The sequence below is a fragment of the Amycolatopsis sp. cmx-8-4 genome, assembly GCF_046548675.1.
Classification (GTDB): domain Bacteria; phylum Actinomycetota; class Actinomycetes; order Mycobacteriales; family Pseudonocardiaceae; genus Amycolatopsis.
Genome location: NZ_JAEBDZ010000019.1, coordinates 1 through 106,188, shown reverse-complemented (window position 1 = coordinate 106,188; position 106,188 = coordinate 1). Strand labels below are relative to the sequence as shown.

Here is a 106,188-nt window from a genome sequence, read left to right as displayed (position 1 = left end):
AGCGACACGACGACCGCGCCCGCGCCCGCCCTGCGCAGCTCGCCCGCCGCGGCGACGGGGTCGGCCAGGCCGGTGACCTCGCGCAGCTCTTCGGCGTTGGGCTTGACCACGGCCGGGTGCGCGGCCAGGCCGGCCAGCAGTGCCGCGCCTGACGTATCCAGCACAGCCGGCGCGGACGTGCCCGTGAGCAGCGACGTGTAGGCGTCGGACGGCGCACCGGCCGGAAGGCTGCCGGAGCAGACCAGCACCTCGGGCGTGTGCCGCCGGACCGCGTCGGCGAGCAGCGCCCACTCCGCGACCGACAGCGCCGGGCCGGGCTCGTTCAGCAGCGTGACCGACCCGTCGTCGCCCAGCACCGTCGTGGTGCGGCGCGTCTCGCCGGCGATCGGCACCAGTTCCGCGGGCAGCCCGGCCGCACCGAGGTCCGCCGCGACCGCGGACCCGGTCGCCCCGCCGGCCGTCGCGACCGCGCGGACGTCGACGCCCAGCGCGTGCAGCACGCGCGCGACGTTGATCCCCTTGCCCCCGGCCCGGCTCCGGACCTCCCGGACGCGGTGCACGCCGTCCGGCCGCAGACCGTCCACTGTGTACGTGACGTCGAGCGCGGTGTTGGGCGTGACGGTGAGGATCACGGCGGGCTCACGTCAGGACGACGGAGCGGGAGAGACTGCGCGGGTTGTCCGGGTCCAGGCCCTTGCGCCGGGCGATCGCGCCCGCGACGAGCTGCGCGCGGACCAGGTCGGCCAGCGGGTCGAGACCGCTTTCGACGAACGTGCCGCCCGCCCGGCGGACGTCCTCGGCCAGCCCGTCCGGCGCGTGGCCGAACATCCAGGTCACCCGGCCCGGCTCGGCGATGCTGATCGGGCCGTGCCGGTAGTCCCACGCCGGGTACGACTCCGTCCACAGCAGACACGCCTCGCGGAACTTGAGCGCGGCCTCGTTCGCGAGCCCCACCGACCAGCCGGTGCCGAGGAAGCTGAACTGCCCAGCGCCGACCAATGACTCCGGCAGCGGCTCCGCCAGCACCCGCTCGGCCTGCGCGATGACGCCGGTCAGGTCCTCGCCGAGGTGCGCGCGCAGCATCGCGAGCGCGGTGGTGGCGAACCGGGTCTGCACGACCGAGCGTTCGTCCACCGCGGACAGGTCGACGACGCCGTCCGCGGCCCGCTCGATCTCGGCGGGCACGCCGGTGATCGCCGTGGTCCGGGTCCGGCCGCGCAGCCGCGCGAGCAGGCTGTGCACCTCGGTCGTGGTGCCCGAGCGGCTCAGCGCGAGCACGTGGTCGTAGGCCCGGCCGACCGGGAACTCGGACGCGGCGAACGCGTCGGTCTCGCCGAGCCCGGCGGTTTCGCGCAGCACCGCGTACGCCTGGCCGACGAACCACGACGTGCCACAGCCGACGATCGCCACCCGGGCGCCCGCCGCGGGCAGCTGCCCGCTGTTCGCCGAGGCCAGCGCGGCCGCGTCCCGCCAGCAGCCGGGCTGGCTCGCGATCTCCGCCGCCATGAAGGTCCCGCTCATGAACTCCCCATCCGTGCCGGTTGTGCGCAACACCTGTCACGTTAGGTGCAGTTTTGTGCGTCGTCAATCGTCGTATCGTGCAACTTCACACAGAGTCCGCGCAGAGAAGTGCGCGAGAAGACAGCAAAAAGGCCACCCTCGGCGAGGGTGGCCTGCAGTGGGAGAGCGGCTACCGGGGCTTGCGGCGCAGCAGCCCGGTGACGACGGCCATCGCGCGCGAACGCGACGACGGCACCGGCGTCACCACCGCCTCCGGGCCGATCCGGCGGCGCATGCGGTAGGAGAGTTCGAGCACTTCGAGATCTTCGGGCCGGCGTCTGCCGTGGACGTCCGGCCGCAGGTACAGCTCGCTGACCGTGACAGGCTTGCCACTGGCACGGGGTGGCGTGCGCGCCATCGGGAACCTCCGGGAGTAGCTGCCGTGCGGGATGGCGCTGATTCTATGAATCAAATTCGGGTTCGTCACCTTACTCACCAGTTGTGTCCGGCGTGTCCTTCAGACGGCCACCTGCCGCGTTAGCCTCGCCGCATGATCACCACTGGGGCGTTGACCGAAACCGACCGCGTGGCCTGGGAAAACCTGTTCACCGGCTACAACGAGTTCTACGACAGGCCGCTCACGCCGGAACTGGCGGAGCGCGACTGGCGCGAGTTCTCGACCGGCGAGCGGATGCACGCGCTCGGCGCGCGGCTCGACGGCGAGCTCGTCGGGATCACGCACTTCCTGACGCACGCCAGCACGACGTCGGGCGACGTCTGTTACCTGCAGGACCTCTTCACCGCCCCCGAAGCCCGCGGCCACGGCGTCGGCCGGGCGCTGATCGAAGCCGTCGCCGGCTGGGCGCGGGCCCGGGGTTGCGTGCGCGTCTACTGGCACACGCAGACGTCGAACACGACCGCGCGCCGGCTCTACGACCAGGTCGCGCTCGACAAGGGGTTCATGCAGTACCAGATCCCGCTCGGCTAGCGGCGGTGCCGGCCACCGCCGCCACCGCGGTGGTGGCCGTGCCCGCCGTCGTGGTGACCGCCGGACCACGCCGACTGCCGCGACGAGGCGAATTGCCGTTGCGAGACCGACTGCCGTTCCGAAACCGGCTGGCGCGACGGACTCGAGGGCCGGGCCGAGTGCTGATCGGCACCAGCTGCCCAGGGCGGGATTTCGTGCCGCACCGGCGCCACCCGGTCCGGCGGCGCGGCGGTATTTCCGGCCGGCTTTCCGGAATTCGACGGCCGGACGACAGCCGCGGGAATGATTCCGCCGAGTTTCGATTCCGGCACCACGGATTCCGGTGGCGTCACGACGTCCGCCGGCGACGGCGTCAGGGCCAGCGGCACGGGTTCGAGACCGACGGGCGGCCAGACCGCGCCCGCGGCGTGCTCGAACGGCTGTACCGCCAAGGCCGCGACCCCGCCGGTGATCGCGAGCGCCCCGGCGACGACCGAGAGCGCCCGGACGCGGGCGAGCGAACGCAGCACCGGGGACCGGCGCCGGTGCCGCGAGGGCGGCGCCTCGAGCGCGTCCTGCCAGCTGTCCGACCTGACCAGCAACTCGGCCACGCTGACCTGCTCGCGGCGCGGAGCCCGACGTGTCATCAAACCCTCCACCCTGGGTCGACCGGACGGTGGCGACGCGGCCGGTCGAGGCGATCTTAGGAATGACCGGGGGCCGTGTAAAGGATCCGCGCTCAGGACAACCGGCCACCGCCGTCGACGTGCAGGGTCGTCCCGGTGATGAACGGATTCGCCAGCACGCTCAGCGTGGCCGCGGAGATATCCGCCGTCGTGCCGACCCGGCGCGCCGGATTCGATTCCGCCGTGCGGCGGAAGAAGCCGTCCTTCGCTTCGCCGAGGCGGTCCCACGCGCCCGAGTCGACGATGCCCGGCGACACCGCGTTGACGCGGATCGGCGCGAGGTCCACCGCGAGCGCCTCGGCCAGGAACGCGACCGCGCCGTTCGTCGTGGCCATGACCGCCCGCTCGGGCTGCGGGCGCCACGCGGCGACGCCGGAGAACAGCACGATGGCGCCCCCGGCGCGGAATCGCGGAGCGAAGTGCTTGGCCAGCAGCAGCGGCCCGATCACCTTGGCGTCGAACGCCCGGGTGATCGCGTCCCGCTCCAGCGTCGCGACCGGCCCGTTCGCCGGCGCCGCGGCGAGGGTGATCAGATAATCGAGTTCGCCCACCTTGCCGGCCAGCGTTTCCAGCGATGATTCGTCCCCGAGATCCGCGAATTCCGCGCGTATTCCCGGCTCGGTGAAACGCTCCGGATTCCGCCCGGCGAAGACGACTTCCGCGCCCGCCGCGTGCGCGTCCGCCGCGATCCGGCGGCCGATCCCCGAACCGCCGCCCACGATCACCAGTCGCTTTTCCCGCAATGACACCAATGACATCGTCGTGCTCCTTTCGTCTCGCACACCGGGTTCAGCGCACGGCGGCGCCGGATCCATCCCGTCGCGATCCGAAGGTTTTCGATGGCTGCGATAGAATCGGCGAATGCCTACGCTGCGCGCGCTGGAGTGCCTGGTCGCCGTGCTGGACGCGGGGTCGATCACCGAAGCGGCCGCGCGGCTGCACCTGTCGCAGCCCGCGCTGTCCCACCAGATCGGCGCGCTCGAGCGCGAACTGGGCACGCCGGTGCTCGAACGGCTGCCGCGCGGGGTCCGGCCGACCGCGGCGGGCCGGGCGGTCCTGGACGACGCGCGCGCGGCGCTGGCGGCGGCCGAGCGGGTGGTCCGCACCGGCCGCGCGGTGGCGGGCGGCGGTGACGGCACCCTCCGGATCGCGTGCGCGGAGTCCATGACCGCCGGGCTGCTCGCGCCGGTCCTGCGCGCCTGGCACCGGCACCGGCCGGGCGTGCTGATCACGCTCACCGAGACGACGAGCGCGGACGCCCTGGTCGCGGCGGTGGAGGCGGGCGAAGCGGACGTCGCGGTGGGGCCACGGCCGAGCCGCTGGAGCGGGCACGAGGAAGTGGTGGGGCGCGAGGAGATCGTCCTGGCCCTGGCCGCCGACCACCCGCTCGCCACCCGCGCGTCGGTGCCGATCACGGACCTGGCCGGGCTGCCGGTGGTCCACTACCACCCGGACAACGGCCTCGGCGGCTGGCTGGACGAGGTGGCGGCGGAGCACGGCGCGGTGCTCGACGCGGTGATGCGGACGAAGCAGGCGGCGACGGCGGCCGAGCTGGCCGCGGCCGGTCTGGGGGTCGCGCTGGTCCCGACGACGGCGCTGACCCGGACGTTCGCGGGCGCGCTGCGGCGGCTGAAGCCCGCGCCGCACCGCGACGTCGTCACTTTCACCGCAACGCCGTCGGATTCGCTCGTCCGGCGGTTTCGTTCGGACGTGCGTCACCGCGGGATCACCGTCCCGGCCGCGCTACTGGACAAACTCTCCTGAGTGGCCCGTTAAATCCTGGTGAATGTGACAGATTCCCTACGAAGGTTTTGTGCCAACAGGACGAACTTCTCCGTCGCGGCCGGATTTCGCTGTGCCATTCGCCAAAGTTTGCTTCCATCGGATAGCTTGCTCCTACCGGCCAGTACCGGCGGTGGGGCCGATCGGGTGAGGGCGATCAGCGAAGATCGAGGGAAGCGGGGACGACCATGCCGAAGCACCGGCCACGTCGCAAGAGTGCGCGTTCCGTTCGCCGGACCGCCGCCGCGCTCGCCGGTGGCGCGCTCGTCGTGCTGCCCACGCTGACCGCGGGCGGCCTGCCCGCGCCGGTCGTCGTGGCGACCACCGGGGACGCGCTGCTGCCCGGCCAGGCCGCGCCGCTGCAGCAGCCGAACATCGTCATGCCGCCGGTCGCGGTCGACGGCAGCCTGCCGCAGCCGCCCGTGCCGATGCCGCTGATCGTGCCGGGCGGGCACGCCGGCTCCGCGGGCATCTCCGGTCCGCTCGGCATCCCGGCCAGCATGCTCAAGGCGTACAAGAACGCCGCCGACATCCTGAACAAGGAACAGCCGGGCTGCCACATCGACTGGGCGCTGATCGCGAGCATCGGCCGCATCGAGTCGAACCACGCCCGCGGCGGGTACGTCAACGCGGCCGGCGACACGCTGGAGCCGATCCTCGGCCCGGTGCTCAACGGCGCGGGCGCGTTCGCCGCGATCCCGGACACCGACGGCGGCAAGTACGACGGCGACGCGCTGTGGGACCGCGCGGTCGGCCCGACGCAGTTCATCCCGGCGACCTGGCGCGGCTACGCCTCCGACGGCAACGGCGACGGCGTCTCGAACCCGAACAACATCTACGACGAGACCCTGGCCAGCGCGCGGTACCTGTGCTCGGGCGGGCTCGACCTCTCGACGGACGCCGGCCAGCGCGTCGCCGTCCGCCGCTACAACAACTCCCAGTCCTATGTGGACACCGTGCTGGCGTGGGCCACGGCCTACCGCGGCGGGGTGGCGCAGCTGCCCGACAGCGACGTCCCGATCGGCACGCCGAGCGCCCCGGACAACGCCGCAGCCGGCGGCCCGGTCGGCGTCCCCGCCCCGCCCGCTCCGCCGGTGGTCACCGGCCCGCCGGGGTCGCTCCCGCTGCCGGGCACGTCGACGACGCCGACCACTTCGACGTCCCCGACGTCCCCGGCGACGTCGACCACCCCGACGACGTCGACCCCGCCGGCCTCCACCACGCCGACGACGCCCACCACGCCGCCGTCGACCACGAGCACGACCCCGCCGCCGTCGACCACGGCGACGACCCCGGCCGGCTCGGCGGAGACGCCCACCGAGACCACCACCACGACCAGCCCGACGGGCTGAGCGCGGTGGAGCCGTTCCTGGTGCACATCCGCTGCGACACCGACGGCTACACCCACGCCGTCACCGAGGACGAGTTCGCGACGGGCCGCCACGGCGGCCGGTTCCGCGCGATCTGCGGGCACGTCGTGCTCGCGGCCCCGATGATCGAGGCCCCGGGCCGCTTCGACCCGACGTGCCGCGACATCCTGCGCGGCGACACGACGCCGGCCGAGCCGTCGGTGCCGGCGCAGGAACGCCGCCGGTCGCGGTGGCTGCGCACCACGCGCCGCTAGACCTCGGCGCCGGTGGTCGTGAGTGGCAATGAGGGTTCTAATCCGAATTACCACTCACGAGGGCCTGAATGCCGTCGAGCATGCGGTGCAGCCCGAACTCGTAGGCCGCTTCGCCCTGGGCCGCCGCCGTCCCGTCGAAGCCGCCGCCCAGCCAGGCGCGGTTGATCGCCGGGTGGCCCTCGACCGTGAAGTGGTTCTCCCAGAACGACGATCGCTGGTGCCACCAGGCCTCGGTGGACTGTCCCGTGCTGCGCTCCAGGCGGGTGTTCTCCGCGCCCATGGCCGCGTTCGCGTCGACGTACGTGCCGATCCCGTTGGCCGCCGCGACGGCGTCCCGCGGCGGCAGGCCCAGACCGTCCATGATGGACAGCAGGTACTCCTGGCCGGCCAGCTGCCCGGGGCCCAGCGGCGGCCGCACCCGCGAGACCTCGCACAGCCACGGGTGGTTCCGGTAGGCGTCGCCGGTCCGCGACGCGTACAGCGCCACCTGCTCGCGCCAGCCGGCCGGGCGCGGCTCGCCCGGCCCGGGCAGCCGCCGCTCGACGAGCACGTCGTCGACCATCAGGTCCACCAGCTCGGTCTTGCCCGGCACGTACGTGTAGAGCGTCATCGTGCCCGCGCCGAGCTCCTTCGCGACGCGGTGCATCGACGCGGCCGCGAGCCCGTCGGCGTCCGCGACCGTGATCGCCGCCGCGACGATCCGCTCGACCGTCAGCGTCGGACGGCGGCCCCTCGTCGGTTCGGCACCGCCGCCCCGGGCGCGCCAGAGCAATCCGAGCGTGCGGTCGATGTTCTCGGCACCACTGCGTTCGGCGGTCATGCGCTCCCCTCGCTCCTCCCGGATCTTACCGGCGAACCGCCCTCACCTGGCACTTCAGGACGTTGGTCCCGTGAATCCAGACGCGCGTCCACCTACCCTGGACCACATGACCGGACGCAAGCCGCCCAAGGTCTCCTTCCGCTGGTGGGTCGACCGCCAGATCAGCGAAGCGCGCGACCGCGGGGAGTTCGACGACCTGCCCGGCACCGGCAAGCCGCTGCCGCCGCCCCACCGGCAACGACGCCGCGACCGACTGGGTCCTGCGGCGGGTCCGGGCCGAGGGCCACGACACCGCGGCGTTGCTGCCGCCCGCGCTGGCGCTCAAGCGCGAGGTGCAGGACCTGCCCGGCACCGTCGCCGGCGAGCGGACCGAACGGCGGGTGCGGGAGCTCGTCGACGACCTCAACGAACGGATCCGCCAGGCCTACCGCAACCACCTGTCCGGCCCGCCGCTCACCGTCGCGCCGGTCGACGTCGAAGAAGCGCTCGAGGACTGGCGCCGCTCACGCGCCACGCCGTAACCACGCGCGTTCCGCCGCGCTCCACGCGGTCGTCGTGAGCAGGTAGATCCCGGCGGCCTGCGGCACGACGAGCGTCGCGAGCACCGTGCCGTAGGGCAGCAGCCGCAGCAGCTTCCCGCCCGGCACCTCGGCCGCGCCGGCCGCGCGCTGCCGGTCCTGCCAGCGCACCGAGAACCACGCGACGACGGCGAGCCCGGCCGCGATCACGAAGACGAGCGGGCTGCCGGCCAGGCCGTGCGCGCCCAGCGGCGTGCCGAACAGCGTCGCGCCGAGCAGCGAATTGGGCTCGCCTCCGATCGTCGCCGTCGTGAAGACGCGGTACATCACCATGAAGAACGGCAGCTGCGCCAGCATCGGCAGGCAGCCGACGAACATCGACGTGCCGGTCTCCTGCTGCAGCTTCGTCATCTCCGCGGCCAGGCGCTCCCGGTCACGGCCGTGCTTGGTCTGCAGCGCCTTGATTTCGGGCATCAGGACCGCCCGGGCGCGCTCGCCGCGAGCCGCCGCGCGGGCGAACGGGTGCAGCAGCAGCCGCACGGACAGGGTGAACAGGACGATGGCCAGCACCGCCGGGAGGGGGTTCAGCCAGTGGATCAGGTGGTACGCGCCGGAAACGGGCACGTCGAGAAAGCCGAACATGGGCAGCACTCCGCATGAGTGAGAAGGAGAAGGGCAGGCGGAATGGCTGCGTGAAAGGGTTTTACGCAGCCGGGCTGCGTAAACCGGGTGCTCGTGGCCTGCTGCGTCCGGGTGCTCCTGGGTCGCGGAGCCGGATGGACTCGGCCCGGCGGGCGCGGCGGCGAGCGGCGGCGACGCGGCTGCGCGCCGGCACCGACCAGAGCGCGAGCTCGCTGCGCTGCGTACTGCCGACCAGCAGGACGACCAGGAGGCTCGCGGCGGCGAGGGAGGCGAAGGCGACCAGCGCGGTGGGGCTGATCAAGACGGGGAACGCCAGCTCGAGCACCGTGTTCACGGCGGCCGCCCCCTTCCTTCCGCTCCCAGCGTAGCCGAAGTGCTAACAGCCCGATGGGCTGTAACCTGGTTCGATGAGAGGCCCATTGCTCGCGGTGCCGATTCTGGCGCTGCTTCTGCTGTTCACCGTCCCGTGGTGGACGCTCGTTCTCGCGCCGGAGTGGGGTACCGCGGGCTTCATCGCCGGCACCGCGCTCTTCGCGCTGGGCCTGGTGACGATGCCGGTCGCGATGGTCTTCGGCCACGGCAAGCGCCAGCGCGACGGCGGTGCCCGCCTCGGCGACACGCTGCTCGCCGTCAGCTGGGTGCTGTTCACGTGGTCCGTGCTGAGCCTGGTGCTGCGCGTCGCGCTGCTCGGCGTCGACGACCCGGCGCGGTCGCGGATCGTCGCGGGCGCGGCGGCGCTCGTCGCCGTCTCCTTGCTGGTGTACGGCAACCGCGTCGCGATGCGCGTGCCGCCGGTGAAGGCGACCGACGTCGTCATCCCGCGGCTCGGCCCGGCGCTCGACGGCCTGCGCGTCGCGGTGCTGACCGACACCCACTTCGGCCCGATCGACCGCACGAAGTGGTCGGAGAAGGTCGTCGCGGCGGTGAACACGCTGGACGCGGACGTCGTCTGCCACGCCGGCGACCTCGCGGACGGCTCGGTGGCGCGGCGCCGCAAGCAGGTCGACCAGCTCGGCGGCGTCCAGGCCAAGCTCGGGCGGTTCTACATCACCGGCAACCACGAGTACTTCGGCGAGGCGCAGGGCTGGCTCGACCACATGGCCGGGCTCGGCTGGGACCCGCTGCACAACCGCTCGACGCTGCTGGAGCGCGGCGGTGACCGGATCGTGTTCGCCGGTATCGACGACCCGACGGGCGCGTCGTCCGGCCTGCCCGGCCACGGCCCCGACCTGCCCGCGGCGCTCGACGGCGTGCCGTCCGAGGTGCCGGTGGTGCTGCTCGCGCACCAGCCGAAGCAGGTCGTGCAGGCCCGGGAAGCGGGCATCGACCTGCAGATCTCCGGACACACGCACGGCGGCCAGATCTGGCCGTTCCACTTGCTGGTGCGGCTGGACCAGCCGATGCTGTCCGGCCTCAAGCGGTTCGGCCCGACCCAGCTCTACAACAGCCGGGGTACCGGGTTCTGGGGCCCGCCGTTCCGGGTCTTCGCGCCCAGCGAGATCACGCTCCTCACGCTGCGCCGCGCCTGACCGAACGCCACATTGGGTGCGTCCAGCGCACCCAACGCCACATTGGGGCGCATGGTCGCTACCGACAAGTTTTTTTGTCTTGACAGTTTTTGTACTCGGGTGCCAGGCTGTGCGCCATGACCACCACCCTGAGCCCCGCCCGCACCGCCGCGACGCCGGACGGCCGGACCCGCGCCCTGCTCGCCTGCGGCGTCCTCGCCGGGCCCGTCTTCGTCCTGACCGGGCTGGTCCAGGGACTGACGCGAGCGGGCTTCGACCTCACCCGGCACCCGGCGAGCCTGCTGTCGAACGGCTCGCTCGGCTTCATCCAGATCACGAGCTTCCTGGTCAGCGGCCTGCTGACGATCGCGGCCGCCGCCGGGATCCGGCGGGCGCTCCCCGGCCGGTGGGGCCCGGGACTGCTCACGGTCTACGGCGTCGGCCTGCTCTGCGCCGGCGTCTTCCGGGCCGACCCGCAGGACGGCTTCCCGCTCGGCACGCCCGCCGGGCCGCCGGCGTCGGTGAGCTGGCACGGCACGCTGCACTTCGTCTGCGGCGGCCTCGGCTTCGCCGGCCTGATCGCGGCGTGCTTCGTCATCGGCTCGCACCTCACACGGGGGCGGGCCTGGTACTCGCGGATCACCGGCGTGCTTTTCTTCCTCGGCTTCGCGGGCGTAGCGTCCGGTTCGACGAGCCCGGCCGTGACGCTCGATTTCTGGGCGGCGGTCACCGTCGCCTGGCTCTGGCTCGCGACGACGTCAGCCCACCTGGCGCGGCGCTGAAACCCCTACCGGACAAGGAGAAGTCCCCATGAGCACGACGGTTTCCGCGGACGGCACCAAGATCGCCTACACCCGCGCCGGGTCCGGCCCCGCGCTCGTCCTGGTGGACGGCGCGATGTGCTACCGCGGGTCGTCCCCCAACGACGACCTGGCGAAGGAGCTGGCCGCGCACTTCACGGTCTACACCTACGACCGCCGAGGCCGCGGCGAGAGCACCGACACGACGCCGTACGCGGTCGAGCGCGAGGTCGAGGACCTCCACGCGCTGGTCGGGGCAGCGGGCGGTACGGCGCTGTTGTTCGGCATCTCCTCGGGCGCCGCGCTGGCGCTGGAAGCGGCGGACCGCGGGCTCCCGGTGACGAAGCTGGCGCTGTACGAACCGCCGTTCATCCTCGACGACACCCGCAAGCCGGTCCCGGCCGACTACCCGACCCGCCTGGACGAAGCCGTGGCGGCGGGCAAGCGAGGCAAGGCGGTCAAGATCTTCATGAGGGAGGGCGTCGGCCTGAGCAGCGGCGTGGTCGCGATGATGCGGATCATGCCGTTCTGGTCGAAGCTCAAGCGAGTGGCCCACACCCTCCCGTACGACACGGCGGTGGTCGGCGACCACCAGTCGGGCGAGCCACTGCCGTCCCCGGCGTGGCCGCAGGTGAAGATCCCGACGGTGACCATCGACGGCGGCAAGAGCCCGGAGTGGATGCGCAACGGAGTGGCGGCGCTGGCGAAGGCCCTGCCGGCAGCGGACCACCGGACACTGGCGGGCCAGACACACATCGTGAAGGCCGCGGCGCTGGCCCCGGTGCTGACGGACTTCTTCCGGAGCTAGGAGAGCACCCGCGCCCAGACGGGAAATGGCGGCGGCTCTGGCTCGTCCACCCCGTCCGGCGCGTCCTCCAGCTCACTCCAGAGAACGGCGCCCGGATGCGGGTCGGCGAGGAACGCGTCGACGATCGGCGTCAGGTCGCCGGCCAGCCGATATGAGCCGCCGAAGGGCAACGCCTCCGGGGCACGCGAGGAGACCGAGCACCGGAGCGCCCCGACCTGCTCGTCGTGCCAGACGTAGAAGGTCACGCCGGTCAGGCGGCCGGCGAGCACCTCGGTGAGCGCTTCGAACGCGGCAACGACCTCCCCGGTGGGCACCGCCACCGGGCCGGCGCTCAGCGACCAGGTGTTGTGCCGCGTTTCCGCGATGGGATCCGCGGGCTCCACCAGGAACTCCTCGGCGCCCAGCTCGGCGATCCAGGTCAGCAGCACGCCGGAAGTCTGCCATCGCCGCGATTACCGGTGGACGGGCCCGGGAACATGGTCACCATGAGCCCGTCCATCCGGATCGTCGAAGCCGACATCACCACCCTCGACGTCGATGTCGTCGTCAACGCCGCCAACTCCTCGCTGCTGGGCGGGGGCGGCGTCGACGGGGCCATCCACCGCAAGGGCGGGCCCGCGATCCTCGCCGCGTGCCGCGAACTGCGGGCCGGGCACTACGGGTGGGGGCTCAAGACCGGGCAGGCCGTCGCCACCACCGCCGGGGACCTGCCCGCGAAGTGGGTCGTGCACACCGTCGGGCCCGTGTGGTCGGCCACCGAAGACCGGTCAGGACTCCTCGCCGACTGCCACCGGAACTCGCTGAAGGTCGCCGACGAACTCCAAGCCAAGACCATCGCGTTTCCCGCCATTTCCACCGGGATCTACCGCTGGCCGATGGAGTCCGCCGCCGAGATCGCGCTCGCCACCGTCCGCGGAACAGCGACCGGCGTCGAAGAAATCGTCTTCGCGCTTCGCGGTGACGAAGCCGTCCGGGCCTTTCGCGCGCGTCACAACTCCCTTGCCTGAGCGATCACCCAGCGGGCAGGGTGCAGGCGTGCCCACTCGCGCTCTGGTCTTCGACTTCGACGGCACGCTCGCCGACACCGAGTCCGCCGTCCTCGCCTCCTGGCAGGAGACCTTCCGCGACCACGGCGTCGAGCTGCCGCTCGAAGCCTGGTACGCCGTGATCGGCACCCAGCACACCACGAACGCGATGTTCGCCCTGCTCGCCGAGCGAGTCCCCGGCGTCGACACCGAGGCGCTGCGCCCGATCACGAAAGCCCGGGTGCTCAAGCTCCTCGAGACCCTCGGGCCGCGTGACGGCGTCCTCGGCTACCTCGACTCCGCGCGGGACCACGGCCTGAAGCTGGCCGTCGCGTCCAGCTCGTCCGGGGGCTGGGTGCTCCCGCACCTCGAACGGCTCGGCATCGCGGGCTACTTCGACGCCGTCTGCACCGGTGACCGGCACGCCGCCAAGCCCCGGCCCGACCTCTACCTCGCCGCCCTGGACGCGCTGGGCGCCGACGCCGGCGACGCCATCGCCTTCGAGGACACCCCGCACGGCGTGACCTCGGCCAAGGCGGCCGGGCTGACCTGCGTCGCGGTGCCCAACGCGATCACCGAGAGCCTCGACTTCGGCGCGGCGGACGTCGTCCTGCCGTCCTTCACGGCGAAGCCGCTCAAGGCGCTTCTCAGCCGTTAAGGAGCGACACGACCAGCCGGTCGAGGAACGGCAGCTGGCCCTTGAGCAGCTTCTCCCGGGCGACGTCGAGGGTGAACCACTCGACGCGGTCCAGCTCGGGGAACTCCTGCTGCTTGCCCGAGCGCGGCGGCCACTCCATGGTGAACGTCCCGGGCACGACGGCCGCCGGGTCGAGGTCGGCCTCGACCGCCCACGCCGTGACGACCTTGCCGCCCGACTGCTTGATCTCGCCGAGCGGCACGTAGTCGCCGTCGGGCGCGGGCAGGCCCAGCTCCTCCCGGAACTCGCGCCGCGCCGCGTCCTCCGGGGGCTCGTCCTCGTCGAGCTCGCCCTTCGGCAGCGACCACGAAGCCGCATCCTTCTTCGCCCAGAACGGCCCGCCCATGTGCCCGAGCAGCACTTCGACGTCGTCGCCCCGCCCGCGGTGGAGCAGGAGCCCGGCACTGCGTTTGCCCGCCATCGGCCCAGTCTGCCGAAACCCGTCCGCGGCTCAGAAGCCGCCCTGGGCGGCCGCCAGGTCGGACCGCGCCATCACGTGTTCCATCAGGCTGGTCAGCACCTGCTTCGTCGACTCCCGCTCCCGCGCGTCGCACAGCAGCAGCGGGACGTCCATGCCGACGTCGAGCGCCTGCCGGACCTCCTCGGTGCCGTAGCGGTAGCCGCCGTCGAAGCAGTTCACGCCGACCACGAACGGCAGGTTGCGGCGCTCGAAGAAGTCCACCGCGGCGAAGCAGCTGTCGAGGCGCCGGGTGTCGGCCAGCACGACGGCGCCGAGCGCGCCCTCCGCCAGCTCGTCCCACATGAACCAGAACCGGTCCTGCCCGGGCGTGCCGAACAGGTACAGGATCAGGTCGGGGTTGATCGTGATGCGGCCGAAGTCGAGCGCGACCGTCGTGGTGGTCTTCTGCTCGACGCCCGAAAGGTCGTCCACGCCCTCGGACGCGGTCGTGATGACTTCCTCGGTGCGCAGCGGCGGCACTTCGCTCACCGAACCGACCATCGTGGTCTTGCCGACCCCGAAGCCGCCGGCGATCAGCACCTTGACCGCGGTCGCGGTCAGGTTGCGCCGGGGTTCAGAGTTTCCGGATGCCATCAAGAACCGCCTGGAGTACGTGTTTGTTGGGGGTTTCGTTCACCGGCGCCGCGGTACGGAACAGCACCAGGTTCTGCTCGATGAGGTCGCTGAGCATCACCTTGACCACGGGCAACGGCAGATCGACCCGCGCGGCCACCTCGGCCACCGAGACCGGCCGCTGGCACAGCGCGACGATGCGGGCGTACTCGGGTTCGAGCATGCCCGCCTCGTGCGCCGTGCGCAGAGCGACGACCAGGGTGATGAGGTCGAGCCCCAGGGTGTCGGACCGCGTGCGCCCACCCGTGACGGCGTAGGACCGGACCAGGGGGCCGGCCTCGTCGTCGAACCAGGCTTCGTGCTTGGCACTCATGTCGTCGTGGGCAGGACGCCGGCGCCGGTCCGCGGGGCGGAGGTGAGCACCTGGCCGACCCGCTTCACCATCAGGTTCATCTCGTAGGCCACGAGGCCCATGTCCGCGTCCTCCCGGGCGAGCAGGGCGAGACAGGCACCGCGCCCGGCCGCCGTCACGAACAGGAACGCGTGGTCCATCTCGACCATCGTCTGACGGACGTTACCGCCGCCGAAGTGCCGCCCGGTACCGCGCGCGAGACTCTGGAACGCCGAAGCCACCGCCGACAGGTGTTCGGCGTCCTCTTCGGTGAGGTTCCCGGACCGCCCGATGAGCAGGCCGTCCGAGGACAGCACCACGGCGCGGTCCGCTCCGGCGACCCGCTTGACGAGGTCGTCCAGCAGCCAGTCGAGCTCACTGACGCCTGAGTTGGCCATTACTCGCGCTCTCCGTACGTGTCGTCGTTCTCGGCGGGTTCCGCGTCCCGGGCCCGGCGGGTGCCCTGCTGGAACGCGGACAGCCGACTGCGGGCTGCTTCCGGTGAGTCGAGCCTGACCTCTTCCCGCTCCTGCTGTACAGGCCTATCTTCCCTCAACTGGGGAACGAGGCTCTGCTGACGTCGCCGTTGCGGCAGCGGCGGGCGGCCGGGGGCCTCCGGACGCCGTGGCTGCTGGGGCCGGGATTCCGACACCGCGGGCCGGGGCTCCTGCCGGGGCTCCTGCGGCGGCCACACCGGCTGCTGCGCGGCCGGGCGGGCCGGGCGCGAGCGGACGGGGGGCGCGGGCGGCCGGGCCGACGCCACCGGCTGGGCCTGGGTCGGCTGGCTGGACGGCTGGCTCACCGGCTGGATCTGGGTGGGCTGGCTGACCGGCTCGGAGACGGTCCCGACCGGCACCGGCGTCGGCTCGGACGGCGGCTGCGCCGGGGCCGGCGCGATCACCGGGGCCGGCTGCGTGGGCATCGGCGGCGGATCGGTGCGGTGGCGGGCCGGGCGGCGCGGCTGCCGCCGCAGCTGCCGGACCTCGTCGTTCGGCGGCTCGGTCTCGCCCGGGTTCGGCACCAGTTCCGGCTTCGGCGGGGTGATCGGCTGCTCCGGCTCGAGCTCGGCGAGCGGGGCGAGCAGGTCGGTGCGGACCAGGACGATGGCCCGGGTGCCGCCGTAGGCCGACTCGCGCAGGTGCACCTGGATGCCGTGCCGCGCGGCCAGCCGCGCGACCACGAACAGGCCCAGGCGCGGCTCGTCGGACAGCGCCATGATGCCGAAGTCCGGCGGGGCGGCCAGCAGCGTGTTGATCTCTTCGGTCTGGTCCGGCTCGAGCCCGAGGCCCTGGTCCTCGACCTCGATCACGACGCCCTTGCCGACCACGTTGCCGCGGACCTCGACCCGCGACTGCGGCGGCGAGAACGACGTCGCGTTGTCGATCAGCTCGGCCAGCAGGTGCACGAGGTCGCCGACGACCGGGCCGCGGATGGCGATCTGCGGCAGCGCCGCCGTCTTCACCCGGGCGAAGTCCTCGGTCTCGGCGGACGCGCCGCGGACCAGCTCGGCCAGCCCGACCGGGTTGCGCCACTGCCGGCCCGGCTGCCCGCCGCCGAGGATGATCAGGTTCTCGGCGTTGCGGCGGGCGCGGGTGGAGAGGTGGTCGAGCTGGAACAGCGTGTCCAGCTGCTCCGGGTCCTCCTGCTTGCGCTCGGCCTGGTCGAGCACCTTGAGCTGGCGGTGCACGATGACCTGGCTGCGGTGGGCGATGTTGAGGAACACCGCCTTGGTGCCCTCGCGGATCTTCGCCTCGTCGATGGCGGCCGCGATGGCGGTCTGCTGCGCCTTGTTGAACGCGTCGGCGACCTGGCCGATCTCGTCGGTGCCGTGGTCGAGGAAGTGCCCGCCCTCTTCGAGGTCGACGGGCTCACCCGCCTGGACCCTGGCGACCAGCTCGGGCAGCCGGACCTCGGCCGCGTCGAGGGTGTCCTCGCGCAGCCGGTGCAGCCGGCCGATGAGCCGGTTCGACAGCCGGACGGCGACGAAGACGACGAAGACCGCGAACAGCACGGCGATCACACCGGCGATCAGCGACTCGGTGAACGTCGAGTCGGCGTCGTCGATCGCGGCCTGGCTCGCGCTGGCGCTCTGCGCGACGAAGATGCCCGACAGGGCGTCGCCGACCTGTTTCGCGGCGGCGCGCCACTGGTCCTGCGCCACCGGCAGCTTGGTCAGGTCACCGCGCAGGAACGCGGTCTCGACCTGGTTCACGATCTGCCACGGCTGGCTCGCCAGCAGCTGGTCGTACTTGGCCTTGACGTCGGGGATCATCTTCGGCGCCGACGCGTCGAGCTGCGCGTGGTAGGCACCGACCTGGCCGACGTAGGTGCGGAAGTCGTCGTTCGTCAGCCCGCCCGCGGCCAGCCCGGCGGCCGCGAGCGCGTCACTGCGCTGCATCGCTTCCGCCGCGGTGAACATCGGGATGGCGGTCAGCCGGTCGAACGCGTTCTGCGCGCCACGCGCGTTCTGCGCCAGCCCGGCCAGGCCGTCGGTGAACTGGTCGATGATCTTGTTGTAGAAAGCGAACGCCTGGCTGATCTGGATCTGCCCGCTGTCGACCGCCTGGCGCGTCTGCGGCAGCTGCTGGTAGAGCCCGAAGAACGTGGTGATGTTCTTCTGGACACTCGGCGGGGTGTCGTCGTAGCCGGCGAAGCTGTCCTTGAGGTACTCGATCGTCTTCGCGGCGTTCTGGTCCGTCTTCGGGCGGACGGCCGCGAGCACCGCGCGCTGGTTGCCCTGGCCCGCGAGCAGGCTCAGGGTCGCCAGGCGCTCCTGCTGCAGCGCGCCGAAGAACGGGATAGACGGCGCTTCCGAGCCGCGGATCCGGTTCACGTAGTCACGGCCCGTGACGGCGTCATAGATCAGGTAACCTGCGAGAGCCACGCCGACGAGCAACAGCGCGACACTGGGGATGAGCGCGATCGTGAGGACGCGCTTCCGAATCGAGGATCCCCGGTTGCGTCGAAGAGAAATCTGCTTCACCTGGGTCCGTTTTCCTTCCGGCAGTACATGGTTTCGGGTCGCCCGAGGCGGTCAACACCCGGATTCCGACCAGCCGGATCAACATCACCGTGGTCTGCTTCGCCCGCGACGACGTTAGGCAGCCCTTCAGGGCACGTCAAGTCCGTGGCGATAACCGTGATCTTGGAAACGGTGACCTGCTCACACTTGTTGCCCGTGCTTGGAAAGTCCACCACCGAAAGTCGTGACGTTCGTCCCAGGACGGCTTCCGTTTCACGCCACGGGCGCACGCTGTGATCGGACACTGTCGAACCAGTCGCCGCACCAGGGTGCGCTACGTACAGCGGCGCCGAATCGTTCGGTGAGAAACATCACGAGTGTGCCACGCCCAGGCCGCATCGTCACTTCGTTCGGGCCCGCGGGCGGCCGGAATGCGGAAATGCACACGATTCGCGAGCGGTGCCACGGATTCACCGGAGTGCGGGCCGGAATTCCCGCTATTCCGCGTAGCGTGAGTTCGACCAGCCCGAGGCAGGTCCGGAACCGGTTCCGGAAGCCGATACCGCGACGCTGCTCCGAATGGAATAGCGCGTCGTCGAAGAATTCGATTACCGGACGGCGACGAGACAGAGCGTTCTCTATGCTCGGGGCATGAGCACCACCGGACGCCGGTCCGCGGCCCGGGACCGCCTGCTGGAGACGGCGTCGCGCGTCTTCTACACGCGCGGGATCCACGCCGTCGCCGTCGACGAGGTGATCGAGGCGGCCGACGTCAGCCGCGCCACCTTCTACCGGCACTTCCCCGGCAAGGAAGACCTGGTCGAGGCCTACCTGGCGGCGGAGGACACGGCGATCCGCGCGCGTGTCGCGGAAGCGGCGGAGGCGGACGTGGCGCCGGCCGAACTGGTCAAGCTGCTGGTGCTCGGCATCGGCGACGAGATCTGCGGCCCGGGGTTCCGCGGCTGCCCGTTCATCAACGCCGCCGCCGAGTACCCCGACCCGGACCACCCGATCCGCCGGGTCGTGCACGAGCACCGCACCTGGTTCCGCGAGTCGATCGCCGGGATCCTCGGCGCCACCGGCCACCCGGAACCCGGGGAAGCCGCCCGGGAGCTGACGCTGCTGCGCGACGGCGCGATGGTCGGCGGTTACCTCGAAGACGCGCCCACGGTGCGCGCGAGCCTGCTCCGCGCCGCCGAGGCCGTCTTCGGCGGCTGAAGTCCTTTCACCGCAAGGGTTTCCTCAGCCCGGGAACTCGTCGGCGAGAGTGTTCCAGAACTGCAGCTCGTAACTCTGGAACAGCCGGGCGTAGCGCAGCGCTTCGTGGACGTCGAGGCGGTGCGCGTCGATCCCGGCCTGGATCGCGGCGAGCGCCCGCTGTTCGATCTCCGGGACGTCCGCGGCGAAGAAATCGAAGAACGCGCAGGCGGCGTCGTCGAACCCGTAGTGCTCGCGCATGCCGGCCGCGACGTCGGCGCAGTACCGGCCGAAGGCGGCGAAGTTGGCGAAGATCCCGGCCGTGGCCGCCGCCTGCTCGCCGTTCAGCGCCAGCCACGCGACGTAGGCCGGGTACGCCTGGCAGCCGGCGCGCGGCTGCTCTTCGCCGTGGTCTGGACCAGCCGCGGCGATCAGCGCGTCGAGCATCAGGTGCGCCTGCTGCTCCCCCGGCGCGAGCCCGCCGAAGAACGTGCGCGCGTTCGGCTCGTCGGCCCGCGCGGCCAGCGCGTGGAAGCTCCGCCAGTCACTGAGCGTGATCCGTTTCTCCTCCGCGGCGAGCGCGGCGAACACCCGCCGCGGCGCGCGGCCGGCGGTGATCAGCGGGACCAGCCGGTTGTCGTCGTCGCGCGCGGCGAGCCCGGCCTGGATCTGGTCGAGCAGTTCACGAGCCTGCCGGGTCATCGGATCCCCTGTCGTGCGCCGGACGTGGCCCGTCCATTCAAGCGAAGTTCGCGGCCCGGCGCCCGCGTGCTACCGAGGACGGTCGTGAGGAGCTGACCGGCCGAAACCGGATGAAGGAGACATTTGACCTGGCCGCGATTCTCTATCCACCAGCCTGCGGAGCCCCTAAAGTGTGGCCATCCGGACCACCAGGAGGCCAGTGTTGACCACCCCGTCCGTCGCCGAGCAGACCGAAGGTCAGACGATCCCGCGCCTGCTGCACCGCAACGCGGTCACCTACCCCGACCTGCCGGCGATCACTTCGCTCGACATCGAGGGGCAGCCGACGCTCAGCTGGCTGGAGTTCCGCACCGCGATCGCCGAGGTGTCCCGCGGCCTGGCCGGGCTCGGGCTCGCCCCGCGCGACCGGCTGCTGATCATGGCGCCCGGCTGCCCGGACCACATCATCGCCGACCTCGCCGCGGCGCACCTGTCCGCGATCCCGTGCACGGCGTACGCCACGCTCAGCCCGGACCAGATCCGGTTCGTCGCGCGGCACAGCGCGGCGCCGGTCGTCGTGCTCGGCGGTGAGACCGAGCTGGCCCGCTGGCGGCCGGTGCTCGACGACCTCCCCGCGCTGCGCCACATCGTCGTGATGGACGAGACCGCGATCCCGGAAGGTGACGACCGGTTCGTCTCCCTGGCCGGCATCCGGGCGCGGGGCCGGGAGGCGCTGGCCGCCGACCCCGAGGTCTTCGAGCAGTCCTGGCAGGGCATCAAGCCCGACGACCCGCTGTCGATGATCTACACCTCGGGCACCACCGGTGACCCGAAGGGCGTCGTGCTGTCCCACCGCAACGCGATCCACCAGGCGTACGCGGTGACGGAGCTGCACCACCCGCCGATGCACGCGACGAACATCGCGTACCTGCCGCTCGCGCACATCGCCGAGCGGGAGCTGTCGGTCTACCTGCCGATCGTCTGGGCCGGGCACGTGCACACGCTCGCCGACCCGTCCGGTGTGGTCGGTGCGCTCGGCAAGGTGCACCCGCAGAGCTTCTTCGGCGTCCCGCGCGTGTGGGAGAAGATGGTCGCCGGGCTGAAGAACATGCTCGGCGGCGTGCCGGAGGACCGGCGCGCGGCGTTGCTCGCGGCGAACGAGCTGCTGCAGCAGGGCTACAAGCTGCGCAGCGCCGGCCAGGAGGTCCCGCCGGAGCTGGCCGAGCGGATCAAGCAGACCGACGCGGCCGCCCTCGCGCCGGTGCGGGCACTGCTCGGGCTGGACCAGGTGCTCGTCGCCTCCAGCGGCGCGGCCGCGCTGCCGGTCGAGATCATCTACTTCCTGGCGGGTCTCGGCATCGAGATCGCCGAGGTCTGGGGCCTGTCCGAGACGACCGGCGCGGCGACGTCGAACTCGGGCGCCGCGTTCCGCGCGGGCAGCGTCGGCAAGCCGCTCGCCGACGTCGACGTGCGTGTCGCCGACGACGGGGAGCTGCTGGTCCGCGGCCCGATCGTCTTCCTCGGCTACCTGCAGGAGGACGGCACGATCGCCGACGCGACCGACGCCGACGGCTGGTACGCCACCGGCGACATCGGCACGATCGACGAAGACGGCTTCGTGACGATCACCGACCGCAAGAAGGAACTGATCATCACGTCGAGCGGCAAGAACATCGCCCCGACGCGGATCGAGGGCCTGCTCAAGGAGCACCCGCTGATCGGCCAGGCCGTCGCGATCGGCGACGACCGGCCCTACGTCACGGCGCTGCTCGTCCTCGACGACGAGATCGCGCCCGGCTGGGCCGCGGCGAACGGCGTCGACGCGCAGCCCGACGAGCTGGCCGACCACCCGGCGGTGCGCGCGGAGCTGGAGCGCGCCGTCGAGTCGGCCAACAGCCGGCTGGCGCGGATCGAGCAGATCAAGCGCTACCACGTGCTGCCGAAGACGTGGACGCCCGAGTCGGGCGAGCTGACCCCGACGTTGAAGCTCAAGCGCCGCATCATCAACGACCGCTACTCGGCCGACATCGAGGCCCTCTACGCCGCCGCCCGCAACCCGGCCCCCACCGCCGGCTCCTAAGGCCCCGAAGCGTCACTTTCGGTAGGAAAGATGCGTCCGCAGGCCCTTCGGGCGCATCTTTCCCTATGAAAGTGCGGCTTTGAGACGCAAAGTGGTCAGGCGGTGCGGGGCGAGGTGTCAGTCCACTTGCGCAGCCGTGGTGGGACGCGCTTCTCCAGGCCGTAGTTCTCCAGGTGTGCGCTGAAGACCTCGTCGAACGCCTTCTGCACCGTCTCGGTGTCCCACACCGGGCGCTCCAGGATCGGCTGCTTGAGGAACGGCTGGCCCATGACGTGCAGCTGCGGGCCGTTGCAGCGGATCATCTGGCCGGTGATGCCGTCCGAACCCTCGCCGAGCAGGAACAGCACCACCGGCGCGATCCGCGACGGCGTGCGGTCCGGCGGGCAGGCGCGCAGGGAGCGTTCGGACTTCCACACCATGCGCGTGTGCGCGAGCGGGCAGACGGCGTTGACGCGGATGCCGACGTCTTCGAGGTCCAGCGCCCACGAGTAGGTCAGGGACGCGACCGCGCCCTTGCTCGCGGCGTAGACGCCGAGCTTGCGCTGGCCGAGCGAGGCGCCGGAGGAGATGTTGACGATCGAGCCGCCGGTGCCCGCGTCGACCATCGCCTTGATCGCGGCGAGGCCGGTGTTGACGACGCCCAGGACGTTCACCTGGACCAGCTCGCGGGCCTGCTCGGCGTCGTCCTCCCAGGGCAGCGCCTCGTAGTTCAGCCCGGCGTTGTTGACGAGCCCGTCGATCCCGCCGAACTCCTTGACGCAACAGTCGACGATCTCCTGCGCCTCGCCCGCCTCGGCCACGCTGTGCCCGCTGGCCACGGCCCGGCCGCCGTGGTCCCGGATGGTCCGGGCGGTCCGCTCGGCGAGCTCGACGTCGATGTCGTTGACGACCACCGCGCCGCCGGCCCGCGCGATGTGCACCGCGAACGCCTCGCCCAGCCCCCGCCCGGCGCCGGTCACCACGACCGCCTTGCCCTGCATCAAGTCGTCCATCGTCATCTCCCCGATCTGCGGCGCCGTCGGCGCGGCGGCCCGTCCACCCCGGCCGGTCCTGGCTCCAGTCTTCGCCCGTTCGGCCCAACGGAGCATCGCCACGACGACGAGCGGCCGCTGCCCTGCGCCGAGCGAGTCCGGTTCGATCAGCCCGGAGATACCCGCGCACCGGTCACGGCCACCGTCCGCCGCCGGTCAGGCGGTGTAACCCGATCGGTTCGAGGACGCGGTACCGCGTCGTTCCGCCTACGTCGGCGAGTAGCCGACGGCATACTGTTAGTGGTCCCGGGAGCACGGGTGTGACGCCCCCGGACCGGATTGTCACTGACGAGGCACAATGCGGGGCGATCCATATTCACTCGATCGGGGGACGGTGGTCAGAAGGTGACGACGCGCGCGACACCCCGGTTCCGGGCCGTCCTCGCCAACCGCGAGTTCCGCGCGCTGTGGTTCGCCGAGACGCAGTCGATGCTGGGCGACCAGCTCACCATCGTCGCGCTGGCCATCCTCGTGTTCGACCGGACCGGGTCGCCACTGCTCTCGGCCGTCGTCTACTCACTGACTTTCCTGCCCGCGCTCGCCGGCGGCCTGGGCCTGTCCCAGCTCGCCGACCGCTTCCCGCGGCGGGCCGTGCTGGCCGCCGGGTCGCTCGCGCAGGCCGTGCTGATCGGCCTGATGGCCGTGCCCGGCCTGCCGATGGGCTGGCTGTTCGTGCTGTTCGTACTGGCCCGGCTGGCGAACGCGCCGGGCAACGCCGCGCAGAACGCGCTCGGCCGGGAGATCTTCACCGACGACGACGTCTACCTGCAGAGCCAGGACCTGCGCGGGATCACCAACAACACGGCCATGCTGGGCGGCCTCGCCATCGGCGGGTTGCTGGTGACGACGATCGGCACGTCGTGGGCGCTGGCGATCGACGCGCTGACGTTCCTGGTCGCCGCGGTCGCGGTCCAGCTGCTGGTGCTGCGCCGCCCGGCCGCCGGGGACGGCGGCGCCCCGTGGTTCGGCGCCATCCGGCAGGTTTTCGGCGACGAACGGCTGCGGGTGCTGCTCTACCTGTCCTGGCTGGTCGGGCTGGCGGTCATCCCGGAGGGCCTCGCCGCGCCGCTCGCCGCGCAACTGGGCACGGGCGAACAAGCCGTCGGCTGGCTGCTGGCCGCCGACCCGCTGGGCTTCGTGCTCGGCACGTTCGTGCTGTCGCGGTTCGTCTCGACGGAGCGCCGCCGCAAGCTGCTGGGGGTGCTGGCCGCGCTGCCGCTGGCCGCGCTGGCGGCCTTCGCGCTGCGGCCGGGGCTGGCGACCGCGCTGGTCCTGCTGGCGCTGGCGGGGGCGACGGGTGCGTACGTCATCACGGTGTCGGCCACGTTCATCACGTGGGTCCCCAACGACATCCGCGGCAGCGCCGGCGGGCTGTACCGGACCGGGCTGCGGGTCGCCCAGGGGCTGGGCGTGGGGATCGGCGGGCTGGTCGCGCAGTGGGTCGGCTCCGCGAACACGACGATCGCGCTCGCCGGTGCGGTGGGCCTGCTGCTGGCCGTCCCGGTCGCGCTCGCCTGGCGCCGGGTCGACGGGCCGGAACCACCGCCGTCATGAGCCGGGGTGAAGAGATCCGGGTTCAGAGGTCACGGTTCGCCATCGGAAGCCACCTCTCCGTGAAGTCAAGATCGTGAATGGGATTCGCACTCGTCACAGGTCGCGGTTGCGCACGGGAGCCACCTCTCGAAGTAATCAAGGGACCACAATTAGCCGACGGATCAGAGATCGCGGTTGGTCAACGGTGCCACCTCCGTGGGGAGCCTGAAGATGCTTTTGGTCCGCGTTCCCGGCGGATACGACGGGGACCCGGCAGTTCCGTTGCTGTCGGATGATACCCGGCGGCGGAATGCGTGAACCACTCTGGCAGGTACCGAAGAGATTACTCAAGACCCCAAGTAGGCTGGAAAGGAGGTGACCAATTGCATCCCGGACCAGACGACGCCCCGACCGCGGGCCGCCGCGCACCGCGGCCCGCGTCGTCGCGCGCGGAACCGGACCAGGTGGCGACCACTACCAGTGGTCCATCCGGGACACTCCGGCGCGACCACCCGTACTCGCCGCGCAACTGGGCGCTCTGGCGCCGCCGTCCGCGGGTGGTCGCGTTCATCCTCGCCAGCGAGGCGATCGCCGTCGCCGTCCTCGCTTTTTCGCTCACCCGTTCCCCGGCATTGGTGCCGCGCGACTGGATCAATTTCGCGATTCTCGCCGCCGGCGCCACCATTCACATCCAGCTGACCCAGCGGCAGGAAGAAAGACGCCGGAACCGCAAAAAGACGGTCCTCATCGACCTCACCGCGGTGTGGACCTTTTCGGCGGCGATGATCCTTCCCCCGCTGTTGATTCTGCTGGTCATCTTCGTCATCCGGCTGCAGCACTGGTTCATCGCCCGGCGGCCGGCGCACAACTTCATTTTCTCGTCGCTCACGCACGGCCTCGCGGGCGTGCTCGCGCACCTCACCTACGTCGCGCTCGGGCCGCACCTGCTGGGTCTCGGCTGGGGCGACTTCCTGTACGAGTTCGCCACGATCGTCATCACCGGCGCGATCTACGAGGCGATCCAGATCGTCTACGTCGGCGGGGCGCTCGCGCTCGGCATGTCGTCGGAGCCCACGGTTCGCAACGTCCTCGGCAGCCCGGCCGACAACATGCTCGAAGCGATCACCATCGGCCTCGGCGCGGTGACCGCGATCCTGCTGGCGGTGGTGCCGCCGATGGTCGCGGTGATGGCCGTGGTGACGGTCGTGTTCAATCGCCTGGCCGAACTCGACCAGCTGCAGAACGACGTCCGGACGGATCCGAAAACCGGCATTCTCAACATGCGCGGCTGGTCGGAGACGGCGGAGCGCGCACTGGAACGGACCGCGCGTTCGAGTGATCAGCTGGCGCTCCTGATGGTCGATCTCGACCACTTCAAGTGGATTAACGACACCTATGGACACCCGGCGGGTGACGACGTGCTGCGCACTGTTGCGCAAACCCTCGACGAGGTGACCAGACCGAGTGACTCGGTAGGCCGTTTCGGCGGCGAGGAATTCCTCATTCTGCTACCGGACATCGACGAAGAGGCCACGCACGACGCCGCCGAGCGCATCCGCATCGCGATCGCCAAGCTGCACATCGTCACCACCGACAAGCGCGGCGACCCGGCCACGATCGCCGACCGCACGACGTCGATCGGCGTGGCCCGGTACCCCAGGCACGGCGACACGCTCGACCGTCTCCTGCAGGCGGCCGACGCGGCGGTCTACCGGGCCAAGGAAAACGGCCGCGACCAGGTGAGCTTCGCCCCGGACACCCCGGACGAGCTACCCGCGTCCTGACGGCCTGGCGCCCAGCCGGACCGTGAGCCGGGCCTTCACCAGCACCTCCGCCGTCGTCCCCGGGGCCGCCGGGGTGAGCCGCGGCCGCTCGCCGCGGACTCCAGGCGCGGCACCCGGCGCGTTCACCGGATTCCGGGAGAGGGGTCGCCGCGCGGAGTTCTCCTCCCCGGCCGACCACCGGAGCAACCCACGCGGCCGCGACCCGCAGGGCGAGCGGCCCAGCCCGCGCAACCGCAGCAGTTCACGCAACTCGCGACGCCGAGCCACCTGCGGAGCCCCGAACCGCGGAGCGACCGGCGCAACCGCACACCTCCGCGTCAAGCCGACCGGCCCGCGCCAACCCGTTCTCGCCCCTCAACCGCCCAGCCGGACCGTGAGCCGCGTCTTCACCAGTACCTCCGCCGTCGTCCCCGGCGCCGCCGGGGTGAGCCGCAGCCGCTCGCCGCGGTAGCCCGCGGACTCCAGGCGCAGCACCCGGGCGCCCGGGGCCGGGCGTGGGTGGCACCAGTGGCGGACCGGGCCCGTGCCGGCCGGGTCCTTCGCCAGGATCAGGTACTCGAACCCGAGGTCGTCGGTCACCCGGCCGAGCCCGTTCCACCACAGCGCCCGCAGCGTCGGCCCGGGCCCCAGCTCGACCGGCGGGTCCGCTTCGACGTCGACGCGGAACCCGCTCGAGCCCACGCGGATCCCGCGGACCTCGAGGATCGCCCCGCCCTTCGGCGCCGCCGGCTCGCCGGGAAGCCGGTCGGCGCGGGGCAGCAGCGCGGCGACCGTCAGCTCGGCCGCACGACGGCCGTCCTCCCCCGCCGGAACCGGCGGCACGCCGCGCAACGAGGCGCCGAGGATGCCGTGGCCCATGACCTCCGCCCAGTTCAGCGCGGCACACCGCAGCCCGGGCTCGGCCCGCAGCCGGTCGGTCACCGGGCCGGCGCCGCGGCGGGAAGCCCGCACCAGCCGGGCCGCTTCCGGTGGCCCGGCGCCGAAGAAGCCGGTCGCCGCCCGGTCGAGCGCGCGCACCTGATCGGCCGGCGCCACGCGCGCGACCTCCCCGGGACAGCCGCGGGCGAGCAGCGCCGGCTCCACGCTCCGCAGCGCCCGGGCGAGCACCCGGACGTCGGGATCCCGCGGTTCCCGCAGGGACGCGCCGGGGGCGAGGCGGCGCAGCGCGCGCACGGTGTTCTCCACCGGCACCCGCCGATCGGTCGAGCACACTGGACGTCCCCCTGGTCACCGCGCCCCGCCCCGAGTCTCCGCACCGCGGCCCGGCCGTGGAAGGCGAGAACGGGCAGCCGATCGGGCAACCCCACCGCGCACCCGGGGGTTAGCCCCGTGTCGGCCCGGCGGCGGGGCTGGCACCCTTGACCCATGCCAGCCCCGACCGAGCCGTCGCGTGTCCGCCGACCCTGGTCGACGTCGGGCTGGCTGTTGCTGGTGCTGCTGGTGGTGTTCGCTTTCGGGCTGATCGCCTCGCGCCCGCCGTCACCGCCCGACCAGGGGCCGCCCACCGGCGACGTCCTCGCCGCGCAGAACGCGATCGAGGCCCTGGTCCACCCCGGCCCGCACCCGGACGCGCTGGCGTTGCTGCCCAAGGACTTCACCGCGCTCAGTGGCGTCAGACCGGGTTCGATGCCGGCCCGCGACGGCACGGTCCGCGCGGTGCACGTCGACGGCGGCTGCTCGACGCCGTGGGGCGACGACAACACCAAGTGGGACTACGCGGTGCCGTGCAAGGCGCACGACCTCGGGTACGACCTGCTGCGCTACGCCGACCGCAAGGGCCACCCGCTCGGCCCGGAGGTCCGCGAAGCGCTCGACAGCCGGCTGTCCTACGACATGCACCACGCCTGCGACCTCAACCCGATGGACTCGGCGGGCACCTGCCGGGTCGTCGCGTCGTTCTACTCGGCCGGGCTGGTCGTCAACTCGTGGCACCAGCGCTGGGGCCCGCCGGTCGGCGACCCGATCGGCCCGATGGTCGCCGGCGTGCTCGTGATCGCCTGCCTGCTGGTGTTCCGGCTGCGCGGCTGGCACTACGCCCGCCGCGTGACACCCACGCCGCGCCCCGCTCCCGCACCCGCGTCGGTGAGCCGCTGGGCGCTGCTCGGCGCCGGCGGGGTCGTCCTGCTGCTGCTCGGCGAGGCCGTGACGGCGCTCGCGGACTGGGCCGGGGCGCCCGAACCGGCGTTGTGGCCGCTGACCTGGCTCGCCCAGCTCGCGCCGTTGATCTTCTTCGCCGGCGGCCACGCCAACGCGGCCGGCTGGCGCGCCGAGCAGGAGACGGGCGGCGGCTACCGCCACTACCTGGCCGAACGCGCCAGCCCGCTGCTGCGCCCGGCGCTGATCTTCGCCGTCGTCGCGCTGCTGACGCCCCTCGCGCTGGAACTGCTCGGCATCCCGGCGGGCACCACGGCGACGGTGATGCGGATCGCGTTGCACCCGCTCTGGCTGCTCGGCGTCTACCTGCTGACGATCGTCTGCGCACCGCCGCTGCTGGCGCTGCACCGCCGCGCCCCGGTGGCGGCGGCGGCCGGCCTGCTCGCGCTGGTCGTCGGCGGCGAGCTGGCCGCAGACTGGACCGGCTCGCCGCAGCCCCGCTACGCGGCGACGTTCGCCCTCGCGCTCCTCGCCCAGCAATTCGCCTTCGCGCACGCCGACGGCGTACGGCCGTCACGACGTCTTCTCGGCTTCGCGGCCTTCGCCGGTGTCACGGCGCTCGCCGTGGTGAGCGTCGTCCGGGGCGGGCCGCCGCTGCTGCTCGGCAGCCCGGGCGCGCCGGCCGCGTTCTCGGCGCCGCCGTGGGGCGTGCTGCTGCTCGGCGTGACCCAGCTGAGCCTGCTCGGCTTGCTGGCCGGCCCGCTGTCACGGCTCGGCTCCCGGCCCCGCGTCACCGCGGTGTGCCGGCTCGTCGTGCGCGCGCCGATGAGCCTGTACCTGGCGTTCCTCGCCGGGATGCTGCTGCTGGTGGCGCTCGTCTACCTGCCGGGCCGGATCGCCGACGGGCTGACGTGGCTGGTCCGGCCGCGCACCCTGGTCGCGGTCGGGTTGCTCGCGGTGCCGGGGGCGCTGGTGTTCTGGTGGTTCGAGCGGCACACGCACGGCGCCGGCCAGCCGCGCGCGGCGGAGCTCCCCGGCCGCCGGACGGCGGTGCTGACCAGGGCCGCGGCGGCACTGGGCATCGGCTACGCGACGCTCGGGGTGTTCGGCTTCGCCCTGACGCGCTTCGGCGGCGTCGCGGCGGACGCGGACATCCTCGGCCTGCGGCTCGACCCGATCCAGAGCCTGGTGCACCTGCTGCTCGGGGTGTTCCTGCTGCACACGATCCGGATCGGCGCGAGCGCGGCGACGGGCACCTGGCTGGCCACGGCGCTGGCCTGCGCGCCCTCGCTGCTGTTCGCGGCCGACGGCGGCACCCCGGGCCTGCTCGGCGTGACGCTCCACGCGGCCACGGCGGTGTTCGCCCTGCTGGCCGCGGCCGGAACGCTGCTCCCGGCCCGCCGAGCCGCCAACGCGTCCCCCTGACCCGTCCGAAGGCCGAGCTTTCGTAGGGAAAGATGCGTCTGAGGGCCCCTGCGACGCATCTTTCCCTATGAAAGCTCGGCCTCGCGGTGGTCAGGCGTTCACTCGACCGTGGGACACCGGCGCTCCTCCGGGCTGACCGGTTCGCCCTGCTCTTCGCGGCGGCCGCTGCGGCGTCCGGCGACGGCGGTGTCCTGACCAGGCGAAACCGGTCTGCCTGCGGGAAAGTGGGTGGTGCACGCCACATCCACAGGGGGATGTGTAACGCTACGGCAACCAGGGGAAGGCCCCATGCGTCCCATCCTGTAGCCCTACAGATCTGAGCAGTGAGGAGGCGCCCGCGTGGATCACCCGCCTCGGAACGGGCAAGGCGACCGCCGCCCCGCCCGGCCCTGGCAGGACGAGGACGAGCCAGGACGAGCTGACGCGCGCCGTGGCACTCCGCCTCCTCGCCGTCCCGCACCTCGCCGTGAACCCGTGGACGCCCGCCGCCCGCCGCCACCGAAGCGGCCGGCGCCGCGGGCCCGCCGCAACTCCTTCCGGGGCGCGAAGATCGCGCTGACCGTCGTCTCGCTGCTGGTGATGGGCCTGACCGGGTACGCGTGGGCCGCCATGCAGGGCCTGGTCAACGGCCTCAACTACGCGAACGTGATCAGCAACGACGCCGGTGGCGACAAGCCCGCCGACGGCGCCCGCGACATCCTGCTCGTCGGCCTGGACAGCCGCACTGACGCCCAGGGCAACCCGCTCTCGCGCGAGGTGCTCGACCAGCTGCGGGCCGGCGACTCCGACGGCGAGCTGAACACCGACTCGCTGATCTTCGTGCACATCCCGAACGACGGCAGCAAGGCCGTGGCGATTTCGCTGCCGCGCGACACCTACGTCGACATCCCCGGCGGCTACGGCAAGCACAAGATCAACTCCGCGTACGCCCGCGCGATGCTGTCGGCCCGCAAGGACCTGCAGAAACAGGGCGTGACCGACCCCAAGCAGCTCGACGTCCAGGCCAACCAGGCCGGGGCGAAGGAGCTGATCCAGACCGTCGAGAAGCTCACCGGGTCGACCATCGACAACTACGCCGCGGTCAACCTGCTCGGCTTCAGCGAGATCACCACGGCCATCGGCGGCGTCGACGTCTGCCTGAACAACACCGTCAAGGACGAGTACTCCGGCGCGAACTTCACCAAGGGCCAGCACACGATCTCCGGCGTCGAGGCGCTCGAGTTCGTCCGCCAGCGCCACGGCCTGCCCAACGGCGACCTCGACCGGGTCGTCCGGCAGCAGGTGTTCATGGCCGGCATGGCCCGCAAGGTGCTCTCGGCCGGCACGCTGACGAACCCGGGCAAGCTCAGCGACCTGATCGACGCGATCAAGAAGTCGGTCGTGCTCAACCAGAACTGGGACATCTTCGGGTTCGCCCAGCAGATGAAGGGCCTGACCGGCGGCCAGCTCGAGTTCCGCACCATCCCGGTGAAGAACATCGACTACAAGACCCCCGAAGACGGCTCGGCCATCCAGGTCGACCCGACCGAGGTGAAGAACTTCGTCCAGGGCCTCGCCGGGCCGCAGCCGGGTGCGACGACGCCCGCGCCGCAGGCCGACAGCGCGAACAAGGCGACCACGGTCGACGTCCGCAACGCCTCCGGCAAGACCGGCCTGGCCGCGACCGTCGCCAAGGCCCTCGAGGTCAAGGGGTTCACCGCGGGCGACACGGCGAACTCGGCCTCGCGCAAGACCACGGTGATCTGGGTGTCGAAGGGCGGCAAGGACGCCGGCCAGGCCGTCGCGGACACCCTCGGCGGCTCGCCGACGGTCCAGGAGGACAAGAGCGTCCGGGCCGGGCACGTGACAGTGTTCCTCGGCTCCGACTACAAGGCTCCCAGCACCGACTCGAACGCCGGTTCCAGTGCGGGGGGCGCGACGTCCCAGGCGCCCGCGCCGCCACCGGCCGACGAGGAGAAGCCCATCACCGCCGAGGGCGTTCCCTGCGTCAACTGAGTCACGGCACCTGCAAATTGCACGTCGTGGTCATCTGCCGTTAACCCGTTAGGCCTAACTCGCGCAATCGGTATCAAAGACATGCCGGAATCCGCGTAATGCGTGGGCACCTGCGCACTTACATACACGTGAGGGTGCACCTGCACGGAAACTGTCACCTCCGTGAAGGTGCCGCGGGAGGAACACGGCAGGGGACATTGATGTGCTGATCGACGCCGAGGACTACCAGCGGATACTCGGAGACGAGCTCCGCAAGCTCAGGCGCAGCCGAGGCTGGACGCGCAAGGAGCTGAACCAGCACCTGCAGAGCGAGATCTCGCTGCAGACGCTGGCCACCTACGAACTGGGCACCAGACAGTGTTCCGTGGTGCGGCTGGTCGAGCTGTGCGTCGCGATGGACGAGCTGCCCCAGGACCTGCTGGCCAAGGTGCACCGGCGGGTGTTCGTCGACGAGCCCGGCCGGGTCCGCGTCGACCTGCGCAAGGTCGTCGCCGACGCGCCGCCCGAGCTGCTCCCCCTGCGCCGCTGGGCCGAAGACCGCCTCCGCACGGCCGGTGACCACGGCCCCGGCGAGGTCGCCCTCGACCTGCCCGCCCTGGAGCGGATGGCGGAGCTCTGCGAACTGCCCACTGTGGACCTGATCGCCAGCCTCCGCCGCTACGTCTCCCGCTGATCCCCGCCCGGTCGTGAGTGCGTAACAGTGTTCTAACACTGTTACGCACTCACGACCGCAGCTGTCAGCCCACCAGGTAGTCCTCGCGTCGCACCTTGCGCGTGTCGAGCCAGTAGCGCCAGGTGAACCCGGGCCAGATCGTCCGGTTGACGCCTTTCGCGTCCAGGTACCAGCTCTTGCAGCCGCCGCGGGTCCAGATGCCCTTCGCGAGCTTGCGCTGGATCCGCGTGTTGAACCGCTCCTGCACCTCGGCCTTCGGTTCGATCGCCCGGCCGCCCGCGAGCCGCAGCGCCTCGGCGACGTAGGAGATCTGCGCCTCGATCATGAACACCACCGAGTTGTGGCCGAGGCCGGTGTTCGGGCCAAGCAGGAAGAACAGGTTCGGGAAGCCGGCGACGGTGATCCCGAGGTGCGTCCGCATCCCCTCGGTCGCCCACTCCTTGCCGAGGTTGCGCCCGTCGCGGCCGACGATCTCCAGGTCGTCGAAGGCGTCGGAGACGTGGAAACCGGTGCCGTAGACGATCGCGTCGACCTCGTGCTCGACCCCGGCCGCGTCGACGACGCTGTGCTCGCGGACCTCCCGGACGCCATCGGTCACGACGTCGACGTTGTCCCGCGCGAGCGCCGGGTAGTAGTCGTTCGAGATGAGCACGCGCTTGCAGCCCATGGTGTAGTCCGGCGTGACCTTGCGGCGCAGCGCCGGGTCCTGGATGGCCTGGTCGATGTTGCGCTTGGCCAGGCGCTGGCCGATCTTCATCATCCACGTCTGGCCGTTGAAGCCGATGGCGCGCGCTTCGAGCGTCCAGTAGAGGAAGTTGCGGTAGGCGCGCTGGGCGAGCGGGAACGCCTTGAACAGCGCCCGCGCGCGGCCGGACATCTCGTGGTCGGCCTTCGGCATGATCCACGGCGGCGTGCGCTGGAACAGCGTCAGCTCCCCGACCTCCGGCGCGATCCGCGGCACGAACTGGACGGCGCTGGCGCCGGTGCCGATCACCGCGACCCGTTTGCCGGCGAGGTCGACGTCGTGGCGCCACTGCGCGGAGTGGAACGCCGGGCCCGCGAACTTCTCGATGCCCGGCAGCTCCGGGATCTGCGGCAGGTGCAGCGCCCCGACGCCGGCGACCAGCGCCTGACCCGCGAACTCGTCGCCGCCCCTCGTGGCGACGTGCCAGCGGTTCTCCTCGCCGTCCCAGCGGGCCCCGGTCATCTCCTGGCCGAAGCGGATGAACCGGCGCAGGTCGTGCTTGTCGGCCACCTCGCGCATGTAGCGCCAGATCTCCGGCTGCGGCGAATACGCCCGCGACCAGCCCGGGTTCTGCTCGAAGGAGAACGAGTACATGTGCGACGGGATGTCGCAGGCGCACCCCGGGTAGCTGTTGTCGCGCCAGGTACCGCCGACATCGTGCGCCTTCTCGAGGATGACGAAGTCGTCGCGCCCCTCCTTGCGCAGCTGGATCGCCATGCCAAGACCGGAGAACCCGGTCCCGACGATGACGACCCCGGTCTCCGTGCGGTTGCCCATGGCCTGCCTCCCGGTTTCCTGTTACCCGTCGTCCAGCTTACTCAGAGTAGGTTACTACCAGTAGAGTGTTGCCCGTGACCACCGCCAAGCGCAAGCGCATGCCCCGGGCCGAGCGGATGCGGCAGATGATCGACGTCGCCGAGCAGGTCTTTTCGGCGCGCGGCTACGCGGCGGCCTCCATGGACGAGATCGCCGAGCTGGTGGGTGTCTCGAAGCCGATGCTCTACGAGTACTTCAACTCGAAGGAGGGCCTGCTCCTGGCCTGCATCCAGGAGTCGCGCGCGGTCCTGCGGGAGGTCACCGAGCAGGCGATGGTGGGCGCGACCACCGCCGAGGACGCCCTGCGACGCGGCCTGCTGGCGTTCTTCGTGTTCATCCGGGAGCGGCGGCAGGCCTGGTCGCTGCTGCGGCACGAGATGGCACTGATCGGCACGCCGGCCGCCGACGAGGTCGAAGAGACCCGCCGGCAGCAGACCGACCTCATCGCCGCACTGAAGAGCGGTTATTTCGCCGGAGACGACGACCTGCAAGCCGAAGCGGCCGCGGAATTCGTCGTCGGAGCCTGCGAGCGGCTCGCTATCTGGTGCGAGCGCCACGAAGAAGTGACCCCCGAAATGGCCACCGAGTACGCGATGGACGTCCTCTGGGCTGGACTTCGGCGTCGTGCACGGTAATCTGCTCGTGCATTAGGCCATTTGGTCGTTACTCAGCGCACTTTGCGCTCCGTGTCTTGTGACACAGAGTTGCTCTACGGTATCGATGACACGGTACAAAAGTGTGCTGGGCTTCGCGCGGTCGTGAACAGGGTGGCGGGAACCACGTCATAAGGACGTGGCAACCGGGTCACGTACGCGTGAGGGCATGCTGGAGAGGGAGAGGGGCGTGAGGCAGATGGTGGAAGCGATCACGGCGACGTACGTCCAACAGGACGCGGACTGGGCGATCACGGTCAGCGGCCAAGGCAAGGAGCTGACCGCCCGGGCACCGGGCATCATCGCCGCTCGGGACCGCGCGGACCAGCTGGTCGAACAGCTTTCCGGCGGCGGCCGGACCACGGTGGTGCACCTGATCAACGGCAGCGCGCTGGACTTCACCAGCGCCTACATGACCGCCCGGCTGACGCTCCCGAAGCTCCCGCCGCTCGAGGTCCCGCCGCCCGGCAGCGTGCCGAAGCAGCAGACCGCCGAGAAGGTTGTCGAGAAGGTCGAGAAGCCGGCCGAGAAGAAGCCGGTGCTGCCGACGGGCAAGCAGCTCCCCAAGGAAGTCGAGGAGCCGAAGCCGGTGGCCGAGCCGGCCCCCGAGGTCGAAACGAAGACCCCGGCCAAGCCGGCCCGCGCCTGAGCTACTTGAGGAGCTTGCGCACCAGCAGGGCGAGCACCAGGACACCCGCACCGATCAGCGGGTACTTGACCTTGGGGTTGTCCAGCTTGGCGCGCACGCCGTTCTTGGCCGCGTCCGCGAGTTTCTTCGGGTCGGCCTTGACGGTCAGCTGGTCGAGCGTCGCCGCCAGGGCGGTTCGAGCCTGCTCGATCTCACGCTCGATCGTCTCGGGATCGCGGGCCACGGGTCCTCCTCGCCGCAAGGGACTGCTGGTGGCCAACGTTAGCTGGCCCGCCCCCGGAACCCCGCACCGGCCACGGCCCGGCGTGGCGGAGGCCGCAGCACGCTACGCTTCCGGATGCGCAGGGCCCGTAGCCCAATTGGCAGAGGCACACGGTTTAGGTCCGTGCCAGTGAGAGTTCGAGTCTCTCCGGGCCCACTCGAATCCCCCCGCTCGCTCAGCCGAGCGTGACGTGCCGATCGGCTCTCGAGTTCGCATCGACGCCTTCCGCCGATCTTCGACTGCGTCCTCGCTACCCTTCCAAGGGTAGCCACTGGTACTTTGGTACCGAGAAGATCGTTCGCATCGCCTTGAGAGGAGTTCGACCATGGCCACGACGGCGCCGATCAAGGTGGACGCCGCGACCGATGAACTCGTGTCTCACGCAGCTCATTTCCTGTCGCGCTCGAAGAAGGACATCGTCGATGCCGCCGTGCGCGAGTACATCGACGCTCACCGCGACGAGATCAACGCGGGCATCAAAGCCGCGCTCGGCCGGCTCAACGGCTCCGACGCCGCCGCCATCTCCCTGATGACCGGATTCAGCGCCGCCGAGATCGACGACCTCGGCGGCCTGCCGAAGTAGCTCAGCGTGTGCCCATTGGCACCCGCCGCAACCAAGTTCTCTAGCATTTCGATCATGACCCAGGTCCCGGTCGGCGTCCGTCCGACGAAGAGATGCCTGGCCGACCTCGGCCTTTCGGTGCCGGATCTCGGCCACCCACTCGACGAGCTGGACAACCCGGTCGTCGCGGCCGCGCAGGCAGTGCCGGAACAGCGGGACGCCGGCGGGGCTCGTCGGATCTTGGCTCTGTGCGACCGAGTGTGGTTCAAGGTCAAGACCGCCGACCAACGAGCCGTCGTCACCCAGCTGCACGACGACGACCTGCCGGACGGACTGCCACGCGACGCCGGCACGTGGTGGATCGGCGCAGCGGGACGCCGCCAAGCCGACAGCCCCCAGCGCGACTTCTACGAGTCGATCAAGCGCGAGTGCACGGAGGGCAAGACCGTCTCGACCACGCGTCTCCTCCCCGCCGACTGGGATTGGAAGCGCTTCACCGCCGAGCAAGCCGTCGCCTGGCGTCGTGAGATGAAGAAAATGGTGCTCCGCCTCATCTCGATGTCGCTCACGACCGGAAAGCTCGCCGTGGCCGAGTTCCGCCACCATCGCGTCAAAGCTCTGGTGCGTCTCGACGAGGATCACGAGGCCTACCTGGCGATCATCGCCGAAGGCATCCCCGACCCGGCGATCTTCGCCCTGCTCCTCGACTGTGTTCCCGGCGTCACGCCGGACGACTGGCAGCCTGAGCCGTCTCCGCTCGCGGAGATGGAACCGGCACCCGGCGAGATCATCTGGTCGACGCTGCTTCGCTCGGAGGTGGCGAGCGCGATTCTCGACCTCGACACCGCCCGCTGACCTCGCCCCCCGGCTCTCCTGAAGCTCAGCCGAGCGTGACGCGCGGTGCCAGCGCCCGCAGGAAGTCCGGGGCGTCGAACAGCTCGCCCGCCGAGGCGACGCCCTTCGTCCTGGTGCGGCCCGTCAGGATCCGCTCCACCGCCTCCACCGCGAGCGGCGCCGTGACCGCGTAGATGTCCTGGCCGCGCGCCACCATCCGGCGTTCCTCGCCACCGGATCGCACCACGACGTCGACCACGAACGTCTCCGGTGCCCCCGACCGCTCTTGAGCCGCTGACAGGCCCTCGGCCGCCACCGAAGTCATGTACGTCGTCACCGACGTGACCTTCAGGTGGCTGGGGATCGTCACGACGTCGGCCATCGTGAACTCGCCGAGCACCGGCTGCGCGCCCAGCGGTTCGGGGAACGGCCACGACAGCTTCGGCAGCGCGTCGTCGTGGTACTCCAGGCGACCGTCCGCGAACCGGATGCGCTTGCCGCCGCGCCGCGTGTGGGAGACGCGGCCCGCGGCGAGCGTTCCCGCCGTCGGGTGCCAGCCGCTCAGGCCGTACGCGACGTGAATCTCGTCCGCGCTCGTCCAGTCGCCCATGGCCGCCGTGGTCAGCAGGTCGCCGAGACCGCCGTAGAACGCCATCGCCGGGACGACGACGGTGTCCGCGTCCGCGAAGCGCGCGAAGGTGTCGAGGTTGGCCTCCAGTTCGGCCGCGACGTCGACGTAAGGCACGCCCGCCCGCTGCGCCGCCTCGATGACCGGGGCGGCCGTCTCCGCGAAGGGTCCCGCGGTGTTGATCACCGCGGCCACGCCCTCCAGCGCGCGGTCGAGCGACGCCGGGTCGTCGACCGAGGCGGGCCGGCCGCCGGGCAGGCGCGCCGCGTCGCGGCCGGAGAGGATCGGCTCGAAGCCGCGTTCGCGCAGCTCAGCCACCACGAAACGCCCGGTGTGCCCGTAAGCGCCGTAAACCAGTACCGATGTCATGCAGCCATCCTGACGAGCGCGGCGCCGCGCTGACAGTGTCCGGAACGCCATCATGCGTACAATTCCGGACATGAAGACTGTGGCGCTGGCCGCGACCGACGGGATGCTGTCCTTCGAGCTGGCCATCGCGTCGGAGGTCTTCGGCGAGAACCCCCGGTACGACTTCGCCGTCTGCGGCTCGGCGCCCGTCCTGGTCGGCCGGTTCCGGCTGGAGCCGGAGCACGGGTTCGACCGGCTGGCGCGCGCCGACACGGTGCTCGTCCCCGGCTGGGCGGACGTCGACGTCGACCCGCCGGCCGACCTGCTCGACGCCGTGCGCGCGGCCCACGCGCGGGGCGCGCGGGTGGCGTCCCTCTGCACCGGCGCGTTCGTGCTGGCCGCCGCCGGCCTGCTCGACGGGCTGCGCGCGACGACCCACTGGGCCCACACCGGCGTGCTGGCCGAGCGCTACCCGGCGGTGACCGTCGACCCGGACGTGCTCTACGTCGACAACGGCAGCGTCCTGACGTCGGCGGGCAAGGCCGCGGCGATGGACCTGTGCCTGCACCTGGTCCGCACCGACCACGGCTCGGCCGTCGCCAACACGATCGCCCGCCGCCTGGTCGTGCCGCCGCACCGCGACGGCGGCCAGGCCCAGTTCGTCCCCGCGCCGGTGCCCGCCCGGGACGACCACCCGCTCACCGAGCTGTTCCCCTGGGCGGCCGGACGCCTGGACCGGCCGCTGTCGGTGGACGACCTGGCGCGGCGGGCCAACATGAGCGCCCGCACCCTGACCCGCCACTTCCGGACGGTCACCGGCACTACGCCGCTGCAATGGCTGCTGACCCAGCGCATCCGCCGCGCGCAGGAGCTGCTGGAGACGTCGAAGAGCAGCGTGGACGCCATCGCGGAGGCGGTCGGCATGGGCACGGCCACGACGTTGCGCCGGCACTTCCACCGTACGGTGGGCGTGGCCCCGGACGCCTACCGCCGGACGTTCCGCGGTTAGGGTTCGCCCCGATCCAAAGGGCAGCCGCAGGACCGGCCTCGACACCGATCCCCGGGTTCGGCCGGTTGTCCACAACCTCGGTCGCTTGTGGACAACGCGGCCGCGGCGGCGCCGGAAACGCGGATTTGTCAGTGGCCGGCGGTACGCTGGTCGTGGGACGTCCCCCCAGGGAGCGGTGGGGGTTCGAGTGAGGGCCTCCCCCACTCGGAAATATGCCGCCTATCCGGCGATCTGGCCCGGGCACGTACTGGCCGGGGTGTCGCTGGACCGGCTGTGAGGGGCGGACCGCGCCGGCCGCTGGGTCCGGTCCATCCCGCTGCCGACTGTGAGCCGGGGACCAGGCCACACCGGCGCCCGGGCGTCGTTCGAGAGCGTGGGCGACGTCGTCGTCCCGCCCGGCAAGCCGGACTCTGACCACGTTCTCGTTCGCCGCACACCTCGACCAGCGACCTGGATGACCGAGCACGGCGTCGCGCCCGAAGACGCGAACGCCTACGTGGCGCACGTCTTCGGTGAGCTGGGCCGGACCCTGCTCCGGCACCCCGGCACGCTCGAAGACCTGGCCGGGAAGCACCTGACCCCGGGCGCCATCAACGAGCAGTTCCTGACCGACCTGCGCGACGACGGCCTGCGGGAGAACGTCCGGAAGAGCCTCGACGCCGTCCTGGCCCGGGTGAGCGGTCAGTAGCGGACGTCGCTCTGCAGCAGCGGCGGGTAGACCGCCGACGGCTCCCCGTCGACCGTCGTGCCCGCGAACTGCAGCATCGCGCGCTGGGCGCCGCGCATCGGGGCCGGGTAGTCCAGCGTCGGGGCCGAGACGTCGTCCAAACGGGCGAGCTGGTCCGCGGAAAGGGCGATCTCCAGCGCCGCGAGGTTGCCGGTCAGGTGTTCCAGGCGGCGCGCGCCGACGATCGGGACGACCGTGCCCGGGCGGGCGCGCAGCCAGGCCAGTGCCACCGCGGCGGACGTCGTGCCCAGCTCGCCGGCGATCGCCGCGACGGCCTCGACGACGTCGAACTCCGCGTCGCTCGGGCCGCCGACGTACGCCGCGCGGGCTGACTCGGGGGTGCCGGCGCCGCGGCGGTACTTGCCGGACAGGAAGCCGTTCTTCAGCGGGCTCCACGGCGTCAGCGCGATCCCCTGGTCGAGCGCGAACGGGGCGAGCTCGCCTTCGACGGTGCGGGCCAGCAGCGAGTACTCGACCTGCAGCGCGATCAGCGGCGTCCAGCCCCGCAGCTGCGCGGTCGTCTGGGCCTGCGCGGTGACCCACGCCGGGGTGTTGGAGAAGCCGACGTAGCGGATCTTGCCCGCGCGGACCAGGTCGTCGAGGGTCCGCAGGGTCTCCTCGATCGGGGTGTTGCGGTCCCAGTTGTGCAGCCAGTACAGGTCGAGGTAGTCGGTCCGCAGGCGGCGGAGGGTCTGTTCGAGCTGGGCGATGATCGACGCGCGGCCCGCGCCGCCGCCGTTCGGGTCGCCGGGGAACATGTTGCCGAAGAACTTGGACGCCAGCACGACGTGCTGCCGGCGGCCGGGCCGCGCGGCGAAGAAGTCGCCGAGGATCTTCTCCGAGTGGCCGTTGGTGTAGAAGTTGGCCGTGTCGACGAAGTTCCCGCCCAGGTCCAGGTAGGACGCCAGGATCTTCTCGGACTCTTCGACGCTGCAGCCGGCGCCGCCCGGGTCTTCGCCGAAGGTCATCGCGCCGAGCGCGAACGGGCTGACGCGCAGTCCGGACCGGCCCAGGGTGACGTAGTGATCGAGTGACATGAAACGCTCCCTGCGTGTCGGATTGCCTGATACCAGGAAACGCGAGTTGCCAGCTCAGCGGTAGATCGATCCACGCGACCTCTTGCACGATCCTCTCGACATTGGTTCCCTTGAGGCATGCTGCTCGCCGAAATCCGCGACCTCGTCGCGGCGCACGCCCGCGCGGACCTGCGCACCCGCGTGCCGGGCCTGCTGTTGTCCAAAGTGGACTCCGCGGAGCCGCACCATTCGCTGACGGAGCCGCTGCTGGTCGTCATGGCGCAGGGCGGCAAGCGGCTGCTCCTGGGCGAGCAGGTGCACGAGTACACGGCCGGGCAGTACCTCCTGGTCACCACGGACCTGCCGGTGACCGGCCACTTCGTGGGCGCGTCACCGCGGACGCCGGCGTTGGGCATGGGCCTGGCCCTGCGGCCCGCGGCCATCGCGCCGCTGCTGCTGGAGACACCGCCGTCGCGCTCGCGCACCACGTCCCCGATCGCGATCGGGGACGCCGGCGTCGACCTGCTGGACGCCACCGCCCGGCTGCTGCGGCTGCTCGACCACCCGGCGGACGCGCCGGTGCTCGCACCGCTGATCGAGCGCGAGATCCTGTGGCGGCTGCTCACCGGCCCGCACGGCGGCCTGCTGCGCCAGATCGGCCTGGCCGACAGCAGCCTGTCGCACGCCAGCCGGGCGATCCGCTGGATCCGCGACAACTACGCCGAGCCGATGCGCGTCGACGAGCTGGCGCGGCTGACCGGCATGAGCCCGTCGGCGTTCCACCGCCACTTCCGCGCGGTGACGGCGATGAGCCCGCTGCAGTTCCAGAAGCGCATCCGCCTGCAGGAAGCGCGGTCCCTGCTGGTCGCCGGCGCGGGTGACATCGCGGGAGTGGGGCACCTCGTGGGGTACGACAGCCCGTCGCAGTTCAACCGCGAGTACCGGCGGTTGTTCGGGGCTCCGCCCGGTCAGGACGCGGCGCGCCTGCGCGAAGCCGCGGCGCCGGCGGCGCAACTGCCCTGACCGCCGATCCGTTCAAGACCGCCGGCCGCGCCGGTGCGACCCTGAACCGGTGACTGCGAACCTCTCCGCGGCGGCGTCCTTCCTGGCCACGCACGCCCGTCTCCTCGACCGCCGCCGCTTCGAACTGCTTCTCGGCAGGACCGACGCCGCCGCCGTGCTCGCCGCCGCCGACGGCTATCGCAATCCCGACGGCGGCTACGGCTGGGGCCTCGAGCCGGACCTGCGCGCCCCGGAGAGCCAGCCCGGCGGCGCCCTGCACGCGTTCGAGGTGTTCGAAGACATCGCCCCTGACACCTCGCCGCACGCGGCGAAGCTCTGCGACTGGCTGGCCGGCGCGTCCCGCCCCGACGGTGGCCTGCCCTTCGCGCTGCCGGTGGCCGACCCGGCGGGCTGCGCGCCGTTCTGGGTCCAGGCCGATCCCGAAGAAGCCACCCTGCAGAGCACGGCGTTCGCGGCCGCCGTCGCGCTGCGCGTCGCGCGGCACGACCGCACCGTGCGCGACCACCCGTGGCTGGCCGGCGCGACGCGGTACTGCTTCCGCGCCATCGAGGAACTCTCCGAAGCCCCGCACGCGATCGTGCTGTCCTTCGCGGTCCAGTTCGCCGACGCGGCCCACGACATTCACCCCGAGGCGAGCGAGCTGCTGGACCACCTCGGCGCGTTCGTCCCGGCCGACGGCCTGGCCGCGGTGGCCGGCGGATCCGAGGGCGAAACCCTGCGCGCCCTGGACTTCGCGCCGCTGCCGGACCGCCCGGCGCGCGCGTTGTTCAAGCAGGACGTGATCGACGCCGAGCTGCGGCGGCTCGCCGGGGAGCAGCAGGACGACGGCGGCTGGCGCGTCGACTTCGCGAGCTTTTCGCCCGCCGCGGCCCTCGAATGGCGCGGTTACGCCACCGTGCGTGCCGTGTCGATCCTGCAGCGCAACGGCGTCCTCTGAACGTCGCGAAAAGCTCTACACGGGTGACACCGACGTTCACTCGGCCGTGGCGCATCACATCGCAGCCAGTGAGACGACCACGGACCGCGACGCAACGACGTCACCGAACGGAGCCGGCCGGGCGGCGACCGGCGGACGACCGGACCACCCGGGGTGGCACGGCCTCCGCCCGCCGCCGCCGCGACGGCCGGTCGAAGACGTCGAACCCGCTCGAACGAGCGCCCGGCCATGCCCGGTCCGGGACGAAACTCCTGATCATCACGCGCCTTCCGGTCTCCGGCGCCGAACCCGTAGGGTGACGGGGAAGCCGGTACCCGGAGGTGAACGATGGCGTCGCGCAACCCCCTGGGCTGGTTCGCCCGCTGGGCGGACTGGTTCGAAGGACGCGGCGTCTACGTGCCCGGCGAGGAGAGCCGCGCGGTCGACCCGGTCCGCGATTTCGGCTGGCTGATGGCCGCCTGGGTCGCCGGAGTGGCGATCTTCATCCTGCTGTTCGCCCTCGCGGTTTAAGTGGCACGTGGATGGTGATTGTCACCACCCGTGCCGTTCCGGTCACGGATTGGCCACGGGGCGGCACCAGGTGCGCGACAACCCCCCGTGGCGCCTCGTAACCCCGCGCGATCACGACCAGAGTGGAGCGGGTTCGCCCGGCACACCCGATGCCGACGGCACCCCCGACCCGCCGACTGGAGTACCCGCGATGGCGCTCGCGCGCTCGTGCAAGATCATTTTCACCTCAGGGCTGTTGGGCCTGGCGGTGGCGTGCGGGGTCCCGGCGCAGGAAGGCACCGCCGCGCTCGGCGCCGGCTCCCCCGCACCCGCGGGTGCCGCGGCGGCCCAGGCGGGCAACGACCTGAAGTTCGGCGCCGACCACCGGTTCGCCAGCGGTGTCACCATCTCGGTCGGCTCGCCCCAGTCGTTCCAGCCCAGCCTGTCGGCGTACCCGCAGAGCCCGCGCGGCGCGGCCTTCGACGTCCTGCTGACCAACAACGGCACCACGACGTACAAGCTTTCGGGCCTCGCGGTCACGGCCACCGCGTCCGGCGCGGTGGTCAAGCAGGTCGTCGACACGACGCAGGGCTTCACCGGCATCGCCGACGCGGGCAAGGACGTGCTGCCGGGCCGCTCGGTGCACGTCACCCTGGCCTTCGCGGTGCCGCAGGACCCGACGCAGCTCCGGCTGCAGATCAGGCCGAGCACGACCGAAGAAGCCGTGGTCACCTACTGCGGACCCGCCTGAGCCGCCGCCCGTTACGCTCGGCGGCATGACCGAGCGCCTTTCCCCCGGTGACGACGCCCCGGACTTCGCCCTGCCCGACAGCGAGGGCAAGGAAGTGTCGCTGCGCGACTTCCGCGGCAAGTCCGTCGTCGTGTACTTCTACCCGGCCGCGAGCACGCCGGGCTGCACCAAGCAGGCCTGCGACTTCCGCGACAACCTCGCCGACCTGAACGACGCCGGCTACCAGGTCGTCGGCATTTCGCCGGACACGCAGGCGAAGCTCGCGAAGTTCGTCGCGAAGGAAGAGCTGACGTTCCCGCTGCTGGGCGACCCGGACAAGACCGTGATCGAGGCGTGGGGCGCGTACGGCGAGAAGAAGAACTACGGCAAGACCTACCTGGGCGTCATCCGCTCGACGTTCGTCGTCGACCCGGAAGGCAAGATCGCGCAGGCCTTCTACAACGTCCGCGCGACCGGTCACGTCGCGAAGCTGATCCGGGACCTCGGCCTGGCCGCCTGATCACCGCGGGGCTGCCCGGTCACGAGGCCGGGCAGCCCACGACTTCAGCCGGCCAGCGCCGGCGCGAGCCGCTGAAGCAGCCAACCGGCACACCAGCGCGCCTCGGAGTCCTCGGACACGGCTTCTTTGGCGAGCTTCGCGGCCAGCTTCCGCGGATCCGGCGCGGTGACCGGATCGGCCGCGACGGCCTTCGACGTCGCCCAGTCCCACTGCATTAGCCGCGACACCTCGGACGCGAGGCACAGCTCACGGACCCGCTCGTCGGTGTCGAGCACCCGAGCGACGAGATCGGCGTTTGCGCGGCCCGGCAGGAACCCGATGATGGACACGGCGTTGGCCCGCAGCGTCGACGTCTTCCCGGTGACCGCCCACCGGCGGAAGTTCTCGACGCCCGCCGCGCTGACGACGGGAGCGACAGCCGCGTCGATCGTGCTCGACGTCGGACCTTCGGCGAAGATACCGGGATCACCGGCTTCGACCGCGGCCTTGACGGCGGCCAGGTGCTCGCCGTCCTCGATCTTCCTGAGCCTCGGGTGGGTGATGTCCTTGCGCTTCATGCCATTCCCCAGCACCTTCTCGTACGCGGTCACCACATCGAGGGTAACCGGCCGGACCCCGGTCTCCACTTGCCCGAGGTAGGACTTCGAAAAGTTCGCAGCCGTCGCCATCTCGGCGAGGCTCAGCTTCACGTACTCGCGAGCGGCGCGCAGTCGCGCGCCCGATTCGTACTCACCTTCGGTTGCAGACACCAGCAGACACCGCCAGCGCCGTGATCCACATCGATCCGGTGGCGATACATCCGGTGCTCGGCGGGTACTGGCACCGGACTCAGCTGCCGGGCATACCCCGAGCCTGGACAAACGCTGGTCATGCTCTGCGGAGCCCCGCGGCGTCGCCGCGTTCGAGGCACTGGGGCGGCGGTGTGCCCGCGGCGCGTCCCGAACGGGTGTGTGGAACCGATGAGCGAGCGGTCAGCCGGCGATCACGCTGCCCGGGCTACGAAAAGGAGGCACCCCATGGCAGCGAAGATTCCCGTGCTCGCCGCGGCCAATCGCAGCACCGTCGTCACGGGCGGGCACTGCGTCCACACCATGGACCTGATCGGCAACAATCCACAGTGGACGGACAAACTCCTTTTCGTACCGGGGTTCCGCGACAACACCCGCCCGTACGGCGAGTTCGTCGCCCGCGCGGCCTTCGCCGACACGACCTGGGTGACCGACGACCAGCAGGCCGCCCAGCCACTCGGCATCGGGCTGCCCGGCACGCTGCCGGCGCAGGAGTTCGGCTACCCGCGCGCCGCGAAAGCGCCCGGCCACCAAGGACGTCCGGAGTTCACCGGCAACGACGAAGTCCCGATGCCGCGCGGTCAGTGGGGCGTGCCGTGCGACATGGGCGGCGGCGCCAGCGGCGGGCCGCGGCCTGACGGCGTTCTCCGGGAAGACCGGCTACGGCGTGGTCGTCGGCGTCGGCACCGAGGCCTGGTACCTGCACGCCGACGGCTCGCTGTGCCTCGAGCAGACGCCGGACTGCACGCGCTACCTGTTCGGGCCGCAGTTCACGACAGCGGTCACCCAGCCGCTGTACCAGCGGGCAGCCGCAGCGTGAACGTCGAACCCTGACCCGGTTCGGAGGCCGCGGTGACCGTGCCGCCGTGCGCCTCCGCCAGTTTCCGGACGATGGCCAGCCCCAGCCCGCTCCCGCCGGTCCCCCTGGTCCGCGCCTTGTCGGCGCGCCAGAACCGGTCGAACACGTGCGGCAGGTCGTCGGCGGCGATCCCGGTGCCGGTGTCGGCGACTTCGATGACGACGTCGTCGCCGTCCCGGCGGCCGCGCAGCACCACCGCACCGCCGGCGGGTGCGTGCCGGACGGCGTTCGACACCAGGTTGCCGACGGCCTGGCGCAGCCGCACCGGATCGGCGGTCACCTCGAGGGTGGCGGGCGCCTCGACCGAGAGCGAGCTGCCCGCCGGGCGCTGCGCCGCCGCGACCTGGGCCAGCAGGTGCGCCGCGTCCACCGGCTCCGGGTGCAGCCGCAGCGCGCCGGCGTCGGCGAGCGCCAGATCCTGCAGGTCGTCGACGATGTGCTGCAGGTGGACGGCTTCTTCGAGCAGCGAGTCGACCAGCTCGTCGTCGAGCCGGCTGATGCCGTCCTGCGTCGCCTCCAGCCAGCCGCGGATGTTGCTCAGCGGCGTCCGCAGCTCGTGCGCGATGTCGCTGACCATCGCCTTGCGCGTCCGTTCGAGCCGTTCGCGGCTGGCGGACATGGCGTTGAACGCGGTCCCGAGCCGCGCGATCTCGTCACGCCCGCGCACCTTGACCTGGGCGCCGCTCTCGCCGCCTTCCATCCGCTTCGCCGCACCGGTCAGCGCGCGCAGCGGCCGGATCAGCCGGACCCCGCCGAGCACGGTGACGGCCAGCGTCAGCAGCAGGATCGCGCCGGCCACTTCGAAAAGGCGGACTTTGTTCTCCGGCGACAGCGTGAACCCCGCGGGTGGCTCGCCGCCCGGCGCGGTGAGGTAGAGCGACGCGGCGGGCGCGACGAACGGCGTCAGCTGCTCCCGCCGCGCGGCGCTCAGGCACGACTGCACGGCCTGGTTCGACTCGGCGCTGCGCACCACGCCCTTCTGCACCCAGGTGAAGTCGAGCAGCACCTGCACCTGGGCGAGCGGCTTGGGCTCGGGCCCGCGGTTCAGGCACGCGCTGACGAGTGTCGACAGCTGGTCCAGCGCGGCCTGCTCGGACTTCGCCGGCAGGCTGAGCGTGCTGCCGTTGCACGACGACAAGACGAACGGGTCGGCGCCGTCGATCCGCGGGTGCCCACCCGGCGACGTCACGACGGTGCCGGCGCCGGAGCGCGTCTGCACGCACCGCAGGACGCGCTGGGCGAGCGCGCCGAGGCGGGTGCGGTCGGCGCCGGACAGCGCGTACGGGCCGACGGCGTCCGGATCGATCCGGTCGGCGGTGGTCTCCTGCCCGAGCCCGGAGTCGACCTGGAGCGGGTCGACGACGATCGAGGGCCGCAGCGGCAGCGGCCGGCCGTCGGTGGCCGAGTCGAAGACGGGCGTGCCGTCGGTGAGCGTCAGCGCGATGCGACGGCCGGTGATCGACGCCGTGCCGCGGACCTCGGCGGCGACGTCGCGCCAGTTCGGGTGGGTCGCGGCGTACTTCAGCAGGCCGCGGTAGATGTTGCCGTCGTCGGCGAGCGCCTGGCCCTGCTCCTGCTGGATCGCGCCGGACGTCGTGCGCGCGGCGAGCCACGCGGTCGCGGCGATCGAGGCCACCGCGACCAGCGCCGAGAGCACGAACAACCGCAGGAGGAGGCTACGGCGCATCGGCGCCCGCGGTCAGCTTGTAGCCGACGCCGTAGACCGTGACGAGCCGCGCCGGGCGCCGCGGGTCGGCCTCGATCTTCTTGCGCAGGTTCATCACGTGCACGTCGATCGCGCGTTGCGTGATGTAGCGGTCGAAGCCGTGCAGGTGCTCCAGCAGCTGGCCGCGCGTGAACACCCGGTCCGGCTGGGCGGCCATCAGCTCCAGCAGCCGGAACTCGCCGGGGGTGCACTCGATCGCGTGACCGTCGACGGTCACCTCGTGCCGCAGCGGATCCACGGTCAGCGTGCCCACGCGAGTCGTGCCGCCGGGACGCGCGGGAGCGGCCCGGCGCAGCAGCGTCCGGATCCGCGCCATCAGCTCGCGCGGGCTGAACGGCTTGGTCACGTAGTCGTCGGCGCCGAGGTCGAGGCCGGCGAGCAGATCGTCCTCTGTGGAGCGTGCGGTGAGCATCAGCACCGGCAGGTCGGTCTCGGCGCGCAGCGTGCGGCAGATCTCGAGGCCGTCCATCCCGGGCAGCATCACGTCGAGCACCAGCAGGTCCGGCGGGTGCCGGCGGACCAGGTCCAGCGCGGCGGTGCCGTCCCCGACGACGACCACGGTGTGCCGCTCCCGCTCGAGGTAGCGCCGGACGAGCTCGGCCTGCTTGGCGTCGTCCTCGGCCAGCACGATGTGGGCGCACATGGTCCCGAGCATAAGCGCGGCTACCGGAAGACCACGATTTCCTCATGGGTCCCTGACATTCCGCTGTGAGGCTGACGCCATGAGCACAACCCGATCGGGTGGCCGGCGCCGGTGGGTGTGGCTGGTTGTCACCACCGTCGTCGTGGTCCTGCTGGGCGCCACGGCGTTCTTCGTCGTCCGGCACGGGCGCGGCACCGCCGCCACCGCCGCGCCGCCGCCCGCGGTGACGACCGTCGCCGTCCGCAAAACGGACCTGGCGAACACGCAGTCCTTCACCGGCACCCTCGGCTTCGGCACGCCACAGCCGTTGAAGGGCACCGGCGCCGGGACCGTGACGAAGCTGCCCGCGATCGGGGACGTCGCCCAGCGCGGCCGGGCGCTGTACTCCGTGGACGGTCGGCCGGTGCCGGTGTTCTTCGGCGACACGCCGTTGTTCCGCAAGCTCGACAACCCGGACCTCGCCGGGCCGGACGTCACGATGGTCGCCGCCAACCTGGCCGCGCTGGGGTACCAGGTCGGGCACCCGAAGACGTTCACGTTCGCCGATGTCCTGAAGAAGTGGCAGAAGAAGGCCGGGCTCGACGAGACGGGCACGCTCGACGTCGGCCAGGTCGCGGTGCTGACCGGCCCGGTGCGGGTCAACTCGGTGACCGCGCAGCCGGGCGACCCGGTCGCGGAACCCCTGCTCACGGTGACGTCCACGACGAAGGTGGTCGTCGCGCCGGTGGACGCCTCGGACGTCGCGGCGATCAAGACCGGCGCCGCCGTCTCGGTGGTCCGCCCCGACGGCAAGAGCGTCCCCGCGAAGGTGACGTCGGTCAGCACGGACGTCGCGGAGGGACAGGGACCGCCCAAGGTGAACGTCATGGTCACCCCCGACGACCCGCAGTCCGTCGCGGACCTCGACTCCGCGGCGGTGCAGGTGCGGATCACGACCGAGACCCGCGCGGGGGTGCTCGCGGTCCCGGTCGGCGCGCTGATCGTGTTGCGCGAAGGCGGGTACGCCGTGCAGCTGCCGGACGGGACGTTGAAGGCCGTCGAGACCGGGATGTTCGCGCGCGACCTCGTCGAGGTTCGCGGCGCGGGCGTCACCGAAGGCCTGAAGGTGGTGACGACGTCGTGACGCCGGTGCTGGCCCTGCGCGGGGTGAGCAAGCGCTATCCCGGGGACGTCGTCGCGCTCGACGACGTCACGCTGACCGTGTCCGACGGCGAACTGCTGGCCATCGTGGGGCCGTCCGGCTCCGGCAAGTCGACGCTGCTGCACATCGCCGGGACGCTCGACCTGCCGACGTCGGGGACCGTGGAACTCGACGACGAAGACGTCACGCGGCTGAGCGACCGGCAGCTGTCCGCGCTGCGCGGGCGGCGGCTGGGGTTCGTGTTCCAGCAGTTCCACCTGACCGACGGACTGTCCGCTGTGGACAACGTGGCGACCGGCCTGCTGTACGCGGGCGTCCCCCGCCGGCAGCGCCGCCCGCTGGCGCTGGCGGCGCTAGGCCGGGTCGGGCTCGCGCACCGCGTCGCCCACCGGCCGCACGAGCTCTCCGGCGGCGAACGCCAGCGCGTCGCGATCGCCCGCGCCGTCGTCAACGACCCGGCGCTGGTGCTGGCCGACGAGCCGACCGGCGCGCTGGACACCGCCAACGGCGAGGCCGTGCTGGACCTGCTGACCGGCCTGCACGCCGACGGCACCACGCTCGCGGTCATCACGCACGACCGGGACATCGCGGCACGGCTGCCCCGGCGCGTCGAGTTCCGCGACGGCCGGATCGTGCGGGATTCGGCGTGAAACCGGTGCGCCTTTCCCTGGCCGACGTGCTGTCCCTGGGCCTGCTCGGCATCCGGACGCGGCGGCTGCGGGCGGCGTTGTCCGCGCTCGGGATCGCGCTGGGCATCGCGACGATGATCGTGGTCACCGGCATCCCGGCGTCGAGCCAGGCCGCGCTGCTGGACAAGCTGACGGCGCTGGGCACGAACATGCTCCGCGCCGAGCCGCAGCCGAACCAGACGCCGCCGGTCGTGCTGCCGGAGTCGGCGCTGGGCAGCGTCGGGCGGATCGGCCCGGTGACCACCGCGGCGGCCGTCGCGAACACCCACGCCGTCGTCCGCCGGTCCGACCGCACGGACCCGCAGGACGGCTCGGGCCTTTCGGTGCTGGCCGCGTCGCCGGGGTTGCTGGCAGCGTTGAACGGGAGTGTCCAATCAGGACGGTTTGAGACTTCGGACCTGCCCGTCGTGACGCTGGGGTACGTGGCCGCGTCCCGGCTCGGCATCCCTTCCCTGGTCCCGGGTCAGGCGCCGCCGGTCGTGCTGATCGGGACGACCTGGTACACGGTCACCGGTGTGCTCGCGCCGATGCCGCTGGCACCGGACGTCGAACGCGCGGTCCTCGTCGGGTGGGGCTCGGCGAAGCGCTTTCTGGCCTTCGACGGCCACCCGACCGTGATCTACGTGAAGTCTCGTGAGGACGCGATCGGCGACGTCCGCGCGGTGCTGCCGGCGACGCTGAACCCGGAGCTGCCCGGCCTGGTCCAGGTGTCCCGGCCGTCGGACGCGCTGGCAGCGAAACAGGCGACGCAGACGGCGTTCTCCGCGCTGTTCCTGGGTTTGGCCGGAGTCGCGCTGCTGGTCGGCGGGGTCGGCGTGGCCAACACGATGTTCATCTCGGTGCTGGAACGCCGTCGCGAGATCGGCCTGCGACGCGCGCTGGGGGCGACGCGCGGCCAGATCCGCGACCAGTTCCTGACCGAGGCGGTGGCGTTGTCCGGGCTCGGCGGCATCGCCGGGACGTCGGTGGGCGTGCTGGTCACGCTGGGATACGCGACGTACCAGGGCTGGCCGCCGGTGATCCCGCCGTTGTCCGTGGCGGGCGGGGTGCTCGGCGCACTGGTCGTCGGCGTAGCGGCGGGCCTGCACCCGTCGCTGCGCGCCGCCCGGATGCCGCCGACGCAGGCACTGGCGTGAGTCGCTCACGCCGTCCTGACGAGTTCCTGAAAAGCGCCGGTCATGCTCTTCTCATGGCACTTCGTCTTATCGCGGGTCTCGCTTTGTTCCTCGGCTTGGCCGCGTGCTCGTCCCCGCCGGCCGCGGCTCCCCAAGTGGCTTCGCTCTCGACACCCGCGGCTACGCCGGCGACTTCCGCACCACCGTCGACGGACGCGGACGGCGGCCGCCCCCGCCACCGCGTCGACGAGACGGCGGAGGAGTCCCAGCGGCTGATCGAGCCGTGGCGCACGTGCATGAAGGACCACGACGCGGACGTCGACACCCAGCCGAACAGCATCGAGGGTGCGGAGAAGTGGAGCGCGGACCACAAAGCCGCGGGCGACGCGTGCCGCGCGAAGCTGCCGCTGCTGCCGTGGGGCATGGACCGCGACAACCCGGCGTACCAGGACAACATGCACAAGTGGGTGCAGTGCATGAACGACAAGGGCATGCACGTGGTGGAGACGCCGGACAACGACGAGTCCCCCTGGACGTACGGCAGCGACGCCCAGCCGCCGAACTCGGACAAGATCGAGCAGGACTGCGAAGTAGCGATCCTCGGTCCGAGTGACAAGTGACGGTGGAAGCACCGCATCGCGGGCGCACGCGCGGGGCGTCCGGGTAGCCGAGGTCCACTTCGGCGACGACCCCAGAAGTCCGTGAATGGCACATTGAGGGACTCAGAGTCCCTCAATGTGCCATTCACGGCTTTAAGCCTCGGCCAGCTCCCGCAGCGCCGGCAGAAGCGCACGCAGGGCACGGCCGCGGTGGGAGACGGCGTCCTTTTCGGACGGCTCCATCTCCGCCGACGTCCGGGTCTCGCCGTCCGGGCGGAAGATCGGGTCGTAGCCGAAACCGTTGGTGCCACGGCGTTCCCGGACCATGGTTCCGCGCCACTCGCCGCGGACCACCGTCTCCTCGCCCGACGTCAAAACCAAAGCCGCCGCGCAGACGAACTGGGCGCCGCGGCGCTCGTCCGGGACATCGCCGAGCTGGGCCAGCACCAGGTTCAGGTTGGCGTCGTCGTCGCCGTGGCCGCCCGACCAGCGGGCCGACAACACACCCGGCATGCCGTTCAACGCGTCCACCGCGATGCCCGAGTCGTCGGCGATCGCGGGCAGACCACACGCCGCCACGGCGTCACGTGCCTTCGCGACGGCGTTGCCCTCGAAGTCCGGCGCGGTTTCGGGCGCTTCCGGGAACGGTTCGACGTCCGCGAGACCGAGCACCTCGATGCCGGAGATGCCCTCGGCGAGCAGGATCCGGCGAAGCTCGCCGAGCTTCTTCGCGTTGCGCGTGGCGAGAAGCAGCTTCGTCACTTCGAGCCCTTCTTCTTGTCCGGACGCGGCTCCGGCAGCTCGCCCGGGTACGGCAGCGCCAGCGCCTCGTTCTGCAGCCGGGTCAGCTCCTCGCAGCCGGCCTGCGCCAGGTCCAGCATCTTGTCCAAAGTGGACCGCGCGAAGGTGGCGCCCTCGCCGGTGCCCTGGACCTCGACCAGCGTGCCCGCGTCCGTGGCCACCACGTTCATGTCGACCTCGGCGCGCGAGTCCTCTTCGTACGGCAGGTCGAGGCGCACCCGGCCGTCGACGACGCCGACGCTCACCGCGGCCACCGAGGACGACAGCGGCTGCGGGTCGTTGAGCCGGTTCGCCGCCGCCAGCCAGGTGATCGCGTCGGCCAGGGCCACGTAACCGCCGGTCACCGCGGCCGTGCGGGTGCCGCCGTCGGCCTGGATGACGTCGCAGTCGATGACGATCGTGTTCTCGCCCAGCGCGGCCAGGTCGATGCAGGCCCGCAGCGAACGGCCGATCAGCCGCGAGATCTCGTGCGTGCGCCCGCCGATCCGGCCCTTGACCGATTCACGGTCGCCGCGCGTGTTCGTCGCGGACGGCAGCATCGCGTACTCGGCCGTCACCCAGCCGAGGCCGGAACCGGCCCGCCAGCGCGGCACCCCTTCGGTGACACTCGCGGCGCACAGCACCCGCGTGTTGCCGAATTCGATCAACACCGACCCCGCGGGCCACTGCTGGAACCCCCGGGTGATCTTGATGTCGCGGAGCTGGTCGTCGTTCCTGCCATCTTTTCGAGCCACGAAGAGCACTCTAGGACCGCGCCGCTCACACGTCGTAGACGGCACCCTGCTTGACGACCTCGGCCCCGGCGAACTCGGCCGCGGCCTCGGCCAGCACGGCACCGGGGTCCGTCCACGGCGCGATGTGCGTCAGCAGCAGCCGTCCGACACCGGCGTCGCGCGCCAGCTCGCCGGCCTGCTTGCCGGACAGGTGCACCCCGGCCGGGCGCTCCGCCGAGTCCGTCCAGGACGCCTCGGCGAGCAGCAGGTCGACGCCGTCGGCGAGCTCGTTCAGCGCCCGGCACGGGCCGGTGTCGCCGGTGAAGGCGAGGATCCGGCCGCCGTAGGAGATGCGCAGGCCGAACGCCGGGGTCGGGTGGTCGACCTCGACCGCGACCACCTCGAACGGCCCGATCCGGAACGGCTCGGAGCGCAGCGGGTGGAAGGCGTAGACGTCGGAGAGGTCCGTGCCGGCCCGCTCGGTCTCGTTGGGCGCGTACGCGTTCGCGAGCCGGACCGGCGCGTCGTCCGGCGCGTACAGCGGCAGCAGGCGCGGGCGGGCCGGGTACGGCGGCGCCGGGTGGTAGCGGCGCAGGACGGTGAGCGCGCTGACGTCGGCGCAGTGATCGGGATGCAGGTGGGTGAGCACGAGCGCGCCGAGGTCGAACGGATCGGCCACGGCCTGCAGCTGCGCCAGCGTGCCGTTGCCCAGTTCGAGGCCGAGCAGGAAGCCCTCGGCCTCGACCAGGTAACCGGACGCGGCGGCGTTCGGCCCGGGGATGCTGCCGGAGCACCCGAGGATGGTCAGTCGCACTTCGCCACCCTAAGCGCCCGAAGGGGTGATCACGCGGTGGTGGGAGCGAGGACACCCGGGGCAAAACCCATGAAGCGCTGGGCGAGCCGGGTGAACGGCTCGGCCGAGCCGGTGGCCAGGAACTCGTGCCGGGGCGCGGTCTCCCTGGTCGTCAGCAGGTCCCGCTCGGTGAGCACGCGGACGAGGTCCTTCGCGGTCTCGTCGGCGCTCGAAACGAGCGTGACCTCCTGGCCCATCACGATCTGCAGCACGCCCTGCAGCAGCGGGTAGTGCGTGCAGCCGAGCACGAGCGTGTCGACCTCGGCGTCCAGCAACGGCTCCAGGTAGCCCTGGGCCAGCCCGAGCACCTGCCGCCCGGAGGTGATGCCGCGCTCGACGAAGTCCACGAACCGCGGGCAGGCGACGCTGGTGAGCGTGATGCCCGGCGCCGCGGCGAAGGCGTCTTCGTAGGCCCGCGACCGCACGGTGCCTTCGGTGCCGATCACGCCGACCCGCCCGGTGTGCGTCGCGATGACGGCGCGGCGGGCGGCGGGCAGGACGACCTCGATGACCGGGACGTCGTAGCGCTCGCGGGCGTCGCGCAGGCAGGCCGCGGACGCCGTGTTGCAGGCGATCACCAAGGCCTTCACGCCGCTCTCGACGATCTCGTCGAGCGCCGCGAGCGCGTAGCTGCGGGCGGTGGCGATCGGGAGCGGGCCGTACGGGTTGTGCGCCGTGTCGCCGACGTAGCGGAGCTGTTCGGCGGGCAGCTGCTCGAGGATCGCCCGCGCGACCGTCAACCCGCCGACGCCGGAATCGAACACACCGATCGGGGCATCAGCGAGCGGCAGGGTCACACGTCGAGGCTACCCGTGGCCGCCGGAGCGGGTTTGCGGGACTTCCCGGTGCGGCCGGTCAGCCACGCCGCCAGGACGCCGGCCAGCGCGCCGAAGACGTGCCCCTGCCAGGAGACGCCGGTGTTGCCCGGCAGCAGGCCCAGCAGCATCCCGCTCCAGATGCCCAGCAGCACGACGGCGACCAGGATCTGCCCGGCCGCGCGGTTGAAGATGCCGCGGACCAGCAGGTAGGCGAGCCAGCCGAAGGCCAGCCCGGACGCGCCGACCGTGACGGTGTTCGCCGGCCCGATCAGCCAGACACCGAGCCCGGACACGAGCCAGATGATGCCTGTGACCAGCGCGAACCGGCCGATCCCGGCGGCCATCGCGAGGAAGGAGAACAGCAGCACCGGCACCGTGTTGGCGAACAGGTGCGACCAGCCGGTGTGCAGCACGGGCGCGAACAGCACGCCGTCCAGGCCGGACAGCTCGCGCGAGTGGATGCCGCCCTGGTCCAGGTCGCCGGGCAGGATCACGTCGGCCAGCTCGACCAGGTAGAGCAGCAGGGTGAAGGACAACGCGACGAGCGCGGCCGCCTTCGGCTTCGGCGGCAGCACGCGCTTGCGGGCGTCGGTTTCCGGGTCCGGGGTCACAGGCAAGGTGCTCACGTCCTCGACGCTACGTCAGGGCCCGGCAGGCCCGCCTCGGGTGAAATCCCTGATCCGGGGGTTTTCGCCGGCTGAGCTGACCGCCGGTGCGGCCGGATCGCCGTTTTTGTCGGTGCCTGCCGCTAGCGTTCGCGCCATGGATGTCACCGGATACCTGGAGCGGCTCGGCCTCGACGCGGAGCCGCCGGGCGTGGCCGCGCTGGGGCGGCTGCACGCGGCGCACGTCGAGCGCGTGCCGTACGAGGCGCTGGAGATCGCCCTCGGCCGGCCGACGCCGCTGGAGCCCTCGGCGTCGCTGGCGCGGATCCTGCGCGGCCGCGGCGGCTACTGCTACCACCTCAACGGCGCGTTTTCGGCGCTGCTGCGCGAACTCGGCTACGACGTCACCCGGCACCTGGGCGGGGTGCAGGGCAGCGCGGCGGACGCGCCGAACGTGGACCGGAACCACCTGGCGCTGACCGTCACGGGCCTGCCGGAGGACCCGTCGGCGACGTGGCTGGTGGACGCCGGGCTGGGTGACGGCATCCACGAGCCGCTCCCCCTACGGGAAGGCACCTACACGCAGGGTCCGCACACCTACCGGCTGCGGCCGTCGGAGGTGGCGCCGGGCGGCTGGCGGTTCGACCACGACCCGTCGGGCAGCTTCGCCGGCTTCGACTTCGCGCCGGGCGTCGCCGAGATGGCCGACTTCGCCGAGAAGCACGCGTGGCTGTCGACGGCGCCGGAGTCGGGGTTCGTGCGGGTCTGCGTCATCCAGCGGCGGGACGCGGCGGGCGTCGACACCCTGCGCGCGCTGACGCTGAACCGCCACGGCGCCAAGGAACTCGTCGAGTCACCCGAAGCCTGGTGGACGGCGGCGGGCGACGTCTTCGGGATCCCGTCGGCGGCTTTCACGGCCGGGGAGCGCGACCGGTTGTGGCGCGTCGTCGTCGCCCAGCACGAGGCCCACGTGAGCGGCGGGCCGGTGGTCGCCGTGTGACTCAAGCGGGCAGCGGGGCCTTGCCGAGGGCGTAGTCGACGGCGGCCTCGGCGTGCAGCCGGGTCGTCGGGAACGTCGGCACCGCGCTGTCCTCGGGACCCACCAGCAGCTCGATCTCGGTGCAGCCGTAGATGACGCCTTCGGCACCGGCCTCGACGAGCCGCGCGATCACGCCCCGGTAGGCCTCGCGCGACTTCGGCTTCACGACGCCGAGCACCAGTTCGTCGTAGATCACCCGGTGCACGAGGTCGCGGTCTTCGGCGCTGGGCACGAGCACGTCGAGGCCGTGCGCGGCGAGCCGGTCCCGGTAGAACGGCTGGCTCATGGTGAACCCGGTCCCGAGCAGGCCGATCCGGCGGATCCCGGCGGCCCGGACGGCGGACGCCGTCGCGTCCGCGAGGTGCAGCAGCGGGATGCCCAGGCCGTCGGTCAGCCGCTCGGCGACCTTGTGCATGGTGTTGGTGCAGAGCACGACGAAGTCGGCACCGGCGGCCTCGAGCGCGCGAGCCGCGCGGTTGAGCTCCGCGCCCGCGTCGTCCCAGCGGCCCTCGGCCTGCATCGCCTCGATCGCGGCGAAGTCCACCGAATACAGCACGGTGTGCGCGGAGTGGAAGCCACCGAGAACGTCCTTCACCCGTTCGTTTACCAGTCGGTAGTACTCGATGGACGACTCCCAGCTCATCCCGCCCAGCAGCCCGATGACCTTCATGCTGTTCAGCATGCCCGAAACCAAGGTCCGCACCACGTTCGCCGGCGTGTCCAACGTCCTGATCAGCGACGGGACGTCGGCCATCCTCGTCGACGGCTTCTTCTCGCGGCCGTCACTGCTGAAGCTGGCCACCCGGGTTTCGCCGTCACGAAGCCGGATCGACGAGTGCCTGCGCCGGCTGGCGGTCACGAAGCTGGACGCGGTCCTGGTGGCGCACTCCCACATCGACCACGTCCTGGACGCGCCGGTGGTCGCCCAGCTGACCGGCGCCACGCTGTGCGGCTCACCGTCGACGCGCCGGGTCCAGGAGGGCTACGACCTCGCCGCCGAGCCGTTCCACGAGCTGGTGCCGGGTGAGCCGGTGCGGTTCGGCGAGTTCACGGTGACCGGCGTCGACGCCCGGCACAGCGACGGCGACCGGGTGCCGGGCGAGATCACCGAGCCGGTCCGGGTACCGGCGAAGGCCAGCGCCTTCAAGACCGGGCGCTGCTACTCGTTCCACCTCGCGCACCCCGACGGGAACGTCCTGGTCCACCCGTCGGCGAACTTCGTCCCGGGCGCACTGGCCGGCTACTCGGCGGACGTCGTCTACCTGGGCGCCGGAGCGGCCGGGAAGCAGTCCGAACAGTGGCGGGAGGAGTACTGGCGCGAGACGATCGGCGCGCTCGGGCCGAAGGTCGTCCGCCCGGTGCACTGGGACGCCTTCTGGCGGCCGCTGTCCAAGCCGTTGAAGCTGCTCCCGAAGCTGGTCGACGACCTGGACACGACGATGGCCACGTTCAGGCGGCTCGCCGCCGAAGACGACGTCGACCTGGCCCTCCCGGAACTCTGGAAGACCGAGTGACTCAGGCCCAGAGCTGCCCGTCGAGCCGCTCGGCGGCCTCGTCCAGCGAGCCCGCGTAAGCCCCCGTCGACAGGTACTTCCACCCGGCGTCGGCGACGACGAACGCCACGTCGGCGGGCTTACCGGCGGCCACGGCCTTCTCGGCGACGGCCAGGGCCGCGTGCAGCACCGCGCCCGTCGAGATGCCCGCGAAGATGCCTTCGTGCTCCAGCAGCTCCCGCGTCCGGCGCAGCGCGTCGTACGCGCCGACGGAGTACCGGCCGTTGAGCACGCTGGGGTCGTACAGCTCCGGCACGAACCCCTCGTCGAGGTTGCGCAGGCCGTAGACCAGCTCGCCGTAGCGCGGTTCGGCCGCGATGATCTGGACGTCCGGCTTCGCCTCGTGCAGGTACCGCCCGCAGCCGACGAGCGTGCCGGTGGTGCCGAGGCCGCCGACGAAGTGCGTCAGCGTCGGCAGGTCCTTGAGCAGCTCGGGGCCGGTGCCGCGGTAGTGCGCCTCGGCGTTGGCCGGGTTGCCGTACTGGTACAGCATCACCCACTCGGGGTTCGCCGCGGACAGCTCCTTCGCCCGCCGGACGGCCTCGTTCGAGCCGCCCGCGGCCGGGGAGAACACGATCCGCGCGCCGTAGGCCTGCAGCAGCTGCTTGCGCTCGGTCGAGGTGTTCTCCGGCATCACGCAGACCAGCCCGTAGCCCTTGAGCTTGGCGGCCATGGCCAGCGAGATGCCGGTGTTGCCGGACGTCGGCTCCAGGATCGTGGAGCCGCGCCGCAGCTTGCCTTCACGCTCGGCGGCTTCGATCATGGCCAGCGCGGGGCGGTCCTTGATCGAGCCGGTCGGGTTGCGGTCCTCCAGCTTCGCCCACAGGCGCACGTCGTGCGTCGGCGAGAGCCGGGGCAACCCGACCAGCGGGGTGCCGCCGAGCGCGTCGAGCAGGGACTCGAAGCGAGCCATCGATCAGCCACCGGCCACGGCGGGGAGGATGGTCAGGGTGTCGCCGTCCTTGACCGCGGCCTCGAGCCCGCCGGCGAAGCGCACGTCCTCGTCGTTGACGTAGACGTTGATGAAGCGGTGCAGCTTCTCCTCCTTCACCAGGCGCGCCTTGAGGCCGGCGTGCCGGGACTCGACGTCGTCGATGACCTGGAGGACGGTCGCGCCCTTCGCCTCGACGGACTTCTCGCCGCCGGTGTGGGTGCGCAGGATCGTCGGGATGGAGACGGTCACGGCCATGGGTTCTTACCTCCGGTGGGTTCCTACACGCAGACGCCTGCGGCGCGCGGTTTGTTCCGAACAGCTCAGCCGACGATCTCGACCGGCTCCTCGGTGATCTCGGCGTCCACGATCCGGTACGACCGGAACTCGTGCACTTCGGGGTCCCGGGTCGAGACGAGCACGTAGTGCGCGCCGGGCTCGGCCGCGATCGACGCGTCGGTCCGCGACGGGTACGCCTCGGTCGCGGTGTGCGAGTGGTAGATCACCACCGGCTCTTCGTCGTTGACGCCCATCTCGCGGTAGAGCTTCAGCAGGTCACCCGAGTCGAACTCGTAGAACGTCGGGGACCGCGCCGCGTTGAGCATCGGGATGAACCGCTCGGGCACATCGGAGCCCTCCGCGCCGGCGATCACCCCGCACGCCTCGTCGGGATGGTCACGGCGGGCATGGGCGACGATCTCGTCGACGAGTTCACGGCGGATCCGGAGCACACCGTCATCTTAGGTGGTGGACACAAGCTGTCCAGAATCTGAGATCTACCGCTCACCAGTGGTTCCCGAAGCAGATCTAGGCGAACGCCTCCGGCCAGACCTCGCGGTAGGCCGGCATCCCGCCGGCCGTGGTCGCGGCCAACAGGCCGTGCACCATCGCCCGCGCGAACACCCGGGCCGCCGCCGAGCAGAGCGCGTCCAGCGCCGCCGGGCGGACCGCGGGGTGACTCGCCGCCGGTAGCTCGCGCGCACCCGTGGCCAGCGCGAACACCGTGTCGCCGTCGAACATCGTGTGCGCCGGGCGGACCGCGCGGGCCAGCCCGTCCTGCGCCGCGACGGCGAGCCGCCGGGCCTCGGCCTTCGACAGCGCGGCGTCGACCGCGACCACGCCGATCGTCGTGTTCAGGTCGGTCGGGCGGGACGGCAGCGCCACGGCCCGTGAAGGCCAGGTCACGCCGAAGCCGCCGTGGTCGGCCGCGTACGCCCGGCCCGTCGAGAGGTCGACGGCCTCGCCCGCCGCGTTGAGCGCGGCCACGGCCCCGACCGTGAACTCGCCGACGACCTCGCTGGCCGTGCCGATGCCGCCCTTCAACGACCCGACGGCCGCGCCCGCACCGGCGCCGACCGTGCCCTGCGCCACCGGGCCCGCGGCCGCCGCGGCGCAGGCCGCGTAGCCGAAGGACGCGTCGGGCCGGTTGCCCCACTCGCCGCGCGGCAGGTCGAACAGCACCGCCGCGGGCACGATCGGGACGACCTCGTGCGGCTTGGTGCCCACCGGGAAGCCCAGGTTCCGCTCCGCGAGCCACCGCATGACGCCATCGGCCGCGGCCAGCCCGTACGCCGACCCGCCCGAGAGGCAGACGGCGTTCACGCGCTGGACCAGGTTCTCCGGCTCCAGCAGGTTCGTCTCGCGGGTCCCGGGCGCGCCGCCGCGCTGGTCCACGGCGCCGACCGCGCCGTCCGGCACGAGCACCACCGTCGTCCCGGTCGCCCAGCCGTCCCCGACCCGCTCGTGGTGCCCGACCAGCACGCCGGGGACGTCGGTGATCATCCGGCCAGTGCCTGGATCAGCGTCTCCTGCACCCAGGTCAGCCAGTGGTAGACGCCCAGGTGCGGCGCCCGCGGGTCGTCCTCGGGCAGCTCGTCGGGCATGTCCTCGGTGACGTCGAGCGCGGTTCCCAACGCCAGCCGGACGTCGTTGAGCGCGCCCAGCCAGGCGTCGGCCTGCTCTTCGGTCAGCCGGACGTTGCCGCCGTCGCGCGGCAGCGTGTCGAGCACGATCTTGGCCACGCCGACCTTGATGTCGAGCAGCTCCGGCTCGTGCAGCGAGCGCATCGCCGCGGCCGAGTCGAGGTCCTCGCGGGTCGGGTTGTCCGGGTCGAGCCGGTGGAAGTCGGGCAGCAGCCGTGAGAGCACCGGGTCGTCCGGCGACTCGGTCGGGCCGGTGCGGATGCCGGTCAGCTCGGCGAGCTCGTCCTGCGGCGCCTCCTCGGCGCGCGCGGTGAGCATGTCCTCGAGCTGGCTGACCAGGCCGCGCAGCACGGCCGCTTCCTGCTGCTCGAACCCGGCGTGGATGACCGCGCCCTTGCGCCGCCAACCGTTCACGACTTCTGCTCCATGGTGGCCCACAGGCCCGCCGCGTGGAGTTTCGCCACGTCCACCTCCACCTTTTCCTTGCTGCCCGACGACACGATCGCCTTGCCCTTGTGGTGCACGTCCAGCATCAGCTTGGTGGCGTGGTCGCGGCTGTACCCGAACAGCTTCTGGAAGACGTACGTCACGTACGACATCAGGTTGACGGGGTCGTTCCACACCACGGTCCGCCACGGTGTGTCCGACTCGGCGACCTCGGCACCGGCCGGCTCGACCTGCGTCTGCTCGGCTGCGACAGGCGTGGACATGCACCCCATGGTGTCACGGGGTCGAGAGGGCACGCCGCGCCAGGTCCGGCCATGTGGGTGAATAGGCTGACCCCATGGGTTCACCGGAGCCGGCCACGACCAGCACTGCGCTGCTCACCGACCACTACGAGCTGACCATGCTGGGCAGCGCGCTCGCCGACGGCACAGCGGAGCGCCCCTGCGTGTTCGAGGTGTTCGCCCGGCGCTTGCCGGACGGCCGCCGTTACGGCGTCGTCGCGGGCACCGCCCGGGTGCTCGACGCGATCGCGGACTTCCGCTTCACCGACGCCGAGCTGGCGCAGCTGGAGGCCACCGCGGTGGTCGACGACACGACGCTGGCCTGGCTCGCGGACTACGAGTTCGCCGGCGACCTCGACGGCTACGCCGAGGGTGAGCTGTACTTCCCCGGCTCGCCGATCCTCACCCTCGCCGGCTCGTTCGCCGAGTGCGTCCTGCTCGAGACGCTGGTGCTGTCGATCCTCAACCACGACAGCGCCATCGCGTCGGCCGCGGCCCGCATGTCGGGCGCCGCGCACGGCCGCCCGATCATCGAGATGGGCGGGCGCCGCACGCACGAGTGGGCCGCCGTCGCGGCCGCGCGCGCCTCCTACCTGGCCGGCTTCGCGACGACGTCCAACCTCGAGGCCGGCCGCCGCTACGGCATCCCGACCCGCGGCACCGTCGCGCACGCCTTCACGCTGCTGCACGACAGCGAGGAAGAGGCCTTCCGCTCGCAGGTCGACAAGATGGGCGCGGACACGACGCTGCTGGTCGACACCTACGACATCACCGCCGGCATCGAGACCGCGGTGCGCGTCGCCGGCCCGGAGCTCGGCGCGATCCGGATCGACTCCGGCGACGTCGGCCCGCTCGCCCGCCGTGCCCGCGAGCAGCTGGACTCCCTCGGCGCGAAGGACACCCGGATCGTCGTCTCCGGTGACCTCGACGAGCACGCCATCGCCGCGCTGCGGGCCGAGCCGGTGGACGCGTACGGCGTCGGCACCTCGGTCGTCACCGGGTCGGGCGCGCCGACCGCGGGCATGGTCTACAAGCTGGTCGAGGTCGACGGCAAGCCGGTCGCCAAGCGCAGCGCGCACAAGGAGTCCCGGGGTGGGCGCAAGTCCGCGCTGCGGCGCCACCGCGGCACCGGCACGGCGGTCGAAGAGGTCGTCTGGACGGCGGGGACCACGCCCGAGCCGGAACCGAACGACCGGCCGCTGCAACTGCCGCTGATTCGTGGCGGCCGCGTCGAGCCGGACCTGCCTACGCTGGACGACGCCAGGCAGCGGTTGCGCCGCGGCCTGGTCAGCCTGCCGTGGGAGGGCCTGAAGCTCTCGCACGGCGAGCCCGCAATCCCGACGCTCTTCCTCTGAACGGAGGCCGCCCCATGGGGACCGCGCTGATCGTGGTGGACGTGCAGAACGACTTCTGCGAAGGCGGCTCGCTGGCGGTGGCCGGCGGCGCGGCGGCCGCGGCGGCGATCTCCGCGCTGAGCGCGACCGGCGGCTACTCGCACGTCGTGGCCACCCGCGACTACCACGTCGACCCGGGTGACCACTTCAGCGAGACGCCCGACTTCGTCGCCAGCTGGCCGCCGCACTGCGTGGCGGGCACGCCCGGCGCGTCGTTCCACCCCGCCCTCGACGTCGTCCCGATCGGGGCGGTGTTCTCGAAGGGCGAGTACAGCGCGGCCTACTCCGGCTTCGAAGGCGCGTCCGGGGACGGTAAGTCCCTGGAGACCTGGCTGCGCGAACACGACGTGACCGACGTCGACGTCGTCGGCATCGCCACGGACTACTGCGTGCGCGCGACGGCGCTGGACGCGGCCCGCGCCGGATTCGGCGTCCGCGTGCTGCTCGGCCACACGGCCGGGATCGCCCGGGCTTCGGTGGACAGCGCGCTGCGGGACTTCGACGAGGCCGGCGTCACGCACACCGGCGAGGCGCACGTCGGATGAAGGACCTGCGGGCCGCTCTGGCGGAACACCGGCTCGTCGCGATCCTGCGGGCCGCGGACGCGTCGCGCTTCGCCGACGCGGCGATGGTCCTGCACGCGGCGGGGATCCGCCTGCTCGAAGCCACGCTGACGACGCCGGGCGCGCCCGCCGCGATCACCGCGCTGCGCCTGGCCCTGGGCGACGACGCGCTGATCGGCGCCGGCAGCGTCCGCGAAGCGTCCGATGTGGACATCGCGGTCGACGCGGGCGCGCGCTACCTGATCACGCCGACGGTCAACCCGGCTGTCCTCGAACGCGCCGCCGCCCTCGACGTCCCGGTGGTCTGCGGCGCGCTGACGCCGACGGAGATCGACCAGGCCTGGCGCCTCGGCGCGGCCGCGGTGAAGGTCTTCCCGATCGCGGCGGTCGGCGGCGTCGCCTACCTGCGCGCGGTCCGGGCGCCGCTGCCGGACGTGCCGCTCGTCCCGACCGGCGGCGTCCACCTGGCCGACGTCGAGAGCTACCTGCGGTCGGGCGCGATCGCGGTGGCCGCGGCGACCCCGTTGCTGGGCGACGCGCTGACCTCCGCCGGCAGCCTCCCGGACCTGGCGACCCGGGCCGGCGAGTTCGTCGCCGCCGCCAGCCGCTTCACGACCGCCTGACACGTCACTTTCGTAGGGAAAGATGCGTCCGAGGCCCCCGAATCCGCATCTTTCCCTATGAAAGTGACGCCTTCTTCTTGCCGTACGGGTCGCAGGCGGCCGTGCCCAGGTAGACGTCGCCGCTCGCCGGGCCGCCCTGCGGGAACAGCACGATGTGCACCGCGTGGGTGACCAGGCTGCCGTCCGGCGGCTGCGGCGTCACGGTCTCGTTGAGGATCACCGTGGCCAGCGCGGTGCCCGCCGGGCCGCCGGGGATGACGATCCGGTCGTTCGGCGGGATCTGAGCGGGGACGGTGATCCCGGTGACGGCGCCGATCGTCACCTCGCCGCCGCTGCCGGTGGCGCTCGTCGCGCACTTCGCCGAGAACGTCCGAACCGTGATCACCGGGCCGCCGTAGCGCTTGAGGACCGACGCCTCGAACCGGTGCCCGGACGCCTGCGCGATGGCCACCTCGCCCGAGCGGCCGCAACCGGACTCCCCGAGGCCGAACGACGCGACGTCGCCGGTCACGCCGCCGTCCGTCCGCGCCGAAGCCGGTCCGTCGGCCGTGCACTTCGCCAGCTCACCGGTGACGACGTGCTCGTTGTCGATCAGCACGTCGAGCGAACCGGCGGACGCCCAGCCGATGGACGTCACGGGCGCGGCGGCGACCAGGACCGGCCCGGCCAGCGCCGTCACGGCCAGCAACCGGATCGTCCTCTTCCTGGCGTTTCGCATGCACCGGCCTCCTCGGTTCGTGACAGTTCGTAGTTACCCTGGGGATCATCGGCAGGTACGGCGGGCCGCCTGATCGGGTCCACCCGGACGAGTGGCCGGTGAGGAACGCGACTTTCCGGCGTTTCCCGGGGGTAACGAGCGTTAACCTCGATCGTCGCGTGTGTCCACTGTGGGAGGTTTCGTGTCTTCGCTGTCCATCGCCGGAAAGCGGCCCGTGCTGGCCGACCTCGTGCCCGGCTCGCTCGTCCGGGACATCGCGCTGGTCGCCGGCGGTGCCGTGCTCACCGGCGCCGCCGCGCAGCTGATCATCCCGGTACCGGGCAGTCCGGTGCCGATGACCGGCCAGACGTTCGCCGCGCTGCTCGTCGGCGCCTCGCTCGGCATGTCGCGCGGGGCCGCGTCGATGCTGGTCTACCTGCTCGTCGGCGCCGTGGGCGTGCCGTGGTTCCAGAACGGCACCGCGGGCCTGTCCGGCGCGAGCGCCGGCTACATCGTCGGGTTCGTCTTCGCGGGCGCCCTCGTCGGCGCGCTCGCCGGCCGCGGCGGTGACCGGACGCCGCTGCGCACCGCCGCCACCATGGTGCTCGGCAACGTCGTCATCTACGCGTTCGGCGTGCCGTGGCTGATGGCCTCGACCGGGTTCGACCTGTCGACGGCGTTCGCCAAGGGCGTGACGCCGTTCCTGGTCGGCGACGCGCTGAAGATCGTCGTGGCCGCCGGCCTGCTGCCGCTCACGTGGAAGCTGGTCTCGCGCCGCACCGAAGACTGAGGCCCCTCGGCGAAGGGCCCGCCGTCGCGACGGCGGGCCCTTCGCCGTTTACCAGTACGGCGCGAGTGGCCCGTTCGCGACGGATCACCGATCCTGTCGGTGGCGGCGGCTAATGTGTCGCTGTGCCCGCTCGAACTGACTTCCCCGGCGTCCTCGAACTCCTCACCCACGCGGTGGAGTCGGTGGGCGGAGCCGAGCGGCCGGGGCAGGTCGAGATGGCCGACGCCGTCGGCCGCGCCATCCGCACCGGCGAACACCTCGCCGTGCAGGCCGGCACCGGCACCGGCAAGTCCCTGGCCTACCTCGTCCCCGCGATCCGGCACGCCGTCCAGAAGGAAGCCACGGTCGTGGTCTCGACGGCCACCATCGCGCTGCAGCGCCAGCTCGTCGACCGCGACCTCCCCCGGCTCGCGAAGGCGCTGAAGAAGCCGCTGGGCCGCGAACCGACCTTCGCGATCCTCAAGGGCCGCCGCAACTACATGTGCCTGCACCGCCTGGACTCCGGCGCGCCGGACGAGCCGGAGGACGCCCAGCTCTTCGACCCGTTCGCGGTGTCGCGCCTCGGCAAGGAGGTCACCCGGCTGCGGGAGTGGGCGTCGGACACCGAAACCGGCGACCGCGACGAGCTCGTCCCGGGCGTGACGGACCAGGCGTGGCGCCAGGTGTCCGTGACCGCAAGGGAATGCCTCGGCGCGTCCCGCTGTCCGATCGGCACGGACTGCTTCGCCGAGAAGGCCCGCGCCGAGGCCGGCCGGGCCGACGTCATCATCACCAACCACGCGCTCCTGGCCATCGACGCGTTGCAGGGCTACCAGGTCCTGCCGGACCACGACGTCGTGATCATCGACGAGGCGCACGACCTGGTCGACCGGGTCACCTCGGTCGCCACCGGCGAGCTGACCAGCGCGATGTGCTCGGCCGCCGCCCGCCGCTGCGGCAAGCTGATCGACGCCGACGTCGCGGACCGCCTGCTGGAAGCGGGTGACGGGCTGGCCCTGATCGTCGACGACCTGCCCGCCGGCCGGATGGACGCGCTGCCGCAGGCGTTGAAGGGCGCCATCCCGGCGGTCCGCGACGCCGCGCACGCGTGCATCTCCGCGCTCGGGTCCGACCGCAAGGAGGACGTCGAAGGGGCCACCGCGCGCAAACTGGCGCGCACGCTGCTCGACGAGGTGCACGACACCGCGGTCCGGCTGCTCGAGGCGTTCGACGAAGACCAGGCGCACCAGCGTGACGTCGTCTGGCTCGCGGGCGACAAGTTCTCGTCGAACCCGCGCCCGCCGGCGTTGAAGGTCGCGCCGCTGGGCGTCGCCGGCCTGCTGCGCGAGCGCGTGTTCAACCTGCACACGACGATCCTGACGTCGGCGACGCTGACGCTGGGCGGCACGTTCGACACGATGGCGCGCCAGTGGGGTCTCCCGCCGGGCGGCGCCCGCGTCGAAAAGGCGCCGGGCGCGGCCACGGACAAGGAAGCGCCGTCCGACGCCGACACCGGCCCGAAGTGGCTCGGCCTGGACGTCGGTTCGCCGTTCGACCACCAGCGCAACGGCATCCTCTACCTGGCCAAGCACCTGCCGCCGCCGGGCCGTGACGGCCTCGCGTCGTCCACAATGGACGAGCTGGCCGAGCTGATCGAGGCGGCGGGCGGACGCACGCTGGGCCTGTTCTCCTCGATGCGCGCGGCCAAGCAGGCGGCCGAGGAAATGCGTGAGCGGCTGGACTTCCCGGTGCTGTGCCAGGGCGACGACGCGACGTCGCTGCTGGTCCAGAAGTTCTCCGAGGACGTCCGGACCTGTCTGTTCGGCACGCTCAGCCTGTGGCAGGGCGTGGACGTCCCGGGCCCGTCGCTGCAGCTCGTCGTCGTCGACCGGATCCCGTTCCCCCGCCCGGACGACCCGGTGTCGTCAGCGCGCCAGCGCGCGGTGGAAGCCCGCGGCGGCAACGGGTTCCTCACCGTGGCGGCCACGCACGCGGCGCTGCTGCTGGCGCAGGGCACCGGCCGGCTGCACCGCTCGGTGACCGACCGCGGCGTCGTCGCGGTGCTGGATTCGCGGCTCGCGAACGCCCGCTACGGCGGATTCCTCCGTGCGTCGCTGCCGCCGTTCTGGCCCACGATGGATCCGAAGGTGGCGCGCGACGCCTTGCGCCGCCTCGACGCAGCCGCGCCCGCGTGACGCGGTCCACAACACCGACCGGTACGGTGAAGCAACCGAAGCGACAAGGGAGCACCGGTTGACCCAGGATTCGTCCAGCGCACAGTCCCGGACTGTCAGTGTCGACGACACCGGCGTGCGCCGTCGCCTCGCGGACGGCAGCGAAGAAGCCGTCACGTGGTCCGACCTGTCCTCGGTGATGGTCAGGGTCATCCCCGACGGGCCGTGGAACGAAGACGTCTTCTTCATGCTGGTGGGCACGGATGGCAAGGGCACCGCGGTCCCGAGCGGCGACCCGGCGGCCGACGCCCTGATCGAGCGGCTGCAGTCGTTGCCGGGCTTCGACAACGACAAGTTCATCGAAGCCATGACGACGGACGCGGACCAGGCCTACGTGGTCTGGGAATCCAGCGAGAACTGACGTCGCTTACGCGGTCGGGAACTCCTCCGTCACCGGAATCCCCTTCTTGAGCGTCCGGCTCACCGTGCAGAGCCGTTCGATCGCGCGGTCCACGGCGCCGGCAAGCGCTTCCCGCTGATCCTCCGCCAAAGTCGACACGTCGACATCGAACGCGACGTGCACCGCGTCCAGTTCCGCGGCACCCTCACGTCGATCGGCCGAGACGGTCACGCGGAACTTCGCGTCCTCGCCCACCCGCCGCGTGATCAGCTCTTCAGCCGTCACGGCGCTGCAGCCCGCGGCCGCGATCTGCAGCAGCTCGGCGGGCGAAAACGCCCCTTCCGCACCGCTCCGGCCCAGCCGGACCTCGGCGCCGCGGTCGTTGCGTCCGACGAAGCTGTGCTGCCCGTCGCGCTGTACTTCGAGTCCCATATCGGCTCCAACCGGCTCAGGAAGCCGCTTGTTCCGGCGTCCAGCAGGTGGGCGGGAACTGAGCGAGCACGGTGATCGTGCCGGGATCGACCTCGGTGAACCCGGCGTCCCGCACGGCGATGACGCGGTCGCGCCGCCACGCGCCCTCGGGGTCGTCGCCCGGGTGCAGTTCCTTCCACCGCGCGACACTCGGCGTGCGCACCGCGGTCCGGTAGCCCCGCGCGGCCCAGCCGGCGAGCTGCGCGTCGTCCAGCAGCGCGGCGAGGATCATCGTGGCGTGGCCGACCTGCGCGGCGCCCTTGCCGACGGTCATCGGGACCTGTGGGTTGAGCAGGAGCAGCGGTACGCCGTCCGGGATCGGCCCCGGCTCGTCCGGCGGCAGCTCGCTGCCCGAGATCTGGAGCCGCGACACCTCCTTGGGCGTCTCGGTGACCAGGCCCGGCACCAGGGCCCGCGCTTCGGCGCCGTCGACCTCGACGGTGATGCCCGGCAGCTCCTGCACCGCGGCCCAGTGCGCGCCCCGCGCCCGCCGCGCGACCTTGCGGATCCGGTTGTCGAGCCACGCGTGCATCGGCTCGGCCCACTCGCCCTCGGGCTCGGCCCGCTCGTCCAGGCAGACCGCCAGCGCGGCCGCCGCCGCGGCCTCCAGCAGCGGCGTGCGCCCCGGCGGCTCGGCGCGTTCGATGCGCAGGATGACCGGCATCGCCCGCACCTGTTCCGGCAGCTCGTCGGAGGTGTCCGAGGTATCTTCGGGCGGCAACCCGAGCCAGTAGGCGTACCGGGTGCCCAACGGGTCGAGAACGCTGCTCACGGACGCATCAGCTCGAGCCCGTCGGCGGCGTCGGCCGCTTCGACCTCGCCGCGGGTGAGGCCGAGCATGAACAGCACGGCGTCGAGGTAGGGGTGCGAGAGCGCGGCGTCCGCGACTTCGCGCAGCGCGGGCTTGGCGTTGAACGCGACGCCCATCCCGGCCGCGGACAGCATGTCGATGTCGTTGGCGCCGTCGCCGACCGCCACGCACTGCTCCAGCGGAATGTCGTATTCACCGGCGACGCGGCGAAGCACCTTCGCCTTGCCCGCGCGGTCGACGACCTCGCCGATCACCCGGCCGGTGAGCTTGCCGTCCACGATCTCGAGCTCGTTCGCCGCCGCGAAGTCCAGCCCGAGGTCGGCCACCAGGCCGCCGATGACCTGGGTGAACCCGCCGGACACCACGCCGGTCTTGAACCCCATCCGCTTGAGCGTGCGGATCGTCGTGCGCGCGCCCGGGGTCAGCTCGATCGTCGCGGCGACCTCGTCGATCGCCGCGGCCGGCAGCCCGGCCAGCAGCGCGACCCGCCGCTCCAGCGACTCGGTGAAGTTCAGCTCGCCGCGCATCGCGGCCTCGGTGATCTCGCGGATCTCCGGCTCGACGCCGGCGTGCGCGCCCAGCATCTCGATGACCTCGCCCTGGATCAGGGTCGAGTCGACGTCGAAGACGACCAACCGCTTCGCCCGCCGGGTGATCCCGGCCCGCTCCACGGCGATGTCGACGCCCGCTTGGACGGCGGCGTCGGCGAGCACCGTCCGCAACGCGGCGTCCGCGTCGGGGGTGTCACGGTCGACCGAGACGTACAGCTCCAGCCCGGTCACCGGGTAGTCGGCGACGCTGCGGATCGAGTCGATGTTCGCGCCGAGCGACGCGAGCCGGCGCGCGACCTCGGAGAAGCCCCGCGCGGTGACCGGGCGGCCCAGCACCACCAGCACGTGCGACGAGTCGCGGCGGCCGAGTGCGAACGGGTCTTCCCCGATCGCCGACCCGATCTTGACCTCGACCTGCATCCCGACCGACGCCAGCGCCTGCTCGACGGACTCCTGCAATCCCTCCGGGTCGCGGTAGACCCCGGCGAGCACCCCGAGCACGAGCTGCCCGCGGATGACCACCTGCTCGACGTCGAGCACGTCGACGTCGTGCCTGGTCAGCACGGCGAACAGCACGGACGAGACGCCCGGCTTGTCGGGACCGGTCGTCGTGATCAGGACGGGGGTTTGGGTCACTGGTCATCCCTCGCTCGGCAACGCTGCACGATCAGTCTGCCGGTCCGGCCTTGGACATAAGTAGAGCGCGTGCCGGGCTTCACAAAAGCCGGGCACGCGCTCTCACTCGTTCGGGGTGTCTTACTGCTCGCCCGAGTTGTCCTTGCTGTGGTCACCCGGCATGAGCTTCTCGGTCAGCACCTGCGACGGCGCGGAGCCGTGGCTGTTCAGCCTCTGCTTGCCGAAGAACCCGATCTCGCCCTCCTTGTGGAGGCGCTCGATCATGTGCGGGTAGTGCAGCTCGAACGCCGGCCGCTCGGACCGGATCCGGGGCAGCTCGGTGAAGTTGTGCCGCGGCGGCGGGCAGGACGTCGCCCACTCGAGCGAGTTGCCGTAGCCCCACGGGTCGTCCACCGTGACGATCTCGCCGTACCGGTAGCTCTTGAAGACGTTCCAGATGAACGGCAGCGTCGAGGCACCGAGGATGTACGCGCCGATCGTGGAGATCGTGTTCAGCGTCGTGAAACCGTCACTGGTCAGGTAGTCCGCGTACCGCCGCGGCATGCCTTCCGCGCCCAGCCAGTGCTGGACGAGGAACGTGCCGTGGAAGCCGATGAACGTGGTCCAGAAGTGCCACTTGCCGAGCTTCTCGTCCATCATCCGGCCCGTGATCTTCGGGAACCAGAAGTAGATGCCGGCGAAGGTGGCGAACACGATCGTGCCGTAGAGCACGTAGTGGAAGTGCGCGACGACGAAGTAGCTGTCCGACACGTGGAAGTCGATCGCCGGCGCGGCCAGCAGGATGCCGGTCAGACCGCCGAAGAGGAACGTGACGATGAAGCCCATCGAGAAGATCATCGGCGTCTCGAAGGACAGCTGGCCCTTCCACATCGTGCCGATCCAGTTGAAGAACTTCACGCCGGTCGGGACCGCGATCAGGAAGGTCATGAAGGAGAAGAACGGCAGCAGCACGGCGCCGGTGGCGTACATGTGGTGCGCCCACACCGCGACCGACAGCGCCGCGATGGCCAGCGTCGCCCAGACCAGGCTCTTGTACCCGAACATCGGCTTGCGGCTGAAGACCGGGAAGATCTCCGACACGATCCCGAAGAACGGTAGCGCGACGATGTAGACCTCTGGATGGCCGAAGAACCAGAACAGGTGTTGCCAGAGGATCACCCCGCCGTTTTCGGGGTCGAAGACGTGTGCCCCGAGATGCCGGTCCGCCAGCAGGCCCATCAGGGCCGCGGTCAGGATCGGGAAGGCGAGCAGGATCAGGATCGACGTGACCAGGATGTTCCAGGTGAAGATCGGCATCCGGTACATCGTCATGCCCGGCGCGCGCAGGCAGACCACGGTGGTGACCATGTTGACCGCGCCGAGGATGGTGCCCAGACCGGAGACCACCAGGCCCGAGATCCACAGGTCCGCGCCGACGCCCGGCGAGTGGATCGCGTCCGACAGCGGGGTGTAGGCGAACCAGCCGAAGTCGGCGGCGCCACCCGGCGTCAGGAAGCCCGACAGCACGATCAGGCCGCCGAAGAGGTACAGCCAGTAGGAGAACGCGTTCAGCCGCGGGAACGCGACGTCCGGCGAACCGATCTGCAGCGGGAGGATGAAGTTCGCGAACCCGAAGAGGATGGGCGTCGCGTACAGCAGCAGCATCACCGTGCCGTGCATGGTGAAGAGCTGGTTGTACTGCTCCTGCGAAAGGAACTGCTGCCCGGGTCGCGCCAGCTCGGTACGGATGAGCATGGCCATCGCGCCGCCCGCCATGAAGAAGGCGAACGACGTGACCAGGTACATGATCCCGATCTGCTTGTGGTCCGTCGTGCGGAACAACCGCAGCAGGTACGAACCCTTGACCGACTCGCGCGCGGGATACGGGCGCGTCGCGATCGGCTTGGGGGCTACGGCCGTCACTCCTGCCTCCAACACTTGAAACCTTGTGGTGGTCATCGTCGCGCCGCCAGGGCCCGGGAAGACCCGGTCCGGCGGCTTAGGGGGATCGTAGCCCTCGCTACCGACAGTCGCGCGCACCGGCTGGCAAGATCGGCGCATGGCCGACGAGTACACCCGCGCGGCGGTGCGCGCGGCCCGCACGGTGACCGCCCGGCTCGGCCTGCCGGAGCACCCGCCGGAGGTCCTGCACGCACGGTCGAACGTGCTGGTGAGGCTGGGTCCGCTGGTCGCGCGCGTGCCGGCGACGACGCTGCTCGCCCGGCCGGCGCCGGCGCCCTGGCTGGCCCGCGACGTCGCCGTTTCCCGCTTCCTCACCGAACGTGGTGTGCTCGTCGTCTCACCGGCCGCGGATCCCCCGGCCGGGCCGCATTTCGCGGACGGTCTCCCGGTCACGCTCTGGCACCACACACCGCACGATCCGGACCACCGGTACGCACCGGACGTCGTCGCGCGCTCGCTCGCCCGGGTGCACGCGGCCCTGCGGGAGTATCCGGGCGAACTGCCCCGGCGCGGCCCGCTCGACGACCTCGAACGGATGCTCGCCCGGCACGGCGACACGATGGACGGCGCGGCGCCGCGGCTGCGGGCCGAAGCCGCCCGGATCGAGGCCGCCCTGCCGGACGTCGCCGTGCAGCCGCTGCACGGCGACGCGCACCCCGGCAACCTGATCGCCACCGAGGCCGGGCCGTGCTGGCTCGACTTCGAGGACACCTGGCGCGGGCCGCTCGGCTGGGACCTGGGGATCTTGGCCCGCCAGGGCGGTCCGGAGTATTCGGCCGCCTACCCGGGTTCGGCCGACGTCCCGACCGAAGCTTGTACGGAGCTGCGCGAACTCTTCGCCGTCGCGTGGCGCTTCATCATCGCGAAGCGGTTCCCGCACCGGCTTCCCGAAGCGCGCGAAGCACTCGCTGCCTACTTCTCGTGAGTTGCCGGGTACCAGGAGAGGATCGCCTCGACGACGCCCGCGGGGTCCTCGAGCGGGGTCAGGTGGCCGGCGCCGGGCAGCACGACGAGCGTGGCACCGGGCATGGCCTCGACCATCGCGCTCGCCGCCGCGACGGGCGTGATGGGGTCTTCCTCGCCCACGATGACCAGCGCCGGGACACCGGCGTCCCGCAGCAGGCCGCGGGAGTCCGGCCGGGTCCGCAACGCCAGCGCGGTCCACGAGATCCCGGCCGGTGGCTGGGATTCGATGATCTCCCGGACGGTTTCGACGACGTCGGGCCGCTCCTCGCGCGTCGACTCGGCCAGCAGGTTCGGCAGGTTGGCCTCGGCCAGCCAGCCCGCGGTGCCTTCCTGCTCGACGCGCACCGCGACGTCGAGGCGGCTCTGCGCGGCCTCGGGCGTGTCGGGCGTGGCCTTGGTGTCGATGAGGACGAGCCCGCCGACCCGGTCCGGCGCCAGCCGCAGCACGGCCATCGCGAGGTAGCCGCCCATCGAACAGCCGCCGAGCACCACGCGGTCCAGGTCCAGCCGGTCGAGCAGGGCCACGACGTCGCGCGCGGCGTCGTCGAGGCTCGGTTCGCGGCCGGACTCCGGCAGCGGCGAGCGGCCGAGCCCGCGCTGGTCCGGAGTGATCACCCGAAGGTGTGAAGCGAGAGGCTCGCGCACCGCGTTCCACATGCGGGCGTCCAGGGGAAAGGCGTGGAGGAGGACCAGCGGCAGTTCGGTCATGCGCGTCATTTTGTCGGACCCCCGCGCTAGCTTCGCCGACGTGTTCACCGACATCGAAACCGACCGGCTGCACCTGCGTCCGCTCCACGAGGCGGACCGGCAGGCGATGGTCGACATCCACACGGACCCGCGCACCAACCGTTTCAACCCCGACCCGCCCGGCGTCTCGCGGGCGTCGGAGATGTTCACGGCCTGGCTGGCGCACTGGGCCGAGCAGGGCTTCGGCTACCTGGCGGTGACCGAACCGGGCGGAAAGGAGGTCATCGGCGTGTGCGGCGTGCGGCTGCGCGAGTTCCACGGCGAGAAGGTGCTCAACCTCGGTTACCGGTTCCGGCCGTCCGCGTGGGGCAAGGGTTACGCGGTCGAGGCCGGGGCCGCGGTCCTGGAGTGGTGTGCCCGCGAGCAGGCGTCCCTGCCGGTGCTGGCGAGTGTGAACGTGGACAACAAGCCGTCGCTGCGGGTGGCCGAGCGGCTCGGCTTCACCGAGTACACGGAGGAAGCGTACGAAGGCGCGTTGTCCCGGCACTACCGGCGCTGAGCCGGGCGTTGTTTGACAACTCCAGAGAGAAGCGGATCACCGGCGGCGCTGCGGGCGGCGCCGGGCGCGGGCGTCCCAGCAGGGCCGGTGCCAGTGCCGCCGATCGGCGACGGAGCCGGTCTCGTCGGCGGGCCAGACGACGAGGTGCGGCGTGCCCGGCCGGATCTCGTGGTCGCAGCCGGGGCAGCGGTAGAACTTCGTGGCCTGCGCGCCGGGTACCGTCCGGACCAGCCACTCGCCGTCGTCCCCGGCTTCGGCACGGGCCCACCCGGTGGCAGCACCGATCTCCCGCTCGGGCGGCCCACCGTCCGAGCGGCGGCCGGGACGGTTGCGTCGAGGCACGCCCAAACGGTAACCGCACCCCACCCACCACCGCGCACCCGCGTGACAGCGCCCACCACCCCGTGTCGACCTCCCGATCACACGTGCCGGCACCCCAATCACGCGAGATGACCCTCCCATCACGCGAGATGCCTCCTCAGTCACGCGAGTTTCCCGCCGGAGCCCGCGAACCGACCCTCCAGACACGCGAACCGACCATCCAGGCACGCGAGTCGACCGTCCAGGTACGCGAACCGACCCTTCAGGTACGCGAGTCGTCCGCCCAGGTACGCGAGTCGTCCGCCCGGGTACGCGACCTCGTGGCCGTCACCCCTGGGCGATCGCCAGCGGCACGAGCTGCTCGGCGGTGGTCAGCGAACCGTGCTGCCCGACCAGCGACGTCTCCACGGCCTCGGCCAGCCCGCGCACCATCCCGAACCGCCCGCGGGCCGCCACGACGACGTCGCCGATCCGCGGCAGCACCCGGTCGCTGACGGTGTGGCCGAACCACCCTTCGGCGACGGCTTCCTCCCGCGAACGCACCCAGGCCCGCTCGCCCACCACCGCCCGCCAGGCGGCGAGCACGTCGGCGGCGGCGCCCGGCTCGGTGTAGACGTGCCGGGCCCGGACCTCGCCCCCGAACGTCCGGACACCCGCCAGCAGCTCCGGCACGTCCTCGAGGTCGAGCTTGTCCTCGACGGTGACCATGCCGTGGTCGGCCACCACGGCGAGCAGGGCGCCGGCCGGCAGACCGTCCACAAGGGACTCCACGAGCCGGTCGACTTGGCGTAGCTGCATCCGCCACGCGTTCGAACCCGGGCCGTACACGTGTCCGAGCAGGTCGAGTTCACTGTGGTAGGCGTAGCAAAAGGCCCGCCCGGCGAGCACCGACAACGTCCGGGCGGCGAGGTCGCCGAGCGCGTGCACGCCGGCGTAACGCGCGCCGCTCTGGGTGGCGCGGGTCAGCGCGGAGTCGGCGAACTGCGCGGACGACACGACGGCCGCGTCGATCCCGGCCGCGGCGGCGAGCTCGAACGTCGTCGGCAGCGGCTGCACCTCACGTGGCGGGAGCGCGCCGCGAAGGTCGCCGCCGTCCTCGTGGCTGCGCCAGCGCAACGCGTTGAGCACGCCGACGCCCGGCATCTCGAAGGTGTAGCCGACCATGCCGTGCTCACCGGACGCGAGGCCCGTCCCGATCGCGGCCACCCCGGCGGCGGTGGTCGACGGGAAGCCCACGCGCAACGTCCGCCGGGCGAGTTCGGTCAGTACCGGGGCATCCGCGGCGTGCTCGGCCAGCAGTTCCCAGCCGAGCCCGTCGATCAGCAGCACCGCCGCGCTCCGCGCCGCCGGCAGGTCCAGCGTGTTCGCGCACCCGGGCACCCCGAGCGCGGCGAGCAGGGAAGGGACGACTTGGCCGAGGTGCGCGACGTCGGCGAGCGAAGGGGGCTGCACGCGCCCACCTTCCCATCCGGGGGCCGGCCCGGCGATAATCCCCGCATGCCGACCTACGCCTACCGCTGCCGCGAGTGCACCGAGACCTTCGAGCTCCTGCGCCCGATGAGCGAGTCCGGCGCGCCGGCCGCCTGCCCGGAGGGCCACGCGGACACCGTCAAGCTGCTCACGACGGTCGCCCTCACCGGAGCCGCGGGTGGTCCCGCGGCTCCGGCCGGTGGTGGCGGGTGCTGTGGTGGCGGCTGCTGCGGCTGACCGGCCTCAGAGCGCCTTCAGCGCCTGGTCGAGGTCGTGCCATAGGTCCTCGACGTCTTCCAGCCCGGCCGACAGCCGGATGAGCTGCTCGGACACGCCGGCGTCGTGGCGGTCGCCGGCGTCGACGATCCGGTGGCTGATCGACCCCGGGTGCTGGATCAGCGTGTCGACGCTGCCCAGGCTGACGGCGGGGGTGATCAGCCGGACGGCACCGATCAGGGCGTGCGGGTCACCGTCGACCTCGAACGCCACGAGCGGCCCGCCGAGCCGCGGGTAGTGCACCTTCGTCACGGCCGGGTGGGCGGCGAGCCGCTCGGCCAGCGTCGCCGCGGTCGCGGACGCCGCGCCGACCCGCAGCGGCAACGTGGAAAGCCCGCGCAGCAACAGATATCCGGCGAGCGGGTGCAACACGCCACCGGTGGCGAAGCGGATCTGCCGCAACCGGGCGGCTTCCTCGGCGTCGCACGCGACGATCCCGCCCATCACGTCGCCGTGGCCGCCGAGGAACTTCGTCGCGCTGTGCAGCACGATCCGGGCGCCGTGGAGGCCCGGGCGCTGCAGCACCGGCGTCGCGAAAGTGTTGTCCACCACCAGCGGCACGTCCCCGCAAGCGAGAGCCAGCGCGGCGATGTCGACCTCGGCGAGCGTCGGGTTCGCCGGGGTCTCGACGAACACCAGGCCGGTGTCGGGCCGCAGCGCGGCGGCGACGGCGTCCGGCGCGGCCCAGGTGACCTCGGTGCCGAGCAGTCCCGACTGGAGCAGGTGGTCACTGCAGCCGTACAGCGGGCGCACCGCGACGACGTGGCGTTTCCCTTGCGCCACCGCGGAAAGCAGGCAGGCGGACACCGCGGCCATGCCGCTGGCGAACGCGACGCCGTGGTCGAACCCTTCGAGCTCGGCCAGGGCCCGCTCGAACCGCTCGACGGTCGGGTTGCCCACCCGGCCGTAGATCGGCGGGCCGGCCACCTCGCCGCCGGCGGCGAACGCGTCGATCCGGGCGGCTTCGCCGGCGCTGTCCCGGGACGGGTAGGTCGTGGACAGGTCGAGCGGCGCGGCGTGCACGCCGAGGTCCGTGAGGTCGTCACGGCCGGCGTGGACGGCGCGGGTGCGCAGGGCGGAAGTCATACGATCATGCTCGATCTTTCACCGGATTGAAGGCAACAGTCTCGGATATCATTCGCCGATGTCCGAGAATGTCGAACTCAGTCCGGTTGATCTTGACATTCTGCGCTTGCTGCAAAACGATGCCCGGATCACCAACAAGGACCTCGCGGCCGCGGTCGGCCTGGCGCCGTCGACGTGCCTGGACCGGGTGGCGCGGCTGCGGGACACCGGCGTGATCACCGGGCAGCACGCGTCGGTCGACGCGGCGAAGCTCGGGCGGCCGCTGGAGGCGTTCCTGTTCGTCCAGGTGCGCCCGCACCGGCGGCCGCTGGTGGACCCGTTCATCGAGCACCTGCTGTCCCTGCCCGAGGTGCGCGCGGTCTACCACCTGACCGGGCCGGACGACTTCCTCGCGCACGTCGCCACCAGCTCGGCCGGCGAGCTGCAACGGCTGGTGCTCGACGAGCTGACCGCCCGCGACGAGGTCGCCCGCGTCCACACGAACCTGGTGTTCCAGCACTGGAGCGGCGGTCCCCTGCTGCCACCCGGTGCTTGACGTCCGGCTGTCGACGTCACAGCGTCTCGAGCCACCGGCGGGTTTCGCGCGCGGACGTCAGCCGGACGACCGAGGGGCACGGCGGTTCGGCGGCCCAGCCCCGGATGGTCGCCCGCTTCCGCGCGAACGACGCGAAGTGCCAGCGGATGATCGAGTCCGCGGAGAACATCTGGCGGAACGACTCGACGTTGCCGTTGCAGATCCGCTCGCGGGTCACCGAGCGCACGGCCGTCCGGCGCACCAGGCGGCCCAGCGAAAGCCCACGCGGGTAGTCGAGACCCACGATGAGCTGGGTGCGGGGCAGCACGACGTCCTTCCACCGGCTGTACGCGGCGTCGAGGACCCAGCGCTCCCCCGCGCAGACCTCCGCGATGCGGCGGCGCTGCTCCTCGTCGGGCACCTGGACCCAGCCCGGCTGCCAGGTCAGGTCGTCCACCGAGTGGTACGGCAGGCCGGTGCGCTCGGCGATCCGCGCGGCGAGCGTCGACTTGCCCGAGCCGGTGACGCCGTAGACGACGATCCGGTCAGGAGCCGAGGTCACGAGCGGGCTCCTGCGGTCCTCGGTAGGGCAGGGTCTGGCTGTAGACGATGCTCGTGGTCGTGCTGCCGAACTGGGCCAGCTCGTCCATCGTCTGCTCGAGGTGGGCCATCGACGCGGCGGCGACCTTGAGCGTGTAGCAGTCGTCGCCGGTGGTGCGCACGCATTCGAGGATCTCGAAGCGCTCGGCCAGCAGCTTGTGCAGCGGCTCGTGGCGGCTGCCCGGGTACTTGAGCCGGACGACGGCGAGCACCGCGTACCCGACCTTGCCGAGGTCGATGTCCGCGCGGTACCCGGTGATCACGCCGGCGGCCTCGAGGCGGCGGAGGCGTTCGGTGGTCGCGGACGCGCTGAGGTTCACCCGGCGGCCCAGCTCGGTGAGGGGCAGCCGGGCGTCACGCTGGAGCTCGACCAGGATGGCCCAGTCGGTCGGATCGAGACTCTCGGTCATCCGGCGAATATACCGCGAGATCCACGGCCGAAGCTGTCGAACGCCGTGGCCGATCCCTTCCGATCAGGGCTTTCCCCTCGTTAGCCTTGGTGGGTGAAGATCGGCGTGAACGTCCCCAACTTCGGCCCCGGCACGGATCCCGGCGCACTGCGCTCGTGGGCGCAGACCGTCGAAGGCCTCGGCTACGACCTGCTGATGGTGTCCGACCACGTCGCGATCACGCCCGACGTCGCGGCGCAGTACCCGGCGCCGTTCTACGAGCCGTTCACGACGCTGTCGTGGCTGGCCGGCGTCACGAGCCGGGTGCGCCTGGGCACCACCGTGCTGGTCGTGCCGTACCGCCATCCCCTGCTGGTCGCCCGGATGGCGGCGAACCTCGACCAGCTCAGCGGCGGCAGGCTCGTGCTCGGCGCCGGCGTCGGCTGGGCGAAGCAGGAGTTCGACGCGCTGGGCGTCCCGTTCGAGCGGCGCGGGAAGCTCACCACCGAGTACCTGCGGGCGATCCGCGCGGCCTGGGCCGAGCACGACGACTACCGCGCGGGCCCGATCCCGCTCTGGCTCGGCGGGCTCAGCGACGCCGGGCTGCGCCGCGCGGTCGCGCTCGGCGACGCGTGGCACCCGTTGCGGCTGACCATGGCCGGCTTCCGGGACGGGCTGGGACGCTTGACAACCCTGGCCGGTGACCGGCCGGTGCCCGCGTTCGCGCCGCGGATCCTGCTGCGGCTGACGGACACGCCGGTGACCGGGCCGGACCGGCGCGCCGGCGAGGGCACGCTCGACCAGGTCCTCGACGACCTGGCGCGGCTGCGGGACCTGGGTGCCGACACCGTCGTGCTCGACCCGTTCGACGCCGACCCGGCCGAGACCCTCCACCCGGAGGTGGCTTGGCGAGACCTCGCGGTGATTGCCGCGTCCTGGAAGGAGAAACTGTGAACGACACCGAGGAAACCCTGCTGCGGCGGGCGATCGAGCTGGCTCGCGAAGCGCGCGAGGTGCACGGCAACCCGCCGTTCGGCTCCCTGCTGGCGGACGCCGACGGCACCGTCCTGGCCGAGGACCGCAACACCTCGATCACCGACGACGACATCACGGCGCACCCCGAGCTGAAGCTCGCCCGCTGGGCGGCGCAGCACCTGGCCCCGGAGGTCGCGGCAGCGACGACGATGTTCACCAGCACTCAGCCGTGCGGGATGTGCGCCGGCGCGATCGAGCGGTCCGGGCTCGGCCGGGTCGTCTACGCGCTGTCGACCGAGCAGTTCCTCACCCTGCGTCCCCCGGTCACCTGGGGCGGCCACAAGCTCGACGGCCCGGCGCTGTTCGACGAGGCCCGCGTCCCGGTCGAGGGGTACTACCGGTAGCGGCCGACGGCCCCGGAACCGGTCCTGGCGAGCGTTGCGCCAACCGAGCACGATCCGGGCGCCGGGGTAACGGGCACCATCCTCCGGACGACCTCCTTCGCACGAACGGACCCGCCGATCGTGCCGACCGGAGGTGTCCCGATGACCGACCTGTACCGACCGGATCCCGGCGCGCCACCGGCCGCACCGGCTCGGCCCAGGTACCGGACCAGCCCCTGGCGCCTGCTGCTCGCGGCCACGGGCGGCGCGGCGCTGGTCGGCGCGCTGTGGGCCGGCCTCGACCTGGCCGGTTCCGGCGGTCCAGCAGGCCCGTCCGGGGAGACGTTCGACCTGCGTGGCACGTTCACGTTGACCAGCGGCGGGGACGGCTTCGGCACGTGCATCGGCTCCGGCGGCTATGCGGACATCACCGGTGGCGCCGTGGTCACGGTCTGCAACGCCGCCGGCACCGTGCTCTCCCGGGGCGCGCTCGGCACCGGACGACCGGCGGGCATGGGCACCTGCGTGTTCTCCCTGTCGGCGCAGAGCGTCCCCACGGGCGAGCAGTTCTACCTGGTCGAGGTGTCCCACCGCGGCCGGACCATGGTGCGACCCGAGGACGCGCGCGACGGGAACGTCGCGCTCGGCCTGGGTGGCTGATCAGTAGTCCTTGAAGCCCTTCCCGGTCTTCCGCCCCAGCCGGCCGGCGGTGACCAGGTGCTCCAGCAGCGGCGCCGGCGCGAAGCCTTCCTCGCGGAACTCGTTGTAGAGCGTCCGCTGGATGGCCAGGGAGACGTCGAGGCCGACGACGTCCAGCAGTTCGAACGGGCCCATCGGCAGGCCGCAGCCGACCTTCATCGCCGTGTCGATGTCGTCGGCGCCCGCGTAGTGCGCCTCCAGCATCTTCACGGCGTCGTTGAGGTACGGGAACAACAGCGCGTTGACGATGAAGCCCGCGCGGTCGCCGCAGTGGACGGCGTGCTTGCCGACCGCTTGGCAGACCGCGCTCGCCGTGGCGACGACGTCCGGGGCCGTGGCGATCGTCGACACGACCTCCACCAGCTTCATCACCGGGGCCGGGTTGAAGAAGTGGAGACCGACCACATCACCCGGCCGCGAAGTCGCCGCGGCGCACTCGATCACCGGCAGGGAGGACGTCGTCGTGGCCAGGACGGCGCCGGGGCGGACGACCTCGTCCAAGGCCGCGAACACCGCCTGCTTCACCGAAAGCTCCTCGGCCACCGCCTCGACGACCAGGTCGACGTCGGCCAGGGCGTCGAAGTCGGTGACCGGGGTGATCCTCCCCAAGGCCAGCGCAGCGTCCTCTTCGGACAGTTTGCCCTTGACCACGGCCTTGTCGAGCGACTTCTTCACCTTCGCCACCGAAGCCTGGGCCTTCTCCAGGCTCCGCGCCCGCAGCACGACGTCGAGGCCGCGCTTCGCGAAGACTTCCGCGATGCCGGTGGCCATCGTGCCGGTGCCGACCACGCCGACCTTCGCGACCGGCCGCGGTGCGGCACCGTCCACAGTGGACGCCGCCGGCGCGTCCGCGACCACGTTCGGCGAGTCCGGCGCGTCGTAGGTGTAGAAGCCGCGGCCGGTCTTGCGGCCGAGCAGGGCCGCGGTGATCATCTGCTTGAGCAGCGGCGCCGGCGCGTGCAGCCGGTTGCGGGACTGGTGGTACATCGTGTCGAGGATCTCGTTCGCGGTGTCCAGCCCGATCAGGTCGAGCAGCGCGAGCGGGCCCATCGGGTAGCCGCAGCCGAAGCGCATCGCGGCGTCGAGGTCCTCGCGCGTGGCGTAGCGCTGCTCGTACATCCGCACCGCGTGGTTCAGGTAGCCGAACAGCAGCGCGTTCGCGATGAACCCCGCCCGGTCGCCGATCACCACCGGCACCTTGCCCAGCCGCTCGGCGAACGCGACGGCGTCGGTGACCACCTCCGGCTCGGTGACCACGGTCTTCACGATCTCGACGAGCTTCTGCACCGGCGCCGGGTTGAAGAAGTGCATGCCGACGACCTTGCCGGGGCGCGCGGTGTGCACGCCGATCTCGGTGATCGACAGCGAGGACGTGTTGGACGCGAACACGACCTCCGGCCGGGTGACCTTGTCCAGCTGCGTGAAGACGTCGGCCTTGGCCGCCAGGCTCTCCGGGATCGCCTCGACCACGAGGTCCACTTCGGACAGATCCGAGAGCGTGGTGCTGTACCGGATCCGGCCCAGCAAGGCCTCCCGGCCGGCTTCGTCGAGCTTGCCGCCGGACAGGGCGCGCTCGGTCGAGTGCTCCAGGTGCCCCCGGCCACGCGCGACGCCCGCCTCGTCCAGCTCGACCGTGATGACGTCGAGCCCGCTGCGCGCGAGCACTTCGGCGATACCGGCCCCCATCGTGCCGAGGCCGACCACTCCGACTGTCGAGATGTCCCGCGCCATCGAGGCCTCCAGTGATGTTACTCGCCGGTAATTGCCCCGATACTGCCACGCGCCGCCTTCTGAAGCCCACACGGAATCGAGTCAGAACGGCGTTTGTCACCCGGTCGGCAACGCGGGCTCACTCGCCGAAATTGCCCTCCACCAGCTCTTTTGCCTTGGCCAGCGCCTCGGACGCCTGCGGGCCGCTGGCCCGGACGCGGATCCGGTCACCTTGCCGGGCGCCGAGCGACATCAGGGCCAGCACGCTGTGCCCGTCGGCCTCCTGCTCGCCGAGGCCCACCTTCACCTCGGCGTCGAACGCGCTCAGCGTGCGCACCAGCACCGCGGCCGGCCGCGCGTGCAGCCCGACCTCGTTGTGCAGCTCCAGCTCGATCTCGTCGCCACCGCTCCCGCCGGTGACCGGCGAGGCGGGCATCAGGTCCTCGGGCATCCCGGCGGCCGCGGCGGCCTCCGCCACCGCCTTGCGGTCCCCGCCGGCCTGCGCGGCGACGGCCGCCGCGATCGCGCCTTCGACCAGCGGGCCGTCCGCGACGAGGGCGGCCGAGGGGTCGGCCAGCGACTCCACGGCCAGTTCCGCCGTCATCTGGGCGCTGCCGAGGTCGTAGAGCAGCACCACCCCGGCGCCGGAGTCGGCGCGCTGGGTGGCCGCGACGACCTCGTCGTAGTCCGTGCCGATCCCGCCGTCGGCGAGGCCGCCGGCCGGCAGGATCGTGACGTCCGGGGCCATCTGGGCGGCCAGTTCGGCGAGGCCTTCCGCGAGCTTCCCGCTGTGCGACACGAGCACGATGCCGACGCTCACCGGGCGGCTCCCGCGAACGCCCGCAGCAGCAGGGCCGACGAGCGCGCGCCCGGGTCCAGGTGGCCCACCGCCCGCTCGCCGAGGTAGGACGCCCGGCCCTTGCGCGGCACCAGGTCCACTGTGGACTCGGCGCCGCGGTCGGCGGCGTCGGCGGCCGCGGTCAGCACCGCGGCGACGTCCCCGCCGTCCTCGGCCGCCTTCTCCGCGGCCGAAAGGGCGGGGATCAGGGCGTCGACCATCGTCGCGTCGCCGGCCACGGCCTTCCCGCGGGCCTGGACGCCTTCGAGCCCGGCGCGCAGCGCGTCCAGCAGTGCCGGGACGTCGAGCTCGGCGGCCGTGCCCAGCTTGGCCGAAGCACGCAGGAAAGCCGTGCCGTACAACGGGCCGGCCGCCCCGCCGACCTTGGAGATCAGCGTCGTCGCGACGAGCTTCAGCACCCCGCCCGGGGTGTCCGGCTCGGCGGCGTCGAGGGCCGCGACGACGGCCGTGAAGCCGCGGTTCAGGTTCTCGCCGTGGTCGCCGTCGCCGATCGCGCGGTCGAGCTCGATCAGCTCGGCCCGGTGCTCGGCCACGACCACCGCGGCGGCACGCATGGCCGCCGCGACCCCTTCGGACTTGCAGGTCATCAGAGCCCCCACCGCAGGGCCGCGGTGTTGACCGGCGCGTCCCAGAGCTCGGTCAGCTCGTCGTCCAGTTTGAGCAACGTCAGACTCATCCCCTGCATCTCGAGGCTGGTGATGTACGGGCCGACCAGCCGGCGTTCGACCACGATCCCACGCTCGGCCAGCAGCCGCTCGGCGATGCCGTGGGCCAGGTAGAGCTCGACCAGCGGGGTGCCACCCATCGAGTTGGTGAACAGCAGCACGCGGTCCCCGGAGGCGAACGGCAGGTCGGACACGACGGCCTCGACCAGGCGCGCGACCAGCGCGTCGGCCGGTTCGAGCGGGATCCGTTCGCGGCCGGGCTCGCCGTGGATGCCGATGCCGAACTCGATCTCGTCGTCGGCGAGCTCGAAGCTGGGGGTGCCGGCGTGCGGCACGGTCGGCGCGGTCAGCGCGACGCCGATCGACCGCACCTGGCCGATCACCTTCTCCGCCAGCGCGGTCACCGCGTCGAGCGAGTCGCCGCGCTCGGCGGCGGCGCCGGTGATCTTCTCCAGCAGCACCGTGCCGCCGACCCCGCGGCGCCCGGCGGTGAACGTCGAGTCCTTGACCGCGACGTCGTCGTCGATCACGACGCTGCGCACCTCGAGCCCTTCGGCGGCGGCCAGCTCGGCGGCGGTCTCGAAGTTGAGCACGTCACCGGTGTAGTTCTTCACGATCAGCAGGGCCCCGGCGTCACCCGTGGTCGCGGTGACGGCGGCCTGCACGGCGTCCGGGGTGGGCGAGGTGAACACCGCGCCGGGGACGGCGGCGGCGAGCATGCCCTGGCCGACGAAGCCGCCGTGCAGCGGTTCGTGCCCGGACCCGCCGCCGGAGATGACGGCGACCTTGCCCGCCACCGGGGCGTCGGCCCGGACCACGACGTCCGGGTCCTCCTGGACGCGGAGGATGTCGGCGTGCGCGGCGGCGAGGCCCCGCAGCGACTCCACGACCACGTTCGCCGGATCGTTGATGATCTTCTTCACGGCAACCTCCGGCAACATCGGCGGGTGGATGCCCTCTTCCTACATCTCCGCGCGGCCGGACGCCAGGTCAGGGTTTGGGGAGCAAGGTGGCGACGTTCTTCGCGACGGTGACGGCTTTGCCGCACGGGTCGTCCGTGTCCGGCTGGGCGTTGTAGTTCTCGTAGCGCACCTGGGCCAGTTCGACGTCGTCGCCCTGCCACGGCCGGTGCTGCCACTCCACGTCGCACTTCGACGAGCCCGACGTGCCCTTCTTCTGGAAGCCGGTGATCCCGCCACCGAGGTCCACCTTGGAGTAGCCGTCGCCCACGATCGGGGGCAGGCCCGGCAGGAACTGGACCGTCACCGTCGCGGCGGCGGCAGAGGCCTTCCAGTCGCAGGCGTGCAGGCCCGACGCCGCCGGCTTCGCGGACGGCGCGGCCGAGGCGACCACAGAGGACTCCGCCATCGCGCACGGGTCGGCGGTCAGCAGGGTGCCCGGCGGCGTGGAGTACTTCTCCGGCGAGTTGTGCAGCTTCTGCACGACGGCGTCCATCAGCGTCTGCCCGGGACGGCAGGGGTCACCCGCGTAGGCGACCGTGAGGGTGACGGCGGTGTCCGGGTTCAGCGCCGTCATCGCCGCGACCGTGCAGTCCGCGTCGTCGGTCTTGTCGACGCGCAGCGGCAGCCCGCCGACCAGGCCGGTCGTCTTGTCCGCGTGGGGCAGCAGGGTGTTGCCGATCTCGAAGTCGAGCCGGATCTCCTTGCCGCCGGGGTCCTTCACCTTGTTGGTGCAGCGGTCGTAGGCGATCGACGACGGCGTCGGGTCCTCCTCGACCGTGCCGAGGCCGAGCGCGCCGAGGGCGTCCTTGGTCAGGAACTGGCACGGCTTGACCGTGCGCAGGGCGCCGGTGGCCACCGCGGCGTCGGTGATCGGGCCGTCGGTGGCCGGCCCCGAGCCGGCCCCGGCGGGCACCGTCGTCCGCGCGAAGTTGGACCTGCCGAGGTCCTGCCCGCACGCGGTCAGCGTCAGCGTGAGGGCGGTGACCAGCAGGAACAGCTTCGGGAGACGGCGGCGTCGAACATCAGGGAGCACGCGATGCACGGTAGCGGCACCAGCGCGCCGCTGTCCGGACAACCCGGCTATTCCCCCGCCGCCGGGGTGGTGCCGGTGGTCTCTTCGGCCTCGGTCGGCGCCGGCACGACCAGCGGCCGGACCTGCGACCAGGTGAAGAACAGCGCGGCGACCACCAGCATGCCGATCCCGGCCCACAGGTTGATGTTCACCCTGGCCGCCTTCTGCAGGTCGGCGTCGGACGTGAAGCCGATGCCCAGCACCGTGAGGATGACGCCGTAGACGCCGATCAGCAGGGCGATGATCAGCCGGATGTCGAAAGCGCCCGCCTTCTTCGGCCGCGCGCCGGACTCGGTAGCCATAACGGGGACCTCCTAGAAGATGACGTTGAGGGCGATGGTCAGGATGAGCACGATGCCCGCGAGCAGGCCCGGCTTGCGGTACCAGCCCGCGTTCTCGCCGGTGTTGTCGTGCTGCCGCGTGCTCTTCGGGGTCAGCGAGTAGACGAGCCCGACCAGTTCTTCGTCCGGCTTCGGCTTGGTCGCCAGCGAGACCACGACGCTCACCACGATGTCGACGACGAACGCCGTACCGGCGGCCACGAAGCTGGTGCCCTGGCCGCTCAGGCCGATCACCCCGGCCTGCGACAGGCCCCAGACGGTGATCGCGGACGCGGTGCCGAGCAGCAGGCCGCTCCAGCCGGCGTGCGGCGTCATCCGCTTCCAGAACATGCCCAGGATGAACGTCGCGAACAGCGGTGCGTTGAAGAACGAGAACAGGTCCTGCAGGTAGTCCAGGATGTTGCCGGAGTTCGAGGCGATGAACGCGGTGCCGATCGCGAGGACCGTGCCGACCGACGTCACGATGCGCCCGAGGCGCAGGTAGTAGCCGTCCGGCTTGTCCTTCTTGACGTACGTCTGCCAGATGTCGTACGTGAAGACCGTGTTGAACGAGCTGAGGTTCGCGGCCATGCCGGCCATGAACGAGGCCAGCAGGCCGGCGATCGCGATGCCGAGCATGCCGTTGGGCAGCAGGTCGCGCATCAGCAGCAGGAGCGCGTTGTTGAAGGTGACGCCGCTTTCCGCGGTGCCGCCGTCGAGCAGGACCTGCTTGTCCTTGACGTACTCGGACACGGTGACCGCGGCGATCATGCCGGGGATGATCACGATGAACGGGACCAGCATCTTCGGGAACGCGCCGATGATCGGCGTCCGCCGCGCGGCGGACATGCTCTTCGACGCCATCGCGCGCTGGACCTCGACGAAGTTCGTCGTCCAGTAGCCGAACGAGAGCACGAAGCCCAGACCGAACACGATGCCGAGGATCGAGAGGATGTTGTTGCCGAAGCCCGTCAGGTTGTCACCGGGCCACGAGTGCAGCTGCGCGGTGCCGCCCGGGCTGCCGGTGACCTTGTCGACCAGGCCCTGCCAGCCGCCGACCTTCACCAGGCCGATGATCGTCAGCGGGACCAGCGCGATCACGATCACGAAGAACTGCAGGACCTCGTTGTAGATCGCGGCGGAGAGCCCGCCGAGCGCGGTGTAGGAGAGCACGATCACGGCGGCGATGATGATCGACACCCAGATCGGCCAGCCCAGCAGCAGGTTCACGACACTGGCCAGCAGGAACAGGTTCGCGCCCGCGATCAGGATCTGAGCGGCGGCGAAGCTGATGCCGTTGAGCAGGTGAGCCGGCTTGCCGAAGCGGCGGCGCATGAACTCCGGGACGCTGCGGACCTTCGAGCCGTAGTAGAACGGCATCATCACGATGCCGAGGAACAGCATCGCCGGGATCGCGCCGATCCAGAAGTAGTGCACGGTCGGCAGGCCGTACTGGGCGCCGTTGGCCGACATGCCCATGACCTCGACCGCGCCGAGGTTCGCGGAGATGAACGCCAGGCCGGTGACCCAGGCGGGGAGCGAACGGCCCGACAGGAAGAAGTCGAGACTGCTCGACACCTGCCTTCGTGCCAGGTACCCGATGCCGAGCACCAGGACGAAATAGAACGCCAGCTCGATGTAGTCGATCGCGTTGGCGTCGAGTCGCAGGTTCGCATCCGCTAGGACGAGCACCCGACCCACCTCCCGGCTGTCATTTCAAACTGGACAACAACCGACAGGAATCACCACTGTCCTGTCGGATCCGGACAGTACTGCATGGATTCAGGGTCGGCACGCTGACGTGTCCACTGTGCACAGAGGACGCGTTTCCGGGTCAGCGACCAGCGGAAACGCGCCCTCTGCGCCGCGGGAGCGGCTCAGTTGCCGATCATCGATCGGTCGGAACGGCGATCTCGCCCTCCTCGTCGATCAGCCGGGCGAGCACGTCGTCGGGCAGGTAGGTGCGGTGCGGGTACTCCGGACCCCACGAGTTGAGCAGCGGCACCGCGCCGAGCTCGTCGGCCCGCGGGTTGCCGAGGACGGCGTGCACGTCGTCGACCGACTTGGCCCAGCGGAAGGCCGCGATGCCCTGCTTGGCGTCGGGGACGTACTTCTCCCGCGCCTCCCAGTCGTCGTTCTTGTACGAGTCGTCCCAGAGGACGTGCCCGGCGTCCTTGAGCACCTCGGCGCCGGCGCGGACGGAGGTGCCGTTGTCGTCACCGGGGTTGGTCTCGGGCCACTCGTCGCCCTTCTTGGCCGCGTCCCAGAGCCAGCGGGCGGTGTACTCGCCGCCGTTGAACAGCGACATGCACCGCGACCAGCCGAAGCCGACGCAGGCGCCTTCCGCGCCCTGGTCGTAGAAGGCGTAGTTGGCGTCGGTGTCCGGGGTGCCGCCCGGTTCGAGGCAGACGCAGTGCCCGCCGCGGATCCGGCCGAGCGCGTCGGCGCCCGCCTTCGCGATGAAGAATTCGCCGGACTTCTCGTCCTGCTCCGGCGTGTCGAAAGCGGAGTACCAGTTGACCCCGATGACGACGGGCGACCGCGTCGGCCGGTCGTCATCGGCGAGCGCCGACAACGGATACCGTTCGACGTGCTCCCAGTCGTCCGGAATGAACCGGCCCAGCCGCGGGTCGAGCGGATCGGAACCGAGCGGGCGATAACGCATGACTTCCTCCTCCGTGCAGGCGAAAACGCGCGCACATCGGCCGGAGGGCATGCGCACACCGAGCTCAAAGGCGGAAACAAACGTTGGCACGACGAAGAAAGACGGCCGAGCGCACCACCCTCCGGCCACGCCGGACGTACCGGCGGAACCCCTCGAATCGAGTATCCCACGAGCCGGACTCAATGGATCCGCACCTCACCCGAACAGCGCATTAAGATAAGTCGGATGAAATGATCGGCCCACCGCAACGCGTGCTATCCGGTCAACAATTCCCCGGCCGGAGTAATGGCAGCCGAATCAGATACACGAATACGGCATCGATTCGGCATCACCGTAACAGCGGCGACGAGTGAAGCGACTCAGGTGCGTCTTCCCGCCACCGGAGCGCCCGGAGGAATCCTGTGTCACCACCACTGGCCGTCGTCGTCATCCTCTTCGTGATCTTCCTGTGCGCCGTGGCCGTGAAACACCTCTTCGCGAACCCGGCCGACGACACCGATGATGTCGTCGGGATCCACCAGGGCCTGCGCCTGACGGCGTCCGCCCTCGTCGAAACCGCCGGATCCACTGTTCTGCGGCACCCCCTTCACGGCCTGTCCGCCCGCGTGGAAACCCGGTACGGGCGCAACGACCGGGTGACCGTCCCGCGTGTGCTGTTCCTCGGTGTGCTCGCGCTGGCCGCGAGGAAGAAGGAGTACGACGGCGAAGTCCTGCTGATCATCGAAGGACCGGAAACCGCGATCATCCGCGCGGTCTCCTTGCGGAAGAACCCGCGGGCCATGCGCGAGGCACGCGAGTTCGCCGATCTGCTGAACGAACAAGCCGGCACCGGCCCTCGGCCCGCAAAGGCCAAGAACGACCGGCACTCGAACGGCTCCACGCGGCTCGACGTGGCGCTGGTCGACGCCGGCGGCCGGCAGGTGGAGGTCGTCCGGGCGGTGCGGCAGCTGGTTCGGGGACTCGGCGTCGTGGACGCCAAGGAGCTGGTCACCGGTACACCGTCGATCCTGCTTCAGCAGGTGCCGGCGGAACAAGCCGAAGCGGCGCGGCGGGCACTCGAGAGCGCCGGAGCGACCGTCGAACTGTGGTGAAGGTGGCTCAGGAAGTCACCCGGCGGAAGCGCGGCACCGGGCCGCCCGGAGTCCCGACCGTCTCGGTGAACATCGCTTCCGGGCGCACCCACAGGCCCCGCTCGCCGTAGAGCGCGCGGTACACGACCAGTTGTTCCTCGGTCTCGCTGTGCGACGCGACGCCGAGCACCTCGTACTCGTTGCCCTTGTAGTGGACGTAGCGGCCGGGCTGCACCACTCAGAACAGCCGGAACTCGTCGGACTCGATGCCGCGCAGCTCGTCGTAGTCCAGGGTCAGGCAGCGGATCCCGCGGTCCTCCGCCAGCGTGCGCGCCTGCGGCTTGATGACCTGGGCCGCGAACACGCCCTGCACCGGGGCCAGCAGCGGGTCGCGGTTCAGCAGCTCCAGGTAGCGCGTCAGCTGCTCGACGCCGTCGATCTCACCGCGGCGCTTGATCTCCACCGCCACCGACTTGCCGTCGGCGTCGCGGGCCATGATGTCGACCGGGCCGATCGGCGTGGGGAACTCGCGGCGGACCAGGGTGTAGCCGTCGCCGAGGGTCTTGATGTGCTCGGCCAGCAGTGCCTGCAGGTGCGCTTCGACGCCGTCCTTCTGCAGGCCCGGTTCCGCGCCCAGAGCCTGGGAGTAGTCGTGGAAGATCTCCTCGATCGAGATCACCAGCTTCTCGCCCTGCTTGTTCTCCACGATCCAGATCTTGCCGTCCTCGATCAGCCAGCAGGGCGGGCTCATCCAGTTCAACGGCTTGTACGCGCGGTCATCGGAGTGGACCGACACCGAGCCGTCGGACTTCACGAGCAGCAGCCGGGTAGCCATCGGCAGGTGGGCGGTCAGCCGGCCGGCGTAGTCGACCTGGCACCGCGCGATCACGAGACGCACCCGAGGAGGGTAGGACAGGTCCGGGATACTGGTCTGGTGGACCCCATTCAGCGTGTCGCGTCCCGCGAGGTGTACCGGAACAACTGGATGACCGTCCGGGAGGACGAAATCCGCCGTCTCGACGGCTCGGCCGGCATCTACGGCGTGATCGACAAACCGGCGTACGCGCTCGTCATCGCCCAGGACGGCGACCGGTTCCGGCTGGTCGAGCAGTTCCGCTACCCGCTCGGCGAGCGCCGCTGGGAGTTCCCGCAGGGCACCGCACCCGACCTGGCCGACGTGCCGCCCGGCGAGCTCGCGGCCCGTGAGCTGCGCGAGGAGACCGGGCTGCGCGCCGGCTCGATGGTGACGCTCGGCCGGCTCGACGTCGCGGCCGGGATGAGCAGCCAGCGCGGCTGGGTGTTCCTCGCCACCGAGCTCACCGAGGGCGAGCCGGAGCGCGAGATCGAAGAGCAGGACATGCGCAGCGCCTGGTTCACCCGCGCCGACGTCGAGAAGATGATCCTCACCGGGGAGATGACCGACGCGCAGTCGCTGGCCGCGTGGGCCCAGCTCATGCTCGCCGAGCGGTACCCGATCAGGTGACTCTCGCCGAAAGGCGTGCTCAGTCGGGCCAGGAGGGCTTGCGCTTCTCCAGGAACGCGGCCATGCCTTCGCGGGCGCCGGGCAGCTGCGACGCCGAGGCCATGACCTCCAGCGCGATCGCGTACGCGTCGGCCTCGGGCCGGTCCAGCTGGGCGTACAGCGTCACCTTGCCCATCGCCTTGCTCGCCCGGCTGCCCCGCGTCGCCCGCGCGAGCAGCTCCGCGACGGCGTCGTCCAGCTGCTCGTCCGGCACGACGCGGTTGACCAGGCCCCAGTCGAGCGCGGTCGGCGCGTCGACGACGTCGCCGGTCAGCGCCAGCTCCATCAGGCGCTTGCGGCCGATCGAGCGCGCCACCGGGACCGCCGGGGTGTGGCAGAACCAGCCGCCCTTGCCGCCCGGGAGCGCGAAGCCCGCCGATTCGGCGGCGATGGCGAGGTCGCACGAGGCCACCAGCTGGCAGCCCGCGGCGGTGGCCAGGCCGTGCACCCGCGCGATGACGACCTGCGGCACCGACTGCATCGTGCGCATCAGGTCCGTGCACAACGTCAGCAGCTCGCGCGCGCCCATCAGGTCGCGCGCGGCGACGTCGCCGAAGTCGTGGCCGGCGGAGAACACCGGGCCGGCGCCGGCCAGCACGATACCCGTCGCGTCGGACGTCCCGGCCTCGCGGAACGCGGCCAGCAGCTCGGCGAGGTGGTCCGCGGACAGCGAGTTGCGCCGTGCCGCGCGGTTCATGGTGATCGTGACGGTGTCGCCGTCGCGCTTGACCAGGATGTGCTCGTACTCGGTCATGCCCCGACGGTAACCCTTCGGAACGTGCGCCGGTAACTGTCCGGGCCGACGCCGACCTCGGCCCGCATCCGGCGCCGCAGGTTCGCCGCGGTGCCCAGGCCGGAGCGCTGCGCGACCCGTTCGACCGGCAGCTCGGTCGTTTCCAGCAATCGCCGCGCGTACCGGACGCGCTGGACGCGCAGCCAGCGTCCCGGCGTCACGCCGGTGGCCGCGGCGAACTCCCGGTGGAACGTCCGCTCGCTCATCCGCGCGTGCCCGACCAGGTCCTCGACGCCGATGTCGTCGCCGATCCGGGCCAGCGCCCAGTCCATTGTGGACGCCATACCCGGCTGGGCGGTCGCCGGCGGCAGCGGGTTGTCGACGTACTGGCGCTGCCCGCCTTCGCGCGCCGGCGGCATCACCAGCCGGCGCGCGAGCGCGGCGGCGACGTCCGCGCCGTGGTCCCGGCGGACCAGGTACAGGCAGAGGTCGAGGCCACCGACGACGCCCGCCGAGGTCAGGACGCCGCTGTCGTCGGTGTAGAGCACGTCGCGCTGCAGGTCGGCGCGCGGCGCGGCGACGGTCAGGGCGTCGAAGTCGCGCCAGTGCGTGGTCGCCGCGCGGCCGTCGAGCAGGCCGGCGGCGGCCAGCGTGAACGCACCCGAGCACAGCGCCGCCACCGTCGTCCCCGCGCGGTGCGCCCGCCGCAGGGCCGCGCCGGCGGCAGAAGGCACCGGAGCGAGCGGGTCGTCGCGGCCCGGCGCCAGGACGAGGTCGCAGCCGTCGAGCCCGGCCAGGCCGTGCGTGGCCGCGACGTCGCCGAACGGCGAGACGGCCGTGCGGACCCGGCCCGGGCTGCACAGCCGCAGGGTGAACGGGCCGATCCCGCTGTCGGTGCGGTCCTGGCCCCAGACCTCGCCGATCACCGCCAGGTCGAACATCCGGGTGCCGGGCAGGAGCAGGACGCCGATCGTGCGCATGGCAGAAAAGTACCGCATCGCGCGTCTTCTGCCACTCCCCTGGACGTCACGGAACGGCGAAACTCGACGTCATGACCGAAACGGCACTCATCCTGATCGACGTCCAGCGCGGGTTCGACGAGCCCGTCTGGGGACCGCGCAACAACCCCGGCGCCGAAGCGAACATCAAGGCCCTGCTCGACGCGTGGCAGGAGCGGCGGCTGCCGGTGGTGCTGGTGCACCACGACTCGACGGGGCCGAAGTCGTCGCTGCGGCCCGGCCAGCCGGGCAACGACTTCAAGCCCGAGCTCGACGGCGCGCGCCCCGACCTGGTGTTCGGCAAGCGGGTCAACTCGGCGTTCATCGGCGACGTCGACCTCGACGCGTGGCTGCGCAAGCGCGGCATCACGAGCTTCGTGCTCGCCGGCATCCAGACGAACTTCTGCTGCGAGACCACCGCGCGGATGGGCGGGAACCTCGGCTATGACGTGACTTTCGCGCTCGACGCGACGTTCACGTTCGACCTGCCGGGCGTGGACGGCGACGTCGTCACCGCCGACGAGCTGTACCGCGTCACGGCGGCGAACCTGCACAACCAGTTCGCCACCGTCAAGTCCACGAAGGACATCCTGGCGGGCCTCAGCTGAGGCCGTGGCGCTCCCGGATGAGCGAGACGATGCCGTCCATGATGCCGGTCAGCTCGTAGTCCTTGGGCGTGAACACCCGCGCGATGCCGCGTTCGGTGAGCAACGCGGCATCGTCGGGCGGGATGATCCCGCCGACGATCACCGGCACGTCACCCGCGCCCGCGGCCCGCAGGCCGTCGACGACGTGCGGCACGACCTCGAGGTGCGAGCCGGACAGCACCGACAGCCCGACGACGTGCACGCCTTCCTGCACGGCGGCCGCGGTGATCTGCTCGGGCGTCAGCCGGATGCCCTGGTAGACGACCTCGAAGCCGACGTCGCGGGCGCGGACGGCGACCTGCTCGGCGCCGTTGGAGTGCCCGTCGAGCCCCGGCTTGCCGACCAGGATCCGCAGCCGCTCGCCCAGTTCCGCCTCGGTGGCGCGGACGCGGGCGCGCACCCGCTCGATCCCCGGGTCGCCGCCACCCGCGGCGGTCGCGGAAACCCCGGTGGGCGCCCGGTATTCGCCGAACACCTCGCGCAGCGCGCCGGACCACTCGCCGGTGGTCACGCCGGCCCGCGCACAGTCCACAGTGGCCTCGAAGAGGTTTTCGGACGTCCGCGCAGTTTCCTTCAAGGTGGCCAGCGACCGCTCGACGGCGTCGCTGTCCCGCCGGCCGCGCCACTCCTCGAGCGCCGCGACGGCTTCCTTCTCGACGGCCGGGTCGATCGTCTCGATCGCTTTCGCGCCCTCGGCCTGCAGCGGCGACGGCTCGGTCGTCGCGAACTTGTTGACCCCGACCAGCACCCGCTCGCCGTTCTCCATCCCGCGGCGGTACTCGGCCAGCGACCCGACCAGCTGCGACTTCATGTAGCCGCTCTCGACCGCGGCGACCGCGCCACCGACGTCCTGGACGCGGGCGATCTCCTCGCGCGCGCCGGCCATGATCTCGTCGACCTTGGCCTGGATGACGTGCGAGCCGTCGAAGATGTCTTCGTACTCCAGCAAGTCCGTCTCGAAGGCGAGCACCTGCTGCATCCGCAGCGCCCACTGCTGGTCCCACGGCCGGGGCAGGCCGAGCGCCTCGTTCCACGCCGGCAGCTGGATCGCGCGGGCCCGCGCGCCGCGGGAGAGCGACACCGCGAGCATCTCCAGCACGATCCGCTGGACGTTGTTCTCGGGCTGGGCTTCGGTGAGCCCGAGCGAGTTGACCTGGACGCCGTAACGCAGCCGGCGGGCCTTCGGATCCGTTACGCCGTAACGATCCCGCGTGATCTCGTCCCAGAGCGCGGTGAACGCGCGCATCTTGGACATCTCCTCGACGAACCGGACACCGGCGTTGACGAAGAACGAGATCCGCGCGACGACCTTGCCCATGTCGGCCGGGTCGACCTGCCCGGAGTCGCGGACGGCGTCGAGCACGGCGATCGCGGTGCACAGCGCGTACGCGACCTCCTGCGTCGGCGTCGCGCCGGCCTCCTGCAGGTGGTAGCTGCAGATGTTGATCGGGTTCCACTTCGGCACGTGGTGCACGGTCCACGCGATCATGTCCGTGATCAGCCGCAGGCTCGGGCCCGGCGGGAAGATGTAGGTCCCGCGGGACAGGTACTCCTTGATGATGTCGTTCTGCGTGGTGCCGGTGAGCTTCGCGAGCACCTCGTCGACGTCCCGGCCCTCGGCTTCGGCCTGCTCGCGCGCGACGGAGACGTACAGCGCGAGCAGCCACATGGCCGGCGCGTTGATGGTCATCGACGTGTTGGCCTCGGCGAGCGGGATGCCATCGAAGAGCCGCCGCATGTCGCCGATGTGCGACACGGGCACGCCGACCTTGCCGACCTCACCGCGGCTGAGCTGGTGGTCCGGGTCGTAGCCCGTCTGGGTCGGGAGGTCGAAGGCGACGGAGAGCCCGGTCTGCCCCTTCGCGAGGTTGCGCCGGTAGAGCTCGTTCGACGCGGCCGCGGAGGAGTGCCCCGCGTACGTGCGCATCACCCACGGGCGATCCCGCTCGTGGTCGGATGGGTACGGCACTGTGCACCTCCGGCGCTGGTCGACCCATGAAGTGTACCGGCCGGTAACTTAAGCGGCGGAGTGGAATCGGACACGTCCGGGTGACGACCCGCGCTCAGCCGGCGGCCCACGGCCGGGCCTGGACCTGCGCGATCAGGTCACGGACGTACTCGGCGTCGGGCAGGCCGACCAGCCGCACGGACCGAGCCAGGAACGCCGCCGGGTTCGCGGCCCCGGTCAACGACCCCAGCAGGCCGTCGGTGCTCCCGAAGGTGACGGCGCCGACGCCGTCGCGCCCGGCCCGCACCGCCGGCGGCGGCAGCGCGCCCAGGTACGCCGAGGCGCGAATCCGGCCCGAGACACGATCGGCCACCACGACCCGCCGGTCGGTCACGGCGTACACCGCGCGGCGCAGAGCCGTTGCCGGATGACGATCGGGCCCCAGGCGACCGCGAGCCCGAACGCGGCGAAGATCGGCGAGACGAGCAAGAGCCGCCCGTGCGCGGACAGCGGGGTCCCCAGTGCCAGCGACCCCCAGACCAGACCGAAGACCAGGCGGTACCAGTCTTGGCCGTCGAACACGACGCGCTGCGGCCGGCCCGACCACAGCAGGCGTTCTCCCGGCATCAGCACGTTCATCGGCAGGTCCACCGTGGCCTCCACTCCCCAGTAAGCAGTGGGAACACGCACGTGTGGACCGGGTGGTTGCCTGGTTCGGGTCAGAAGAGCGAGTCGCCCGGTTCGCCGGCCGCCTGCTTGCGCCGGGCCTCGCCGATCGCCTCGACGAACAGGGCGCGTACTCGCTCCGGTTCGGCGATGCCCGTCAGCACGATCGGGAGGGGCACGGCCTTGATCCGGTGGGCGCCGTACCGCGCCGCGGCCACGAGACGCGGGTCGACCGGGCCGAAGGTGATCGTCCCCGCGCCGCCGCGCTCCGGCACGACGACCGGCACGTCCAGCTCCGTGAGGGGCTGGGTCCGCGTGCGCCGCCACACGGCACCGGCGTCGACGACCAGCCGGCGGTCGGTGAGCACGTAGGTCAGGCGCCTGAGCTGCACGGCCCGCGAGCCGAGCTGGAAGAGCAGCAGGCCACCGCACCCGATCATCGCCAGGAGCGCGTGCGGTCTTTCGGCGGCGGCCTTGTCCGCCGCGAAGTACCCACGACCGCGAGCACCACGGCCCCGATCAGCACGGCGTTGTGGTCGTGGCGGTTCAAGAGCGGCCGGTGGACCGGCTTTCCCGTCCACAGCACCTGTTCACCGGTGTAGGCCTCCATACCTGAGGCACGCTCCGGCGGGTGTCCGGGTTGCCCTTCAGGCGGCCGAACTGTCCGGTTCCGGCGGGGCCTGGCGGCTCTTCGCCTCGTCGATGGCCTTGGTCAGCAGGTCGCGGACGCGCTTGGGTTCGCCGACGCCCATCAGCGTCACCGAACCGGGCTCGGGGAAGGCGAAGGTGCCCGTGCTCGATCGGCCGGGCTTGAGGACCGGCGCCGACAGGCCGGCCAGTTCGCTGGACCGTTCCTTCTGCCGGAACAGGCCCGAGCGCGCGATGATCCGGCTGTCCGTCACGGCGTAGGTCGTCCGGCCGAGCGCGAGGTAGCGGACGGCGGACCGGCCGACCGCGCCGTACAAGCCGGCCACCAGCACGACGACGCCACCGCCCATGGCGAGACCGGTGGGTTCTTTGGTGAGCAGGAACCAGAGTGCGACCGCGGCTACCACGAGCCCGGCGGGGGCGATCACCCCGTCCGCGGCGACGTAGAACGGGCGCTGGACCGGCTCGCCCGCCCAGAGCACGCGCTCACCGGGTAGAAGATCGATTTCCCCTGCTGACATGGCCGAACACTACTCTGCCGAGGTGTCCGGCGCCGAATGCCGCGCGCGCCGTGCGGGCCCGCGCACCCTCTGTGCGCGCCCGGTTCCGAAGGGCTGTCGCTGTGACGGAAATCCGCGAGACCGGAGCGAGATCCGTCGATTAGCGTGCATAGCCGTGACGTGGAGTGTGTACGGGAGTTACCTGCTCATCGTGGTCCTGATCGTGCTCGCGCCGGGGCCGGACACGATGGTGATGCTGAAGAACGCGCTGTCCGGCGGCTTCCGGGGCGGGCTGCTCGCGTCGCTCGGGATCCTCACCGGGAACGTCGTGCAGGGCAGCGCCGCCGCGCTCGGGCTCGGCGTGCTCATCGCGAAGTCGCAGCCGGTGTTCCTCGCCCTCAAGTGGGTCGGCGCGGCCTACCTCGTCTTCCTCGGCTTCCAGGCGTTGCGCGGCGCCTTCCGCGGGCACTACGACGTCGTCGAGCAGACGCAGCAACGCCGTCGCGGCGGGGGTTTCCGGCGGTTCCGCGAGGGAATCCTCTCCAACGTCACCAACCCGAAGGTGCTGGTGCTGTACCTGTCGGTCCTGCCGCAGTTCCTCGACCCCGGGCACACGACGACGTGGGACGCGCTCGCGCTGGCCTACACCACCGCCGTGATCGGCGGGCTGTGGCTGCTGGTACTGCTGGTGTTCGTGCACCGCGTGCGCGCGTGGCTGGGCCGTCGCCGGGTCCGCCGGACGCTGGACGGCGTCACCGGCACCGCGCTGGTCGGGTTCGGCGCCGCCCTCGCCCTGGAGTCCTGATGACGTGGAGCACCTACGCCGGGTTCGCGGCGATGATGGCGTTGCTGGCGATGATGCCGGGCCCGGACACCATGGTGGTGCTGAAGAACGCGCTCACCGGCGGCGCGCGGGGCGGCGGCTGGGCGTGCGGCGGCATCAGCGTCGCGAACTTCCTGCAGGGCACGGCGGCCGCGCTCGGGCTGGGCGCGGTGATCACCCGCTACCAGCCGGTGTTCGTGACGGTGAAGTGGCTCGGCGCGGCCTACCTGGTGTACCTGGGCGTCCAGGCCCTGCGCGGCGCCTGGCGCGGGGACTACGAAGCGCTCGACGACGTCCGCCGGGCCCGCGCGTCCCACGCCCGGCGGTTCCGCGAAGGGTTCCTCTCCAACATCACCAACCCCAAGGTGATCGTGCTGTACCTGTCGGTGCTGCCGCAGTTCCTGACCCCGGGCGTGACGGACCAGGGCGACGCGCTGCTGCTGGCGTACACCGTCGCCGCCCTCGGCGTGGTGTGGCAGGTGCTGCTTCTCCTGTTCGTGCACCGGGTCCGCAGCTGGTTGCGGCAGCGGAAGGTGCGCCGCGCCATGGACGGCGTCACCGGAACGGCGTTGCTCGGCTTCGGCGCGGCGCTGGCCCTCGAAGGCTGACGTCGCCCGCTCCCGGAGCGACGCTTTCCGAGACCCGTCCGGCCACCGCGCGAGCCGGGTCCACGTCTTGTCCACAGGCCTCGCCCGATGTGGACAACTCGGCGCGAAAACCGCTTCACGGCCGGTCCGGTCGGTCCACGCCGATAGACTGGACTTGGGCACGCCCCCCTGGAGGAGGGTGGGGGCGGGGCCCGGGCGGCCACTGCTCCACGGGGCGTCGTGACAGCCTCGGCAGCGCCCGGCGGGACCGCATCCCGGGATCCGGCGACAACGGCCGCCGTGCGTCCTAGCCTCGACGGCATGACCTGGGGAACCTACGGCACCTACCTGCTCTTCGTCTTTCTCATGCTCGTCGTGCCCGGGCCGGATACCGCGCTGGTGCTCAAGAACTCGCTCGCCGGCGGGCGGCGGGGCGGGGTGCTGACCGCTCTCGGCATCGGGTCCGGGAACCTCGCGCAAGGCCTGGCCGCCGCGCTCGGGTTGAGTGCCGTGATCGTCCGGTCCGAACCCGTTTTCGAAGCTCTGCGCTGGGCCGGTGCCGGCTACCTCGGTTATCTCGGCGTCAAGGCGCTCGTCGCCGCGTGGCGTGGGGACTACCGGGCGCTCGCCGCCGGCACGCCCCGCGGTGAGCGGCGGTGGCGTGAGGGCTTTCTCTGCAACCTCACCAATCCGAAGGTCCTCGTCTTCTACCTCTCGATGCTGCCGCAGTTCCTCACACCGGACTCGACCGTCGCCGAATCGCTGGTGCTCGCCGGGACCGTCGGGGTGCTCGCGACGCTGTGGCAGCTCGTCATCGTCGCCGGGGTGCACCGGATTCGCGCGTGGCTGCTGCGGCGCCGGGTCCGCCGCACCCTCGACGGTGTCACCGGCGCCGCGCTGCTTGGTTTCGGGGCCGCGCTCGCCGTCGAAAGCTAGAGCGTGCGGTCCAGCCAGTCGTAGACGCGGCCGGTCGCGAGCCGCTGGGCGCCGACGTGGCAGTGGGCGTCCGCGCCTTCCTCCGCCGTGAACGTCAGCAACGTCTTCGGCGCCGTCACGTGCTCGTACAGCCGGCGCGGCTCGGTTTCCGTCTCACCGGCGAAGAACAGGTCGTCCGCCGCTTCGCAGATCAGCGTCGGGCACGCGATCTTCTCGGCGATGCCGCCGTCGAGGGTGTACTCGAGGTACTTCGCGACGAACTCGCGGTCCGTCGCCGCGCCCAGGACGTACCGGCCGTGGTCGCACGCCCAGCGCAGCGTCGAGCTGGCCTGCCGTCCGGCCGCGAGCAGCGCGTCGAACTCCTCGTCGTGCTCGGCGTTCGCGCGGCGGACGATCTCGTCGCGGTCCCACGGCAGCATCGACGTCACCGCGGAGCCCGCGTCGTAGACGCCGTCGACCGCGATCACCGCCGCCAGCCGCGGCTCGAACGCCGCCGCGCGCGGCGCGAGCTCGCCGCCCAAACTGACGCCCAGCAACGCGATCCGCGCCGGGTCGACGCCGTCGAGGCCGAGCACGAAGTCCACCACCGGCGTGACGACGTGCTCCCAGTCCGGACGGAACACGAGCTTGTCGCGGTGCATCGCGCCCGGCTGGCCGGGGCCGTCGAAGGTCAGGACGTGGTAGCCGCGCTCGGCGCCGGACGCCGCGCCGAAGAAGTGGAGTTCCTCGGCGCTGCCGTCGAAACCACTGTGCATCACCAGGACCGGCTTCGGCCCGGCGCCGGGCGCGCGGTAGAAGTAGCCCTGCAACACCGTGCCGTCGTACGGGATTTCGACCGGCTCGGCGACGCCCGCGCGCCGGAAGCACTCGACGCTGCGCTCGTACGCCGCCGCGATCCGCGGGTCCGCCGGGTCGCCGTGCAGGAAGAAGTCCGCCGAGAAGTAGTACGTCGACGCGCGCAGCAGCAGGTCCCGCGCGGTGACCGGGCTCGCGTCGGCCGCTTCGGCGTACAACCGGTCGGCCAGGGCGCGGTAGGCGTCGTGCCAGCTGTCGTAGTCCCCCGGCGTCACGGTCGACGCCGCCGCGAGCACCTCGCCGAAGTCCGAACCGCCGTAGGCCGCGTGGCCGAACAGGCGCAGGGTCTCGAACCAGAACTGCGGGTCCTCGGTGAACATGAGCTGCTTCATCGGATTTCCTCCTCCACGAACGTGCGGAACGAACGAGCGGGCCGGCCGGTGACCTCTTCGACGGCCGGGGTGACGCGGTCTTCGGTGCCGCGGCGGATGTCCTCGTCGAGCGCGGCGAGAACGGCGGCGAACTCGGCGGGAATCCCGGACGCGGTAACCAAAGCGGCGAACTCGGCGGTGCTCACCGCGCGGTGCCGCACCGGACGTCCGGTGTGCGCGGCGACGATCTCGGCGGCTTCGGCGTAGCTCACCGCCGAAGGGCCGGTGAGCACGTGTTCGGTGTTGTGCGGTTCGGCGTCGGTCAGCGCGCGGACGGCGACCGCCGCGATGTCGCCGGCGTCGACGAACGCCACCCGGCCGTCCCCGGTGGCGGTGACGATCTCGCCGTCCCGCACGCCTTGGGCGACCAGGTGCTCGCCGGTGAAGTTCTGCATGAACCACGACGGCTTCAACACGGCGTACTCCGGCGCGGCGCGCACCAGGCGCTGCAGCTCGCCGAGGCCGGGCGAGTCCGCGGTGACGGCCGACGAGCTGAGCAGCACGACCCGCCGGACGCCGGCGTCGAGCGCGTCCGCCAGGAACGGTTCGACGAGCCGCGCGGGCTCGGCCTCGCCGATCGGGGCGAGCAGGTACACGGCGGAAACGTCGTGCAGCGCGGCGGCGTGGGTGGTGCGGTCGGTCCAGTCGAAGCGCACCTGGCCGGGTTCGCTCACCTTGCGCGTGGCGGCCCGCGCCGTGACGCCGAGGGCGCGCAGGCCCGCGACGACCCGGCCGCCGGTGGTGCCGGTGCCGCCGAGGACCAGGACGTCAGCCACGGTCGCTCCCGGCGAACGCCGCGGTCAGCTCGTCGACGCCGCCCATCAGCTCGGCCGCGGCGAGCGGGCTCCAGTAGTCGCGGTAGCGCCGGATCTCGCCGTCTTCGACCGTCAGCACGGCGATGTAGGACAGCTCGTACGGCTTCTGCGACGCGACGACAACACCGGCCGCGGTCATCTCCACGACCACCACGCCCGGGTCGGCGGTCTCGTGCACGGTCTTCGCGGTGATCGCGCGGACGTCGAGCAGGTCCGGGTAGCCCCGCAGGTAGTCGGCGATGGCGTCCCGGCCCTCGACGCGGGCCGGGTAGCCCGCCGCGGCGAACGGGAACTCGAGGACGCCGTCCTCGGCCCACAGCCCGGCGAACCCGGCCATGTCGTGCTTCACCAGCAGGTCGAGCGCGTGCTCGACGAGTTCGCTCGGTCGCACGGATGCCTCCTTCAGCGTTTGGACGATACGGTACCGTCCCGACGTCACTGTAGACGGGACGGTACCGTTCCGTCCACCCGATACACTGCGCGTCATGGCACGCACCCCGACCGGCGCCGCGGTCCTCCAGCCCGAAGTCACGCAGGCCATCACGGACGCGGTGCTGCACGAGCTCGCCGAGCAGGGCTACGGGCGGCTGTCGATGGAAGCGGTGGCGAAACGGGCCGGCGTCGGCAAGAGCGCGCTGTACCGGCGGTGGACGTCGAAGCACGAGATGATCACCGCGGTCGTCGCGGAGTTCAGCGTGTCGCGCGCGGTGCTCGAAGACACCGGCTCACTGCGCGGCGACCTGCGCGTGACGCTGCAGGCGATGATCGACTGGCTCACGCACCCGGTGTTCTCGCGGATCCTGCCGGACCTCGTCGCCGAGGGCGCGCGAAACCCCGAGATGGCCGAAAGCGCGCGCACCAGCATCGGCGGCCCGCGCCGCGACCGCGCGGAGGTGATGCTGCGCCGCGCGATGGACCGCGGCGAGCTGCCGGCGGATCTCGACGTCGAGATGGCGATGGACGTCCTGGGCGCGCCGATCTACTGGCGCATGGTGGTCCGCCGGGCCCCGGTGGAGCCGGACTACCTGGACCGGCTGGTGGAGTACGTCCTGCGCGCGCTGGGCGCGCAGGACGTCTGACGGGCTACGTGCGGGCGGGTTCGCCGCTGACGCGCTCGATGCGCGCCCCGAGGCGGTTCAGGTTCTCGACGAAGTGCGGGTAGCCGCGGTCGATGTGGAAGACGTCCCAGACCTCGGTGACGCCGTCCGCGCACAGCCCGGCCAGCACCAGCCCGGCGCCCGCGCGGATGTCCGACGCCCAGACCGGCGCGCTGGAGAGCCGTTCGACGCCGCGGACCACCGCGTGGTGGCCGTCCGTGCGGGTGTCGCCGGAGAGCCGGATCATCTCCTCGATGAACCGGAACCGGGCCTCGTAGACGTTCTCCGTGATCATCGACGTGCCCTCGGACACCGCCGACAGCGCGACCGCGAACGGCTGCAGGTCGGTCGCGAAGCCGGGGTAGGGCAGCGTCACCCAGTCGACCGCCTGCGGCCGCTCGGCCTGCACGATGCGGAAGCCCTTGTCGCCGAACGTGGTGACCTCGGCGCCGGCCAGCTGGAGCTTGTCCAGCACCAGGTCGAGGTGGTGCGGGTTGACCCCGCGCACGGTCAGGTCGCCGCGGGTCATCGACGCCGCGAACGCCCAGGTGGCGCCCACGATCCGGTCGCCGATCACGCTGTGCTCGGTGGGGTGCAGCTGCTCCACGCCGTGCACGGTCAGCGTCGACGTCCCGGCGCCTTCGACCTTCGCGCCCATCTCCACGAGCATCGTGCAGATGTCGACGATCTCGGGCTCGCGCGCGCAGTTGTCGATCACCGTGGTGCCCTCGGCGAGGACAGCGGCCATCAGGATGTTCTCGGTCGCGCCGACACTCGGGAAGTCCAGCCAGATCTGCGCGCCGACCAGCGTCTCGGCCTTCGCGACGACGCAGCCGTGCTCGATGGTGCTCGTCGCGCCCAGCTTGCGCAGGCCGTTCTGGTGCATGTCCAGCGGCCGCGAGCCGATCGCGTCACCGCCCGGCAGCGCCACGACGGCCCGCTTCAGCCGGCCGACCAGCGGTCCCAGCACGCAGACGGACGCGCGCAGCTTGCCCATCGCCGCCGAGTCGGCGCGGTAGGACAGCTCGGCCGGCGTGGTGATCGTGGCCGTGTCGCCCTCGATGACGACCTCGCAGCCGACGCTCCGCAGCACGTCGCCCATCAGCGGGACGTCGAGGATCTGCGGGCAGTTCGTGATGGTCGTGGTGCCCTCCGCGAGGAGGGCCGCGGCCATCAGCTTCAGCACGCTGTTCTTGGCCCCGACCACGTCGACCTCGCCGACCAGCCGGGCTCCGCCATGCACGTCGAAGTGCTCGCTCATGGCCGCCAATCATGCCCTCTCGCCCGGATTCGACCCGGGCGGGGGCCGCTATGGTGGCTTCATGGTCGTTCGCATCAACCGCGTGTACACCAAGGTCGGCGACAACGGCACGACGGCGCTCGGCGACGGGTCGCGCGTGCCCAAGACATCGCCCCGGCTGGGCGCCTACGCCGACACCGACGAGGCGAACTCCGTCATCGGGCTGGCCGTCGCGATGGGCGCGCTGCCGGCCGAGATCACGGATGTCCTGCTCGTGCTGCAGAACGACCTCTTCGACGTCGGCGCCGACCTGTGCCTGCCGATCCAGGACGACCCGCCCTACCCGCCGCTGCGCATCACCGAGAAGTACCTCGAACGGCTCGAAGGCTGGTGCGACGACTTCAACGACCGCCTGCCCAAGCTGACGTCGTTCATCCTGCCCGGCGGCACCCCGGGCGCGGCGTTCCTGCACCAGGCGCGCACGGTGTCGCGGCGGGCGGAGCGCTCGGCGTGGGAGCTGTACGAAGCCGAGCCGGAGACGACGAACCCGATCGCGGTGAAGTACCTGAACCGGCTGTCGGACCTGCTGTTCATCCTCGCCCGGCTGGCCAACCCCGAGGGTGACGTGCTGTGGCAGCCGGGCGGGCAGCCCTCCTAGATGATTGATTCTGTGAAGTTGGTGTTAGTGATCGTAGGCGATCAGTGACCTTTTGCTGGTCAGACCGGTCTGCCAGTTGTGCCAGATGCCGGCTGCCATCGCCAGCAGACGCTGCGCGACACGGATGAACACCCCCGAC

124 protein-coding genes, 1 tRNA gene and 2 pseudogenes (1 of these 127 only partly in view) are annotated in these 106,188 nt (G+C 71.7%); 57 read left to right on the top strand and 70 right to left on the bottom strand.

Annotated elements, in window-relative coordinates:
- The 3 genes from ACLJQZ_RS33315 to ACLJQZ_RS33305 form a co-directional block, all read right to left on the bottom strand.
- On the bottom strand, positions 1 to 632 hold the 5' portion of the coding sequence (locus tag ACLJQZ_RS33315; protein ID WP_410623786.1) for a 1-phosphofructokinase family hexose kinase. 271 nt of this gene lie to the left of the window's left edge; 632 of the gene's 903 nt are visible here — the first part of the coding sequence; its start codon is at positions 630 to 632; the stop codon falls past the left edge of the window.
- A 7-nt stretch (positions 633 to 639) separates the two neighbouring features.
- Positions 640 to 1,521 (bottom strand): SIS domain-containing protein, encoded by an 882-nt coding sequence (locus ACLJQZ_RS33310; protein WP_410623785.1) that lies wholly within the window; start codon positions 1,519 to 1,521, stop codon positions 640 to 642.
- Between the two features lie 169 nt (positions 1,522 to 1,690).
- Positions 1,691 to 1,918, bottom strand: coding sequence for a hypothetical protein (locus ACLJQZ_RS33305; protein ID WP_410623784.1), 228 nt, complete (start codon positions 1,916 to 1,918; stop codon positions 1,691 to 1,693).
- Between the two features lie 132 nt (positions 1,919 to 2,050).
- On the opposite strand from ACLJQZ_RS33305, the gene ACLJQZ_RS33300 reads away from it, so the two are divergent.
- Complete coding sequence (locus ACLJQZ_RS33300; protein WP_410623783.1) at positions 2,051 to 2,488, top strand: GNAT family N-acetyltransferase; 438 nt, start codon at positions 2,051 to 2,053, stop codon at positions 2,486 to 2,488.
- On the opposite strand, the gene ACLJQZ_RS33295 is transcribed toward ACLJQZ_RS33300, so the two are convergent.
- Both ACLJQZ_RS33295 and ACLJQZ_RS33290 read right to left on the bottom strand, forming a co-directional pair.
- The gene (locus tag ACLJQZ_RS33295) at positions 2,485 to 3,114 is read right to left on the bottom strand and encodes a hypothetical protein (protein ID WP_410623782.1); all 630 of its coding nucleotides are present in this window, start codon (positions 3,112 to 3,114) and stop codon (positions 2,485 to 2,487) included. The genes ACLJQZ_RS33300 and ACLJQZ_RS33295 overlap by 4 nt on opposite strands.
- Before the next feature lie 92 nt (positions 3,115 to 3,206).
- Complete coding sequence (locus ACLJQZ_RS33290; RefSeq protein WP_410623781.1) at positions 3,207 to 3,911, bottom strand: SDR family oxidoreductase; 705 nt, start codon at positions 3,909 to 3,911, stop codon at positions 3,207 to 3,209.
- A gap of 103 nt (positions 3,912 to 4,014) precedes the next feature.
- On the opposite strand from ACLJQZ_RS33290, the gene ACLJQZ_RS33285 reads away from it, so the two are divergent.
- The 3 genes from ACLJQZ_RS33285 to ACLJQZ_RS33275 all read left to right on the top strand — a co-directional run bounded on the left by ACLJQZ_RS33285 (position 4,015) and on the right by ACLJQZ_RS33275 (position 6,559).
- On the top strand, positions 4,015 to 4,917 hold the full coding sequence (locus ACLJQZ_RS33285) for a LysR family transcriptional regulator (RefSeq protein WP_410623780.1): 903 nt from the start codon (positions 4,015 to 4,017) through the stop codon (positions 4,915 to 4,917).
- Positions 4,918 to 5,123: 206 nt separating this feature from the next.
- Positions 5,124 to 6,287 carry a lytic transglycosylase domain-containing protein gene (locus tag ACLJQZ_RS33280; RefSeq protein ID WP_410623779.1) on the top strand — a complete coding sequence of 388 codons (1,164 nt, stop codon included), beginning with the start codon at positions 5,124 to 5,126 and terminating at the stop codon, positions 6,285 to 6,287.
- Positions 6,288 to 6,292: 5 nt separating this feature from the next.
- Positions 6,293 to 6,559 carry a hypothetical protein gene (locus ACLJQZ_RS33275; protein ID WP_247056913.1) on the top strand — a complete coding sequence of 89 codons (267 nt, stop codon included), beginning with the start codon at positions 6,293 to 6,295 and terminating at the stop codon, positions 6,557 to 6,559.
- Positions 6,560 to 6,596: 37 nt separating this feature from the next.
- Here ACLJQZ_RS33275 and ACLJQZ_RS33270 read toward each other — a convergent pair whose 3' ends face one another.
- Positions 6,597 to 7,379: a TetR/AcrR family transcriptional regulator C-terminal domain-containing protein gene (locus tag ACLJQZ_RS33270; RefSeq protein WP_410623778.1), complete on the bottom strand. Its 783-nt coding sequence runs from the start codon at positions 7,377 to 7,379 to the stop codon at positions 6,597 to 6,599.
- A 106-nt stretch (positions 7,380 to 7,485) separates the two neighbouring features.
- Between ACLJQZ_RS33270 and ACLJQZ_RS33265 the strand changes: the two are divergent.
- A pseudogene (locus ACLJQZ_RS33265) lies at positions 7,486 to 7,900 on the top strand (DUF1992 domain-containing protein).
- Here the strand turns inward: ACLJQZ_RS33265 and ACLJQZ_RS33260 are convergent.
- Positions 7,883 to 8,539 (bottom strand): YidC/Oxa1 family membrane protein insertase, encoded by a 657-nt coding sequence (locus ACLJQZ_RS33260; protein WP_410623777.1) that lies wholly within the window; start codon positions 8,537 to 8,539, stop codon positions 7,883 to 7,885. The pseudogene ACLJQZ_RS33265 and the gene ACLJQZ_RS33260 sit on opposite strands and share 18 nt — an antisense overlap.
- Positions 8,540 to 8,600: 61 nt before the next feature.
- Positions 8,601 to 8,873, bottom strand: coding sequence for a DUF6412 domain-containing protein (locus ACLJQZ_RS33255; protein ID WP_410623776.1), 273 nt, complete (start codon positions 8,871 to 8,873; stop codon positions 8,601 to 8,603).
- 73 nt (positions 8,874 to 8,946) lie between these two features.
- Between ACLJQZ_RS33255 and ACLJQZ_RS33250 the strand changes: the two genes are divergently transcribed.
- The 3 genes from ACLJQZ_RS33250 to ACLJQZ_RS33240 all read left to right on the top strand — a co-directional run bounded on the left by ACLJQZ_RS33250 (position 8,947) and on the right by ACLJQZ_RS33240 (position 11,655).
- Complete coding sequence (locus ACLJQZ_RS33250) at positions 8,947 to 10,068, top strand: metallophosphoesterase (protein ID WP_410623775.1); 1,122 nt, start codon at positions 8,947 to 8,949, stop codon at positions 10,066 to 10,068.
- A 116-nt stretch (positions 10,069 to 10,184) separates the two neighbouring features.
- Entirely contained in the window at positions 10,185 to 10,829 is a 645-nt protein-coding gene (locus ACLJQZ_RS33245; protein WP_410623774.1) for a DUF998 domain-containing protein, read from the top strand.
- A gap of 28 nt (positions 10,830 to 10,857) precedes the next feature.
- Positions 10,858 to 11,655 carry an alpha/beta fold hydrolase gene (locus ACLJQZ_RS33240; RefSeq protein ID WP_410623773.1) on the top strand — a complete coding sequence of 266 codons (798 nt, stop codon included), beginning with the start codon at positions 10,858 to 10,860 and terminating at the stop codon, positions 11,653 to 11,655.
- Here ACLJQZ_RS33240 and ACLJQZ_RS33235 read toward each other — a convergent pair.
- Entirely contained in the window at positions 11,652 to 12,083 is a 432-nt protein-coding gene (locus ACLJQZ_RS33235) for a hypothetical protein (protein ID WP_410623772.1), read from the bottom strand. The genes ACLJQZ_RS33240 and ACLJQZ_RS33235 overlap by 4 nt on opposite strands.
- Before the next feature lie 57 nt (positions 12,084 to 12,140).
- Here ACLJQZ_RS33235 and ACLJQZ_RS33230 point away from each other — a divergent pair, with 57 nt between their 5' ends.
- Together ACLJQZ_RS33230 and ACLJQZ_RS33225 are read left to right on the top strand one after the other, a co-directional pair.
- Positions 12,141 to 12,662, top strand: coding sequence for an O-acetyl-ADP-ribose deacetylase (locus ACLJQZ_RS33230; protein ID WP_410623771.1), 522 nt, complete (start codon positions 12,141 to 12,143; stop codon positions 12,660 to 12,662).
- A gap of 28 nt (positions 12,663 to 12,690) precedes the next feature.
- Complete coding sequence (locus ACLJQZ_RS33225; RefSeq protein ID WP_410623770.1) at positions 12,691 to 13,338, top strand: HAD-IA family hydrolase; 648 nt, start codon at positions 12,691 to 12,693, stop codon at positions 13,336 to 13,338.
- Here ACLJQZ_RS33225 and ACLJQZ_RS33220 read toward each other — a convergent pair.
- From ACLJQZ_RS33220 to ACLJQZ_RS33200, 5 genes are read right to left on the bottom strand one after another with little or no spacing between them, the layout of a single operon-like run.
- Positions 13,328 to 13,798, bottom strand: a complete 471-nt coding sequence (locus tag ACLJQZ_RS33220; protein ID WP_410623769.1) for an NUDIX domain-containing protein — start codon at positions 13,796 to 13,798, stop codon at positions 13,328 to 13,330. The two genes, ACLJQZ_RS33225 and ACLJQZ_RS33220, sit on opposite strands and share 11 nt — an antisense overlap.
- A gap of 30 nt (positions 13,799 to 13,828) precedes the next feature.
- Positions 13,829 to 14,431 carry a GTP-binding protein gene (locus ACLJQZ_RS33215; protein WP_410623768.1) on the bottom strand — a complete coding sequence of 201 codons (603 nt, stop codon included), beginning with the start codon at positions 14,429 to 14,431 and terminating at the stop codon, positions 13,829 to 13,831.
- A complete protein-coding gene (locus ACLJQZ_RS33210; RefSeq protein WP_247056937.1) occupies positions 14,412 to 14,783 on the bottom strand; it encodes a DUF742 domain-containing protein in 372 nt (123 codons plus the stop codon). The genes ACLJQZ_RS33215 and ACLJQZ_RS33210 overlap by 20 nt, the downstream gene beginning before the upstream one ends.
- Positions 14,780 to 15,199 (bottom strand): roadblock/LC7 domain-containing protein, encoded by a 420-nt coding sequence (locus ACLJQZ_RS33205; RefSeq protein ID WP_247056939.1) that lies wholly within the window; start codon positions 15,197 to 15,199, stop codon positions 14,780 to 14,782. Before ACLJQZ_RS33205 ends, ACLJQZ_RS33210 begins: the two co-directional genes overlap by 4 nt.
- Entirely contained in the window at positions 15,199 to 17,784 is a 2,586-nt protein-coding gene (locus tag ACLJQZ_RS33200) for a nitrate- and nitrite sensing domain-containing protein (RefSeq protein ID WP_410623767.1), read from the bottom strand. The genes ACLJQZ_RS33205 and ACLJQZ_RS33200 overlap by 1 nt, the downstream gene beginning before the upstream one ends.
- A 630-nt stretch (positions 17,785 to 18,414) precedes the next feature.
- Between ACLJQZ_RS33200 and ACLJQZ_RS33195 the strand changes: the two genes are divergently transcribed.
- The gene (locus tag ACLJQZ_RS33195) at positions 18,415 to 18,981 is read left to right on the top strand and encodes a TetR/AcrR family transcriptional regulator (RefSeq protein WP_410623766.1); all 567 of its coding nucleotides are present in this window, start codon (positions 18,415 to 18,417) and stop codon (positions 18,979 to 18,981) included.
- Positions 18,982 to 19,005: 24 nt separating this feature from the next.
- Here the strand turns inward: ACLJQZ_RS33195 and ACLJQZ_RS33190 are convergent, their stop codons facing one another.
- A complete protein-coding gene (locus tag ACLJQZ_RS33190; protein ID WP_410623765.1) occupies positions 19,006 to 19,662 on the bottom strand; it encodes a transcriptional regulator in 657 nt (218 codons plus the stop codon).
- A gap of 199 nt (positions 19,663 to 19,861) precedes the next feature.
- Here ACLJQZ_RS33190 and ACLJQZ_RS33185 point away from each other — a divergent pair, with 199 nt between their 5' ends.
- The gene (locus ACLJQZ_RS33185; protein WP_410623764.1) at positions 19,862 to 21,721 is read left to right on the top strand and encodes an AMP-dependent synthetase/ligase; all 1,860 of its coding nucleotides are present in this window, start codon (positions 19,862 to 19,864) and stop codon (positions 21,719 to 21,721) included.
- Between the two features lie 95 nt (positions 21,722 to 21,816).
- Here ACLJQZ_RS33185 and ACLJQZ_RS33180 read toward each other — a convergent pair whose 3' ends face one another.
- Positions 21,817 to 22,713, bottom strand: coding sequence for an SDR family NAD(P)-dependent oxidoreductase (locus ACLJQZ_RS33180; RefSeq protein ID WP_410623763.1), 897 nt, complete (start codon positions 22,711 to 22,713; stop codon positions 21,817 to 21,819).
- 384 nt (positions 22,714 to 23,097) lie between these two features.
- Here ACLJQZ_RS33180 and ACLJQZ_RS33175 point away from each other — a divergent pair, with 384 nt between their 5' ends.
- Both ACLJQZ_RS33175 and ACLJQZ_RS33170 read left to right on the top strand, forming a co-directional pair.
- Positions 23,098 to 24,306 carry an MFS transporter gene (locus ACLJQZ_RS33175; protein ID WP_410623762.1) on the top strand — a complete coding sequence of 403 codons (1,209 nt, stop codon included), beginning with the start codon at positions 23,098 to 23,100 and terminating at the stop codon, positions 24,304 to 24,306.
- Between the two features lie 362 nt (positions 24,307 to 24,668).
- The gene (locus ACLJQZ_RS33170; RefSeq protein ID WP_371827576.1) at positions 24,669 to 26,069 is read left to right on the top strand and encodes a sensor domain-containing diguanylate cyclase; all 1,401 of its coding nucleotides are present in this window, start codon (positions 24,669 to 24,671) and stop codon (positions 26,067 to 26,069) included.
- A 354-nt stretch (positions 26,070 to 26,423) separates the two neighbouring features.
- On the opposite strand, the gene ACLJQZ_RS33165 is transcribed toward ACLJQZ_RS33170, so the two are convergent.
- The gene (locus tag ACLJQZ_RS33165; RefSeq protein ID WP_410623761.1) at positions 26,424 to 27,281 is read right to left on the bottom strand and encodes a hypothetical protein; all 858 of its coding nucleotides are present in this window, start codon (positions 27,279 to 27,281) and stop codon (positions 26,424 to 26,426) included.
- A gap of 153 nt (positions 27,282 to 27,434) precedes the next feature.
- On the opposite strand from ACLJQZ_RS33165, the gene ACLJQZ_RS33160 reads away from it, so the two are divergent.
- From ACLJQZ_RS33160 to ACLJQZ_RS33150, 3 genes are all read left to right on the top strand, one after another.
- Positions 27,435 to 29,588: a phospholipase gene (locus tag ACLJQZ_RS33160; RefSeq protein ID WP_410623760.1), complete on the top strand. Its 2,154-nt coding sequence runs from the start codon at positions 27,435 to 27,437 to the stop codon at positions 29,586 to 29,588.
- Positions 29,589 to 30,167: 579 nt separating this feature from the next.
- Entirely contained in the window at positions 30,168 to 31,583 is a 1,416-nt protein-coding gene (locus tag ACLJQZ_RS33155) for an LCP family protein (RefSeq protein ID WP_410623834.1), read from the top strand.
- A 202-nt stretch (positions 31,584 to 31,785) separates the two neighbouring features.
- Positions 31,786 to 32,256, top strand: coding sequence for a helix-turn-helix transcriptional regulator (locus ACLJQZ_RS33150; RefSeq protein ID WP_326958311.1), 471 nt, complete (start codon positions 31,786 to 31,788; stop codon positions 32,254 to 32,256).
- A gap of 64 nt (positions 32,257 to 32,320) precedes the next feature.
- Here the strand turns inward: ACLJQZ_RS33150 and ACLJQZ_RS33145 are convergent, their stop codons facing one another.
- Complete coding sequence (locus ACLJQZ_RS33145) at positions 32,321 to 33,778, bottom strand: flavin-containing monooxygenase (RefSeq protein ID WP_410623759.1); 1,458 nt, start codon at positions 33,776 to 33,778, stop codon at positions 32,321 to 32,323.
- Positions 33,779 to 33,894: 116 nt separating this feature from the next.
- Between ACLJQZ_RS33145 and ACLJQZ_RS33140 the strand changes: the two genes are divergently transcribed.
- Together ACLJQZ_RS33140 and ACLJQZ_RS33135 are read left to right on the top strand one after the other, a co-directional pair.
- Positions 33,895 to 34,452, top strand: a complete 558-nt coding sequence (locus tag ACLJQZ_RS33140; protein WP_410623833.1) for a TetR/AcrR family transcriptional regulator — start codon at positions 33,895 to 33,897, stop codon at positions 34,450 to 34,452.
- Between the two features lie 217 nt (positions 34,453 to 34,669).
- Positions 34,670 to 35,119, top strand: coding sequence for a hypothetical protein (locus ACLJQZ_RS33135; RefSeq protein WP_410623832.1), 450 nt, complete (start codon positions 34,670 to 34,672; stop codon positions 35,117 to 35,119).
- A 1-nt stretch (position 35,120) separates the two neighbouring features.
- Here the strand turns inward: ACLJQZ_RS33135 and ACLJQZ_RS33130 are convergent, their stop codons facing one another.
- Entirely contained in the window at positions 35,121 to 35,342 is a 222-nt protein-coding gene (locus ACLJQZ_RS33130; protein WP_247056962.1) for a DUF3618 domain-containing protein, read from the bottom strand.
- A gap of 121 nt (positions 35,343 to 35,463) precedes the next feature.
- Between ACLJQZ_RS33130 and ACLJQZ_RS33125 the strand changes: the two genes are divergently transcribed.
- The 3 genes from ACLJQZ_RS33125 (at position 35,464) to ACLJQZ_RS33115 (ending at position 36,798) form a co-directional block, all read left to right on the top strand.
- A tRNA-Leu gene (locus ACLJQZ_RS33125) sits at positions 35,464 to 35,537 on the top strand.
- 169 nt (positions 35,538 to 35,706) lie between these two features.
- Positions 35,707 to 35,964: a hypothetical protein gene (locus tag ACLJQZ_RS33120; RefSeq protein WP_410623758.1), complete on the top strand. Its 258-nt coding sequence runs from the start codon at positions 35,707 to 35,709 to the stop codon at positions 35,962 to 35,964.
- 54 nt (positions 35,965 to 36,018) lie between these two features.
- Positions 36,019 to 36,798: a hypothetical protein gene (locus ACLJQZ_RS33115; protein WP_410623757.1), complete on the top strand. Its 780-nt coding sequence runs from the start codon at positions 36,019 to 36,021 to the stop codon at positions 36,796 to 36,798.
- A gap of 25 nt (positions 36,799 to 36,823) precedes the next feature.
- Here ACLJQZ_RS33115 and ACLJQZ_RS33110 read toward each other — a convergent pair whose 3' ends face one another.
- The gene (locus tag ACLJQZ_RS33110; RefSeq protein WP_410623756.1) at positions 36,824 to 37,774 is read right to left on the bottom strand and encodes an NAD(P)H-binding protein; all 951 of its coding nucleotides are present in this window, start codon (positions 37,772 to 37,774) and stop codon (positions 36,824 to 36,826) included.
- Between the two features lie 70 nt (positions 37,775 to 37,844).
- Here ACLJQZ_RS33110 and ACLJQZ_RS33105 point away from each other — a divergent pair, with 70 nt between their 5' ends.
- On the top strand, positions 37,845 to 38,762 hold the full coding sequence (locus ACLJQZ_RS33105; protein ID WP_410623755.1) for a helix-turn-helix domain-containing protein: 918 nt from the start codon (positions 37,845 to 37,847) through the stop codon (positions 38,760 to 38,762).
- 325 nt (positions 38,763 to 39,087) lie between these two features.
- On the top strand, positions 39,088 to 39,450 hold the full coding sequence (locus ACLJQZ_RS33100; RefSeq protein WP_410623754.1) for a hypothetical protein: 363 nt from the start codon (positions 39,088 to 39,090) through the stop codon (positions 39,448 to 39,450).
- Here ACLJQZ_RS33100 and ACLJQZ_RS33095 read toward each other — a convergent pair.
- Complete coding sequence (locus ACLJQZ_RS33095; RefSeq protein WP_410623753.1) at positions 39,444 to 40,526, bottom strand: aldo/keto reductase; 1,083 nt, start codon at positions 40,524 to 40,526, stop codon at positions 39,444 to 39,446. The genes ACLJQZ_RS33100 and ACLJQZ_RS33095 overlap by 7 nt on opposite strands.
- A 120-nt stretch (positions 40,527 to 40,646) precedes the next feature.
- Between ACLJQZ_RS33095 and ACLJQZ_RS33090 the strand changes: the two genes are divergently transcribed.
- From ACLJQZ_RS33090 to bcp, 5 genes are all read left to right on the top strand, one after another.
- Positions 40,647 to 41,528: an AraC family transcriptional regulator N-terminal domain-containing protein gene (locus ACLJQZ_RS33090; protein WP_410623831.1), complete on the top strand. Its 882-nt coding sequence runs from the start codon at positions 40,647 to 40,649 to the stop codon at positions 41,526 to 41,528.
- A gap of 49 nt (positions 41,529 to 41,577) precedes the next feature.
- The gene (locus ACLJQZ_RS33085) at positions 41,578 to 42,465 is read left to right on the top strand and encodes a hypothetical protein (protein WP_410623752.1); all 888 of its coding nucleotides are present in this window, start codon (positions 41,578 to 41,580) and stop codon (positions 42,463 to 42,465) included.
- Between the two features lie 327 nt (positions 42,466 to 42,792).
- The gene (locus tag ACLJQZ_RS33080; protein WP_247056974.1) at positions 42,793 to 42,975 is read left to right on the top strand and encodes a hypothetical protein; all 183 of its coding nucleotides are present in this window, start codon (positions 42,793 to 42,795) and stop codon (positions 42,973 to 42,975) included.
- Positions 42,976 to 43,165: 190 nt separating this feature from the next.
- Complete coding sequence (locus ACLJQZ_RS33075) at positions 43,166 to 43,705, top strand: hypothetical protein (RefSeq protein ID WP_410623751.1); 540 nt, start codon at positions 43,166 to 43,168, stop codon at positions 43,703 to 43,705.
- Positions 43,706 to 43,730: 25 nt separating this feature from the next.
- Entirely contained in the window at positions 43,731 to 44,204 is a 474-nt protein-coding gene (gene bcp, locus ACLJQZ_RS33070) for a thioredoxin-dependent thiol peroxidase (RefSeq protein ID WP_410623750.1), read from the top strand.
- Positions 44,205 to 44,248: 44 nt separating this feature from the next.
- On the opposite strand, the gene ACLJQZ_RS33065 is transcribed toward bcp, so the two are convergent.
- A complete protein-coding gene (locus tag ACLJQZ_RS33065) occupies positions 44,249 to 44,953 on the bottom strand; it encodes a helix-turn-helix domain-containing protein (protein ID WP_410623749.1) in 705 nt (234 codons plus the stop codon).
- A gap of 267 nt (positions 44,954 to 45,220) precedes the next feature.
- Between ACLJQZ_RS33065 and ACLJQZ_RS33060 the strand changes: the two genes are divergently transcribed.
- Complete coding sequence (locus ACLJQZ_RS33060; RefSeq protein ID WP_410623748.1) at positions 45,221 to 45,826, top strand: trypsin-like serine peptidase; 606 nt, start codon at positions 45,221 to 45,223, stop codon at positions 45,824 to 45,826.
- Here the strand turns inward: ACLJQZ_RS33060 and ACLJQZ_RS33055 are convergent.
- Together ACLJQZ_RS33055 and ACLJQZ_RS33050 are read right to left on the bottom strand one after the other, a co-directional pair.
- A complete protein-coding gene (locus ACLJQZ_RS33055; RefSeq protein WP_410623747.1) occupies positions 45,775 to 47,538 on the bottom strand; it encodes an ATP-binding protein in 1,764 nt (587 codons plus the stop codon). The genes ACLJQZ_RS33060 and ACLJQZ_RS33055 overlap by 52 nt on opposite strands.
- Positions 47,528 to 48,220 carry a response regulator transcription factor gene (locus tag ACLJQZ_RS33050; RefSeq protein ID WP_410623746.1) on the bottom strand — a complete coding sequence of 231 codons (693 nt, stop codon included), beginning with the start codon at positions 48,218 to 48,220 and terminating at the stop codon, positions 47,528 to 47,530. Before ACLJQZ_RS33050 ends, ACLJQZ_RS33055 begins: the two co-directional genes overlap by 11 nt.
- Before the next feature lie 79 nt (positions 48,221 to 48,299).
- Here ACLJQZ_RS33050 and ACLJQZ_RS33045 point away from each other — a divergent pair, with 79 nt between their 5' ends.
- From ACLJQZ_RS33045 to ACLJQZ_RS33030, 4 genes are read left to right on the top strand one after another with little or no spacing between them, the layout of a single operon-like run.
- Positions 48,300 to 49,343, top strand: a complete 1,044-nt coding sequence (locus ACLJQZ_RS33045) for an HlyD family efflux transporter periplasmic adaptor subunit (protein WP_410623745.1) — start codon at positions 48,300 to 48,302, stop codon at positions 49,341 to 49,343.
- On the top strand, positions 49,340 to 50,011 hold the full coding sequence (locus ACLJQZ_RS33040) for an ABC transporter ATP-binding protein (RefSeq protein ID WP_410623744.1): 672 nt from the start codon (positions 49,340 to 49,342) through the stop codon (positions 50,009 to 50,011). The genes ACLJQZ_RS33045 and ACLJQZ_RS33040 overlap by 4 nt, the downstream gene beginning before the upstream one ends.
- The gene (locus ACLJQZ_RS33035) at positions 50,008 to 51,186 is read left to right on the top strand and encodes an ABC transporter permease (protein WP_410623743.1); all 1,179 of its coding nucleotides are present in this window, start codon (positions 50,008 to 50,010) and stop codon (positions 51,184 to 51,186) included. The genes ACLJQZ_RS33040 and ACLJQZ_RS33035 overlap by 4 nt, the downstream gene beginning before the upstream one ends.
- Before the next feature lie 53 nt (positions 51,187 to 51,239).
- Positions 51,240 to 51,785: a hypothetical protein gene (locus ACLJQZ_RS33030; RefSeq protein WP_410623742.1), complete on the top strand. Its 546-nt coding sequence runs from the start codon at positions 51,240 to 51,242 to the stop codon at positions 51,783 to 51,785.
- A 132-nt stretch (positions 51,786 to 51,917) separates the two neighbouring features.
- Here ACLJQZ_RS33030 and rdgB read toward each other — a convergent pair whose 3' ends face one another.
- From rdgB to ACLJQZ_RS33005, 5 genes are read right to left on the bottom strand one after another with little or no spacing between them, the layout of a single operon-like run.
- Complete coding sequence (gene rdgB / locus ACLJQZ_RS33025; protein WP_410623741.1) at positions 51,918 to 52,526, bottom strand: RdgB/HAM1 family non-canonical purine NTP pyrophosphatase; 609 nt, start codon at positions 52,524 to 52,526, stop codon at positions 51,918 to 51,920.
- Positions 52,523 to 53,299, bottom strand: coding sequence for a ribonuclease PH (gene rph, locus ACLJQZ_RS33020; RefSeq protein WP_247056988.1), 777 nt, complete (start codon positions 53,297 to 53,299; stop codon positions 52,523 to 52,525). Before rph ends, rdgB begins: the two co-directional genes overlap by 4 nt.
- Before the next feature lie 25 nt (positions 53,300 to 53,324).
- Positions 53,325 to 54,092: an MBL fold metallo-hydrolase gene (locus ACLJQZ_RS33015; protein ID WP_247056990.1), complete on the bottom strand. Its 768-nt coding sequence runs from the start codon at positions 54,090 to 54,092 to the stop codon at positions 53,325 to 53,327.
- A 29-nt stretch (positions 54,093 to 54,121) separates the two neighbouring features.
- Positions 54,122 to 54,928 (bottom strand): glutamate racemase, encoded by an 807-nt coding sequence (gene murI / locus ACLJQZ_RS33010; protein WP_247056991.1) that lies wholly within the window; start codon positions 54,926 to 54,928, stop codon positions 54,122 to 54,124.
- On the bottom strand, positions 54,925 to 55,575 hold the full coding sequence (locus ACLJQZ_RS33005) for a rhomboid family intramembrane serine protease (RefSeq protein ID WP_410623740.1): 651 nt from the start codon (positions 55,573 to 55,575) through the stop codon (positions 54,925 to 54,927). The genes murI and ACLJQZ_RS33005 overlap by 4 nt, the downstream gene beginning before the upstream one ends.
- Before the next feature lie 136 nt (positions 55,576 to 55,711).
- On the opposite strand from ACLJQZ_RS33005, the gene ACLJQZ_RS33000 reads away from it, so the two are divergent.
- Positions 55,712 to 56,554 carry an arylamine N-acetyltransferase family protein gene (locus tag ACLJQZ_RS33000; RefSeq protein WP_410623739.1) on the top strand — a complete coding sequence of 281 codons (843 nt, stop codon included), beginning with the start codon at positions 55,712 to 55,714 and terminating at the stop codon, positions 56,552 to 56,554.
- 1 nt (position 56,555) lies between these two features.
- On the opposite strand, the gene ACLJQZ_RS32995 is transcribed toward ACLJQZ_RS33000, so the two are convergent.
- Positions 56,556 to 57,263 carry an aspartate/glutamate racemase family protein gene (locus tag ACLJQZ_RS32995; protein ID WP_410623830.1) on the bottom strand — a complete coding sequence of 236 codons (708 nt, stop codon included), beginning with the start codon at positions 57,261 to 57,263 and terminating at the stop codon, positions 56,556 to 56,558.
- A 10-nt stretch (positions 57,264 to 57,273) separates the two neighbouring features.
- Here ACLJQZ_RS32995 and ACLJQZ_RS32990 point away from each other — a divergent pair, with 10 nt between their 5' ends.
- Positions 57,274 to 58,107: an MBL fold metallo-hydrolase gene (locus tag ACLJQZ_RS32990; RefSeq protein WP_410623738.1), complete on the top strand. Its 834-nt coding sequence runs from the start codon at positions 57,274 to 57,276 to the stop codon at positions 58,105 to 58,107.
- Position 58,108: 1 nt separating this feature from the next.
- On the opposite strand, the gene ACLJQZ_RS32985 is transcribed toward ACLJQZ_RS32990, so the two are convergent.
- The 6 genes from ACLJQZ_RS32985 to clpS form a co-directional block, all read right to left on the bottom strand.
- Positions 58,109 to 59,059: a PLP-dependent cysteine synthase family protein gene (locus ACLJQZ_RS32985; protein WP_247056997.1), complete on the bottom strand. Its 951-nt coding sequence runs from the start codon at positions 59,057 to 59,059 to the stop codon at positions 58,109 to 58,111.
- A gap of 3 nt (positions 59,060 to 59,062) precedes the next feature.
- Positions 59,063 to 59,335, bottom strand: coding sequence for a MoaD/ThiS family protein (locus ACLJQZ_RS32980; RefSeq protein WP_410623737.1), 273 nt, complete (start codon positions 59,333 to 59,335; stop codon positions 59,063 to 59,065).
- A 65-nt stretch (positions 59,336 to 59,400) separates the two neighbouring features.
- Positions 59,401 to 59,808, bottom strand: coding sequence for a Mov34/MPN/PAD-1 family protein (locus ACLJQZ_RS32975; RefSeq protein ID WP_410623736.1), 408 nt, complete (start codon positions 59,806 to 59,808; stop codon positions 59,401 to 59,403).
- A 76-nt stretch (positions 59,809 to 59,884) separates the two neighbouring features.
- The gene (locus ACLJQZ_RS32970; RefSeq protein ID WP_410623735.1) at positions 59,885 to 60,859 is read right to left on the bottom strand and encodes a P1 family peptidase; all 975 of its coding nucleotides are present in this window, start codon (positions 60,857 to 60,859) and stop codon (positions 59,885 to 59,887) included.
- Positions 60,856 to 61,413, bottom strand: coding sequence for a DUF2017 domain-containing protein (locus ACLJQZ_RS32965; protein ID WP_247057007.1), 558 nt, complete (start codon positions 61,411 to 61,413; stop codon positions 60,856 to 60,858). Before ACLJQZ_RS32965 ends, ACLJQZ_RS32970 begins: the two co-directional genes overlap by 4 nt.
- Positions 61,410 to 61,709 (bottom strand): ATP-dependent Clp protease adapter ClpS, encoded by a 300-nt coding sequence (gene clpS, locus ACLJQZ_RS32960; RefSeq protein WP_247057009.1) that lies wholly within the window; start codon positions 61,707 to 61,709, stop codon positions 61,410 to 61,412. Before clpS ends, ACLJQZ_RS32965 begins: the two co-directional genes overlap by 4 nt.
- A gap of 74 nt (positions 61,710 to 61,783) precedes the next feature.
- On the opposite strand from clpS, the gene ACLJQZ_RS32955 reads away from it, so the two are divergent.
- The 3 genes from ACLJQZ_RS32955 to ACLJQZ_RS32945 are packed head-to-tail and all read left to right on the top strand — an operon-like array spanning position 61,784 to position 64,307.
- Positions 61,784 to 63,082: a nicotinate phosphoribosyltransferase gene (locus ACLJQZ_RS32955; protein WP_410623734.1), complete on the top strand. Its 1,299-nt coding sequence runs from the start codon at positions 61,784 to 61,786 to the stop codon at positions 63,080 to 63,082.
- 14 nt (positions 63,083 to 63,096) lie between these two features.
- Complete coding sequence (locus ACLJQZ_RS32950) at positions 63,097 to 63,666, top strand: isochorismatase family protein (protein ID WP_410623733.1); 570 nt, start codon at positions 63,097 to 63,099, stop codon at positions 63,664 to 63,666.
- The gene (locus ACLJQZ_RS32945; protein ID WP_410623732.1) at positions 63,663 to 64,307 is read left to right on the top strand and encodes a bifunctional 4-hydroxy-2-oxoglutarate aldolase/2-dehydro-3-deoxy-phosphogluconate aldolase; all 645 of its coding nucleotides are present in this window, start codon (positions 63,663 to 63,665) and stop codon (positions 64,305 to 64,307) included. Before ACLJQZ_RS32950 ends, ACLJQZ_RS32945 begins: the two co-directional genes overlap by 4 nt.
- A 55-nt stretch (positions 64,308 to 64,362) precedes the next feature.
- Here ACLJQZ_RS32945 and ACLJQZ_RS32940 read toward each other — a convergent pair whose 3' ends face one another.
- Positions 64,363 to 64,995: a choice-of-anchor P family protein gene (locus ACLJQZ_RS32940; RefSeq protein WP_410623829.1), complete on the bottom strand. Its 633-nt coding sequence runs from the start codon at positions 64,993 to 64,995 to the stop codon at positions 64,363 to 64,365.
- Between the two features lie 211 nt (positions 64,996 to 65,206).
- On the opposite strand from ACLJQZ_RS32940, the gene ACLJQZ_RS32935 reads away from it, so the two are divergent.
- The 3 genes from ACLJQZ_RS32935 to ACLJQZ_RS32925 all read left to right on the top strand — a co-directional run bounded on the left by ACLJQZ_RS32935 (position 65,207) and on the right by ACLJQZ_RS32925 (position 68,368).
- Entirely contained in the window at positions 65,207 to 65,794 is a 588-nt protein-coding gene (locus tag ACLJQZ_RS32935; RefSeq protein ID WP_247057017.1) for a biotin transporter BioY, read from the top strand.
- A 122-nt stretch (positions 65,795 to 65,916) separates the two neighbouring features.
- Positions 65,917 to 67,968, top strand: a complete 2,052-nt coding sequence (locus ACLJQZ_RS32930) for an ATP-dependent DNA helicase (RefSeq protein ID WP_247057020.1) — start codon at positions 65,917 to 65,919, stop codon at positions 67,966 to 67,968.
- Positions 67,969 to 68,026: 58 nt separating this feature from the next.
- Positions 68,027 to 68,368: a hypothetical protein gene (locus ACLJQZ_RS32925; RefSeq protein WP_247057022.1), complete on the top strand. Its 342-nt coding sequence runs from the start codon at positions 68,027 to 68,029 to the stop codon at positions 68,366 to 68,368.
- A gap of 6 nt (positions 68,369 to 68,374) precedes the next feature.
- Here ACLJQZ_RS32925 and ACLJQZ_RS32920 read toward each other — a convergent pair whose 3' ends face one another.
- The 4 genes from ACLJQZ_RS32920 to ctaD all read right to left on the bottom strand — a co-directional run bounded on the left by ACLJQZ_RS32920 (position 68,375) and on the right by ctaD (position 72,718).
- Positions 68,375 to 68,779, bottom strand: coding sequence for an OsmC family protein (locus ACLJQZ_RS32920; RefSeq protein WP_410623731.1), 405 nt, complete (start codon positions 68,777 to 68,779; stop codon positions 68,375 to 68,377).
- A gap of 16 nt (positions 68,780 to 68,795) precedes the next feature.
- Complete coding sequence (locus ACLJQZ_RS32915) at positions 68,796 to 69,590, bottom strand: peptidyl-tRNA hydrolase (protein WP_410623730.1); 795 nt, start codon at positions 69,588 to 69,590, stop codon at positions 68,796 to 68,798.
- Positions 69,587 to 70,816: a phosphoserine phosphatase SerB gene (gene serB, locus ACLJQZ_RS32910; RefSeq protein ID WP_410623729.1), complete on the bottom strand. Its 1,230-nt coding sequence runs from the start codon at positions 70,814 to 70,816 to the stop codon at positions 69,587 to 69,589. The genes ACLJQZ_RS32915 and serB overlap by 4 nt, the downstream gene beginning before the upstream one ends.
- Before the next feature lie 120 nt (positions 70,817 to 70,936).
- Positions 70,937 to 72,718 carry a cytochrome c oxidase subunit I gene (ctaD, locus tag ACLJQZ_RS32905; protein WP_410623728.1) on the bottom strand — a complete coding sequence of 594 codons (1,782 nt, stop codon included), beginning with the start codon at positions 72,716 to 72,718 and terminating at the stop codon, positions 70,937 to 70,939.
- 136 nt (positions 72,719 to 72,854) lie between these two features.
- On the opposite strand from ctaD, the gene ACLJQZ_RS32900 reads away from it, so the two are divergent.
- A complete protein-coding gene (locus tag ACLJQZ_RS32900) occupies positions 72,855 to 73,682 on the top strand; it encodes a phosphotransferase (RefSeq protein WP_410623727.1) in 828 nt (275 codons plus the stop codon).
- On the opposite strand, the gene ACLJQZ_RS32895 is transcribed toward ACLJQZ_RS32900, so the two are convergent.
- Complete coding sequence (locus ACLJQZ_RS32895; RefSeq protein ID WP_410623726.1) at positions 73,670 to 74,431, bottom strand: alpha/beta fold hydrolase; 762 nt, start codon at positions 74,429 to 74,431, stop codon at positions 73,670 to 73,672. The genes ACLJQZ_RS32900 and ACLJQZ_RS32895 overlap by 13 nt on opposite strands.
- Between ACLJQZ_RS32895 and ACLJQZ_RS32890 the strand changes: the two genes are divergently transcribed.
- Entirely contained in the window at positions 74,430 to 74,969 is a 540-nt protein-coding gene (locus ACLJQZ_RS32890) for a GNAT family N-acetyltransferase (RefSeq protein WP_410623725.1), read from the top strand. The genes ACLJQZ_RS32895 and ACLJQZ_RS32890 overlap by 2 nt on opposite strands.
- 36 nt (positions 74,970 to 75,005) lie before the next feature.
- Here the strand turns inward: ACLJQZ_RS32890 and ACLJQZ_RS32885 are convergent, their stop codons facing one another.
- Complete coding sequence (locus tag ACLJQZ_RS32885) at positions 75,006 to 75,311, bottom strand: hypothetical protein (protein ID WP_410623724.1); 306 nt, start codon at positions 75,309 to 75,311, stop codon at positions 75,006 to 75,008.
- 306 nt (positions 75,312 to 75,617) lie between these two features.
- Positions 75,618 to 76,742 (bottom strand): alkaline phosphatase family protein, encoded by a 1,125-nt coding sequence (locus ACLJQZ_RS32880; RefSeq protein WP_410623723.1) that lies wholly within the window; start codon positions 76,740 to 76,742, stop codon positions 75,618 to 75,620.
- A 45-nt stretch (positions 76,743 to 76,787) separates the two neighbouring features.
- Here ACLJQZ_RS32880 and ACLJQZ_RS32875 point away from each other — a divergent pair, with 45 nt between their 5' ends.
- Entirely contained in the window at positions 76,788 to 76,997 is a 210-nt protein-coding gene (locus ACLJQZ_RS32875; protein WP_247057042.1) for an FmdB family zinc ribbon protein, read from the top strand.
- A 6-nt stretch (positions 76,998 to 77,003) separates the two neighbouring features.
- Here ACLJQZ_RS32875 and ACLJQZ_RS32870 read toward each other — a convergent pair whose 3' ends face one another.
- Positions 77,004 to 78,122: a trans-sulfuration enzyme family protein gene (locus ACLJQZ_RS32870; RefSeq protein WP_410623722.1), complete on the bottom strand. Its 1,119-nt coding sequence runs from the start codon at positions 78,120 to 78,122 to the stop codon at positions 77,004 to 77,006.
- A 58-nt stretch (positions 78,123 to 78,180) separates the two neighbouring features.
- Between ACLJQZ_RS32870 and ACLJQZ_RS32865 the strand changes: the two genes are divergently transcribed.
- On the top strand, positions 78,181 to 78,657 hold the full coding sequence (locus ACLJQZ_RS32865) for an Lrp/AsnC family transcriptional regulator (RefSeq protein ID WP_326944101.1): 477 nt from the start codon (positions 78,181 to 78,183) through the stop codon (positions 78,655 to 78,657).
- A gap of 16 nt (positions 78,658 to 78,673) precedes the next feature.
- Here the strand turns inward: ACLJQZ_RS32865 and ACLJQZ_RS32860 are convergent, their stop codons facing one another.
- Positions 78,674 to 79,198 (bottom strand): adenylate kinase, encoded by a 525-nt coding sequence (locus ACLJQZ_RS32860; protein ID WP_410623721.1) that lies wholly within the window; start codon positions 79,196 to 79,198, stop codon positions 78,674 to 78,676.
- Positions 79,182 to 79,646, bottom strand: coding sequence for an Lrp/AsnC family transcriptional regulator (locus ACLJQZ_RS32855; RefSeq protein WP_410623720.1), 465 nt, complete (start codon positions 79,644 to 79,646; stop codon positions 79,182 to 79,184). Before ACLJQZ_RS32855 ends, ACLJQZ_RS32860 begins: the two co-directional genes overlap by 17 nt.
- A gap of 93 nt (positions 79,647 to 79,739) precedes the next feature.
- On the opposite strand from ACLJQZ_RS32855, the gene ACLJQZ_RS32850 reads away from it, so the two are divergent.
- From ACLJQZ_RS32850 to ACLJQZ_RS32840, 3 genes are all read left to right on the top strand, one after another.
- Entirely contained in the window at positions 79,740 to 80,579 is an 840-nt protein-coding gene (locus tag ACLJQZ_RS32850) for an LLM class flavin-dependent oxidoreductase (RefSeq protein WP_410623719.1), read from the top strand.
- Complete coding sequence (locus tag ACLJQZ_RS32845) at positions 80,576 to 81,004, top strand: nucleoside deaminase (RefSeq protein WP_410623718.1); 429 nt, start codon at positions 80,576 to 80,578, stop codon at positions 81,002 to 81,004. The genes ACLJQZ_RS32850 and ACLJQZ_RS32845 overlap by 4 nt, the downstream gene beginning before the upstream one ends.
- 141 nt (positions 81,005 to 81,145) lie before the next feature.
- A complete protein-coding gene (locus tag ACLJQZ_RS32840; RefSeq protein ID WP_410623717.1) occupies positions 81,146 to 81,643 on the top strand; it encodes a hypothetical protein in 498 nt (165 codons plus the stop codon).
- On the opposite strand, the gene ACLJQZ_RS32835 is transcribed toward ACLJQZ_RS32840, so the two are convergent.
- The 8 genes from ACLJQZ_RS32835 to ACLJQZ_RS32800 form a co-directional block, all read right to left on the bottom strand.
- A complete protein-coding gene (locus ACLJQZ_RS32835; RefSeq protein WP_410623716.1) occupies positions 81,644 to 83,413 on the bottom strand; it encodes a 3-hydroxyacyl-CoA dehydrogenase family protein in 1,770 nt (589 codons plus the stop codon). It lies immediately after the preceding gene.
- 118 nt (positions 83,414 to 83,531) lie between these two features.
- Positions 83,532 to 84,212: a dihydroxyacetone kinase phosphoryl donor subunit DhaM gene (dhaM, locus tag ACLJQZ_RS32830; RefSeq protein ID WP_410623715.1), complete on the bottom strand. Its 681-nt coding sequence runs from the start codon at positions 84,210 to 84,212 to the stop codon at positions 83,532 to 83,534.
- Positions 84,209 to 84,838, bottom strand: a complete 630-nt coding sequence (gene dhaL / locus ACLJQZ_RS32825) for a dihydroxyacetone kinase subunit DhaL (protein WP_410623714.1) — start codon at positions 84,836 to 84,838, stop codon at positions 84,209 to 84,211. The genes dhaM and dhaL overlap by 4 nt, the downstream gene beginning before the upstream one ends.
- A complete protein-coding gene (gene dhaK, locus ACLJQZ_RS32820) occupies positions 84,838 to 85,839 on the bottom strand; it encodes a dihydroxyacetone kinase subunit DhaK (RefSeq protein ID WP_410623713.1) in 1,002 nt (333 codons plus the stop codon). Before dhaK ends, dhaL begins: the two co-directional genes overlap by 1 nt.
- Before the next feature lie 67 nt (positions 85,840 to 85,906).
- A complete protein-coding gene (locus ACLJQZ_RS32815; protein ID WP_410623712.1) occupies positions 85,907 to 86,911 on the bottom strand; it encodes a DUF3558 domain-containing protein in 1,005 nt (334 codons plus the stop codon).
- Between the two features lie 47 nt (positions 86,912 to 86,958).
- On the bottom strand, positions 86,959 to 87,252 hold the full coding sequence (locus ACLJQZ_RS32810; RefSeq protein ID WP_410623711.1) for a hypothetical protein: 294 nt from the start codon (positions 87,250 to 87,252) through the stop codon (positions 86,959 to 86,961).
- Between the two features lie 12 nt (positions 87,253 to 87,264).
- The gene (locus tag ACLJQZ_RS32805) at positions 87,265 to 88,962 is read right to left on the bottom strand and encodes a sodium:solute symporter family protein (RefSeq protein ID WP_410623710.1); all 1,698 of its coding nucleotides are present in this window, start codon (positions 88,960 to 88,962) and stop codon (positions 87,265 to 87,267) included.
- A gap of 196 nt (positions 88,963 to 89,158) precedes the next feature.
- Entirely contained in the window at positions 89,159 to 89,935 is a 777-nt protein-coding gene (locus tag ACLJQZ_RS32800) for a hypothetical protein (protein WP_326944113.1), read from the bottom strand.
- Between the two features lie 401 nt (positions 89,936 to 90,336).
- Here ACLJQZ_RS32800 and ACLJQZ_RS32795 point away from each other — a divergent pair, with 401 nt between their 5' ends.
- Positions 90,337 to 91,026 (top strand): ribosomal protein L7/L12, encoded by a 690-nt coding sequence (locus ACLJQZ_RS32795; protein WP_410623709.1) that lies wholly within the window; start codon positions 90,337 to 90,339, stop codon positions 91,024 to 91,026.
- Positions 91,027 to 91,033: 7 nt separating this feature from the next.
- On the opposite strand, the gene ACLJQZ_RS32790 is transcribed toward ACLJQZ_RS32795, so the two are convergent.
- Positions 91,034 to 91,243: a DUF1653 domain-containing protein gene (locus tag ACLJQZ_RS32790; protein ID WP_410623708.1), complete on the bottom strand. Its 210-nt coding sequence runs from the start codon at positions 91,241 to 91,243 to the stop codon at positions 91,034 to 91,036.
- The gene (nucS, locus tag ACLJQZ_RS32785; protein WP_410623707.1) at positions 91,244 to 91,903 is read right to left on the bottom strand and encodes an endonuclease NucS; all 660 of its coding nucleotides are present in this window, start codon (positions 91,901 to 91,903) and stop codon (positions 91,244 to 91,246) included.
- Between the two features lie 36 nt (positions 91,904 to 91,939).
- On the opposite strand from nucS, the gene ACLJQZ_RS32780 reads away from it, so the two are divergent.
- Positions 91,940 to 92,488, top strand: coding sequence for an NUDIX domain-containing protein (locus ACLJQZ_RS32780; RefSeq protein ID WP_247057080.1), 549 nt, complete (start codon positions 91,940 to 91,942; stop codon positions 92,486 to 92,488).
- 19 nt (positions 92,489 to 92,507) lie between these two features.
- Here ACLJQZ_RS32780 and ACLJQZ_RS32775 read toward each other — a convergent pair whose 3' ends face one another.
- Both ACLJQZ_RS32775 and ACLJQZ_RS32770 read right to left on the bottom strand, forming a co-directional pair.
- A complete protein-coding gene (locus tag ACLJQZ_RS32775; RefSeq protein ID WP_410623706.1) occupies positions 92,508 to 93,281 on the bottom strand; it encodes an enoyl-CoA hydratase-related protein in 774 nt (257 codons plus the stop codon).
- A complete protein-coding gene (locus ACLJQZ_RS32770; RefSeq protein WP_410623705.1) occupies positions 93,278 to 94,240 on the bottom strand; it encodes a GlxA family transcriptional regulator in 963 nt (320 codons plus the stop codon). The genes ACLJQZ_RS32775 and ACLJQZ_RS32770 overlap by 4 nt, the downstream gene beginning before the upstream one ends.
- A gap of 71 nt (positions 94,241 to 94,311) precedes the next feature.
- On the opposite strand from ACLJQZ_RS32770, the gene ACLJQZ_RS32765 reads away from it, so the two are divergent.
- A complete protein-coding gene (locus ACLJQZ_RS32765; RefSeq protein ID WP_326944118.1) occupies positions 94,312 to 94,866 on the top strand; it encodes a cysteine hydrolase family protein in 555 nt (184 codons plus the stop codon).
- On the opposite strand, the gene ACLJQZ_RS32760 is transcribed toward ACLJQZ_RS32765, so the two are convergent.
- The 6 genes from ACLJQZ_RS32760 to ACLJQZ_RS32735 form a co-directional block, all read right to left on the bottom strand.
- Positions 94,859 to 96,874: a protein meaA gene (locus ACLJQZ_RS32760; protein WP_410623704.1), complete on the bottom strand. Its 2,016-nt coding sequence runs from the start codon at positions 96,872 to 96,874 to the stop codon at positions 94,859 to 94,861. The two genes, ACLJQZ_RS32765 and ACLJQZ_RS32760, sit on opposite strands and share 8 nt — an antisense overlap.
- A gap of 94 nt (positions 96,875 to 96,968) precedes the next feature.
- The gene (locus tag ACLJQZ_RS32755) at positions 96,969 to 97,247 is read right to left on the bottom strand and encodes a hypothetical protein (protein ID WP_410623703.1); all 279 of its coding nucleotides are present in this window, start codon (positions 97,245 to 97,247) and stop codon (positions 96,969 to 96,971) included.
- Complete coding sequence (locus ACLJQZ_RS32750; protein ID WP_410623702.1) at positions 97,244 to 97,504, bottom strand: hypothetical protein; 261 nt, start codon at positions 97,502 to 97,504, stop codon at positions 97,244 to 97,246. Before ACLJQZ_RS32750 ends, ACLJQZ_RS32755 begins: the two co-directional genes overlap by 4 nt.
- 68 nt (positions 97,505 to 97,572) lie before the next feature.
- A complete protein-coding gene (locus ACLJQZ_RS32745; RefSeq protein ID WP_410623701.1) occupies positions 97,573 to 97,959 on the bottom strand; it encodes a hypothetical protein in 387 nt (128 codons plus the stop codon).
- Positions 97,956 to 98,129, bottom strand: coding sequence for a hypothetical protein (locus tag ACLJQZ_RS32740; protein WP_410623700.1), 174 nt, complete (start codon positions 98,127 to 98,129; stop codon positions 97,956 to 97,958). Before ACLJQZ_RS32740 ends, ACLJQZ_RS32745 begins: the two co-directional genes overlap by 4 nt.
- Positions 98,130 to 98,166: 37 nt before the next feature.
- Positions 98,167 to 98,688, bottom strand: a complete 522-nt coding sequence (locus tag ACLJQZ_RS32735) for a PH domain-containing protein (protein ID WP_410623699.1) — start codon at positions 98,686 to 98,688, stop codon at positions 98,167 to 98,169.
- A gap of 154 nt (positions 98,689 to 98,842) precedes the next feature.
- Between ACLJQZ_RS32735 and ACLJQZ_RS32730 the strand changes: the two genes are divergently transcribed.
- The 3 genes from ACLJQZ_RS32730 (at position 98,843) to ACLJQZ_RS32720 (ending at position 101,013) form a co-directional block, all read left to right on the top strand.
- Entirely contained in the window at positions 98,843 to 99,472 is a 630-nt protein-coding gene (locus tag ACLJQZ_RS32730; RefSeq protein WP_410623698.1) for a LysE family translocator, read from the top strand.
- Positions 99,472 to 100,098 (top strand): LysE family translocator, encoded by a 627-nt coding sequence (locus ACLJQZ_RS32725; protein WP_410623697.1) that lies wholly within the window; start codon positions 99,472 to 99,474, stop codon positions 100,096 to 100,098. Before ACLJQZ_RS32730 ends, ACLJQZ_RS32725 begins: the two co-directional genes overlap by 1 nt.
- A 300-nt stretch (positions 100,099 to 100,398) precedes the next feature.
- The gene (locus ACLJQZ_RS32720; RefSeq protein ID WP_410623696.1) at positions 100,399 to 101,013 is read left to right on the top strand and encodes a LysE family translocator; all 615 of its coding nucleotides are present in this window, start codon (positions 100,399 to 100,401) and stop codon (positions 101,011 to 101,013) included.
- On the opposite strand, the gene ACLJQZ_RS32715 is transcribed toward ACLJQZ_RS32720, so the two are convergent.
- The 3 genes from ACLJQZ_RS32715 to ACLJQZ_RS32705 are packed head-to-tail and all read right to left on the bottom strand — an operon-like array spanning position 101,010 to position 103,445.
- Positions 101,010 to 102,200: an alpha/beta hydrolase family protein gene (locus tag ACLJQZ_RS32715; protein ID WP_410623695.1), complete on the bottom strand. Its 1,191-nt coding sequence runs from the start codon at positions 102,198 to 102,200 to the stop codon at positions 101,010 to 101,012. The two genes, ACLJQZ_RS32720 and ACLJQZ_RS32715, sit on opposite strands and share 4 nt — an antisense overlap.
- The gene (locus tag ACLJQZ_RS32710; protein WP_410623694.1) at positions 102,197 to 103,015 is read right to left on the bottom strand and encodes an ergot alkaloid biosynthesis protein; all 819 of its coding nucleotides are present in this window, start codon (positions 103,013 to 103,015) and stop codon (positions 102,197 to 102,199) included. Before ACLJQZ_RS32710 ends, ACLJQZ_RS32715 begins: the two co-directional genes overlap by 4 nt.
- Positions 103,008 to 103,445, bottom strand: coding sequence for a nuclear transport factor 2 family protein (locus tag ACLJQZ_RS32705; RefSeq protein ID WP_326958200.1), 438 nt, complete (start codon positions 103,443 to 103,445; stop codon positions 103,008 to 103,010). The genes ACLJQZ_RS32710 and ACLJQZ_RS32705 overlap by 8 nt, the downstream gene beginning before the upstream one ends.
- A 94-nt stretch (positions 103,446 to 103,539) precedes the next feature.
- On the opposite strand from ACLJQZ_RS32705, the gene ACLJQZ_RS32700 reads away from it, so the two are divergent.
- On the top strand, positions 103,540 to 104,133 hold the full coding sequence (locus tag ACLJQZ_RS32700; protein WP_247057094.1) for a TetR/AcrR family transcriptional regulator: 594 nt from the start codon (positions 103,540 to 103,542) through the stop codon (positions 104,131 to 104,133).
- A gap of 4 nt (positions 104,134 to 104,137) precedes the next feature.
- Here ACLJQZ_RS32700 and murA read toward each other — a convergent pair whose 3' ends face one another.
- Positions 104,138 to 105,412 carry a UDP-N-acetylglucosamine 1-carboxyvinyltransferase gene (gene murA / locus ACLJQZ_RS32695; protein ID WP_410623693.1) on the bottom strand — a complete coding sequence of 425 codons (1,275 nt, stop codon included), beginning with the start codon at positions 105,410 to 105,412 and terminating at the stop codon, positions 104,138 to 104,140.
- A gap of 61 nt (positions 105,413 to 105,473) precedes the next feature.
- Between murA and ACLJQZ_RS32690 the strand changes: the two genes are divergently transcribed.
- Positions 105,474 to 106,049, top strand: a complete 576-nt coding sequence (locus ACLJQZ_RS32690) for a cob(I)yrinic acid a,c-diamide adenosyltransferase (RefSeq protein WP_410623692.1) — start codon at positions 105,474 to 105,476, stop codon at positions 106,047 to 106,049.
- Positions 106,050 to 106,073: 24 nt separating this feature from the next.
- On the opposite strand, the pseudogene ACLJQZ_RS32685 reads toward ACLJQZ_RS32690, so the two are convergent.
- Positions 106,074 to 106,188 (bottom strand): annotated as a pseudogene (locus ACLJQZ_RS32685) (IS982 family transposase); the annotation flags it as partial.

What these genes read in the sequence shown, in the direction of transcription:
- ACLJQZ_RS33310 (WP_410623785.1), bottom strand. Translation starts at nt 1,521, where the DNA reads ATGAGCGGGACCTTCATGGCGGCGGAGATCGCGAGCCAGCCCGGCTGC.
- ACLJQZ_RS33305 (WP_410623784.1), bottom strand. Translation starts at nt 1,918, where the DNA reads ATGGCGCGCACGCCACCCCGTGCCAGTGGCAAGCCTGTCACGGTCAGC.
- ACLJQZ_RS33300 (WP_410623783.1), top strand. Translation starts at nt 2,051, where the DNA reads ATGATCACCACTGGGGCGTTGACCGAAACCGACCGCGTGGCCTGGGAA.
- ACLJQZ_RS33295 (WP_410623782.1), bottom strand. Translation starts at nt 3,114, where the DNA reads ATGACACGTCGGGCTCCGCGCCGCGAGCAGGTCAGCGTGGCCGAGTTG.
- ACLJQZ_RS33290 (WP_410623781.1), bottom strand. Translation starts at nt 3,911, where the DNA reads ATGTCATTGGTGTCATTGCGGGAAAAGCGACTGGTGATCGTGGGCGGC.
- ACLJQZ_RS33285 (WP_410623780.1), top strand. Translation starts at nt 4,015, where the DNA reads ATGCCTACGCTGCGCGCGCTGGAGTGCCTGGTCGCCGTGCTGGACGCG.
- ACLJQZ_RS33280 (WP_410623779.1), top strand. Translation starts at nt 5,124, where the DNA reads ATGCCGAAGCACCGGCCACGTCGCAAGAGTGCGCGTTCCGTTCGCCGG.
- ACLJQZ_RS33270 (WP_410623778.1), bottom strand. Translation starts at nt 7,379, where the DNA reads ATGACCGCCGAACGCAGTGGTGCCGAGAACATCGACCGCACGCTCGGA.
- ACLJQZ_RS33260 (WP_410623777.1), bottom strand. Translation starts at nt 8,539, where the DNA reads ATGTTCGGCTTTCTCGACGTGCCCGTTTCCGGCGCGTACCACCTGATC.
- ACLJQZ_RS33250 (WP_410623775.1), top strand. Translation starts at nt 8,947, where the DNA reads ATGAGAGGCCCATTGCTCGCGGTGCCGATTCTGGCGCTGCTTCTGCTG.
- ACLJQZ_RS33245 (WP_410623774.1), top strand. Translation starts at nt 10,185, where the DNA reads ATGACCACCACCCTGAGCCCCGCCCGCACCGCCGCGACGCCGGACGGC.
- ACLJQZ_RS33240 (WP_410623773.1), top strand. Translation starts at nt 10,858, where the DNA reads ATGAGCACGACGGTTTCCGCGGACGGCACCAAGATCGCCTACACCCGC.
- ACLJQZ_RS33230 (WP_410623771.1), top strand. Translation starts at nt 12,141, where the DNA reads ATGAGCCCGTCCATCCGGATCGTCGAAGCCGACATCACCACCCTCGAC.
- ACLJQZ_RS33220 (WP_410623769.1), bottom strand. Translation starts at nt 13,798, where the DNA reads ATGGCGGGCAAACGCAGTGCCGGGCTCCTGCTCCACCGCGGGCGGGGC.
- ACLJQZ_RS33215 (WP_410623768.1), bottom strand. Translation starts at nt 14,431, where the DNA reads ATGGCATCCGGAAACTCTGAACCCCGGCGCAACCTGACCGCGACCGCG.
- ACLJQZ_RS33210 (WP_247056937.1), bottom strand. Translation starts at nt 14,783, where the DNA reads ATGAGTGCCAAGCACGAAGCCTGGTTCGACGACGAGGCCGGCCCCCTG.
- ACLJQZ_RS33205 (WP_247056939.1), bottom strand. Translation starts at nt 15,199, where the DNA reads ATGGCCAACTCAGGCGTCAGTGAGCTCGACTGGCTGCTGGACGACCTC.
- ACLJQZ_RS33195 (WP_410623766.1), top strand. Translation starts at nt 18,415, where the DNA reads ATGAGCACCACCGGACGCCGGTCCGCGGCCCGGGACCGCCTGCTGGAG.
- ACLJQZ_RS33190 (WP_410623765.1), bottom strand. Translation starts at nt 19,662, where the DNA reads ATGACCCGGCAGGCTCGTGAACTGCTCGACCAGATCCAGGCCGGGCTC.
- ACLJQZ_RS33180 (WP_410623763.1), bottom strand. Translation starts at nt 22,713, where the DNA reads ATGGACGACTTGATGCAGGGCAAGGCGGTCGTGGTGACCGGCGCCGGG.
- ACLJQZ_RS33160 (WP_410623760.1), top strand. Translation starts at nt 27,435, where the DNA reads ATGCCAGCCCCGACCGAGCCGTCGCGTGTCCGCCGACCCTGGTCGACG.
- ACLJQZ_RS33155 (WP_410623834.1), top strand. Translation starts at nt 30,168, where the DNA reads ATGGGCCTGACCGGGTACGCGTGGGCCGCCATGCAGGGCCTGGTCAAC.
- ACLJQZ_RS33145 (WP_410623759.1), bottom strand. Translation starts at nt 33,778, where the DNA reads ATGGGCAACCGCACGGAGACCGGGGTCGTCATCGTCGGGACCGGGTTC.
- ACLJQZ_RS33140 (WP_410623833.1), top strand. Translation starts at nt 33,895, where the DNA reads ATGCGGCAGATGATCGACGTCGCCGAGCAGGTCTTTTCGGCGCGCGGC.
- ACLJQZ_RS33135 (WP_410623832.1), top strand. Translation starts at nt 34,670, where the DNA reads ATGGTGGAAGCGATCACGGCGACGTACGTCCAACAGGACGCGGACTGG.
- ACLJQZ_RS33120 (WP_410623758.1), top strand. Translation starts at nt 35,707, where the DNA reads ATGGCCACGACGGCGCCGATCAAGGTGGACGCCGCGACCGATGAACTC.
- ACLJQZ_RS33115 (WP_410623757.1), top strand. Translation starts at nt 36,019, where the DNA reads ATGACCCAGGTCCCGGTCGGCGTCCGTCCGACGAAGAGATGCCTGGCC.
- ACLJQZ_RS33110 (WP_410623756.1), bottom strand. Translation starts at nt 37,774, where the DNA reads ATGACATCGGTACTGGTTTACGGCGCTTACGGGCACACCGGGCGTTTC.
- ACLJQZ_RS33105 (WP_410623755.1), top strand. Translation starts at nt 37,845, where the DNA reads ATGAAGACTGTGGCGCTGGCCGCGACCGACGGGATGCTGTCCTTCGAG.
- ACLJQZ_RS33095 (WP_410623753.1), bottom strand. Translation starts at nt 40,526, where the DNA reads ATGTCACTCGATCACTACGTCACCCTGGGCCGGTCCGGACTGCGCGTC.
- ACLJQZ_RS33080 (WP_247056974.1), top strand. Translation starts at nt 42,793, where the DNA reads ATGGCGTCGCGCAACCCCCTGGGCTGGTTCGCCCGCTGGGCGGACTGG.
- ACLJQZ_RS33075 (WP_410623751.1), top strand. Translation starts at nt 43,166, where the DNA reads ATGGCGCTCGCGCGCTCGTGCAAGATCATTTTCACCTCAGGGCTGTTG.
- bcp (WP_410623750.1), top strand. Translation starts at nt 43,731, where the DNA reads ATGACCGAGCGCCTTTCCCCCGGTGACGACGCCCCGGACTTCGCCCTG.
- ACLJQZ_RS33060 (WP_410623748.1), top strand. Translation starts at nt 45,221, where the DNA reads ATGGCAGCGAAGATTCCCGTGCTCGCCGCGGCCAATCGCAGCACCGTC.
- ACLJQZ_RS33055 (WP_410623747.1), bottom strand. Translation starts at nt 47,538, where the DNA reads ATGCGCCGTAGCCTCCTCCTGCGGTTGTTCGTGCTCTCGGCGCTGGTC.
- ACLJQZ_RS33050 (WP_410623746.1), bottom strand. Translation starts at nt 48,220, where the DNA reads ATGTGCGCCCACATCGTGCTGGCCGAGGACGACGCCAAGCAGGCCGAG.
- ACLJQZ_RS33045 (WP_410623745.1), top strand. Translation starts at nt 48,300, where the DNA reads ATGAGCACAACCCGATCGGGTGGCCGGCGCCGGTGGGTGTGGCTGGTT.
- ACLJQZ_RS33030 (WP_410623742.1), top strand. Translation starts at nt 51,240, where the DNA reads ATGGCACTTCGTCTTATCGCGGGTCTCGCTTTGTTCCTCGGCTTGGCC.
- ACLJQZ_RS33000 (WP_410623739.1), top strand. Translation starts at nt 55,712, where the DNA reads ATGGATGTCACCGGATACCTGGAGCGGCTCGGCCTCGACGCGGAGCCG.
- ACLJQZ_RS32995 (WP_410623830.1), bottom strand. Translation starts at nt 57,263, where the DNA reads ATGAAGGTCATCGGGCTGCTGGGCGGGATGAGCTGGGAGTCGTCCATC.
- ACLJQZ_RS32990 (WP_410623738.1), top strand. Translation starts at nt 57,274, where the DNA reads ATGCCCGAAACCAAGGTCCGCACCACGTTCGCCGGCGTGTCCAACGTC.
- ACLJQZ_RS32985 (WP_247056997.1), bottom strand. Translation starts at nt 59,059, where the DNA reads ATGGCTCGCTTCGAGTCCCTGCTCGACGCGCTCGGCGGCACCCCGCTG.
- ACLJQZ_RS32980 (WP_410623737.1), bottom strand. Translation starts at nt 59,335, where the DNA reads ATGGCCGTGACCGTCTCCATCCCGACGATCCTGCGCACCCACACCGGC.
- ACLJQZ_RS32970 (WP_410623735.1), bottom strand. Translation starts at nt 60,859, where the DNA reads ATGATCACCGACGTCCCCGGCGTGCTGGTCGGGCACCACGAGCGGGTC.
- clpS (WP_247057009.1), bottom strand. Translation starts at nt 61,709, where the DNA reads ATGTCCACGCCTGTCGCAGCCGAGCAGACGCAGGTCGAGCCGGCCGGT.
- ACLJQZ_RS32955 (WP_410623734.1), top strand. Translation starts at nt 61,784, where the DNA reads ATGGGTTCACCGGAGCCGGCCACGACCAGCACTGCGCTGCTCACCGAC.
- ACLJQZ_RS32950 (WP_410623733.1), top strand. Translation starts at nt 63,097, where the DNA reads ATGGGGACCGCGCTGATCGTGGTGGACGTGCAGAACGACTTCTGCGAA.
- ACLJQZ_RS32945 (WP_410623732.1), top strand. Translation starts at nt 63,663, where the DNA reads ATGAAGGACCTGCGGGCCGCTCTGGCGGAACACCGGCTCGTCGCGATC.
- ACLJQZ_RS32920 (WP_410623731.1), bottom strand. Translation starts at nt 68,779, where the DNA reads ATGGGACTCGAAGTACAGCGCGACGGGCAGCACAGCTTCGTCGGACGC.
- ACLJQZ_RS32900 (WP_410623727.1), top strand. Translation starts at nt 72,855, where the DNA reads ATGGCCGACGAGTACACCCGCGCGGCGGTGCGCGCGGCCCGCACGGTG.
- ACLJQZ_RS32890 (WP_410623725.1), top strand. Translation starts at nt 74,430, where the DNA reads ATGCGCGTCATTTTGTCGGACCCCCGCGCTAGCTTCGCCGACGTGTTC.
- ACLJQZ_RS32895 (WP_410623726.1), bottom strand. Translation starts at nt 74,431, where the DNA reads ATGACCGAACTGCCGCTGGTCCTCCTCCACGCCTTTCCCCTGGACGCC.
- ACLJQZ_RS32875 (WP_247057042.1), top strand. Translation starts at nt 76,788, where the DNA reads ATGCCGACCTACGCCTACCGCTGCCGCGAGTGCACCGAGACCTTCGAG.
- ACLJQZ_RS32870 (WP_410623722.1), bottom strand. Translation starts at nt 78,122, where the DNA reads ATGACTTCCGCCCTGCGCACCCGCGCCGTCCACGCCGGCCGTGACGAC.
- ACLJQZ_RS32865 (WP_326944101.1), top strand. Translation starts at nt 78,181, where the DNA reads ATGTCCGAGAATGTCGAACTCAGTCCGGTTGATCTTGACATTCTGCGC.
- ACLJQZ_RS32855 (WP_410623720.1), bottom strand. Translation starts at nt 79,646, where the DNA reads ATGACCGAGAGTCTCGATCCGACCGACTGGGCCATCCTGGTCGAGCTC.
- ACLJQZ_RS32840 (WP_410623717.1), top strand. Translation starts at nt 81,146, where the DNA reads ATGACCGACCTGTACCGACCGGATCCCGGCGCGCCACCGGCCGCACCG.
- ACLJQZ_RS32835 (WP_410623716.1), bottom strand. Translation starts at nt 83,413, where the DNA reads ATGGCGCGGGACATCTCGACAGTCGGAGTGGTCGGCCTCGGCACGATG.
- dhaL (WP_410623714.1), bottom strand. Translation starts at nt 84,838, where the DNA reads ATGACCTGCAAGTCCGAAGGGGTCGCGGCGGCCATGCGTGCCGCCGCG.
- ACLJQZ_RS32810 (WP_410623711.1), bottom strand. Translation starts at nt 87,252, where the DNA reads ATGGCTACCGAGTCCGGCGCGCGGCCGAAGAAGGCGGGCGCTTTCGAC.
- ACLJQZ_RS32800 (WP_326944113.1), bottom strand. Translation starts at nt 89,935, where the DNA reads ATGCGTTATCGCCCGCTCGGTTCCGATCCGCTCGACCCGCGGCTGGGC.
- ACLJQZ_RS32775 (WP_410623706.1), bottom strand. Translation starts at nt 93,281, where the DNA reads ATGACCGAGTACGAGCACATCCTGGTCAAGCGCGACGGCGACACCGTC.
- ACLJQZ_RS32770 (WP_410623705.1), bottom strand. Translation starts at nt 94,240, where the DNA reads ATGCGCACGATCGGCGTCCTGCTCCTGCCCGGCACCCGGATGTTCGAC.
- ACLJQZ_RS32765 (WP_326944118.1), top strand. Translation starts at nt 94,312, where the DNA reads ATGACCGAAACGGCACTCATCCTGATCGACGTCCAGCGCGGGTTCGAC.
- ACLJQZ_RS32745 (WP_410623701.1), bottom strand. Translation starts at nt 97,959, where the DNA reads ATGATCGGGTGCGGTGGCCTGCTGCTCTTCCAGCTCGGCTCGCGGGCC.
- ACLJQZ_RS32740 (WP_410623700.1), bottom strand. Translation starts at nt 98,129, where the DNA reads ATGGAGGCCTACACCGGTGAACAGGTGCTGTGGACGGGAAAGCCGGTC.
- ACLJQZ_RS32735 (WP_410623699.1), bottom strand. Translation starts at nt 98,688, where the DNA reads ATGTCAGCAGGGGAAATCGATCTTCTACCCGGTGAGCGCGTGCTCTGG.
- ACLJQZ_RS32725 (WP_410623697.1), top strand. Translation starts at nt 99,472, where the DNA reads ATGACGTGGAGCACCTACGCCGGGTTCGCGGCGATGATGGCGTTGCTG.
- ACLJQZ_RS32720 (WP_410623696.1), top strand. Translation starts at nt 100,399, where the DNA reads ATGACCTGGGGAACCTACGGCACCTACCTGCTCTTCGTCTTTCTCATG.
- ACLJQZ_RS32715 (WP_410623695.1), bottom strand. Translation starts at nt 102,200, where the DNA reads ATGAAGCAGCTCATGTTCACCGAGGACCCGCAGTTCTGGTTCGAGACC.
- ACLJQZ_RS32700 (WP_247057094.1), top strand. Translation starts at nt 103,540, where the DNA reads ATGGCACGCACCCCGACCGGCGCCGCGGTCCTCCAGCCCGAAGTCACG.
- murA (WP_410623693.1), bottom strand. Translation starts at nt 105,412, where the DNA reads ATGAGCGAGCACTTCGACGTGCATGGCGGAGCCCGGCTGGTCGGCGAG.
- ACLJQZ_RS32690 (WP_410623692.1), top strand. Translation starts at nt 105,474, where the DNA reads ATGGTCGTTCGCATCAACCGCGTGTACACCAAGGTCGGCGACAACGGC.